The following is a 112710-nucleotide window of genomic DNA, read 5'->3' on the forward strand; positions in this document are numbered from 1 at the left end:
GACCACGCCGTGCCGCTGCCCGCGATCACCGCGTCGCTCTTCGCGCGCTTCGCCTCGCGCCAGGACGACTCCCCCCAGATGAAGATGATCGCCGCACTGCGCAACCAGTTCGGCGGCCACGCCGTCGAGAGCGCCGACGGCGGCAAGTAGTCACCGCCGGATCCCGGTGGCGCCGGCCGTTCCCACGCCGGCGCCGCCGCCCGTCGGCCCACTCCCGACCCACCCCGCACACCGCACCCTCCTGACGCCGAAAGTGGATGAACGACCATGGGCGATCTGCTCCTGCTCCGCCACGGCGAGACCGCGTGGACCCTGACCCGGCAGCACACCAGCCACACCGACCTCCCGCTCACGGCCCACGGCGAGGAGGAGGCCGCCCGCGTCGCCCCCCTGCTCGCCGCCCACGACGTCGGCCTCGTGCTGACCAGCCCGCTGCGCCGCGCCGTGCGCACGGCGGAACTGGCCGGGGCGACCGCCGCCGAGATCGATCCCGACCTGCGCGAATGGGACTACGGCGGCTACGAGGGCATCACCACCGCGGAGATCCAGCGCACCCGCCCGGCATGGAACCTGTGGTCCGACGGAGTGGCCCCCGGGCCCGCCGCCCACCCGGGGGAGAGCCCCCGCGACGTGGGCCGCCGCGCCGACCGGGTGCTCGCCCGCGTCGAGCCGATGCTGCGCGACCCCGCCGCCGGCGATGTGCTCCTCGTGGCCCACGGCCACATCCTGCGCGTCCTCACCGCCCGCCGCCTCGGCCTGCCGGCCTCCGCGGGATCACTGTTCGCCCTGGACACCGGCACCGTCAGCCGGCTCGGCGTCGAGCACGGCCGCCCCGTCATCAAGGCCTGGAACGGCACGGGCACCCCGGCCGCGGCGTAGCCCCGTCGGTCCGCGGGCACCAAGGTCCCGCCGAACGTGGTGTCCCCGGCCCAATGACCGCTCCCGCCACGGCTCCTAGCCTCGAAGGGGCAGCACACGGCACAGCCGGTGCCCCGGCAGCCGTACCGGGAAAGGACCTGCCATGGCGCACACACCCCTGCTGGAGGGACTGCACGTCGTCGACCTCGCGAGCTTCATCGCCGGTCCCGCCGCGGCCACGGTGCTCGGGGACTTCGGCGCCGACGTCGTCAAGGTCGAACCACCGCACGTCGGCGACAGCTACCGCGCGCTCAGCCGCTTCCCGCCGAACCCCCGCGCCGAGGGGGTCAACTACCCCTGGCAGCTGGACAACCGCAACAAGCGCAGCATCGCCCTCGACCTGAAGTCCCCCGAAGCCCGGCCCGTGGTCGAGCGGTTGGCGGTCTGGGCGGACGTGCTGGTGACCAACTTCCCGCCGCGCACCCGGGCCGGGCTGCGCCTGGACTACGACGACCTGGCCCCCCTCAACCCCCGGCTGGTCTACGCCGACGTCACCGGCTTCGGCGAGGAGGGCCCGGACGCGCACCTGCCCGGCTTCGACGCGACCGCCTTCTGGGCGCGCACCGGCCTGATGGACGTGACGCGCGTTCGCGGGGCGCCGCCGGTGATCAACGCGTTCGGCTCGGGCGACCACCCGACGGCGATCACCTTGTTCGCCGGCATCATGACCGCGCTGTACCGGCGGGAGAGGACCGGCGAGGGCGCCCGCGTCACGGCCTCCCTGATCGCCGAGGGCGCCTGGTCCGCGAGCATGTGGCTGCAGGCCGTGCTGGTCGGCGCCAAGGGCCCCCGCCCGTCCGACCGCACCGACCCGCCGAACGCGCTCGCCAATGTGTACCGCACGGCCGACGACCGCTGGCTGCTGCTGGCCTTCGCCAACGAGGACAAGCAGGTCCCGCTCTTCCTCCGGGCCATCGGCCGTCCCGAGGCGGCCCGCAACCCCGACTACGCCGACACACCGAGCCGCCGCCTCCACGCCGCGGAGATCGCCGCCGTGCTGGACAGGACCTTCGCGACCCGTCCCCTGGCGGAGTGGCGCGCGCTGCTCGATGCCGCGGGCCTCACGTACGGGGTCGTGCAGACCTTCGAGGAGTGCGCCCGCGACCCCCAACTGCTCGCCAACCGGGTCCTCGTCCCGATCGAGGACGGCGCCGGCGGGCAGCACCTGACGGTCGACAGCCCGGTGCGGCTGGACCAGGAACCGAAGGTGCCTCCCCGGCCGGCCCCCGATCTGGGCGAGCACACCGATTCCGTGCTCCGCGACCTCGGCTACGACGACGCCGGGATCGCGGGCCTCCGCAAGGCGGCGGCGGTCGACTGAAACGGCGGCGGACGGCGCGGCCCGCACCGCATCCATCCCTCCCAGGCAAGGCCCCACCATGCGCACCCAGGACGTGACCCAGCAGCTCACCACCCCCTTGGACGCCCCGGCCTACCCGCCGGGCCCGTACCGCTTCACCGACCGGGAGTACCTCGACATCACCTACCGCACGGACCCCGAGGCCCTGGAACGGCTCGTGCCCGCACCCCTGCGGGTCGCCGACCCGACGGTGCGGTTCGAGTTCATGAGGATGCCCGACACCACCGGCCTCGGGGACTACGCCGAGTCCGGCCAGGTGCTCTCCGTGGAGTACGAGGGCGAACGGGGCGAGTACGTCTCCGCGATGTACGTCGACAGCCTCCCGGCCATCGCCAGCGGCCGTGAACTCAGCGCCTACCCGAAGAAGCTCGGCGCCCCGCGGCTGACCGTCGACTCCGACACCCTGGTCGGCACCCTCGACTACGGCTCGCTGCGGGTGGCGACGGCCACCATGGGCTACAAGCACGCCCCGCTCGCCGCGGACCGGGCACGCGACGAGGTCTGCCGACCCACCTTCATGCTGAAGATCCTCCGCGGCTACACCGGCAGGCCGCGCATCTGCGAACTGGTCAGGTTCCAGGTCACGGACATCACCGTCAAGGGCTCCTGGACCGGTCCCGCCCGGCTGCAGCTCTTCCAGCACGCCCTGGCGCCGGTGGCGGACCTCCCGGTCCTCGAAGTCCTCTCCGCCGGCCACATCCTGACCGACCTCACCCTGCCGCCCGCCGAGGTCGTCCACGACTACCTCGCGTGACTTCCCCCGAGGACCACCGCGCCCAGGTGCTCCACGGCGAGCAGCGCGACGTCCAGATCGGTGCGCCCTTCCTGGACGGTGTGCCCCATGGCCTCCTCGGCCTTGCGGATCCGGTACTGCACGGTGTTCTTGTGCAGGATCTGGCGTGCGGCGGTGGCAGTGTGACTGCAACCGGTGGCCAGGAAGACGCGCAGTGTCTCCCGCAGCCGCGAGGCGTGCTCGTCGTCGGCGGCGAGCGGCCCCAGGACCCCCCTGACCCAGGCGCCCAGGGCGTCGACGTCCCCGCACATCAAGGCGATCGGCGCGACCCGGTCGTAGGCCGTGAACCGGCAGGCGGACCGTGCGGTCGTGGCGAGTTCCTGCGCGCGCAGGGCCTGCCGGTGGGTGCGGCGGAAGCCCTCGACGCCCTGCTCCACACCTCCGGCGCAGACCCGCACGGCGGGATCGGCGTCCTCCACCAGGTCCGACAGCCGCTCCCAGGGGACCTGGCGGCGCGGGCCCAGCGGCAGCCAGGCCCAGGCGAGGACTTCGTCCTGGGGGACGAAGAGCGGGCCGGCGGCGCAGCCCAGGCCCCGGGCGAGTTCGGCGGTGAACCGGCCGAGCCGGGCCGTCGCGGCACCGTCGCGGCCGGGTGCGGGGAGCCAGGCCACCAGCCCCAGGTGGTGCTGGGCCAGCGGGTAGCCGAGGGCCGGCACCGCCCGGCCGGGATCGGCGTCCTCCTCCGCGAGGACGTCCCGGACCCGTGCGGCGAGCCCGGCGGTCCCGTTCAGCAGCCAGAGGTCCCGTTCCCGCCGGTGGACCTCGGTGACGCGCTCGGTGACGCGGTCGACCCAGTCGAAGCTCACCGCCAGCATGCGGGCGGTCGTCGCGGCGGACAACTCCTCGTCCGGCGACCGGTGGTGGAGCTCGTCGAGACACCGCTGCAGGAACCGCCCGTGCATGATGCGGAAGGCCCTGATCAGCGCGGTGACCGGGACGTCGCGCTGCGCCAGCCGCCGCGCGTACTCCCGGGCCGCCGCGGGTTCTCCGGCGGTGTCCGGCGGAATGCCGTTCTCGAAGACGTCCAGCAGGGTCGCGGCACTCTCCGAGACAGCGGCGTGCAGGAGCCTCAGAAGGGTCCCGTCGTAGCCGAGTTGCGGCAGTTCCGCGACCACGTGGTCCCGGATGCCGCGACTGACGTCCGGCAGGCGCGGCCTCATGTGCGCCGCGGTCAGGGAGAGTTGCTTCGCGGCCTCGGGAGCGCTCCCCGTCGTGTCCATGCGCGTCCGCCGCCGTCGCCCTACCGCCTGCCCGCCCCGGCCGGAGGGGCGATCTGCTGTTTGAGGACCTTTCCGGTGGGCCCCTTCGGCAGCGAGTCCACCATCCAGATCCTTCGCGGGTACTTGTACGCGGCGACCCGGCCCTTGACGTACTCCTGCAGTTCCCCGGCCGTGGCGTGGGCTCCCGGCGCGAGGACGACCGCCGCGCCGACCTCCTCGCCGAGATCGGTATCGGGCAGCCCCACGACCGCCGCTTCCGAGACCGCCGGATGCGTGTACAGCACGGCCTCGATCTCCCGCGGGTACACGTTGTTCCCGCCGCGGATGATGACGTCCTTCTGCCGCCCCACGATCCAGAAGTAGCCGTCCTCGTCGACCCGGCCGAGGTCGCCGGTGTGGAGCCGGCCGCCGCGGATGGCGGCCGCGGTGTCCTCGGGGCGCCGCCAGTAGCCCTTCATCACGTTGTGACCGCTGATCACGATCTCGCCGGTCTCCCCGCACGGCACTTCCTCGCCCTTGCCGTCGACCACCTGCATCCGGACGCCCGGCGCCGGGATGCCGACGGAACCCGGCTTGTGCGCGCCCTGGAGGGGGTTGAACGCGGCGACGGGCGAGGTCTCCGACATGCCGTACCCCTCGAGCACCGCGCAGCCGAACGCGGCCTCGAAGTCGCGCAGCACCTGGCCCGGCAACGACGCACCGCCGGAGATGCACAGCCGCAGCCGGGACAGGTCGTAGCTCTCCCTGCCGGGCGGCTGCAGCAGCCTGCGGAAGATCGTCGGCACTCCGGCCAGGACGGTCACCCCGTGCTCGGCGAGGACGGCCAGGGCCGCCTCCGCGCGGAAGTGCTGGACCAGCGTCAGGCAGGCCCCGGCGGTGACGGAGGCGTTGAGCGTGCAGGTCTGCCCGAACGCGTGGAACAGCGGCAGGCCCCCGAAGACCACGTCGTCGGGGCCGAGCCGGATCAGCTCGGCGGCCACGTCGCGGTTGCGGGTCAGGTTGGCATGGGTCAGCTCCGCGCCCTTCGGGTGCCCGGTCGTGCCCGAGGTGTAGAGGATCACCGCGGTGTCGTCCGCGTGCCGGTCGGTCATGTCCCCGGTGGAGGGGCCGGACGCGAGCAGCCCGTCGAACCCGCCGGGTTCGACCACGGCCATCTCGGCCCCGGCCTGCCGGGCACCGGCCCGCGCCTCGCCGGCGACGGCGTGCCACACGAAGAGCAGCCGCGCGCCCGAGTCGCCCAGGTAGTAGGCGACCTCGGGGGACTTGAGCAGCGGGTTCATCGGGACGACGATGCCGCCGGCCCGGAGCGCGCCGAAGTACGCTACGGCGAATTCCGGGGTGTTGGGCAGCATGATCGCGACGCGGTCGCCCGGTGCGACGCCCCGGTCGCGCAGCCGCCGTGCCAGCGCGGCACTGCCCTCGTCGAGGGCGCGGTACGCAACGGTGTCGGACCCGGCGCGCAGTGCCGCGCGGTCCGGGTGGGCGCGGGCGCTGTCCACCAGGTCAGAAGCGAGGTTCATACCGGAACCGCCCTCCAGCGTCGTGCCGCCGCACCGGGCCGCAGACCAACCGGAGCGCGGTGCAGGCGCCGCTCTCCCTTGTGACGCTACGCCCCGGTGCAGGGCCCGGCCACCGCACCGTGCGGCGGCCCGCCGCACGGTGCGGTGACTCAGTTCGCCGGCGGAAGGTCCACCAGCGCCGCCAGGGCGGCCCGGTGGCGGCCGGGCGTACCCAGCGCGATCTCGTCGGCCTTGGCGCGCTTCAGATACAGGTGCGCGGGGTGCTCCCAGGTCATGCCGATGCCGGCGTGCAGCTGGATGCACTCCTCGGCGGCACGCACCGCCACCGGCGCGCAGAACGCCTGCGCCACGGCGACCGCCACCGCCGCCTCCCGGTCGCCGCGCGCGAGCGCGTCGGCGGCGTTGCGGGCGGCGGCACGGGCCTGCACGAGTTCGAGCCACAGGTCCGCGAACCGGTGCTTGAGCGCCTGGAACGAGCCGACCGCGCGGCCGAACTGGTGCCGCTCCTTCAGATACCGCACCGTCTCGTCCAGGCACCACTGCGCGACGCCCAGTTGCTCCGACGCCAGCAGCCCCGCGCCGGTCAGCAGCGCGGCGCGCAGCGCCGCGGCGGCACTCCCGGGACCCGCGACGCGACGGCCCGCAGTCCCGGTGAACGTGATGTCGGCGATGGGCCGGGTCAGGTCGAGCGGTACGGGAACGGATGCCTCGACTCCCTCGGCGTCCGCCCGCACCACGTACAGCTCCGGGCCGCCGGGACCCAGCGCGGGCACGAGCAGCAGCCCGGCGGCGGAACCGTCCGCCACGCTGGTCACGCGCCCGGTCAGCACTCCGTCCGCGTCCGCGCGCACCGTCGCGGGGAAGGCCGCGTCCGGCGCGGTGGGCAGGGGCACGGCGAGCGCCGCCGGCTCCGTGCCCTCGGCGAGCCGGGCCGCCACCGCGTCCGCGTCCTCGGTGCCCGCCGCGAGCAGGGCGGACGTCGCCAGCACGGCACTGCCCAGGAACGGAACCGGCGCGACGAAGGCGCCCAGCTCCTCCAGCACCACCGCGGCCTCCCGGGCCGAGGCGCCCTGACCGCCCAGCTTCTCCGGCACCAGCAGCCCCGCGAGGCCCATTTCCCGCGCGAGCGTGCGCCACAGCGCCCCGTCGTGGGACGCGCCGCCGGCGACGTGCGCCAGCACGTCCGCGGGCGCGCACCGGTCCGCGAGCAGCCCGCGCACCGCCGAGCGCAGATCGTCCTCGACGTCGGAGTACAGCAGATCGGAACTCATCGCGGCAGGTCCTTCCACGGGACGTCCTTGTCCGTACGGGGCTCGGAGGGCAGGCCGAGGACCCGCTCGGAGATGATGTTGCGCAGGATCTCGGACGTGCCGCCCTCGATCGAGTTGCCCTTCGCCCGCAGGTAGCGGTAGCCGGCGTCGCGGCCGTAGAAGTCGACGATCTCCGGCCGGGTCATCGTCCAGTCGCCGTAGCGCAGTCCGTCCTCGCCCAGCAGCTCGACCTCCAGCCCGCTGACGCGCTGGTTGAGCGCGGCGAACGCCAGCTTCATGCCCGAGCCCTCGGGGCCGGGCGCGCCCACCGCGAGCTGCTGGCGCAGCCGTTCGCCGGTGAGGCGGGTGACCTCGGCGTCCACCCAGAGCCGCAGCAGGCGGTCGTGCAGGTCCGGCGTGCGCAGCTCCGGCCGCTCCCGCCACGTCGTGGCGACCGTGCCGATCATGCCGCCCTCGCGGGGCAGCGCCGTGCCGCCGATCGCGACCCGCTCGTTCATCAGCGTCGTCTGCGCCACCCGCCAGCCGTCGCCGACGGCACCGAGGCGGTGCGCGTCCGGGATCCGGACGCCGGTGAGGAAGACCTCGTTGAACTCCGCCTCGCCCGTGATCTGGCGCAGCGGCCGCACCTCCACCCCGGGGTCGCTCATGTCGCACACGAAGTACGTGATGCCCTGGTGCTTAGGGAGGTCCGGGTCGGTGCGGGCGATCAGGATCGCCCAGCGCGCGTTGTGGGCGTTGGACGTCCACACCTTCTGGCCGGACACGATCCAGTCGTCGCCGTCCCTGACCGCCCGGGTGCGCAGGCCCGCGAGGTCGGACCCGGCGCCCGGCTCGCTGAACAGCTGGCACCAGACCTCCTCGCCGGTCCACAGCGGGCGCAGGAAGCGGGACTTCTGCTCCTCGGTGCCGTAGCGGAGGACGGTCGGGGCCGCCATTCCCAGGCCGATGCCGATGCGGCGGGGCTCGTTGTCCGGCGCCCCGGCGGCGGTCAGCTCCGCGTCCACCACGGCCTGCAGCGCACGGGGCGCGCCGAGCCCGCCGAGGCCCTCCGGGTAGTGCACCCACGCCAGCCCGGCGTCGAACCGGGCCCGCAGGAAGTCCGGGCGGTCGGTCGCCGCGGGATCGTACGAGGCGAGCAGCGTGCGCACGCGTTCGCGCAGCTCCTCGGGGGTGAGCGTCATGCGGTGCGTACCTCCGCGGTCGCGGTTCACTAAGCAAGCGCTTGGAAAGTAACCCACCGGGGCCTCTGGCGTCACCCCCTGGGGCTCCTTTTCCCCACCCTCCCTCCCGTGTGCCCGGCACGGTGAGTGCGGGCCCTGCGCTGCGTGCGTTGTGGGGTCGGCGCCGCTCCGGAGTCCTCCCCCAACCTTCGGCCGGGGGGACCCCCACGGCGCTCGCGGTGTGCCCCCACATCGTTCGGCATCGACCACGCAGTCTCCGCTCGTCCCTCCCCCAGCTACCGCTGGGAGGTGCCCCCAGCGGGCGGACCCCGGCGCACCCCCTCCCGGGGCCGTTGGGGCGACTGACGGCCGGTGGGGTGTCTGTGGGCGGTGACGGCGGAGCAGGTCGTTGGCGCGGCGCCAACGGGTGCCCGAGCACGGTGCCGTCCATACCCACCCACCGGGGATCAGGCGCGAGAGCTCACGGAGGGGGCGGGGTCGTAGGGGTGGCGTTCTGGACACTGGAGCATATTTGGGTGCACAACCCGGAGCGATCAATGCGAGTACCTGAGGCACCTAAATGTGCTGTCCAGAATGGCAGCCCCGGAGGGCCCGCACCCGGCCCCCACACAAGGCGCGTCGGGGTACCTGACTTCACAGGGCACACGGGCGGGAGGGCGGGGAAAAAACCCGGATCAGCGAAGCGCAGCGCTACGCGTGGGCCGCAACCCCGGAAGGGGACCGCAGGCCGCGTGAGGGGCCCTGACAGCCCTGCGCGGCGGCGATCCCGAGCGCCACGAGCAGCGTGACCGTCACGAACACGACGAGCCGCTGCCGCAGCAGTCGCCGGTCCGGGCCGCCGGGACGGCGGTTCGCCGGGGTGCGGCCGGAAGGGGTCCGGGCGGGCGTGCGGGCAGGGGTCCGCGGACCGGGGGCGGGCGTCCCCGGGGCCGTGCGCCGCTCCGTCTGCTGGTCGGCGTACGCCTGCGCCCGCGGGCCCGTGGGCCGCTCGGGGCGGGGGCCCGCCGCCTTGGGCACGATGTCCCGCCGGCCCGGACCGTGCCCGCGGGCCTCGCGGGCGGCGATCTCGGCGAGCCGCTCGGAGAGCCGCACCGTGCTGGGCCGTGCCTCCGGATCCTTCGTCAGGCAGGCGTGGACCAGGGGGGCGAGCGAGTCCGGGACGCCCGCGAGGTCCGGCTCCTCGTGGACGACGCGGTAGAGCATGACCTCCGAACTGCCCTGCCCGAAGGGCGAGTCGCCCGTGGCGGCGTAGGCCAGCGTCGCGCCGAAGGCGAAGACGTCCGTCGCGGGGGTGACGGCGGCCCCGCGGACCTGCTCCGGGGCGAGGAAGCCCGGGGAGCCGACCGCCGTGCCCACGTGGGTGAGCGTGCTTGCGCCGGTCGACCAGGCGATGCCGAAGTCGATGATGCGCGGACCCTTGGGCGACAGCAGGATGTTGGAGGGCTTCAGGTCGCGGTGGACGACCCCGGCCTCGTGCACGGCGACCAGGCCCTCGGCCAGGGCCGCGCCGATCGAGGCGACCTCGGCGGCCGGCAGGATGCCGTCGCGGGCGACCTTGTCGTGGAGGGAGGGGCCGGGCACGTACTGCGTGGCGAACCAGGGGCGTTCGGCCTCCAGGTCCGCGGCCACCAGCCGCGCCGTGCAGCCGCCGCGGATGCGCCGGGCGGCGGAGACCTCGCGGGCGAAGCGGGAGCGGAACTCCTGGTCCTCGGCGAGCTCGGGGCGGATCACCTTGAGCGCGACGCGCTGGCCGCGCTTGTCGGCGCCCAGGTACACCACCCCCATGCCGCCCGCGCCGAGTCTCCGGTGCAGCCGGAACGAGCCGACGACACGCGGGTCCTCGCGCCGGAGCCGCATCATCGTCATGTCGTCCATCCCCGCTGCCTGCCCGGCCAGTCTGACGTCGACAGCTTACGGACTGACAGAGCGTCGCGCCGCGAGGCCGCGCCCGCGCCGGACGGGGGATTGTCAGTGCCGGGTGGGATCCTTGAAGAGTGGGGAACGGTCCGGCCGATCCGGGGCCGGATTTTCTTCATGCCGTCAACAATCCATCGGGCAAGGGGGATTGACGCCATGAAAGGTGATCGTGTGGAGATCGTCGTGGACGCGGGGGACACGACCAGGACGTACGAAGTGGTGGCCACCAGGGCAGGTCGCAGGGTCGAGACGGCAGTGCGCCGAGGGGTGGTGGAAGTGAGCGAAGTCACCCGGTCCGGCTCGGTCGTGCGGACCGCGCGCTTCATGGCGACGCGGGTCCTCGCGCTGGTGGAGCAGCCCGTACCCAGGGACGACACCGAGGAGGGCGACGGGGACTGACCGCCCCGCCGCGCCCGTCCCCGGGACATCCCCTCGGGGATGTCCCGGGGCAACCGGCCGTCACCTCCACCCACGGGAGTACGCCAGGCGACGCGGAGTCATCCTGGGGGAGGCCGGAGAAGGGGTACGAAGGCATGACGACCCGCCCCGGGACGCCCGCCTAGTGTTGAGGTCAAGCGGCGGGCGGAGCACTCGTCCCCCGAGGTCAAACGCCCGCCGCCCTGAACATCACCACAAGGATGCACGACCACGGGACCCAGGAGAGGGCCATGGCGAACACGGTGAGCCGCCCGGTGCGGCCGGGGCGCGGCAGCAGGATCGCCGCCTTCGGCATACGTCCGTCCGGCACCCGGCACCCTCTGGTGGCGGTGGCCATGGCCCTGCCGCTGGCGGTGCTGCTCGCGGTGGTCTTCGGGGGCTGGGACGCGGTCGTCACACAGGCGTCGTCCGTAGCCGGTCTGATGGGGCGCTGACAGATCGCTCCGAGGGTCCGGAAGAGCGGTCCGGACCAGCGACAGCCGGTGAAGTAACCCCGTGGGGACGGGGGTCCGGCGGACGGCATGAGTGCCCGGGTACCTGTGGCGGTACCCGGGCATCTTCTTCAGGTTCTTCAGGTTCTTCCGGCATTGCCACCGCGCGGCGCGCTGCCGCACAGTGGGCCGGTGAAACCAGCAGTGGGGGAGTCGTTGACCAGCAGTGCACCGCCGCTGACGCGCGCCTTGGGGGCGGTCGCGGCAGCGGCCTCGGGGATTCCCGGCCCGGCGCGTCCGCCGGAGCCCGCCGTGCTGGCCGAGCGCGCCGAGTCCACGGTCGTGCGCAGCGGCGACCTGGTCGCCAAGGCCCACGCGGGCGACACCGACCCCGACGCGCTCTCCGTACGGCTGCGCGTGGCCGCGCATCCGCTGCTCGACGGCATCCTGCTGCCCCCGGCGGCGCTGCCCGGCCGTGACGGGGCCCTGAGCGCGCCCGTACAGGGCCGCACGGTGACGCTGTGGCCCTACGGCCGCCCCGTCGACCCCGACGAGACGGACGTCGCGCCCTGGCAGGACGCGGGCACGCTGCTCGCCCGGCTGCACTCGGTCCCGGTCGGCGCGCTGCCCGGCCCGCTGCCGCCCATGCGCGGGCCCGCCAAGGCGGCCCGGGGGGTGGCCCGGATGCTGGCGGCGGGCGCGCCGGAGCCGGCCGTCCTGGCGGCCTGGCGGGGGCTGCCCGCCTGGGCCCGTGACGAGGCACCGCAGCCGCGCGAAGGCGCCGCGCTGTGCCACGGCGACCTCCACCTGGGCCAACTGGTGCGCCACCCCGCGCCGCTGGGCCCGTGGCGGCTGATCGACGTGGACGATCTCGGGCTCGGCCGGCCCGCCTGGGACCTGGCCCGGCCCGCGATGTGGTTCGCGGCCGGGCTGCTGGACCCCGCCGACTGGGGCCGTTTCCTCGGCGCGTACCGCGCCGCCGGCGGCCCCGCCGTTCCCGCCGACGGCGATCCGTGGCCGCATCTGGACGTGGCGGCACGGGCGTTGGCGGTGCAGACGGCCGCCATAGCCGTCGCCAAGGCCGCTCGGGAGGGCCGCGCGCTGGACGGAACGGAACAAGCCGTCCTCGACACATGCCGCCGAATCGCGGAAGTAAAGTTCAGTTCAACGCCGGGGGAGAACCCCCGGCCGGTGCGAGCGAGGAGATGAGCCGACGATGCTCTGTCCCAAGTGTCATGGCCAAATGCAGACGTTCAACCGCAGTGGCGTCCAGATCGAGCAGTGCGTCAACTGCCGGGGAATCTTCCTGGACTACGGGGAGCTGGAGGCCCTGACCCGGGTGGAGTCGCAGTTCACCCAGCCCGCTCCGCCGCCCGGTTACCCGCAGGCCTACCCGCAGCAGCACGCCGCTCCGGCCTGGGGCGCGCCGCAGCACGGCGGTCACCACGGGGGCCACCACGGCGGCCACCACAAGCACAGCAGCTGGGCGCACATGCTCTTCTCGTCCTGAGACGACAGAGGGCCGGAGCAAACGCTCCGGCCCTCTGGGGTGGTGGACGATACTGGGATTGAACCAGTGACCTCTTCCGTGTCAGGGAAGCGCTCTCCCGCTGAGCTAATCGTCCTCGGGAACCACGGGTACCTCTGATACCGCGTGCGCGATACTGGGATTGAACCAGTGACCTCTTCCGTGTCAGGGAAGCGCTCTCCCGCTGAGCTAATCGCGCGTGAGGGAAGACCCTCGGGGGCCGAAGCCCCAGTGGACGATACTGGGATTGAACCAGTGACCTCTTCCGTGTCAGGGAAGCGCTCTCCCGCTGAGCTAATCGTCCGAAGAGGTGGAGACGGGATTTGAACCCGTGTAGACGGCTTTGCAGGCCGTTGCCTCGCCTCTCGGCCACTCCACCAGCGCGGGGGCCGGAACCCCCACTTCGAGCGGACGACGAGATTCGAACTCGCGACCCTCACCTTGGCAAGGTGATGCTCTACCAACTGAGCCACGTCCGCAGCGTCTCCCCCGGAGCTCGCACCCGGGCGGGACCTCGGCCGGGGCGCTTCCGCGTCCCGGCGACGAGTTGAACTCTAGCGGAAGACCGCCCCGCCTCCAAAACGCGTTTTCGCAGCGTGCCGGGTCGGTGACCAGCGCATCTGGCCCGCCGGTGCCGACTTACACTCGCATTCACCCTGACGGACCGACCTGGGAAGCCCCGTGCCCGACCTCGCCCCCCTCGCCAGAATCGGCGGCTTTCTCGCCTCCGACCTGCGGGATGTCACCAGCGACCCCGCCGCACTGGACTCCTCCGGCTTCTGGGCGGTCGTCGCCGGCTTCGAGGGCGGAACGGTCTGCGCGCGCTTCGGCACGGTCGTTCCCGATCCCGGACCGGCCCCCCGGCGCGCCGCCGCGCGCTGGCACGGCCCGGCCGCCGGCGCCTGGACGTCCTCCCTGGACCGCGCCGCCTACACCGCCGGAGTGCGCCGCGTGCGGGAGTACATCGCGGCCGGCGACGTCTACCAGGCCAACCTCTGCCGCGTGCTGTCCGCGCCGCTGCCCGACCCGGACGCCGACATCGACGCCCTCGGCGCCGCCCTCGCGCTCGGCAACCCGGCACCGTACGGGGGCACCGTCCGGCTGCCCGGGCACGGCGTGGAGATCGCCACCGCCTCCCCGGAGCTGTTCCTGCGCCGCCGCGGCGGCGTGATCGAGTCCGGGCCGATCAAGGGCACCGGCCGCACCGAGGCCGACCTGCTGCCCAAGGACCACGCCGAGAACGTCATGATCGTGGACCTGGTCCGCAACGACCTCGGACGGGTCTGCGCCACCGGCACGGTCACGGTCCCCGACCTGTGCGTCGTGGAGAAGCACCCCGGCCTGGTCCATCTGGTCTCCACCGTCCGCGGCGAGCTGCGCGAGGGAGCCGGCTGGCCCGACCTGCTGGCCGCCGCCTTCCCGCCCGGTTCCGTCACCGGTGCCCCCAAGTCCAGCGCCCTGCGCATCATCGAGGAGCTGGAGACGGCCCCCCGCGGCCCCTACTGCGGCGGCATCGGCTGGGTCGACGCCGACCGCCGCACCGGCGCCCTCGCGGTCGGCATCCGGACCTTCTGGATCGACCGCACCGCGCCCGGTCCGCCCCAGTTGCGCTTCGGCACCGGCGCCGGCATCACCTGGGGCTCGGACCCCGGGCGCGAGTGGGACGAGACCGAGCTGAAGGCGTCCCGGCTGCTGGCGGTAGCGTCGGGTGTGTACGACTGCGACGACGAGGCGGAGTGACACGGTGAGCACGACGATCTGGGTCAACGGCGCGCTGCGCGAGGCCGACGATGCCCTGGTGTCCGTGATGGACCACGGAATGACCGTGGGCGACGGCGTTTTCGAGACGCTCAAGGCCTCGCGGGGCACGGCCTTCGCCATGGACCGGCACCTGCGGCGCCTGGCCCGCTCGGCGGCGGGCCTGGGCCTGCCCGAGCCCGACCTCGACGCGGTGCGGCACGCGTGCGAGGCGGTCCTGGCCGCCGACCCGGTGCCGCTGGGCCGGCTGCGGATCACCTACACCGGCGGCACTTCGCCGCTGGGCTCCGAACGCGGCACCGCCGGCCCGACCCTCGTGGTCGCCCTCGGCTCGGCGAACCCGCGCCCGGACAGCACGGCCGTCATCACGGTGCCCTGGACGCGCAACGAGAAGGGCGCCCTGGCCGGGCTGAAGACCACGTCCTACGGCGAGAACGTCGTCGCCCTGGCCCGCGCCCACCGCGAGGGCGCCTCGGAGGCCCTGTTCGCCAACACTCAGGGGGCGCTCTGCGAGGGCACCGGCTCCAACGTCTTCGTCGTCGTGGGCGGCAAGCTGCTCACCCCGCCGCTGGCCTCCGGCTGCCTGGCCGGCATCACCCGCGAGCTGGTGGCGGACTGGGCCGGGGCCGAGGAGGCGGACCTGCCGCTGGACGTGCTCGAGCAGGCCGACGAGATCTTCCTGACCTCGACCCTGCGCGACGTGCAGGCCGTCCACCGCACCGACGCCCGTGAACTGCCCGGAACTCCGGGCCCGGTGACCGCCAAGGCGATGCGCGTCTTCGCCGAGCGCGCGGCCGAGAACGTCAACCCGTGACGTGCGGGCGCCGACCGAGTAGAACTCCTGACCATGACGACCACGCTGCGACCCGCGGAGCCCGAACAGACGTGGCGCGGCGGCGTCCGCGCCCGCCGCTACCACATCTGCGTCAACGGCCGCCCCGTGGGGGAGACGACGCTGTGCACGGACGCCCGGTTCGGCCCGGAGACCGGTCGCATCGTGGCCCTGCGGATCGAGCACGGCCAGCAGCGCCGGGGCCGCGGCACGGTCGCCGCCCTCGCCGCCGAGGAGGTGCTGCGGGACTGGGGCTGCCGCCGGATCGAGGTCACCGTCCGGTCCGGTGAGACCGCCGCGTTCCGGCTGGCCAGGACCCTCGGGTACTCGGAGCGGAACCGGAACATGCTCAAGGCGCTCCCCGACGCGCCGCCCGCGCTGCCGGAGGGCAGCGAGCCGCGGGCGATGACCGAGGCGGACTTCCCGGCGTGGCTGGCCCGGATGCAGGACGACTATGTGCGCAGCTGGACCCTGCGCGGCGTCCCCGAGGCGCAGGCCCGCGCCAAGGCCGAGGCCGACCACCGCTCCGCGCTGCCGGAGGGCCTGGCGACCCCCGGCATCGTGCTGCGGGTCCTCCGCGTCGGCGGCGAGGACGTCGGCGACCTGTGGGTGGGCCGCCGGGCCACGGACGACGGCGAGCCGGCCGGCTACGTCTACGACGTCCATGTGGCCGAGGCCCACCGCGGCCGCGGCCACGGGCGCACCCTGATGCTCGCCGCCGAGGGCGCCTGCGTCGCCGACGGGCTGCACTGGCTCGGCCTCAACGTCTTCGCCGGCAACGATCCCGCGCTGCGGCTGTACGAGTCGCTGGGCTACCGCACCACGCAGGTCCACTTCGCCAAACCGCTGCTCTGACAGCGGCGGCCGCGCCCCTACCGCCCGAGCAGCCGGTCGGCCACCGCCTCGACGCGTTCGCGCAGCCCCTCCTGGCTCTTCCCGCCGTCGAACCGCTCCCCGCCGATGACGTAGGTGGGGGTCCCGGTCACGCCGATCGCCTTGCCCTCCGCCTGGTCCGCGTCGACGATCAGCAGGTGGCGACCGTCGACGAGCGCGGTGTCGAACTCCTCCGCGTCCAGCCCCAGCTCCGCCGCGATGTCCACGAGCAGCGGCTCGCCCCGGCTGCCGAGCTCCTCCGTGCGCGCGAGGACGGCTTCGGCGTACTCCCATCCGCGGCCCTGCGTGAACGCCTCCTCGGCGGCCTGGGCGGCGGCGTAGGAGTGCTTGTGCTTCTCCAGCGGGAAGTGGCGGAGCTGGATCTCCAGGGCGTCGCCGTAGGTCTCCCGCAGCGTGCGGAGGTCGGTCAGGGCGGCGGCGCAGTCGGGGCACTGGAGTTCGCACCAGAACTCCAGGAAAGCGGTGCCGGGGGTCGCTTGGTTCATGGGGCCAGTCTCCCACCGGGGGAGGAGGCGTCCCGGAGATCACCCTGACGTTGCCCGCGGACCATGGCCCGGCAGGGCCGTACAGGTGCACGATGGAGGCATAAGTCCCCTTCGGAGGAGCTGCGCATGCTGACCTCGACCGTGTGTGTGGCGCTGTCCGCGGCGGGCCTCGCCATCGCGGTGCTCACCGCGTACCGCCGCAGGTTCTCCCGGGCGGTGCGCATCGCCGCGGTGGCGCTGCTGCCCGTCGGGTTCTGGATGACGGGCCTGGCCACCCTGGGCGGCAAGGTGGTCGCCGCCGTCGGTGACTGGACGGCCGGCCTGGTCTTCAAGCCCTCGGTGTGGGCGGGGTTCGGCGTCCTCGCGCTGGCCGTCGTGCTCTACGCGGTGGGCCGGATCGCCGGACGGCGCGGAGTCGCGCCCGAGCGGCGAGGGACGCCCGCGGCCGTGCCCGGCGCGAGTGCTCCGGCGCTCGGCGCGGGTCGGCGGCCGGAAGTACGGCCGGAGTCCAAGAAGGCCAAGGAGAAGATCAGAACCGATCCCGACCTGGCCGAATTCGGTGAGATCGAGGAGATCCTCAAGCGCCGGGGCATCTGAGCGGCGTGTTGGTCGCGGGGGCCGTCGGCACTGCGCCATCATCGCGGTGGTGCAAACCCCAACTACCGCCCCCAGGGCGTTAGTTGGCGTGCCCCGGGGCGTACGGTTGTGCGAGTTCGTGCCCCTGCCGAACGTCCCACGACCTTGTAAGGCCATGGAACTCGAAAACGACGAGCCGCGCGGTTGCCTCTTCGCGCTCTCCCAGCCGCCGCTGATGCTGTTCCTGACCGTCATCGGCGGCCTGCTCGGCCTCGGCGGGCTCTACGACCTCTGGCCGTTCTGAGCCGGGACCGCCACCGCCTCGCGGCGCCGCGCCCGGTAGGCCGCCACATGCAGCCGGTTGCCGCAGGTGCGGCTGTCGCAGTAGCGGCGGGAGCGGTTGCGGGACAGGTCCACGAAGGCGCGGCGGCAGTCGGGTGCGTCGCAGTGGCGCAGCCGCTCGCGCTCGCCGGCCACGAGGATGAACGCCAGGGCCATGCCGCAGTCCGCGGCGAGATGGTGCGCCAGCGACGCCCCGGGCGCGAAGTAGTGCACGTGCCAGTCGTAGCCGTCGTGGTCCGTCAGACGGGGAGTGGTGCCCGCCTCGGCGACCAGCGCGTTGACCACCGCGGCCGCCGCCGGCGTGCTCGGGGCGGTGAACGTCTGCGCGAAGAGGCCGCGTATCCTGCGGACGGCCAGCAGGTCCTGCTCGTCGAGCGTGTTCACTTCGCTGATCTCGTTGCGCTCCACGAAGGCCTGCAGCGCCGTGAGATCGGGGAGACCCTCCCGGCCGTCGCTCTCCGGCGTGGTGTTGATCAGGTCCACCACGCAGTCGAGCGCGCACCTGGTGTCATGGTTGATCAGCACGGAATCGCTCTCTCCCTGGCCTTGTGGGGCGGGCGTTCCGGTGACTGTAGCGCGAGAGCCGCCGTCGTGGAGCGGCACGGCTCCGCGGCGGCGGCTTCGGCGGGTCGGGTCCGCGCCGTACCCCCGAGATGCGTACGGCAGCGGACGGTCGGCGGACTCAGCTCTCGGCGAGGATGTGCGAGAGCTCGGTGTCCAGATCGAAGTGTCGATGCTCGGTACCGGGCGGCACCGCGGCGTCGGTCCGCTTGAGGAACGACTCCAGGGCGCGTGCCGGGGCCTCCAGCAGCGCCTCCCCCTCGGGAGAGCTGAGGGCGATGCAGACGACGCCCTGACCGTGACTGCGGGACGGCCAGACCCGGACGTCGCCGGTACCGGTGGGCCGGTGCAGCCCTTCGGCGAGCAGGTCGCGGGCGAAGACCCATTCGACCGTCTCCTCGGCACCGGTGTGGAAAGTGGCGTGCACGGCGTAGGGATCGGCCGTGTCGTACCGCAAGCCCGCGGGCACGGGCAGTGACGATTCGCTCGACACAACGAGGCGCAGGTGCAGCTCGCAGCTGACCGTGGTGTTCATAAGCGCCAGGGCCTTTCGCTCAGTGTGCGCTCGGGGATTCGCACGTCGGCGAAATCGACATGCCACCTGCGGGGACGTTGTAAACCCCTCTGACGGGTTTGTGAGGGTTCCGGTACCTCGTCCGGCCGAGTTCTTTTCCTCCCCGGCGAGCCATTCCGGTGAGGGAGCGAGGTCGGGTACGTTGGAGAACATGACTGCGGAGAGTGACGAGCGAAGGACGGCCGTGGCCACGGATCCCGCCGACGGTGACGTCGGCAACGGCGGCACCGAGGGCGACGTGCCGGGACCGGGCGGTTCCGAACGCCCGCTGGGCTCCCGGGCACCGCTCTTCATCCGGCGGTCCCGGGCGCTCCACGTGAGCTGGCAGGTCGGGGTCTTCGTCATCGGCCTCGCCATTGTCGGCGGCGGCATCGTCCTGCTCCCGCTGCCCGGTCCCGGCTGGGTGATCATCTTCGCCGGTATGGCCGTATGGGCGACCGAGTTCGTCTGGGCCCAGCTCGTGCTGCGCTGGACCAAGCGGAAGGTCACCGAGGCCGCCCATAAGGCGCTCGACCCGAAGGTCCGGCGTCGCAACATCGTCCTCACCACCGTCGGCCTCGTGATCGTCGGCGCCCTGCTCGGCTACTACCTGTGGCGCTTCGGCTTCGTCATGCCGTGGCGCGCGGGCATGGACTGACGCCGGCAGCCCGGTCCGGGCCACGGCTGACATGCGGTAATGTTGTCCCCGCGACGGGCGATTAGCTCAGCGGGAGAGCACTTCGTTCACACCGAAGGGGTCACTGGTTCGATCCCAGTATCGCCCACCGTCCCGAAGGCCTGGAGGCGCAGCCTCCAGGCCTTCGCCCTTTCCCCCACCCTCCCGCCCGTGTGCCCTGTGAAGTCACGCGCCCCGACGCAAGTGGTTGGGGGGTCGGGTTCGGGGCCTCCGGGGCTGCCATTCTGGACAGCACATTTAGGTGCCTCAGGCACTCTCGGCTGCGCACTCCGGGTCACGCACCCAAATATGCTCCAGTGTCCAGAACGCCACCCCTACGACCCCGCCCCCTCAGGTCTCGTATCGCGCCTGATCCCCGGTGGGGGTGTGGGGGCGGTCCGTGCTCAAGCTGTCGTTGGCGCAGCGCGGTCGTACCGTGTGCGTGTCCGGACCGGGCCGGACCACCAACGCCCCAACAAGCGCCGCGCAAAGACGGCTGCTGGGTGACCGTTCCCCCGCAACCGACTCCGCCGCACTGACTGCGCCACGGGCCACGCCGCCTTCTCACCCCCCCCCACCGGGGATCAGGCGCGAGAGCTCACGGAGGGGGCGGGGTCGTAGGGGTGGATGTTCTGGACGTTCGGCATATTTGTGTGCGGGATCCGGGGTGAACAATGGTGAGCGCTGGAAACGCACGTAAATATCCAGTCCAGGACGTGCAGCCCCGGAGGCCCCGAACCCGGCCCCCACACCACTTGCGCCGGGGCACCTGACTTCACAGGGCACACGGGCGGGAGGGCGGGGAAAAACCCGGCTCAATGGAGCCGCAGGAGCCGCCGCCGCAGGCGGCGAACCTCCCGCAACCGCCGCTCGTACGTCGCGCCCAGCGCGACCAGCAGCAACCCCGCCACCCCCAACGGCACCCACCGGGGCACCGCGTCCAGCGCCTGCACGACGAAGGGCGCCAGCTCGCGGATCGCGTCGAGGGCGAGGACGGCGCCGCCGAGGAGGAGCGGGGCGGCCAGCCGCCGGGCCGCGCCCAGCAGTGTCACGGCGAGGGCGGCGGCGCCGAGCAGGAGGGGCCGGTGCCATCCCGGGTCGCCCCAGGCGGTGACGAGCGAGGGCAGCAGCGTGACGGCGAGCCCGGGGCCGTAGGCGAGCCAGGAGGAGACCGCGGGGTCGCGGCGCCGCGCGAGCAGGCCGAGGGTGAGGGCGACCGCGCCGACCGGGGCGGTGTACGCCTCGGGCGTCGTGACGCCGGACGCCGCGAGGCGGACCCAGAGCGCCGCGACGAACAGCGCGGTCGCGACATGGTGGAGGCGGCGCCGTTCGGCCCGGAGTCCGGCGACCGCGGCCATGACGGCCCCGGTGCAGGCCAGGGCGAGGGCCAGCGGTGCGGGCTCGCCGGCCGCGAGGCTGAGCGCGAGGGCGGCGGCCGCGTACCCCGGGTACTCGAAGGCGCGGGCGGTCCGGGCCAGGGCGAGTGCCTGGGCGGCCGCGGCGACGCCCAGGACGGCGAAGGCGGCCTCGTGCGGCTGCCACCCCGCGACGAGGGGACCGTCCCATGCCAGGCCCGCCGCGCAGGCTGTCGCGCAGGCGGCGCTGACCGCCCGCGTGCGGGGCGCGGCGGCGAAGAGGGCGCCGTACGCCACGAGCAGCAGCGCCAGCACGGTGAGCGTCAGCGGGCCGTCCTCGTGCACCCATCCGATCGTGGTGACCGCCAGGACGCCCGCCGTGGTGAGCGCGACGGGCGCGAGGGCGACGGCCGACAGCGCCAGGAGCGAGGCGACGGCGGCCACGCGCATCAGCGGCAGGTCGACAGCGCACAGAGCGGCCGCGGCCGCCACGACCGCGGCGGAGGCCGCGGGGCGGGAGCCCGGGCGGCGGGCGGCCGCCGCGAGTGTCGCGGCGGTGAGCCCGGCGACGACGGGCGCCGCGGCCGGCCCGTGGAAGTCGCCGGGGGTGAGGAGGGCGACGGTGAGCGGCGGCAGGGCCCACAGGACGGTCACGGCGCCGGCGGCGGCCGCGCCGGAGGCCAGGCCGGCGGTCACCGCGCGCCGCAGGGGGAGGACCGCGGCCGCGGCCAGTGCCGCCGTGGCGCACAGCAGGTAGCCCACGGCGGCCCAGTCGTCCGGCACCAGGACGCGGACGGTCCCGCCGGCCGCCGCGACCGCGGACACCGCGGCGACGCCGGCGAGGATGCCCGCGACGGGCGCGGCCGGTGTGCGCCGCAGTGCCGCCGTCCCCGCGACGGCAGCGGCGCCGAGCAGCAGGCCGCTCGCCCGCAGGGCCGCGCCGGTGCCGGTCGCGGTGGCGGAGAGGGCGCCGGCGAGCAGCAGTCCGCACAGACCGAGGGCGGTGCCGGACACGGCGGCGGTCAGGTGCGGCCCGGGCCGCCGCAGGCTCGGCGCGGCCACCGTGTCGAGCGCGGCCGTGGCGAGCAGCGCGGTCGCCGTCGCGTACGCCGACCCGCTCGCCCACGCCCAGAGGCACAGGGGGAGTTGGGCCAGGACGAGCGCGAGGGGCAGGGGCAGTGCCAGGCGCGGCAGCAGCCGGGCGTAGCCGGCCCAGGCGGCGCTCACGACGGCCAGGGCGACGGCGGCGTAGCGCAGGCCGTCCGGTCCGGGGAAGGCCACCCGCCGCAGGGCGTAGGCGTCGAGGAGCAGCAGGACGAGGGCGAGGCATGCCGCGACCTCCGCCGTCGCCGTCAGCGAGCGGCGCAGCAGCAGGGCGGGGACGGCCGCGGCGGCGACGGTGAGGGCGCCCAGGACCGCGGAGCGGCCGGCGATGCCGAGGTGGCCCCAGCTGAGGACGGTGAACGCGATCGCGGCGACCGCGAGCAGCAGCCCGCCGAGGGCGAGCAACAGGTGCTGCACCGTGCGCGGTGCGGCGTCGGGTGCGGCAACGGGCCTGCCCCATGCGGGAGTCGGGGTCGCGGGGACGGCGGGCCGCAGGTGCGCGAGCAGCTGTGCGCGCCGCATGAGCAGCCGGCCGCGTTCGGCGTCCAGGCGCAGGATCGCGCGGTCGGTGGCGCGCAGTTCGTCGGCGGCCGGTCCCACCAGCGTCGTCCCGCACCGGGGGCAGGCGGGTGCCGGCGCCATCGGCGGTACGGGTGCGGGCAGGTACCAGCCGCAGCCGGGGCAGCGGTCGGTGTGCGGGCGCGTCGGGTCCATGTCCCGGAGTGTGGCGGCGGGGCGCGGTGCCCCGCCATGCGCGCGGCTACTCAGATGCGGGCTGAGTACGCACACTGGCTCCATGGACTGGAGCCGCTACCGCTTCCGCGCCCTGTGGGAGTTGCCCGCGCCGCCCGAGACCGTCTACGGCCTGCTGGAGCGGCCCGACCAGTACCCGTCCTGGTGGCCGCAGATCCGCGAGGTGCGGCAGACCGGCGAGACGGTGGGCATGCTGCGCTTCCGCTCCGTCCTGCCGTACGACCTGCTGGTGACCGCGCGGCAGACCCGGCGGGACCCGGCGGCCCGGGTGCTGGAGGCGGCGATGAGCGGTGACCTGGAGGGCTGGGTGCGCTGGACGGTCGGCGCGGGCCGGAGGGGCGGCGGGACGCGGCTGCTGTTCGAGGAGGACGTGGTCGTCAACAAGCCGCTGATGCGGCGGCTCGCCGTGCCGTGCCGCCCGTTGTTCCGGGCCAACCACGCGCTGATGATGCGGAGCGGCAGGCGCGGTCTGGCGGCCCGGCTGGCCGCCGACGCGAGGGCCGGCGGCCAAGTGGTTTGAACGCAGTGCCCCGGGCCCTGTATGGTTCAGGACGTTCCCGGGCGATTAGCTCAGCGGGAGAGCACTTCGTTCACACCGAAGGGGTCACTGGTTCGATCCCAGTATCGCCCACGCACCACGGAAGGCCGGTCCTGAGGGACCGGCCTTCCGCCGTTCTACGCCGCGGGTTCCTCCGGTGCCGGGACCGGGGCCGAGGGGCGCAGCGGCCAGGCCGGGTCGACCCGCTCGTCCGTGCCGCTGCGGGTGAACCACGCCTGGAGCCCCCGTGCCTGGCCGGCGTGCCACAGGGCCTGACGGGCGTGCAGTTCCGCCGCAGGCATGCTGCCTATGCGGTCGGCGAAGCGCCGGCCCAGTTCGCGGACGAGGGCCAGCGCGGCGAGCGCGTCCGCGGAGGCGTCGTGCGCGTCGGTCAGGGCCACCCCGTAGTGCGCGCACAGGTCGGTGAGCGTGCGGCGGCCCTTGCGGTAACGGTCGACGTACTTGTCCAGCACCCGCGGATCGAGCACCCGCAGCGGCCCCCGCACCAGGTAGCCGTCCAGGGCCGTGCCGCGGTGCCGGCGCAACTCGCGGTCCAGCAGCGTGAGATCGAAGGGCGCGTTCATCACGACCAGGGGCACGCCGTGGGCGGCCTGGTCGGCGAGCGCCCGGGCCATCTCCTCCATGACGGGCCCCGGCCGGCGGCCGTTGGCCTGCAAGTAGGCGTCGTCCAGCCCGTGCACCGCGCGGGCGCCGTCCGGTACCGGGACGCCGGGATCGACCAGCCAGCCGGTCGTGCGCGGCGGCGCGTGCGGTGTGTCCTGCACCACCAGCGCGGCGGAGACCACACGGTCCCGCTCCACGTCCACGCCGGTGGTCTCGGTGTCGAAGGCGGCCAATGGGCCGTCGTACCAGTGCGGCATGGCGCACCCCCCGTACAAAGGTGACGAATTGACGGATCGCTCATTCATTGATTACCCGTGACCGGATGTCACCGAACCCGGCTCGTTTGCGACTTGACGCCGAGGGGGATGGAAAGGGTACGGGGAATCATCAGGAGTCCCGCGGCCCGGAGAGGCACGGAGAGCGATGGCGCTCGAGCAGCCCATACCGGGCGGGCTGCTGCCGGAGCGGATCGAGCCGCTGCGGGGCGGGCTCGCCACCACCAGTTGCATGGAAACCCTGCAGGTGGGATACCTGCACGCGGTCGCCGCGGCCGCGGGATGTTCGCTCGCGCAGCCCTTTCCGGACAACGGGATCGACTGGCACATAAGTCACAGCTCACGTGGCCACGGCATCGACGACGAGGTCACGATCAAGGTGCAGCTCAAGTGCACCTACCAGGTGGCACCGCGCCCGCCCGGGCCCACCTTCGCCTTCACGCTCGAGAACGAGCACCTGGTGAAGCTGGCCCGGTCCCCGGTCTCGGTGCACAAGATCCTGGTGGTGATGCTCGTCCCGCGCACCCAGGAGGAATGGCTGCGGGCCAGCCACGACCGGCTGGAACTGCGACACTGCTGTTACTGGACGAACCTCGCCGGGCACGCCGTGACCGGCAAGCGCAAGACCACCGTGCGGATACCCACCGCGCGGATCTTCGACGACCGCGCCCTGTGCGAGATCATGACCCGGGTCGGGGCGGGAGGGAGGCCCTGATGAGCCGGCCGGCCGACGACGTACTCGTGCCGCCCGACCCCGAGCGGGTCGACCCCGGTGTGCTCACCGCGCTGCTGGCCCGCCACGGCTGGCAGTTGCGCGGTGGGGCACCCGGCCGCTACACGCGCTGGACGCCGCCCGGCGAGGCCGGGGCCTCCGGCCGTATGAGCCTCCTGGTGCCCGACCGGCGAGGCGAGGCCCGTTACGCGGACCACGAGGAACTGCTCGGGGAGGCGCTGGACGCCCTCGCACGCTGCGGTGTGCCCTCGGCGCGCGAGGTGCTGACCGCGCTCGCCGTGCCGGGCGACGAGATCCGCTGGCAGCGTGCGGTACCGCTGGTCGACGGTGCCGCCGTGACGTGGACCGCGGCCGAGCAGCTGCGCTCCGCGGCCCGGATCATGCTGATGGCCGCGGCCCGCGCCGAGCGGGACCGCTTCGGCTACTTCGGCCAGCGGCACACCGGCCACGCCACCGCCTTCCTGGAGCAGGTGCTCGTCGGTCCCGCCCCGGCGGGGCACCAGCTCACCGCCTACTGCCCGGTCCCGGAGGGGCGGTCCGTCACCGCGACGCTGCTGCGGGCGCTGCAGGCCGCCCGGGACGCGGTGGACTACCAGCGCACGACCGGCGGCATGGAGGCCTTCGACGCCGCCGTCGGCCTGGGTGTCTGCCATGAGCTCGCCGACTCCCTGATCCGCCTGATACGCGGGACCGAGGGCGTGGCCGTCACGCTCTCCTGGGCCCCGGGGGCCGGGCCACCCGCCGGATTCGCGGCCGTGCCCGAGCCGGTCGAGTTCTCCCCTGGCGACCTCCCGGCCCTGGAGGCCGCCAGCGAGCGTTATGTGCGTGAGGAACCCTCGGTGGACGTGCGCGTCACCGGGACGGTCACCCGGCTGCGCCGCCCGCGCCCTTCCGGCAGCGGCACCGTGCGGCTGCGGGTGCTGGCGGGGGCGGACGTCCGGCACATCCGGGTGCGCCTGGCGGAGGACGCCTACCGGATCGCCGCCCAGGCGCATCTGGTGGGGCTGCCCGTCCGGCTGTCGGGCCGGCTGGAGACCCGTACCGGCTTCCGGCACCTGACCCATCCGACCGCCCTCACCCCGGTCCACGTCGACGAGGCCGACCGCGACCGGCTGCTGAAGGCGCTGCACGGCGGGGTCGACACCTTCGAGGACTCCTTCGGCGGGTGACGCTCGCCCCCGGCAGCGATCACTTCGCGGCGGACCCGCGGGGCTCGGTAGGATTCAGCGGTGCAGCTTCCGCTGCCGGGCCCCAGTGGGACATACGTCAGGAGAGACCGGTGTCAGACGTCCGTGTGACCATCAAACGCGATTCCGATGAGCGGGAAGAGCGCGTGGTGACCACGGGCACGACGGCCGCGGAGCTCTTCGAGGGCGATCGCACCGTCGTCGCCGCGCGCGTCGCGGGGCAGCTGAAGGACCTCGCGTACGAGATCGCCGACGGCGACGAGGTCGAGCCCGTGGGGATCGGCAGCGAGGACGGCCTGAACATCCTGCGCCACTCCACCGCGCACGTGATGGCGCAGGCCGTGCAGGAGCTCTTCCCGGAGGCGAAGCTCGGCATCGGCCCGCCCATCAAGGACGGCTTCTACTACGACTTCGACGTCGAGACGCCCTTCCACCCCGACGACCTCAAGCGCATCGAGAAGAAGATGCAGGAGATCGTCAAGCGGGGCCAGCGCTTCTCCCGCCGTGCCGTCAGCGACGACGCCGCCCGCGAGGAGCTGGCGGCCGAGCCGTACAAGCTGGAGCTGATCGGCCTCAAGGGCTCCGCCGCCGACGCGGCCGAGGGCGCCTCCGCCGAGGTCGGCGCCGGCGAGCTGACCATCTACGACAACCTGGACCCCAAGACCGGCGAGCTGTGCTGGAAGGACCTCTGCCGCGGTCCCCACCTGCCCACCACCCGGATCATCCCGGCGTTCAAGCTGATGCGCTCCGCCGCCGCCTACTGGCGCGGCAGCGAGAAGAACAAGCAGCTCCAGCGCATCTACGGCACCGCCTGGCCGTCCAGGGACGAGCTGAAGGAGTACCTGGACTTCCTCGTCGAGGCCGAGAAGCGCGACCACCGCAAGCTCGGCGCCGAGCTCGACCTGTTCTCCGTCCCGGAGCAGATCGGTTCGGGCCTCGCGGTCTTCCACCCCCGGGGCGGCATCATCCGCCGGGTCATGGAGGACTACTCGCGGCGTCGGCACGAGGAGGAGGGGTACGAGTTCGTCTACACCCCGCACGCCACCAAGGGGAAGCTGTTCGAGACCTCGGGCCACCTGGACTGGTACGCCGACGGCATGTACCCGCCCATGCAGCTGGACGAGGGCGTCGACTACTACCTCAAGCCGATGAACTGCCCGATGCACAACCTGATCTTCGATGCCCGCGGCCGGTCCTACCGTGAACTGCCGCTGCGGCTCTTCGAGTTCGGCACCGTGTACCGGTACGAGAAGTCGGGCGTCGTGCACGGCCTCACCCGCGCCCGCGGCTTCACGCAGGACGACGCGCACATCTACTGCACCCGCGAGCAGATGGCCGACGAGCTCGACAAGACGCTCACCTTCGTCCTCAACCTGCTGCGCGACTACGGCCTGACCGACTTCTACCTGGAGCTGTCCACCAAGGACCCGGTGAAGTACGTCGGTTCGGACGAGACCTGGGAGGAGGCCACCGAGGTGCTGCGCCAGGTGGCCGAGAAGCAGGGCCTCCCGCTCGTCCCGGACCCGGGCGGCGCCGCCTTCTACGGCCCGAAGATCTCCGTTCAGGCCAAGGACGCCATCGGCCGCACCTGGCAGATGTCGACCGTGCAGCTGGACTTCAACCTGCCCGAGCGCTTCGACCTCCAGTACACGGCCGCCGACGGCACCAAGCAGCGGCCGGTCATGATCCACCGCGCCCTCTTCGGTTCCATCGAGCGCTTCTTCGCGGTGCTGCTGGAGCACTACGCGGGCGCCTTCCCGGCCTGGCTGGCCCCCGTGCAGGCGGTCGGCATCCCGATCGGCGACGCCCACGTGTCGTACCTGGAGGACTTCGCCGCCGCGGCGAAGAAGAAGGGCCTGCGGGTCGAGGTGGACGGCTCCGCGGACCGCATGCAGAAGAAGATCCGCAACGCCCAGAAGAACAAGGTGCCCTTCATGGTCATCGTCGGCGACGAGGACATGGCGGCCGGCACGGTCTCCTTCCGCTACCGCGACGGCTCGCAGAAGAACGGCATCCCGCGCGACGAGGCCCTCGCCGAGATCGCCAAGGCCGTCGAGGACCGCGTCCAGGTCTGACGACCGCGAGCCCGCAGGGTATGACCGGGCCCCCGGAGGACTATCCGTCCTCCGGGGGCCTTCGTCCGTTCCGGCGCTCCTCGGGACGGCGGAAGCTCTGGGTCAGCCAGGACGCGAAGGAGGCGACGACCGCCCCGATCAGGACGACGCCGAGGAACATCACGCCCGCCCCGATCAGCCGTCCCTTGGCGGTGACGGGCACGACGTCGCCGTAGCCGGTCGTGGTCACCGCGGAGCAGGCCCACCACACCGCGTCGCCGTAGGTGCGGATGGAGGCGCCGGGCGCCTGCCGCTCGATCGCGTACACCTGGAGGCTGGCCGCGAAGCCCAGCAGCAGCGTGGTGAGCCCGGCGTAGGACATCACACGGGCCTCCAGGGTGAGCCGGGGCCGCTCCCGGCGGCTCTGCACCGTGGAGTAGTTCTGCAGGATGCGCAAGGGGCGCAGCAGGGGCATGATCACGACCACCAGGTCCAGCCAGCGGCGCCGCACATAGGACCAGCGGTGGGGGGCCACCGTCACCCGCAGCAGATAGTCGGCGACGAAGAAGGCCCAGGTCACCAAGGTGAGCAGCAGGAGCAGGTCGCGCATGTCGCGTGGCAGCTCGTGGGCCAGCACGCGCACGGCGTAGGTGACGAGGAACACCAGGGACGCGACGGAGAGCGGCACGCTCCCGCGGCGCTCCCACTCCCGCAGCCGCCGCTCGTCTTGCAAGGGCATGGGGCCAGCATCCAGTGCTGCGCGGGGGAGCGCCCCCGGCGACACGCTGAGCGGGGCGGACGCCATATGCTGCAAGGCATGACGAGTGAGCCGGAACTGCAGAACGGAGTGGGGACGCAGGACGCGTTCCAGCGCCTGTGGACGCCGCACCGCATGGCGTACATCCAGGGCGAGAACAAGCCGACCGGCCCCGGGGCCGCGGACGGCTGCCCCTTCTGCGCGATTCCGGAGATGAGCGACGAGGACGGGCTGGTCATCGCCCGCGGCGGGGCCGTGTACGCGGTCCTCAACCTCTACCCGTACAACGGCGGCCACCTGATGGTGGTCCCGTACCGCCATGTCGCCGACTACACCGACCTCGACCTGGCGGAGACCGCCGAGCTGGCGGACTTCACCAAGCGGGCCATGGTCGCCCTGCGGTCGGCCTCGGGCGCCCACGGCTTCAACATCGGCATGAACCAGGGCGCCGTGGCCGGTGCGGGGATCGCCGCGCATCTGCACCAGCACGTGGTGCCGCGCTGGGGCGGCGACACCAACTTCATGCCGGTGGTCGGGCACACCAAGGTGCTGCCGCAGCTTCTCGCGGACACCCGCAAGATGCTCGCGGACGCCTGGCCCACTGTCTGAACCGACGCCTGGCTGAACGCTGAACGCCGAACCGCCCGCCCCCGCCGGGGGCGGCGTCAGTAGATGTCCGCCTCGGACGGGGTGGCGTTCTGCACCGAGCCGCCCAGGACCAGCGAGCGGGCGGTGAACTTCTCGGTGTCCACGCCGTTCTCCCGCATGACCTCGATCGCCGCCGAGTGGACCGCGCGCAGCACCGGGGTCGCCGCGCGCAGGGCGTCGTCCGCCATGAAGCGGTGCGTCCAGGGCGCGGAGGCCCAGGTGTGCCGCAGCCCGAAGGGCTCGGGAAGGACGATTTTGCCGCCCAGGTACTCCAGCACCTGGGGGAAGCGGGACAGCGGCGCGCGGGCGGCGAGCCGCACCACCTCGTCGCTCTCGACCAGCGGTATGGAGACCGTCCTGGTCTCCCAGAACTTCACCGGGTGGCTGACCTTCTTCTCCTTGGCGTCGGGCGCCGAGGTGAAGAGCGAATGCACGGGACCGAGGGCGTGGCCGGTGACCTCGACGCGCAAGGTGCTGGCCAGGACGGTCACGGTGACCAGCAGGGTTATCACCAACTGCCCGTCCCACAGGACGAACTGGATCCCCAGGTAGTGGCGGTTGCCCTTGCCGAACTGCTGCTCGTTGCAGATCCGCTGTATCTCGAAGTCCCGGACGGTGTAGCCCTCGACGTCCGCCCCGGTGGGCCGGCTGACCTTCTTGGCTCCCTCACCGACCGGTGCGACGACCCAGTGGCGTATGACGGGCTTGGGGAAGCCGCCCGTGTGCAGCGGGCCGCGTTCCAGCTCGCGCAGCCGGCCGTGCACCGCCTTGATGACGTCCCAGCTGCGGAACGGGTGGATCTCGGCGAGGCCTTCCCGCGGGGTCAGCTCCTCGGCCATCTGCCAGTCGCCCCAGCGGGTGCCCATCCCGAGTATGCCCTTGGGGCCGGCGTAGAAGACCACGTTGCTCTGCTGCTCGGCGGAGAGCTTCGCCAGGCTCTGGCGGAGCTTTTCGGCCCGGGTCTCGTTGGGGTTGCGGGGCACCGCCTCGGGGATCTTGGCGCCCACGCCGCTGCCGGAGACCAGCCCCGCCCAGCGGTCCCGCAGGTCCTTGGCGGTGCGCTCGCAGATCCGCTTGGCCCAGAACCAGCCGAGGACCGGCGCGATCATCATCACGCGCAGGTACTGCGACCAGAAGCCGGTCAGCGGCGGGTTGACGACGAAGAGCACGGCGAAGAGGCCGACCACCAGCAGCACGACCGAGCCCAGCAGCCCGGCGCGCGAACCCTCGGCCTTCTTGACCGTGCTGCGCAGCTGGAACGCCCCCAGCCAGAGCAGCACGCCCGGCAGGAAGAGCAGCCCGAAGACGACCATGATGCCCGTGAGCCGGTTGTCCCGCTCCTGCCGGATGCGATTGGCGGCCAGGCAGTGCTCGACGACGGTCTGCGGCTCGGCGCCGAAGGACTGCACCAGTTCGTTGCGCGCGGCGCCGAGCATCCGGTTCTGCACCGCGCGGGCGAAGGCCTCGCCCAAATTGGCCTGGAGCAGGGAGAGTTTGGGCGGGGTGACGACGGTCATGCCGGAGTCCGCGTCGGACAGGGCCTCCAGCGGGCTGTCCCGGTAGGCGGCCGAGGCCAGCGCCTGGGTGGCCGCGGTCTGCCCGTCGGCACCGCTCAACGGGATCTGCGCGCCCGGGCTCAGGAAGTCGTAACTGTTGCTCACTTGCGCCCCCTCCTCGTGCCCGTCCGCGCAGGCGAAAGCCCGTCCGGCCCACTCCCCGGACCGTTCCCCGGTCGCAGCCGCGGCATTCCTCCCGCGCTGCCCACACAGCGTATACGGGGGGTGTGACATGCGTCATGGGCCCGACGGAACTTGATCGTTCCGCCGGGCCCGCGACCGGTGCCGCGTGAGCGCTACTTGGCGCCCACCTCTTGGGCGTGCTGCTCTCTCAGCTTGCCGGCCAGCTGCGGAGGCATCGGTTCGTGCCGGGCATGAGTGCGCGCGTAGCGACCCATTCCGTGCGAGAGCGAACGCAGGTCGACCGCGTAGCGACCGATCTCGATCTCCGGCACTTCGGCCCGCACCAGGGTGCGGCCCTGCCCGACCGGTTCGGTGCCCAGCACCCGGCCCCGGCGGCCGGACAGGTCGCTCATGACCGGGCCGACGTACTCGTCGGGCACCATCACCCGGACCTCGCTCACCGGTTCCAGCAGGTGGATCCGGCACTGCGCCGCGGCCTCGCGCAACGCGAGCGCGCCCGCGGTCTGGAAGGCGGCGTCGGAGGAGTCCACCGAGTGCGCCTTGCCGTCGACGAGCGTGATCCGGATGTCCTCCACCGGGAAGCCCAGCGCCACGCCCCGTGCGGCCTGCGCCCGCACCCCCTTCTCCACCGACGGGATGAACTGCCGCGGCACCGCGCCCCCGACGACCTTGTCGACGAACTCGATGCCCGAACCGACCGGCAGCGGCTCGACCTCGATGTCGCAGATCGCGAACTGGCCGTGCCCGCCGGACTGCTTGACATGCCGTCCGCGTGCCGTGGCCTTCTCGCCGAAGGTCTCGCGGAGCGCCACCTTGTGCGGGACCGAGTCCACCTGGACCCCGTAGCGGGTGCGCAGCCGCTCCAGCGCGACGTCGACATGGGCCTCGCCCAGGCACCACAGCACCACCTGGTTGGTGTCCGGGTTCTGCTCCAGCCGCATCGTCGGGTCCTCGGCGACCAGCCGGGCCAGGCCCATGGACAGCTTGTCCTCGTCCGCCTTGCTGTGCGCCTGGATGGCCACCGGCAGCAGCGGGTCGGGCATCAGCCACGGCTCCATCAGCAGCGGGTCGTCCTTGGCGGAGAGCGTGTCGCCGGTCTCCGCCCGGGTCAGCTTCGCCACGCACGCCAGGTCGCCCGCGACGCAGTGCGGTACCGGCCGCTGCTGCTTGCCGAAGGGCGAGGACAGCGCGCCGATCCGCTCGTCCACGTCGTGGTCCTCGTGGCCCCGGTCCTCCAGCCCGTGCCCGGAGACATGGACCGTCTCGTCGGGGCGCAGCGTGCCGGAGAAGACCCGCACCAGACTGATCCGCCCCACGTACGGGTCGGAGTAGGTCTTGACCACCTCGGCGGCCAGCGGCCCGTCCGGGTCGCAGGTCAGCTGGTCGTGCGGGGTGCCCTGCGGGGTGCTGACCCGCGGGACCTCGCGCTCCAGAGGGGTCGGGAAACCGCCCGTGATCAGTTCCAGCAGCTCCACGGTGCCGATGCCCCGCTTGCAGCCCTCCGCCGCGGGGGCGGCGGCGAGCACGGGGTGGAACGAGCCGCGGGCGACGGCCCGTTCGAGGTCCTGGACCAGGGTCTTCATGTCCAGTTCCTCGCCGCCGAGGTAGCGGTCCATGAGGGTCTCGTCCTCGCTCTCGGCGATGATCCCCTCGATGAGCCGGCCGCGTGCCTCGTCGATCACCGGGACGTCGTCGGGCGCGGGGGTGCCTTCCTCGCGCTCGCCCGAGCAGTAGTCGTAGATCCGCTGCGACAGCAGCCCGATCAGCCCCGTCACGGGCCGGTGCCCGTCGCTGCCGGGACTCTCCTCGCCGTGCAGCGGCAGGTACAGCGGCAGCACCGACTCGGGGGAGTCGCCGCCGAAGACCGCGCGGCAGGTCTCGGTCATTTCCTCGAAGGAGGCACGTGCCGCCTCCAGGTGCGTGATGACCACCGCGCGCGGCATGCCGACCGCCGCGCACTCGTCCCAGACCATGCGGGTCGCGCCGTCCACGCCGTCGGCGGCCGAGACGACGAACAGGGCCGCGTCCGCAGCGCGCAGACCGGCCCTGAGCTCACCCACGAAGTCGGCATAGCCGGGGGTGTCGAGCAGATTGATCTTGATTCCGTCCCATTCGACCGGGACGAGCGACAACTGCACCGAGCGCTGCTGGCGGTGCTCGATCTCGTCGTGGTCGGAGACCGTGCCGCCGTCGGCGACGTGCCCGGCGCGGTTCACCGCCCCTGTGGCCAGGGCCAGCGCCTCGACCAGTGTCGTCTTCCCGGAGCCACTGTGGCCGACCAGCACCACGTTGCGTACATCGGCGGGCCGGTCGGCCGTCGATGCCCTTCCGGCGGCTCCTGGACCTGCGTCTCTCCTGTCACCCATGTGCCTCGCCTCCCGGTCCGTCACGGCATGGGGACTGCGGGCCACGGGAGACCACCCGACCAGGGCGGCCTCTGCGGCGCCCGCGGTAATTCGACCTTCCCACGCGCGTCACGGTGCGTCCATACGTCGTACGTGTGGCCGTGGGGCGGGAGCCCGGCGCATCCGGACCATCCCACCTGGCTACGATGGGCCAGCCGGGGCGGCCGCCGGAGCCGCGCCGGGCACCACCGACCTCCGGGAAGGCCATGCTGAACAAGTACGCGCGTGCATTCTTCACGCGTGTCCTCACACCGTTCGCCGCGTTTCTGCTGCGCCTGGGCGTCAGCCCGGACACGGTCACGCTGATCGGCACCGGAGGCGTGGTCGCGGGAGCGCTGGTCTTCTACCCCAGGGGCGAGTTCTTCTGGGGCACGGTCGTGATCACGCTCTTCGTCTTCTCCGACCTGGTGGACGGCAACATGGCCCGCCAGGCCGGCGTCTCCAGCCGGTGGGGCGCGTTCCTCGACTCCACGCTCGACCGGGTCGCCGACGCGGCCATCTTCGGCGGACTCGCCCTGTGGTACGCCGGGGGCGGCAACGACCTCGTGCTGTGCGCCGTGACGATCTTCTGCCTCGCCAGCGGCCAGGTGGTGTCGTACACCAAGGCGCGCGGCGAGAGCATCGGCCTCCCCGTCGCCGTCAACGGGCTCGTGGAGCGCGCCGAGCGCCTGGTGATCTCGCTGGTGGCCTGCGGCTTCGCCGGACTGCACAAGTTCGGGGTGCCGGGCATCCAGTGGCTGCTGCCGATCGCGCTGTGGATCGTGGCCGTCGGCAGCCTGGTCACGCTGGTGCAGCGGGTGATCACCGTGCGCCGGGAGGCCTTCGAGGCCGACGCCGCGGCACGCGAGGGAAGCGGGGCGGCGTGAAGGACCGGCTGACCGACGCGCTGTACGGACTGGGCTGGGGCGCCGTCAAGCGGCTCCCCGAGCCGGTGGCGGACCGCCTGGGGCGCGCGGTGGCCGACTTCGCGTGGAGCCGGCGCGGCAAGGGCGTGACCCGCCTGGAGGGCAACCTGGCACGCGTCGTGCCGGACGCCGACGAGGCCCGCCTGCGCGAGCTGTCCAAGGCGGGCATGCGCTCCTACCTGCGCTACTGGATGGAGTCCTTCCGGCTGCCCGCGTGGAGCACCGAGCGCGTCCGCGAGGGCTTCGCCCCCGAGGGCCTGCACCACCTGGTGGACGGCCTGGCCTCCGGCCGCGGCCTCGTCCTCGCCCTGCCGCACATGGCCAACTGGGACCTGGCCGGCGCCTGGGTCACCACCCGGCTCGGGGTGCCCTTCACCACCGTCGCCGAGCGCCTCAAGCCGGAGACCCTGTACGACCGCTTCGTCGCCTACCGCGAGGGCCTGGGCATGGAGGTGCTGCCGCACACCGGCGGCACCGCCTTCGGCACCCTGGCGCGGCGGCTGCGCGACGGCGGCCTGGTCTGCCTGGTCGCCGACCGCGACCTGTCCGCCTCCGGTGTCCCGGTGGACTTCTTCGGCGCGAGCGCGCGCATGCCGGCCGGGCCGGCGCTGCTCTCCGTGCAGACCGGCGCGCTCCTGCTGCCCGTCACCCTCTGGTACGACCGGTCCCGGATCCTCCAGGGCCGCGTCCACCCGCCCTTGGAGGTCCCGGAGAGCGGCACGCGCGCGGAGAAGACCTCCGCCATGACGCAGCGGCTCGCCGACGTCTTCGCCGCCGGCATCGCCGAGCACCCCGAGGACTGGCACATGCTGCAGCGGCTGTGGCTGGAAGACCTCGAAACCCGTCCGGAGCCGGCCGGAACCGCCGTCCCGGGGCAACCCGGGGACTCCGTCGCGGCGTCCCCTCCGGTGTCAGGCACTGCCTCCGACCGCTCCGGAACGGAGAAATCTTGAGGATCGGGATCGTCAGCCCGTACTCCTGGGACGTCCCCGGAGGCGTCCAGTTCCACATCCGCGACCTGGCCGAGCACCTGATCGCGCTGGGCCACCAGGTCTCCGTCCTGGCGCCCGCGGACGACGAGACCCCGCTGCCGCCGTACGTCGTCTCCTCCGGCCGGGCCGTCCCCGTCCCCTACAACGGCTCCGTGGCCCGGCTCAACTTCGGCTTCCTGTCGGCCGCCCGGGTGCGGCGCTGGCTGCACGAGGGCGCCTTCGACGTCATCCACGTCCACGAGCCCTCCTCGCCCTCGCTGGGCCTGCTCACCTGCTGGGCGGCACAGGGGCCGATCGTCGCCACCTTCCACACCTCCAACCCGCGCTCGCGGGCGATGATCGCCGCGTACCCGATCCTGCAGGCCGCCCTGGAGAAGATCAGCGCGCGCATCGCGGTGAGCGAGTACGCCCGGCGCACGCTGGTCGAGCACCTGGGCGGGGACGCCGTGGTCATCCCCAACGGCGTCGACGTCGGCTTCTTCGCCGGCGCCGAGCCCAAGGCCGAGTGGCAGGGCGGGGGCGCCACCGGATCCGGCGAAGGCCGCACCATCGGCTTCATCGGCCGCATCGACGAGCCCCGCAAGGGCCTGCCCGTGCTCATGAAGGCCCTGCCCCGGATCCTCGCGGAGCGCCCGGACACCCGGCTGCTGGTGGCGGGGCGCGGCGACGAGAAGGAGGCCGTGGAGGACCTGCCCGCGGACTTGCGCTCGCACGTGGAGTTCCTCGGCATGGTCAGCGACGAGGACAAGGCGCGCCTGCTGCGCAGCGTCGACCTGTACATCGCGCCCAACACCGGCGGCGAGAGCTTCGGGATCATCCTGGTCGAGGCGATGTCGGCGGGCGCCCCGGTGCTCGCCAGCGACCTGGACGCCTTCCGGCAGGTGCTCGACGGGGGAGCGGCCGGCGAGGTCTTCCCCAACGAGGACCCGCAGGCCCTCGCGGCGGCGGCGGTACGGCTGCTCGGCGACCCCGAGCGCCGGGCGCAACTGCGCGACCTGGGTGCGCGTCACGTGCGGCGCTTCGACTGGTCCAGGGTGGCCTCGGACATCCTGGCGGTCTACGAGACGGTCACCGCGGGCGCCGCGGCGGTGGCGGCGGACGAGCGCGTCGGGCTGCGCGCCCGGTTCGGCTTCGCCCGCGACTGAGCGCCCGCACCGGTGAGGGTCCGCCGCCTGGCGGGCCGCCCCCGGCGCACCGGTAGCCTTGCCGCCCGTGACCACCATCATCTGGGTGGCCGTGGCGGTCGTCGCCATCGGCCTCTATCTGAGCTGGACCGCGGGCCGGCTGGACCGGCTGCACGCGCGCATCGACGCCGCCCGCGCCGCGCTGGACGCGCAGCTGCTGCGCAGGGCCTCGGTCGCCCAGGAGCTCGCGACGGCGGGCGTGCTCGACCCGGCGGCCAGCATCGTGCTCTACGAGGCCGCGCACTCGGCCCGGCAGGCGGAGGACGACCAGCGCGAGGTGGCCGAGAGCGAGCTGAGCCAGGCGCTGCGCGCGGTGTTCTCCGAGGCCGACGCGGTCGACGCCGTACGGCAGGCGCCCGGTGGCGAGGACGCCGCCCGTGAGCTGACCCAGGCCGTGCGCCGGGTGCCGATGGCCCGGCGCTTCCACAACGACGCCGTGCGTGCCGCCCGGGCGCTGCGGGCGCACCGCAAGGTGCGCTGGTTCCGGCTGGCCGGGCACGCCCCGCGGCCCGTGACGTTCGAAATGGACGACGAGCCTCCGGTCGTCCTCACCGCGGACGGCGCAGCAGGCCACTGAGGCGCGATTGGCCCTTTTCCGGTCCACTTCGTGCGGTCCACCATGGGATACAGGGCAAATGCCGCTCCCCCCAGAAGTTCCGTCGCCGAGTGAGGTCACCGTGTCCAGCACGCTTCCCAGCACCCCCCAGTCCCCTGAGACCGGCACCGCGCGCGTCAAGCGCGGCATGGCCGAGCAGCTCAAGGGCGGCGTGATCATGGATGTCGTCACCCCCGAGCAGGCGAAGATCGCCGAGGACGCCGGCGCGGTGGCCGTCATGGCCCTGGAGCGGGTCCCGGCCGACATCCGCAAGGACGGCGGCGTGGCGCGCATGTCCGACCCGGACATGATCGAGGGCATCATCGGGGCCGTGTCGATCCCCGTCATGGCCAAGTCCCGCATCGGGCACTTCGTCGAGGCCCAGGTCCTGCAGGCGCTCGGTGTCGACTACATCGACGAGTCCGAGGTGCTGACCCCGGCCGACGAGGTCAACCACTCCGACAAGTGGGAGTTCACCACCCCCTTCGTCTGCGGTGCCACCAACTTGGGCGAGGCTCTGCGCCGTATCGCCGAGGGCGCGGCCATGATCCGCTCCAAGGGCGAGGCCGGCACCGGCAACGTCGTGGAGGCCGTCCGCCACCTGCGCCAGATCAAGAACGAGATCGCCCGCCTGCGCGGCTACGACAACCACGAGCTGTACGCCGCCGCCAAGGAGCTGCGCGCCCCGTACGAGCTCGTCAAGGAGGTCGCCGAGCTCGGCAAGCTGCCGGTCGTGCTGTTCTCCGCCGGCGGTGTGGCCACCCCGGCCGACGCCGCGCTGATGCGGCAGCTCGGCGCGGAGGGCGTCTTCGTCGGCTCCGGCATCTTCAAGTCCGGCGACCCGGCCAAGCGCGCCGCCGCCATCGTGAAGGCCACCACGTTCTACGACGACCCGAAGATCATCGCGGACGCCTCCCGCAACCTGGGTGAGGCCATGGTCGGCATCAACTGCGACACCCTCCCCGAGACCGAGCGTTACGCCAACCGCGGCTGGTGAACGCCGTGTGACGGGCGGGCCGGCGACGGCCTGCCCGTCCGCCGTGCCCGACCCAGCCGCCCGGAAGGTTCCCCCTGTGTCACCCGTTTCCTCTGCGTTCCCCGCGTTCCCCGTTCCACCGCGGTCCAGCAGCACGCCCACCGTCGGCGTCCTCGCCCTCCAGGGCGACGTGCGCGAGCACCTTGTCGCGCTCGCCGAGGCCGACGCCCTCGCCCGCCCGGTGCGGCGGCCCGGGGAACTCGCCGGGATCGACGGCCTGGTGATCCCCGGCGGCGAGTCGACCACCATGTCCAAGCTGGCCGTGCTCTTCGACGTCATGCAGCCGCTGCGCGACCGCATCCGCGAGGGCCTGCCCGTCTACGGAACCTGCGCCGGAATGATCATGCTCGCCGACAAGATCCTGGACGGCAGGGACGACCAGGAGACCTTCGGCGGGATCGACATGACCGTGCGGCGCAACGCCTTCGGGCGGCAGAACGAGTCCTTCGAGACCGCGGTCGCGGTCGAGGGGATCGACGGCGGCCCGGTCGAGGGCGTCTTCATCCGCGCACCCTGGGTCGAATCGACCGGCAGCGCGGTCGCCACGCTGGCCCGGCTCGACGACGGCACCACGGTCGCCGTGCGCCAGGGAAACCTGCTGGCCACCGCGTTCCACCCGGAACTGACCGGGGACCACCGCGTGCACCGCTACTTCGTCGACATGGTGCGCGCCGCCGCGTGACACGATCCCGGTAGGATCGCAGTGTTCGTGAAGCAATCGGTGACGTGAAGGAGACAGGCTGATGTCCGGCCACTCTAAATGGGCTACGACGAAGCACAAGAAGGCCGTGGTTGACGCCAAGCGCGGCAAGCTCTTCGCGAAGCTGATCAAGAACATCGAAGTTGCGGCACGCGCCGGCGGTGCCGACATCTCCGGCAACCCGACCCTTTTCGACGCCATCCAGAAGGCGAAGAAGAGCTCGGTGCCCAACAAGAACATCGACAGCGCGGTCAAGCGCGGTGCCGGTCTCGAGGCGGGCGGTGCCGACTACGAGACGATCATGTACGAGGGCTACGGCCCGAACGGTGTCGCGGTGCTCATCGAGTGCCTCACCGACAACCGCAACCGTGCCGCCTCCGACGTCCGCGTCGCGATGACCCGCAACGGCGGCTCCATGGCAGACCCGGGCTCGGTGTCCTACCTGTTCAACCGCAAGGGCGTCGTGATCGTCCCCAAGGCCGGGCTCACCGAGGACGACGTGCTCGCGGCGGTCCTGGAGGCGGGCGCCGAGGAGGTCAACGACCTCGGTGAGTCCTTCGAGGTGCTGAGCGAGGCCACCGACTTCGTCGCGGTCCGCACCGCGCTCCAGGAGGCGGGCATCGACTACGACTCCGCGGAGGCCAACTTCGTCCCCACCATGCAGGTGGAACTGGACGAGGAGGGCGCCCGGAAGATCTTCAAGCTCATCGACGCGCTCGAGGACAGCGACGACGTGCAGAACGTCTTCGCCAACTTCGACGTCTCCGACGAGGTCATGGAGAAGGTCGACGTCTGAGCCCGCGCGGCGCACACGGCCCGGGCGGCGGCCCGGTGGGGACACACCCCCACCGGGCCGCCGTCGTTGTCGGTGCCACCCGATAACCTCCAGGAACGGCTGAACGGCTGACCGAAGGAGGGAGGGGCGCGGTGCGTGTGCTCGGCGTGGACCCGGGACTGACCCGGTGCGGTATCGGCGTGGTGGACGGCGCCCCCGGAACACCCCTGCGGATGGCCGGAGTCGGGGTCGTCCGCACCCCCGCCGACGCGGACATCGGCGAACGCCTCGTCCTCGTCGAACGCGGCATCGAGGCCTGGCTGGACGAGCACCGGCCCCAAGCGGTCGCCGTGGAGCGGGTGTTCAGCCAGCACAATGTCCGCACCGTGATGGGCACGGCGCAGGCGAGCGCGGTCGCCATCCTGTGCGCCGCGCGCCGCGGCCTGCCGGTGCACCTGCACACCCCGAGCGAGGTCAAGGCCGCCGTCACCGGCAGCGGCCGGGCCGACAAGGCCCAGGTCGGGGCCATGGTCACCAGGCTGCTGCGGCTGGACGCCCCGCCGAAGCCCGCGGACGCCGCCGACGCGCTGGCCTTGGCCATCTGTCACATCTGGCGCGGCACCGCGACCAACCGCCTCCAGCAGGCGCACGCGGCCGCCCGAGCACGAATCCAGGAGCGCACGTCATGATCGCCTTCGTCAGCGGGCCCGTCGCGGCCCTCGCCCCCGACACCGCGGTCATCGAGGTCGGCGGGATCGGCATGGCCGTGCAGTGCGCCCCGGGCACCCTGGCCGCGCTCCGGCTGGGCGAGCCGGCCCGGCTGGCCACCTCGCTCGTCGTCCGCGAGGACTCCCTCACCCTCTACGGCTTCGCCGACGACGACGAGCGCCAGGTCTTCGAACTGCTGCAGACCGCCAGCGGCGTCGGCCCCCGGCTGGCCCAGGCGATGCTGGCCGTGCACAGCCCCGACGCGCTGCGCGTCGCGGTCGCCACGGGCGACGAGAAGGCCCTGACCGCGGTGCCCGGCATCGGCAAGAAGGGCGCGCAGCGCCTGCTGCTCGAACTCAAGGACCGCCTCGGCGCCCCCGTGGGCAGCCCGGCCGGCCGCCCCGCCGTGGCGGCCGGGCCCGCTTCCTGGCGCGAGCAGCTGCACACCGCGCTCATCGGCCTCGGCTACCAGCCCCGGGAGGCCGAGGAGGCCGTCGCCGCCGTCGCACCGCAGGCCGAGGCGAGTGCCGAGCCGCACGTCGGCGCGCTGCTGCGGGCCGCCCTGCAGACCCTGAACCGGACCCGCTGACCTCCCCGCCCGCCGACCGCGGGCCGCTGACCGTAAGGCGCACCGAAGTGAACTGGGACGACGAGTCCGTACCGACCACCGCCGACCGTCTGGTCGGCGCCGACGCCGACGGCGAGGACCAGGCCGTCGAGGCGGCGCTGCGGCCCAAGGCGCTGGAGGAGTTCGTCGGGCAGGAACGGGTCCGCGAGCAGCTGGACCTGGTGCTCAAGGCCGCCCGCCAGCGCGGTGGGACCGCCGACCACGTGCTGCTCTCCGGCGCCCCCGGGCTCGGCAAGACCACGCTGTCGATGATCATCGCGGCCGAGATGGGCGCTCCCATCCGCATCACCTCGGGCCCCGCGATCCAGCACGCGGGCGACCTGGCCGCGATCCTGTCCTCCCTCGCGGAGGGCGAGGTGCTCTTCCTCGACGAGATCCACCGGATGTCGCGGCCCGCCGAGGAGATGCTCTACATGGCGATGGAGGACTTCCGCGTCGACGTGATCGTCGGCAAGGGCCCCGGCGCCACCGCGATCCCCCTGGAACTGCCGCCGTTCACCCTGGTCGGCGCCACCACCCGGGCCGGACTGCTGCCCCCGCCGCTGCGCGACCGCTTCGGCTTCACCGGCCACATGGAGTTCTACGCCCCGGCCGAACTGGAGCGCGTCATCCACCGTTCCGCCCGGCTCCTCGACGTCGGCATCGATGCCGAGGGCGCCGCCGAGATCGCCGGCCGCTCCCGTGGCACCCCGCGCATCGCCAACCGACTCCTGCGCCGTGTCCGGGACTTCGCCCAGGTCAAGGCGGACGGCCGGGTCACCCGCGAGATCGCCGCCAGCGCCCTGGACGTCTACGAGGTCGACGGCCGCGGCCTGGACCGCCTGGACCGGGCCGTTCTGCAGGCCCTGCTGAAGCTCTTCGGCGGGGGCCCCGTGGGGCTGTCGACACTGGCGGTGGCCGTGGGGGAGGAGCGCGAGACGGTGGAGGAGGTGGCCGAGCCGTTCCTGGTGCGCGAGGGGCTGTTGGCACGTACGCCGCGCGGCCGCGTGGCCACGCGCGCCGCGTGGGCACACCTTGGACTCGTGCCCCCGCAGGGCGCCGGACCCGGGCAAGACGGGCTGTTCGGCCCTTGACGGCGGGGAGACTCGCCGCCGCAGGAACCACGGTGTAATGCTTGGCGTTGTTCCAGCGGCGAACGAACGCTTAGACTCCGCCGACGTCGTCCCTCGGAACGACGAGTCAATCGAGTAGATCCCGTAGATCCCGTAGACGAGGCCACCGCGGCCGTGCGAAGGACCGTCCTGACACCATGAACCTCATCCAGCTTCTGCCTTTCGTTCTGATCATCGGTGTCATGCTGCTGATGACCCGCTCCGCCAAGAACAAGCAGCGCCAGGCCGTGAACATGCGCGACCAGATGGCGCCGGGTGCGGGCATCCGCACCATCGGCGGTATGTACGCGGTCGTCAAGGAGGTCAACGACGACACGGTGCTGCTCGAGCTGGCCGACGGCGTGCACGCGCACTTCGCGAAGAACGCCATCGCCGCCGTGCTGGACCAGGCCGAGTACGACCGCATCGTCCACGGCATCGAGCCGGAGCCCGAGCCGCAGTTCGAGGCCACCGACGCCGAGCACGGCGACGACTCCGCCGAGGACGAGGACCGCGTCGACCTCGCCAAGTCCACCGACGAGGCCAAGGCACAGGACGCCCCCAAGACGGACGGCACCGACTCCAAGTAACGCCACCGCCCCGGGACGACACCCGGGGCAGGTACGTTTCACGCGTCGGCACGTCCGTACAACACATCGTGCCGCCCTGCTGCGAGCGCAGGTCCGCAGGGCGGTTGGACAGGGAGAATCGAGAAGGTGGCAGCACCGAAGAGGGGCCGCAAGCCCTCGGGGAGCCAGGGATACCCCGGGCGGGCGCTGGCAGTGATCCTGCTGGCCATCGTGGCGCTCACGGGAGGGATGTTCCTCTCCGGCCACACGACGCCGCGGCTGGGCATCGACCTCGCCGGCGGCACGAGCATCACGTTGACGGCCAAGAGCGATCAGACCAACGCGATCAACAAGACCAACATGGACACCGCCGTCGGCATCATCGAGCGGCGTGTCAACGGTCTCGGTGTGTCCGAGGCCGAGGTCCAGACGCAGGGCGATCGCAACATCATCGTCAACATCCCCAAGGGCACGAACGCGGACCAGGCGGAGAAGCAGGTGGGCACCACCGCCCAGCTCTTCTTCCGCCCCGTGCTCGCCGAGGTGGCGGGCACCCCGGCCGCCCCGCCCTCCCCCTCGTCCAGCCCCACGGGCAAGGCGTCGTCGCCGGCCTCGCCTTCGTCGACGGCCAAGGCCGGGACGACGAGCTCCCCGAGCTCGAGCGCCACGACGCAGGGCCGCGCCGTCACCGACGCGCTGAAGTCCGGCTCGTCCTCCACGCCGTCCGCCCCGGCCTCGCAGGCCCCGACGGCGCCGGCGAGTGAGCCGGCCGCCCCGCCCGCCCCGGGCAGCACGCTGGACACCTCGATCCCGGCCGACCTCCAGGCGAAGCTCGCGGCGCTGGACTGCTCCGACAAGGAAGCCCGCGCCAACCTCAACCTGAAGGCCAAGCCGACCGACAAGATCGTCGCGTGCAGCCAGGACGGCCGTGCCAAGTACGCGCTGGGCCCGTCCGCGGTCGACGGCAAGAACGTCAAGAAGGCCGCCGCCCAGTACGACACCCAGACCGGCAACGGCTGGGTCGTCACCCTGTCGTTCGACGGCGCCGGCTCCAAGGACTTCTCGAAGATCACCTCGGTCCTGTCCCAGCAGCAGCAGCCGAACAACCAGTTCGCGATCGTGCTGGACAACGAGGTCGTCTCCGCCCCCTCGGTGAACCAGACCCTCAGCGGCAGCGCCGAGATCTACGGCAGCTTCACCCAGGAGAGCGCGCAGGACCTGGCCAACGTCCTGTCCTACGGCTCCCTGCCGCTGACCTTCGACAAGTCCGACGTCACCAAGGTCTCCGCGGCGGTCGGCGGCGAGCAGCTGCACGGCGGCATCATCGCCGGTGCGGTCGGCCTCGTGCTGGTCATGCTCTACCTGATCGCGTACTACCGGGGCCTGAGCTTCGTCGCGATCCTCAGCCTCGTGGTCTCGGCGATCCTGACCTACGAGATCATGACGCTGCTCGGCCCGGCCATCGGCTTCGCGCTGAACCTGCCGGCGGTCTGCGGTGCCATCGTCGCCATCGGTATCACCGCCGACTCCTTCATCGTGTTCTTCGAACGCATCCGTGACGAGCTGCGCGAGGGCCGCTCCCTGCAGCCCGCCGTGGCCCGCGGATGGCCGCGCGCCCGGCGCACGATCCTCGTCTCGGACTTCGTGTCGTTCCTGTCCGCCGCCGTCCTGTTCATCGTCTCGGTCGGCAAGGTGCAGGGCTTCGCCTTCACCCTCGGCCTGACGACGCTGCTCGACGTCGCGGTGGTCTTCCTGTTCACCAAGCCCCTCATGACGATCCTCGCGCGCAAGAAGTTCTACGCAGGCGGACACCCCTGGTCCGGACTCGACCCGCGCGCCCTGGGCGTCACACCCCCGCTGCGCCGCACCCGCCGCCCCGCGGGCCGTACCGACGTCAAGGAGGCCTGATGTCCCGGCTCGGAAACCTCGGGCACCGCCTGCACCGGGGCGAGATCGCCTACGACTTCGTGGGCAAGCGCAAGCTCTGGTACGGCGTCTCGATCCTGATCACGGTCGCCGCGATCCTGGGTCTGGCCGTCAACGGCCTGAAGCTCGGTATCGAGTTCTCCGGCGGCGCGGTCTTCACCACGCCCAAGACCTCGATGTCGGTGTCCCAGGTCCAGGACCGGATCGACGGCGACTCCGGCGACCACCAGGCCCTGGTGCAGAAGCTGGGCACGGGCAGCGTCCGTATCCAGATCAGCGACATCACGCTCGACGAGGCCAAGCAGTACCAGGGCGAGATCGCCAAGGACCTGGACATCAAGCCGGCCGACATCGACCCGCAGATCATCGGTCCGAGCTGGGGCGAGGAGATCTCCAAGAAGGCCTTCGAAGGCCTGGTGATCTTCATGGTCCTCGTGACGATCTACATGGCGATCGCCTTCGAGTGGCGCAAGGCCGTGGCCGCCCTGATCGCGCTGCTGCACGACCTCACGATCACCATCGGCGTCTACGCGATCGTCGGCTTCGAGGTCACGCCCGGCACGGTGATCGGTCTGCTCACCGTCCTCGGTTACTCCCTCTACGACACCGTCGTCGTCTTCGACGGTCTGAAGGAGACGACCAAGGACATCACCAAGCAGAACCGCTACACCTACAGCGAGCTCGCCAACCGCAGCCTCAACCAGACCCTGGTGCGGTCGATCAACACCACGGTCGTGGCGCTGCTGCCGGTCGCCGGCCTGCTGTTCGTCGGTGGCGGTCTGCTCGGCGCGGGCACGCTCAACGACATCGCGCTGTCGCTCTTCGTCGGCCTCACCGCCGGTGCGTACTCCTCGATCTTCATCGCGACCCCGCTGGTCGCGGACCTCAAGGAGCGCGACCCGGAGATGAAGGCCCTGCGCAAGCGGGTGCTCGCCAAGCGCGCGGCCGACGCCCGCCGTGGCGAGCAGGGCGGGGACGACCCGCAGGACTCGCACGGCCCGGCCGACGGCGACCACGGCGGCGGTGACCACGGCGATCACGGTGACCACGGCGACGACGACCCGCACGCCGCCACCGCCGGGGCCTCCGGCGGCCGGCGCGAGTCGCCGTCCCGCAACCGGGGCCGCAACCGCCCGTCCGGCAAGCGCCGCTGAAGCAGAAGCACCGAGGAACACCACTGATGACGACAACGGACGCCGCCCGGGGCGAGCTGCGCAGCCTGCTGCTCAGCCGCATCCGGGACGTGCCCGACTACCCCAGGGCCGGGGTGATGTTCAAGGACATCACCCCGCTGCTCGCCGACCCCGTCGCCTTCGGCGCCCTGGTCGACGCCCTCGCCGAGGTCTGCATCCGGCACGGCGCCGACAAGGTCGTCGGGCTGGAGGCGCGCGGGTTCATCCTCGCCGCCCCAGCCGCGGCCCGCGCCGGACTGGGCTTCGTCCCCGTCCGCAAGGCGGGCAAGCTCCCGGCGGCCACGCACGGGCAGCGGTACGAGCTGGAGTACGGCACGGCCGAGATCGAGGTCCACCAGGACGCGTTCGGAGCCGGCGACCGGGTCCTTGTCATCGACGACGTCCTCGCCACCGGCGGGACGGCCGAGGCCTCCCTCGACCTCGTCCGCCGTACCGGCGCCGAGGTCGCCGGTGTCGCCGTCCTGCTGGAGCTCGGCTTCCTGGGCGGCCGCGAGCGCCTCGCCCCGTCCCTGGCCGGGGCCCCGCTGGAGGTCCTGATCGCCGTCTGAGCGCGGCTCTTGCTCCGTCCCTGTGGGGCCCGCCCGGCCGGCCGGCCACCACAGGCGTTTCCGGAGGGGTGCCGCCCGGGAGGGGCCTCCTCCTCGCCCCCGCGGGGGCCCGTTTTGCCGTGCTGCGGGACGGGAGGGACGGGACAGGACGCGGTTCCCCCGGTCACATCGCTACCATGGTGTACCGGACTCTCCCTCCTTGCCCGTTCTCGGACAGGAGGGGCCCAGAAGGAGTGCCCTTGCAAGACGAGGCCAGGTCGACCCAGCCGAAGACCGCCGCGGAGGGACGCGAGGCGTCCTCCGTCTCCGCGGCTCCTTCCGCCGCGCCCGCCGCCCCCGCGGAGAGCACCGCTCCCAAGGCCCCGCCGGCGACACCGGGGGCCCGCCCCGTGCGGACGCCCGGCAGCGTGGCGCCGAACCGGCCCGCGACCTCCTCGAACCGCGTCCGCGCCCGTCTCGCCCGGCTGGGCGTGCAGCGGTCCAGCCCGTACAACCCGGTGCTGGAGCCCCTGCTGCGCATAGTGCGCAGCAACGACCCCAAGGGCGACACGTCGCAGCTGCGCCAGATCGAGCGCGCCTACCAGGTGGCGGAGCGCTGGCACCGCGGCCAGAAGCGCAAGAGCGGCGACCCGTACATCACGCACCCGCTCGCGGTGACGACGATCCTCGCCGAGCTCGGCATGGACCCGGCCACGCTGATGGCCGGGCTGCTGCACGACACGGTGGAGGACACCGAGTACGGCCTGGACGCGCTGCGCCGCGACTTCGGCGATTCCGTCGCCCTGCTGGTGGACGGCGTCACCAAGCTCGACAAGGTCAAGTTCGGCGAGGCCGCGCAGGCCGAGACCGTGCGCAAGATGGTCGTGGCGATGGCCAAGGACCCGCGCGTCCTGGTGATCAAACTCGCCGACCGCCTGCACAACATGCGCACCATGCGGTACCTCAAGCGGGAAAAGCAGGAGAAGAAGGCCCGCGAGACGCTGGAGATCTACGCCCCGCTGGCGCACCGGCTGGGCATGAACACCATCAAGTGGGAGCTGGAGGACCTCGCGTTCGCGATCCTCTACCCCAAGATGTACGACGAGATCGTGCGCCTGGTCGCGGAGCGCGCCCCCAAGCGCGACGAGTACCTGGCGGTCGTCACCGACCAGGTGCAGCAGGACCTGCGCGCGGCCCGCATCAAGGCGACCGTCACCGGCCGCCCGAAGCACTACTACAGCGTGTACCAGAAGATGATCGTGCGGGGCCGCGACTTCGCCGAGATCTACGACCTGGTGGGCATCCGGGTCCTGGTCGACACCGTCCGCGACTGCTACGCGGCGCTGGGCACCATCCACGCGCGGTGGAACCCGGTGCCGGGGCGGTTCAAGGACTACATCGCGATGCCCAAGTTCAACATGTACCAGTCGCTGCACACGACGGTCATCGGGCCCAGCGGCAAGCCGGTCGAGATCCAGATCCGCACCTTCGACATGCACCGCCGCGCCGAGTACGGCATCGCGGCGCACTGGAAGTACAAGCAGGAGGCCGTCGCCGGCGCCTCCAAGGTGCGTACCGACAGCCCGAAGTCCGCGAAGAAGGACGACGCGGTCAACGACATGGCGTGGCTGCGGCAGTTGCTGGACTGGCAGAAGGAGACGGAGGACCCGGGCGAGTTCCTGGAGTCGCTGCGCTTCGACCTGTCCCGCAACGAGGTCTTCGTCTTCACGCCCAAGGGCGACGTCATCGCACTTCCCGCGGGCGCCACCCCGGTCGACTTCGCGTACGCCGTGCACACCGAGGTCGGTCACCGGACCATCGGCGCGCGCGTCAACGGCCGCCTGGTGCCGCTGGAGTCGACCCTCGACAACGGCGACACCGTGGAGGTCTTCACCTCCAAGGCCGCCGGCGCGGGCCCGTCCCGCGACTGGCTCGGCTTCGTCAAGTCCCCGCGGGCGCGCAACAAGATCCGCGCCTGGTTCTCCAAGGAACGCCGCGAGGAGGCCGTCGAGCAGGGCAAGGACGCCATCGCGCGGGCCATGCGCAAGCAGGGCCTGCCGATTCAGCGCGTGCTCACCGGCGACTCGCTCGTCACCCTGGCCCACGAGATGCGCTACCCCGACATCTCCGCGCTGTACGCGGCGATCGGCGAGGGGCACATCACCGCGCAGTCGGTGGTGCAGAAGCTCGTCGAGGCGCTGGGCGGCGAGGAGGGCGCGACCGAGGACATCGCCGAGATCACGATGCCCTCGCGGAGCCGCACCAAGCGGCGGTCGGCCGCCGACCCGGGTGTGATCGTCAAGGGCGAGCGGGACGTATGGGTCAAGTTGTCGCGCTGCTGCACCCCGGTGCCCGGCGACCCGATCATCGGCTTCGTCACCCGTGGCAACGGCGTCTCGGTGCACCGTGCGGACTGCGTCAACGTCGAGGCGCTGTCGCAGCAGCCCGAGCGGATCATCGACGTCGAGTGGGCGCCGACGCAGTCGTCGGTCTTCCTGGTCGCCATCCAGGTCGAGGCCCTGGACCGCGCCCGCCTGCTGTCGGACGTCACGCGCGTGCTGTCCGACCAGCACGTCAACATCCTGTCCGCGGCCGTCCAGACCTCCCGCGACCGGGTCGCCACCTCCCGCTTCACGTTCGAGATGGGCGACCCCAAGCACCTCGGCCACGTCCTGAAGGCGGTCCGCGGCGTGGAGGGCGTCTACGACGTCTACCGGGTCACCTCGGCACGGCAGCGCTGACGGCCTCCCCGGGGCCCCGGAAGCCCGCGGCCCCGGGGGAGGACCGCAACAGCCCGCAGGGCCCGTACGCGACCGCGTACGGGCCCTGCGGGCTTGCCGGCCGGTCCGGCCGGGACGGCTCTCAGCCGCTGAACTCGTCGAGGGACTTCAGCGCCTGGTCGAGCAGCGCCTGCCGGCCGTCCAGCTCGCGCTGGAGCTTCTCGGCCTTGGCGGTGTTCCCCGCGGCGCCCGCCTTCTCGATCTGATCACGCAGCTTGTCGACAGCGGCCTGGAGCTGGCCGGTCAGACCCGCCGCCCGGGCCCGCGCCTCGGGGTTGGTGCGCCGCCACTCCGACTCCTCGGTGTCGTGGATGGCGCGCTCGACCGCGTGCATGCGGGCCTCGATCCGGGGCCGGGCGTCGCGCGGCACGTGACCGATCGCCTCCCAGCGCTCGTTGATGCCTCGGAACGCAGCGCGGGCCGACTTGAGGTCGGTCACCGGGAGCAGCTTCTCGGCCTCGATGGCCAGCTCCTCCTTGAGCGTGAGGTTCTCGCGCTGCTCGGTGTCCCGCTCCGCGAAGACCTCGGAGCGGGCCGCGAAGAAGACGTCCTGGGCGCCGCGGAAACGGTTCCACAGGTCGTCCTCGGCCTCGCGCTGCGCGCGGCCGGCGGCCTTCCACTCGGTCATCAGCTCGCGGTAGCGCGCCGCGGTCGGACCCCAGTCGGTGGAGCCGGACAGCGCCTGCGCCTCCTCCACCAGCTTCTCCTTGTGCTGCCTGGCCTCCTCGCGCTGCGCGTCGAGCTGCGCGAAGTGCCCCTTGCGGCGCTTGGAGAAGACCGAACGGGCGTGGCTGAAGCGGTGCCACAGCTCGTCGTCGGTCTTGCGGTCCAGGCGGGGCAGGCCCTTCCAGGTGTCGACGAGCGCGCGCAGGCGCTCGCCGGCGGAACGCCACTGCTCGCTCTCGGCCAGCTGCTCCGCCTCGACGACCAGGGCCTCCTTGGCCGTCTTCGCCTCCTCGGAGGCCTTGGCCTTGGCCACCTTGCGCTCTTCACGGCGCGAGTCGACCAGCGCGGTGAGCGCGTCCAGCCGCTCGCCCAGCGCCGCCAGGTCGCCGACGGCATGCGCCTCGGTCACCGCGGTGCGCAGGTGCTCGATGGCCGTCAGCGCGTCCTTGGCGGACAGGTCGGTGGTCTTCACCCGGCGTTCGAGGAGGCCGATCTCGACGACGATACCCTCGTACTTCCGCTCGAAGTAGGCCAGCGCCTCCTCGGGGGAGCCCGCCTGCCACGAGCCGACTTCACGCTCGCCCTCGGCCGTACGCACGTACACGGTCCCCGTCTCGTCGACGCGGCCCCACGGGTCGCTGCTCACAGCGCCTCCTCCACGTGATGCCCGGCCTCTTCACGGCACACGGCATCGTCCACAGTTCCATCCGGCCGGGCCGTGCCCTGGCCGGTCCCGACGGGCCCGCTCGCGCGGTGCGGCCGTCGGCGCAGGCACCCTACACAACGCCAACATAGGCGACCGGTGGCCCGGCTGTCCGCATCCCGCACCCGCGAATTCACCGAGCGGGTGCGGGGACGCGGCTCAGGACGCGCTGACCGTCGCCTTGTTGATCACCACGGTCGCGTTCGGGGCGCCGTCACCGGCGCCCGTGGAGTCCCCGGCTGCGGCGATCTTCTTGAGCACCGCCATGCCGTCGGCCGTGATCGTGCCGAACGGCGTGTAGGTCGGCGGGAGCGGGCTGTCCTGGTAGACGAGGAAGAACTGGCTGCCACCGGTGTGCGGCTGGCCGGTGTTGGCCATCGCGACGGTGCCCGCCGGGTACGTGCCCTTGGCGACCGACGTCGCCTTCAGGTTCTCGTCCGGGATCGTGTAGCCGGGACCGCCGGAGCCGGAGCCCGTCGGGTCGCCGCACTGGAGCACGTAGATGCCGGAGGTGGTGAGCCGGTGGCACTTGGTGTGGTCGAAGTAGCCCTTGCCGGCCAGGAAGGCGAAGGAGTTGACCGTGTGCGGCGCGTTCTTCGCGTCGAGGTCCAGAGCGATGTCGCCGCAGGTGGTCTGCAGATCGAAGGTGTACTTCTTGGCCGCGTCGACGGTGACCGCGGGCTCCTTCTTCCACTGCTCGGTGCCGGGGGCGCCCTCGGCGGGCTTGGCGCACGGGTCGGGCGCCTTGCTGGGCGCGCTGCTGGCCGCCGCGCTGGGGGACGCCTTGGCGGCCGCCTCGTCCTGCTTGCTGTCGCCGGTGAACGCGCCGGCGGCCCAGGCCGTGGCCCCGGCCGCCAGGACGACCGCCACGACGACGGCGATCACCGTGTTGCGCTGCCGTGCGCGGTTGCGCGCACCCACCCGGCGCTCCTGCTGCCGCTCGAACTTCTCCCGGGCGAGCTGGCGCCGCCGCTGATCCTTGGTGACCACTGAGCCGTCTCCCGATGCCCTCTGCTCGAACTGTCGAGTGTGCCTGTACGTCTGTCTCTGCTTGGTACGTCGTGGCCGATCTTCGCTTCCGCCACGCCCACAGTCCAGCGACGTTACTGGTTCGCGATGGCCGCGTTCACGCCGGTAGGCTCAGGACGTCGCCCTCGGGCGGCACGACCTGCCGCGAACGACAGCCGACAGAAGGACGAACGTGCTCATTGCCGGGTTCCCCGCCGGGGCCTGGGGCACCAATTGCTATGTGGTGGCCCCCGCCGCCGGTGAGGAGTGCGTGATCATCGACCCGGGTCACGAAGCGACCCAGGGTGTCGAGGACACGCTCGCCAAACACCGTCTCAAGCCCGTCGCCGTCATCCTCACCCACGGCCACATCGACCATGTGGCCTCGGTCGTTCCGGTCTGCGGGGCGCACGGCGTCCCGGCCTGGATCCACCCCCGCGACCGCTACATGCTGGACGACCCGGAGAAGGCCCTCGGACGTTCCATCGGTGCCCAACTGCTCGGTGAACTCACCATCGGGGAGCCCGACGACGTCAGGGAGCTCTCCGACGGCAGCAGCCTGGAGCTGGCCGGTCTGGAGCTGACCGTGGCGCACGCGCCCGGCCATACCAAGGGGTCGGTGGCCTTCAGGCTTCCCGAGACCGCCGAGATCCCCTCGGTGTTCTTCTCGGGCGACCTGCTGTTCGCCGGCTCCGTCGGACGCACCGACCTGCCCGGCGGTGACACGGACGAGCTGTTGGCGTCGCTGGCACGTGTGTGCCTGCCGCTCGACGACTCGACCGTGGTGCTGTCCGGTCACGGTCCCCAGACGACCATCGGCCGTGAGCGCGCCTCCAATCCGTATCTCGCGGAGTTGGCCCGCGGCCTCGGGGACGCCGGACGGACGGCGACTCCGCGACGAGGAATGTGACGAGAGACTTCCTGTGAGCACTTTCAAGGCCCCCAAGGGCACGTACGACCTTCTGCCGCCCGATTCCGCCGTGTTCCTGGCGGTACGCGAGGCGATCGCCGCGCCGCTGCGGCGGGCCGGCTACGGCTATGTGGAGACCCCCGGCTTCGAGACGGTGGAGCTGTTCTCGCGCGGTGTCGGCGAGTCCACCGACATCGTGACCAAGGAGATGTACACCCTCACCACCAAGGGCGGCACGCACCTCGCGCTGCGCCCCGAGGGCACCGCCTCGGTGCTGCGCGCCGCGCTGGAGGCCAATCTGCACAAGACCGGCAACCTGCCGGTCAAGCTCTGGTACTCCGGCTCCTACTACCGCTACGAGCGTCCGCAGGCCGGGCGTTACCGCCACTTCTCCCAGGTGGGCGCGGAGGCGATCGGCGCCGAGGACCCGGTGCTGGACGCCGAGCTGATCATCCTGGCCGTGGACGCGTACCGGTCGCTCGGACTGCGCACCTTCCGCCTGCTGCTCAACTCACTGGGCGACAAGGAGTGCCGTCCGGTCTACCGGGCCGCGCTCCAGGACTTCCTGCGCGCCCTCGACCTCGACGAGGACACCCGCCGGCGCATCGAGATCAACCCGCTGCGCGTGCTGGACGACAAGCGCGAGAGCGTCCAGAAGCAGCTCGTCGGCGCCCCGATGATGCGCGACCACCTGTGCGAGGCCTGCAAGGCCTACCACGAGCAGGTGCGCGAACTGCTGACGGCGGCGGGCGTGGAGTACGAGGACGACCCCAAGCTGGTGCGCGGTCTGGACTACTACACCCGCACCACCTTCGAGTTCGTCCACGACGGTCTGGGCTCGCAGTCCGCGGTCGGCGGCGGCGGCCGCTACGACGGCCTGTCCGAGATGATCGGCGGCCCCGCGCTGCCGTCGGTGGGCTGGGCGCTCGGCGTGGACCGCACCGTTCTGGCGCTGAAGGCCGAGGGCGTGGAGCTCGAACTGCCCGCGCCCACGCAGGTGTTCGCGGTGCCGATGGGCGAGGAGGCGCGCCGGGTGCTGTTCGGCGCGGTCACCGGGCTGCGCAGGGCCGGTGTCGCCACGGACTTCGCCTTCGGCGGCAAGGGCCTGAAGAACGCCATGAAGTCCGCCAACCGTTCGGGCGCCCGGTTCGCGATCGTCGCCGGTGAGCGCGATCTCGCCGAGGGCGTCGTGCAGCTGAAGGACCTGGAGAGCGGGGAGCAGACCGCCGTGCCGGTCGACCGGATCGTCGGCGCCCTGCGCGAGCGGCTGGCCTGACCCGCGCGCCACGCGGTCCGGCCGGTGCGCCCGGGGCCGGACCGCGGGCCGTCGGCGCACGCGAGCCGCACATGAGGGGTTCGCGACGGGCGGCGTCGGCCGGCGCGCGGCACGGTCCGGCGGGAGCGCCGGGCGTACCGTGGGAAGTGGCCGTCCCGAGCGGGTGTCCATGCAGTCGCTCCCACGCCAACACGCGTCTGTCCGTGTCGGCGGCACCGAGCGGTCCCGTACCACCCGGCGAGTGGTGTTCGCCGGTGGCGGTCGGATCCGGTTCGACGACGCGGGCAGGGGTGTAGAGCGAGTCGCGGGCGACGGGGCAGGGGCAGGCCGCGCGGGTGCGCCGGTCGGCGCCGCTCATCGCTTCCCCGCCGCGGGCGGTACCCAGGAGTGGCCTGGTTCCCCGCCCGGGCGGGGAAGTAGGTGGTCCGGTGTCCCGGTGAGGGCCGGGAACCGTCGTTCACGAGGCGCGGGCCGGCCGGCGGAGGATGCCGCGAGGCGGGCGGTCCGCGCGGTGGTGCCGGTGACGGGTTCAGCTGCCATGAGGGCGGTCCATGACGGTGTGGGACGGTGCGGGACGGTGTTCTCGATCCGGGACGCCGGAGCGTCCACCGTGAGGCGGGAACCGTCACCGGCCGCGTAACACCACGAAACCGGATGATCCGGATCAATCGCCTCCGGAACTTCATCTAACTCGCGGCCCTCACGCAGAGTCAAGATTTCGGCCCTTACTTTGCCTCGCTTTTGCTCATGGGGTACGCAGAGTGACCTTCGGTGATTCTCCGGGCGATCTCCTGCGGCGCAACGGGCCGGCCGAAGTGCCACCCCTGCCCCCAGTCGCAGCCCAGCGAGCGCAGCCACCGCGCGTGCTGCGGGGTCTCCACGCCCTCCGCGGTGACGGTCAGGCCCAGCGCGTGCGCCAGCGACACCAGCCCCCCGACGATCCGCCAGCCCACCGGCTCCTCCGACCCGTGCTGGTGGGTGTCCGACACGAAGGTGCCCGCGATCTTCAGCCCGGACACCGGGAGGTTCCGCAGATAGGCGAGGTTCGACCAGCCGGTGCCGAAGTCGTCCACCGCCAGAGAGACACCGGCGTCGGCGAGTGCCTGGAGGGCGCGCAGCGACTCGTCCTCGGGGCCGATGACCGCGCTCTCGGTGATCTCCAGCTGGAGCCGGCGGGGGTCGAGGCCGCTGTTGTCCAGGATGCGCGTGATGTCGTTCACCAGCCCCGGGTTGCGTGCCTGACGCACCGCCAGATTCACATTGATCTGCGGTGCCGCGTCCCCGAACCGGCGCACCCACTCCGCGGCCTGCCCGATCGCCCGCTCCAGGATCCACCGCCCCAGCGGCATGATCAGCCCGGTCTCCTCCGCCGTCGCCACGAACTCGTCCGGGCCCAGCACCCCGAACTGCGGATGGCGCCAGCGCACCAGGGCCTCGACCGCGGCCAGGCTGCCGTCGGACAGCGCGCACAGCGGCTGGTAGTCCACGAAGAACTCGCCGCGGTCCAGCGCCACCGGCAGCCGGACGGAGATCGCGTACCGGCTCACCGCGCGCGCGTTCTGCGTCGGGTCGAACAGCGTCCACCGGCCGCGCCCGGACTCCTTCGACCGGTACAGCGTCAGATCGGCCGCGCGCACCGCGGCGCCCGGCGTGGTCGCCGCCACGGTGCGCGCCAGGACGCCCACGCTGGCGCCGATGGCCAGTTTGTGACCGGCGATCAGGAAGGGCCGGGCGAGGGTCGTCAGGACGAGCTTGGCGACGGCCACCGCCTCCTCCTCGCCCCGGCAGTCCTCCAGCAGCACCACGAACTCGTCGCCGCCGAGCCGGGCCACCAGGTGCCCGAGCGGGGTGAGCGCGGTGTCCAGGCGCTCGGCCACCGCCGCGAGCAGCAGGTCGCCGGTCTCGTGCCCCAGGCTGTCGTTGACGACCTTGAAGCCGTCCAGGTCGACGTAGCACAGGCCGAAGCGGGCGTCCGGCTGCGGCTCCTCGAACAGGGCCTCCAGCCGCTCGAAGAAGGCCGCCCGGTTCGGCAGCCCGGTGAGCGGGTCGTGCGTCGCCTGGTGGCGCAGCCGCTCCTGGAGGCGGTACCGGTCGGTGATGTCCTCGACCATCGCCACCTGGTAGCGGGGCTCGCCGTTCTCACCGCGGATCAGCGAGACCGTCAGATGCGTCCAGACCACCTCCCCGTCGTGCCGGTAGTACGGCTTGTCGCAGGTGAAGCGGTCCCGCCGCCCCTGCACCAGGTCCTCGTACGCCTCCCACACCCCCGGCGCGTCCTCCGGATGCACCAGGTCGGTGACCCGCCGGCCCCGCAGGTCCTCCGACCGGGTCCCGAACAGCTCCCGCAGCGCCCGGTTGACCTGGAGGATCGTGCCGTTCACATCGGCCATGCCGATGCCGATGGCGGCGTGCTCGAACAGGGCGCGGAACCGCGCCTCGGAAGCCCGCCAGGCCCGTTCCGCCTCCTCGCGGGCGTCGAAGGCGGCGCGCTGGATCGCCTCCTGCTCGCGCAGCGTCCGCTCGCGCAGGGCCGCCGCCCATCCGGCGGCGAAAACACCGGAGACGGCCGCCAGGCGGCCCGGGGCGGCCCGCTGCGTGTGCAGCAGGGCGACGGCGTGCGCGAGGATCTCGGGATCGGTGAAGTGGGCGTCCACCAGCAGGGCCGCGGCCTCCTCGGCCAGCGGGGTGTCCGCATCGGTCCCGGCCAGCGAGCGGCGCAGCAGCTCCGCCGTGCGGCCCGCGACCCGGGCCAGCGTCGGCGGCGGCAGGGCCAGCCCCTGGCCGGAGCGGAGCAGCCGGTACCAGGCCTCGGTGAAGTCGCGGGTGCCCACGGGGGTCAGCGGCTCCGTCACGGCCGTATCCCCACCCCGGTCAGGCCCGACAGCAGCTCCGGGTGCGGTCCGACCGACTCGGGGTCGTCCGGGTGCCACTCGTTGAGCCACACGATGCCGGGCTCGACCATCTCGAAGCCCTCGAAGAACGTCGCCACCTGCTGCCGGGTGCGCATGGTCAGCGGGGTCGCGGTCCGGGCGTAGAGCGCCTCCAAGGGGGCGGCCTTCTCGGGGCGCGACTCCTGGGAGGCGTGCGAGAGCACCAGGTAGCTGCCGGGGGGCATGGCCTCCCTCAGCGTGGCCACGATCTTGGCGGGCGCGGCCGAGTCCGGCACGAAGTGCAGGACGGCGACGAGGAGCACGGCGACCGGTTCCCCCGGCCGCAGCAGGTCCTCGATCTCGGGCCGGGACAGCAGGTCGACGGGGTCGGTCATGTCGGCCGCCACCATCGCGCAGCGCGGGTCGTCCTTGAGCATCAGCCGGCTGTGCGCCACGGCGATCGGATCGTCGTCGACGTACACCACCCGGGTGTCGGGGCGCACCGGGCGCGCCACCTCGTGGACGGCGCCGTACGTCGGGATGCCCGACCCGATGTCGATGAAGCGGCTCACGCCCTGGGCCGCGACGTAACTCACCGACCGGCGCAGGAACGCGCGGTTGGCGCGCATGATCTCCGGGAGGTCGGGCCAGAGCGCCAGGGCCTCGCGGGCCATGTCGCGGTCGGCCGCGAAATTGTGCGACCCGCCCAGGTAGTAGTCGTAGACCCGGGCGGCGTTGGGGGTCTCCACGTCGGTCCCGGCCGGCACCCATTCCGGACGTTGCATCGTGCACCTCTCCCGAGCCGGTCGGACGTCCCGGCTCCCCGGATCAGCCTAAAGTCCCTAGTGTCTTATATGTACGTATTCTCGCAGTGATCGGTTCACCATGAGCAGGCTCATCGAGGACTACGGCCTCATCGGGGACCTCCAGACGGCCGCGCTTGTCGGCCGGGACGGCTCCGTGGACTGGCTCTGCCTGCCCCGCTTCGACTCGCCGAGCTGCTTCGCCGCGCTCCTGGGCGACGAGCGCCACGGGAGCTGGCGGCTGGCCCCGGTGGGCGGCGGACAGTGCGAGAGCCGCGCCTACCGCGCCGGCACCCTGGTGCTGGAGACCTACTGGCGCACGGCCGGCGGCGCCGTCAAGGTGATCGACTTCATGCCCCAGCGCGAGCGCGCGCCGCACCTCATCCGCATCGTGGAGGGCCTGAGCGGCACCGTGGACATGCGCAGCGAACTGCGCCTGCGCTTCAACTACGGCCGCACCGCCCCCTGGGTGCGGCGCACCGGGCACCACCGCGTCGCGGTCGCGGGCCCCGACTCGGCCTGGCTGCGGGCGACCCCCGGCGTGCACACCTACGGCTCCGACGGCTGCACCCGCTCCGACGCCACCGTTGAGGCGGGGCAGCGGGTGCCCTTCGTCCTCACCTGGCAGCCCTCGCACCTGAGCGCCTCGCACCGTACCGACCCCGAGGCCGCGCTGCGCGCCACCGTCGCCCGGTGGCAGGACTGGGCCGCCGGGTTCCGCTACGCGGGCGACTACCCGGACGCCGTACTGCGCTCGCTGATCACCCTCAAGGCCCTGGCCTACCAGCCCACCGGGGGCATCGTCGCCGCCCCGACCACCTCGCTGCCCGAGCTCATCGGCGGGGTCCGCAACTGGGACTACCGCTTCTGCTGGCTGCGCGACTCCAGCATGACCCTGTCCGCCCTGCTGCGCGGCGGCTTCCGCGAGGAGGCCGCGGCCTGGCGCCAGTGGCTGCTGCGGGCGATCGCCGGCGACCCCGGCGACCTGCGCAGCCTGTACGGCGTGGCGGGGGAGCGCCACCTGCCCGAGACCCACGCCGACTGGTTCCCCGGCTACGAGGGCTCCGGCCCGGTCCGGCTCGGCAATGCCGCGGTCGGGCAGTTCCAGCTCGACGTGTACGGCGAGGTCGTCGACACCCTGCACCTGGCGCTGCGGGCCGGCATCCCCATGGAGCGCCAGGTGTGGGCCTTCCTGCGCAGGATGCTGACGCACCTGGAGGGCCACTGGCGCGAGCCCGACGAGGGGTTGTGGGAGGTGCGCGGCGGCCGCCGGCACTTCGTGCACTCCAAGGTGATGTCCTGGGTCGCCGCCGACCGGGCCGTGCGCATGGCCGAGGCCACGGGACTGCCCGCCCCGGTGGAGCGCTGGCGGGAACTGCGCGACGCCATCCACGCCGACGTCTGCGCCCACGGCTACGACGCGCGGCGCGGGGTCTTCGTCCAGCACTACGGCGGCCGGGCCCTCGACGCGGCGACGCTGTTCATCGTCAAGACCGGTTTCCTGCCGCCCGGCGACCCCCGGGTGGCCCGCACCGTCGACGCCGTCCGCGACGAGCTGGACCTGCACGGCTTCGTCCGCCGCTACACGGGCCCCGACGGCGTCCCGGGAACGGAGGGGGCCTTCCTGGCGTGCTCCTTCTGGCTGGCCGACGCCCTGGCCGCGCTGGGCCGGGAGGACGAGGCCCGGGTGCTGTTCGCCCGTGTCCTGGACAGCGCCAACGACCTCGGACTGCTCCCGGAGGAGTGGGATCCGCTCGCGGCGCGGCACCTCGGTAACACTCCGCAGGCGTTCACACACGTAGCGCTCGTCAACACGGCGTTCACTTTGTCTCGTTGTCCCTCGTACGGGGGACACGGCACCATGGAACCCGGCACTTCCCGCGCATGACACGCGTTGGGCAGTGCGGCAGATCCCCGACCAACGGAACGGCGACATGGTGACTTCGGCGGTAGACACGACCCGCACCGACGGCGAGGACCTGGAGCAGCCCGCCCAGGACCGCATCGGCGCAGGCAGGGCGTACACCTGGCTGCTCGTGGTCTGCGGTGCCCTCGGCCTGCTCGCCTCGTGGGTCATCACGATCGACAAGTTCAAGCTGCTGGAGGACCCGAACTTCGTCCCCGGCTGCAGCCTGAACCCGATCATCTCCTGCGGCAACATCATGAAGAGCGAGCAGGCGCACGCCTTCGGCTTCCCCAACCCGATGATCGGCATGGTGGCCTACCCGGTGGTCATCGCCATCGGCATGGGTATCTTCGCCGGGGCCCGCTACCGCAGCTGGTACTGGCTGGGCCTGCAGGCCGGCACGCTCTTCGGCGTCGGCTTCGTCACGTGGCTGCAGTACCAGTCGCTGTACAGCATCGGTTCGCTGTGCCTGTGGTGCTCGCTGGCCTGGGTCGTCACGATCGCGCTGTTCTGGTACACGCTCGTGCACAACGTGAAGCACCGGATCATCCCGGCACCGGCGGCCCTGCGCAACGTCGTGCTGGAGTTCCACTGGGTCGTCCCCGTGCTCTGGTACGGCGTGCTCGTCCTGCTGATCCTGACCCGCTGGTGGTCGTACTGGAGCAAGCATCTCCTCTGACCGGGCTGTCGGTGCGGTGACATAGGCTTTCCTGCCGTGGAGCCCGACCTGTTCACCGCAGCCGCAGAGGAACGTCAGTCGAGGGAGCCGGGAGGCAGTCCCCTCGCCGTACGGATGCGTCCGCGCACGCTGGACGAGGTCGTGGGGCAGGGGCACCTGCTGCGCCCCGGCTCGCCGCTGCGCCGGCTGGTCGGCGAGGGCGGCGGCGGTCCCGCCGGTCCCTCCTCGGTGATCCTGTGGGGGCCGCCCGGCATCGGCAAGACGACGCTGGCGTACGTGGTCAGCCACGCCACCAACAAGCGCTTCGTCGAGCTCTCGGCGATCACCGCGGGCGTCAAGGAGGTCCGCGCGGTCATCGAGAGCGCCAAGCGCGAGTCCGGCGGCTACGGCAGGGACACCGTCCTCTTCCTCGACGAGATCCACCGCTTCAGCAAGGCGCAGCAGGACTCGCTGCTGCCCGCCGTCGAGAACCGCTGGGTCACGCTGATCGCGGCGACCACGGAGAACCCGTACTTCTCGATCATCTCCCCGCTGCTGTCGCGGTCGCTGCTGCTCACCCTGGAGTCGCTGACCGACGACGACCTGCGCGGCCTCGTGCGGCGCGCCCTCGACGACGAGCGCGGCCTGAAGGACGCCGTCACGCTGTCCGAGGAGGCCGAGGCCCACCTGCTGCGCATCGCCGGCGGCGACGCGCGGCGGGCGCTGACCGCCCTGGAGGCCGGCGCGGGCGCGGCCCTCGCCAAGGGCGAGGGGGAGATCTCGCTGGCCACGCTGGAGGAGTCCGTCGACCGTGCCGCGGTGCGGTACGACCGGGACGGCGACCAGCACTACGACGTGGCCAGCGCCCTGATCAAGTCCATCCGCGGCTCCGACGTGGACGCGGCGCTGCACTACCTGGCGCGCATGATCGAGGCGGGGGAGGACCCGCGGTTCATCGCGCGCCGGCTGATGATCTCGGCGAGCGAGGACATCGGCCTCGCCGACCCGACCGCCCTGCAGACGGCGGTCGCCGCCGCTCAGGCGGTGGCGATGATCGGCTTCCCCGAGGCGGCCCTGACCCTCAGCCACGCCACCATCGCGCTGGCCCTGGCCCCCAAGTCGAACTCCGCGACCACGGCCATAGGCGCGGCGCTCGCGGACGTCCGCGCGGGGAAGACCGGGCCGATCCCGGCGCATCTGCGCGACAGCCACTACAAGGGCGCGGCCAAACTCGGCCACGGGAAGGGCTATCTGTACCCGCACGACCTGCCCGGCGGCATCGCGGCCCAGCAGTACGCCCCGGACGACATCCACGGCACGCGCTACTACGAGCCCACGCGCCACGGCGCGGAGGCGCGCTACGCCGACGTCCTGGACCGGGTCCGGGAGCGCCTTGCGGGGGAGTAGCGGCGTGGGCGGCGTGCCCGCCGACGGCCGGTCAGCGGTCCCGCCGACCGGCGGCCGCCTCCTCGGCGGCGTCGAACAGCGCGTGCATCGCCCGGTGCAGCTCCTGGTGGCCGCGGACCGGTTCGGGGAACTCGAAGCGGGCGTCGAAGCTCCCCTCCGCCCCGGTGAAGCGCACCCGCAGCCCGAACCGGTCGAGTGCCAGCGGCACCGCACCGGTGGGCGCCCGCCGGCGGCCGGACGCGTCCGCGGCGAGCGCGCACAGCCAGGCCACCTGGTCGGCGTGGGACGCGGCCAGGTGCTGCAGCAGTTCCGCCTCGTGGGCGATCAGCGGGTCGGCCTCGGCCGCGGCGAAGTCGTCGGGCTCGACCCGGCCCGCGCCCCACAGGTCGTCCAGAAAGGCCTCGCCGACCTCCAGGCGCAGCCGGACGCGTCCGGCGGGGGCCGGCAGCTCGCGGGCCGCCGTGAGCCACCCCGCGATCCGGGCCCGCCCGCGGATGCGTTCGCGCACCGCCACGGGAGCCACATCGGTGATCTCCAGCACAGCGGTCAGCTCGTCGGCCTCGGCGTGCGCGGCGGCCCGTACGGCCGGGGAATCCGCGGGCAGCAGCAGGAAGAGATCGCCGTCGGTGCCCACGATGCGTTCCAGGGGGATCATCGACTCCGGGCGGTCCGCGGGGAGGCCTGGAACGACCAGTACCGCGGAGGCGGTACCCTGTACGAGAGTTCGTGTGCGTTCGGCTGCTGACGGCAACCGGACGATTTCATGCCCGCTGGGACGCGGCTGACCATGAGCTGATCGGACCTCCGTCAAGTCGGCGCCTGATGAGGCGTCGACGGCGCCCTGTGCGGCGTTGGCTTCGTCTGTGATGCGCGTGGTGTTCCCAGGGCGAGACATACGATCTCCTTCGCTAAGGTAAGGCTAACCTAACTTACATGGAGGTCCGGGAAACGTGAACCAGTCGCGTCCCAAGGTCAAGAAGTCGCGTGCGCTCGGCATCGCCCTGACGCCGAAGGCCGTCAAGTACTTCGAGGCCCGTCCCTACCCGCCGGGCGAGCACGGCCGCGGCCGCAAGCAGAACAGTGACTACAAGGTCCGTCTGCTCGAGAAGCAGCGCCTGCGCGCCCAGTACGACATCTCCGAGCGCCAGATGGCCCGCGCCTACGACCGCGCCCGCAAGGTCAGCGGCAAGACCGGCGAGGCCCTGATCGTCGAGCTCGAGCGCCGCCTGGACGCCCTCGTCCTGCGCGCCGGCCTGGCCCGCACCATCTACCAGGCCCGCCAGATGGTCGTCCACGGCCACATCGAGGTCAACGGCCACAAGGTCGACAAGCCGTCCTTCCGCGTGACCCCGGACGACGTCGTCATGGTCCGCGAGCGCTCCCGCGCCAAGACCCCGTTCCAGGTCGCCCGTGAGGGCGGCTGGGCCGGCGAGGGCGAGACCCCGAAGTACCTGCAGGTCAACCTGCAGGCCCTGGCGTTCCGCCTCGACCGTCTGCCGAACCGTCGTGAGGTCCCCGTGATCTGCGACGAGCAGCTCGTCGTCGAGTACTACGCCCGCTGACGCGAAACCCTCGCGGCACGTCGTACGAAGGCCCGCCGCGCACTGCCCCCCGGGGCGTGCGCGGCGGGCCTTCGCCGTTCGCCGCGGACCGCCGTCAGTCCGGCGGCGCCGTGCGCGGCCGGGCGGTGCCGCGGTGACACCTGGCGGCGTCCCCCACCGGGTCCGGGCCCCGGGGGCGGCTCCGGTTGCCCGCGAGCGCCGGCGGGCACCCGTCGAGGGCGCGGGCCACGGCGGAGTCCAGATCCAGGGCGCCGCCCTCCGCGAAGGCCCGCTCGTAGCCCGCCCGCCCCAGCTCCGCCCGGCTGAGCTCCTTGCAGTGGCTGTGCGGGATGCCGAAATAGCGCGAACCGAAGACCGGCAGGCCCACCGCGTCCCAGATGCCGCCCGCGGCCCCCTGGAGGACCGCCGCCTCCTGGGCGTCGTACGAGGCCGTCAGCGCCGCCAGCAGCTCGATGCCCAGCACGATGCCGACCAGGTCGCGGAAGGCGTGGTTGATCCGGACGCACTCCGCCGCGAGCTCCGCGGCCAGGCACGGGTCCTCCTGCCACCAGGCGATGACCGCCCGCGTGTACAGCGCGTACGCCAGCGCCCAGCGCTCCCCGTGGTCCTCGCAGGTCTCCCTGATGTGCTCGCACAGCTCGATCCCGCCCTCCAGGTCTCCCAGGAAGGCCACCGCCATGGCGAGTTCGACCTCGGCCATGATGACGTTGCTGTTGAGCTCGCCCAGCGTCCGGTAGTGGCCCAGCGCCTCCTCGAACAGCGCCTTCGCCCGCGGCAGGTCGTCACTGAGCAGCGCCCCGCAGCCCATCCGGTGCACCGCGTACGCGACCGCGGCGGCGTTCCCGGTCTCCAGGGCCTGCGCGCGGCACTCGTCGAGCATCCCTCGCGCCGCCGTGCCGTCGCCCTGCAGGATCGAGACGTAGCCGCACACCCACAGCGCCTTGGCGCGCTGCCCGGTCGGCGAGGCGTCGGCCGTCAGCGCCCGCTCCAGCCAGTAGCGCCCCTCGGCGAGCCGGCCGCAGCCGACCCAGAAGAACCACAGGCTCGCCGCGAGGTACTGACCCGTGCGGAACTCCTCGGGGACCTCCAGCGAGAACTCCAACGCGGCCCGCAGATTGGCCAGTTCGCGTTCGGTGCTCGACGAGACCTCCGCCTGCCGGGAGCCGAACCACTCCAGCTCGCCCCAGGTGGCGAAGCCCAGGTACCAGTCGCGGTGCCGGCCCCGCAGCCGCTGCTCCTCGCCCAGCGCGCGCAGCCACCCGAGCCCGTACTCCCGCACCGTGTCCAGCAGCAGGTAGCGGACCGCGCCCGCCGCGTCGCGGCGCAGCACCACCGACTTGTCCACCAGGTCGGCCAGCAGGTCGGCCATGCCCTCGGCCGGCACCTCCGCACCGGCGCACACGTACTCCGCGGCCTCCAGGTCGAAGTCGCCCGCGAAGACCGACAGCCGTGCCCAGAGCAGGCGTTCCTGGGGGGTGCACAGCTCGTGGCTCCATCCGATCGCGGTGCGCAGCGCGCGGTGCCGTTCGGGGCCGCCGGAGCTGCCGGGGCCGCGCCGGGTCAGCAACCGGAACCGGTCGTCGAGCCGTCCGGTGATCTGCCGCACCGACAGCGCCCGCAGCCGGCCCGCCGCCAGTTCCAGCGCCAGCGGGATGCCGTCCAGTCGGCGGCACAGCTCCTCGACCTCGGGGCGGTTCCCGGCGTCCACCCGGAACCCCGGCTGCGCGGCGGTCGCGCGCTCGGCGAACAGCTCCACCGCCTCGCGCGGATCGGCGAGCGGCTCCACGGGAAGCACGTGCTCGCCCGGCACCCCGAGCGGCTGCCGGCTGGTGGCCAGCACCTTCAGGCCGGGCGCCTGCCGCAGCAGCGCCTCCGCGAGGTCGGCGGCCGCGTCCACCTGCCCCTCGCAGCAGTCCAGCACGAGCAGCAGTTCGCGGCCGGCCAGAAAGCCGACGAGCGCGGCCCGCGGGCCGCGCATCGTGTGGTCGGTCAGGTCGAGGGCGGCGGCGACCGCATGGTCCACCAGGCCCGGATCCCGGACCGCGCCGAGTTCCGCCAGCCAGACCCCGGCGCCGAAGCCGCGCGCCGACGATGCCGCGCGCAGCGCGAGTCGGGTCTTGCCCACCCCGCCGACCCCCGTCAGCGTCACCATCCGGGCCGTGCCCAGCAGGCGGTCCACCTCGGCGAGTTCATGCCGCCTGCCGACGAAGTGGTTCAGCTCGCTCGGCAGGTTGCCGGGCGTCCTCTCATGATGCATGGGTCACGGAGGGTATCGTCAAATAAGCGGAACGTACAGTCCGAACGGTGCCGCGGGGGGTAATGCGGTACGGAGTGCGGGGCCCGTCACGATAAGGTCGTTACCTGGTTGACGTGGCGATCCGAGGGAGCAGCAGCGTGTCCGGTGGAGAGGTGGCCGGCCTCATCGTGGCGGTCTTCTGGGCGATCCTGGTGTCGTTCCTCGCCGTGGCGCTGGTGCGGCTCGCCCAGGCGCTCCGGCAGGCCACCCGGCTGGTCGCCGAGGTGACCGACCGGGCCGTACCGCTGCTCGGCGAGGCCTCCGAGGCGGTGCGCTCCGCGCACGCGCAGCTGGCCCGCGTGGAGACCATCACCTCCGACGTCGCCGAGGTGACCGCCAACGCCTCCGCGCTGTCCACGACCGTCGCCTCCACGTTCGGCGGCCCCCTGGTGAAGGTCGCGGCCTTCGGCTACGGGGTGCGGCGCGCGGTCAACCTGCAGACCAAGGGCGCCGCCAAGAAGCGCACCGTGGTCCTCGGCCGGACGCTCCCGTCCGCCCGCAGCCGTAAGTCGAGGGGCTGACCTGCCATGTTCCGCCGTGCTTTCTGGTTCACCGCCGGTGCCGCCGCCGGAGTCTGGGCCACCACCAAGGTCCAGCGCACCGTGCGCGGCCTGACCCCCGAGAGCCTCGCCGCGAAGGCGGCCGACAAGGCCCTGGAGGCAGGGGGCCGGTTGCGCACCTTCGCCCAGGACGTCCGCGCCGGCATGGCCGAGCGCGAGGACCAGCTGAACGACCAACTGGGCCGTACGGCCCCCGATCTCGACATGCCGGCTCAGCGGCCGGCGATCGCGTACCACCACCGGAAGGACGATCACTGATGGAGTCGGCAGAAATCCGCCGCCGCTGGCTGCGCTTCTTCGAGGAGCGCGGGCACACCGTCGTGCCGTCGGCGTCGCTCATCGCCGACGACCCGACCCTTCTTCTGGTGCCCGCGGGCATGGTCCCGTTCAAGCCCTACTTCCTGGGTGAGGTCAAGCCGCCCTTCCCGCGCGCCACCAGCGTGCAGAAGTGCGTCCGCACGCCCGACATCGAAGAGGTCGGCAAGACCACGCGGCACGGCACGTTCTTCCAGATGTGCGGCAACTTCTCCTTCGGGGACTACTTCAAGGAAGGCGCCATCAAGTTCGCCTGGGAGCTGCTCACCAGCTCCGTGGCGGACGGCGGTTACGGGCTCGACCCCGAGCGGCTGTGGATCACCGTCTACAAGGACGACGACGAGGCCGAGCAGATCTGGCGCGACGTGGTGGGCGTGCCCGCCGAGCGCATCCAGCGCCTGGGCATGAAGGACAACTTCTGGTCCATGGGCGTCCCGGGTCCCTGCGGCCCGTGCTCCGAGATCAACTACGACCGCGGTCCCGAGTTCGGCGTCGAGGGCGGCCCGGCCGTCAACGACGAGCGGTACGTGGAGATCTGGAACCTGGTCTTCATGCAGTACGAGCGCGGGGAGGGCACGGGCAAGGAGGAGTTCCCGATCCTCGGCGACCTGCCCGCCAAGAACATCGACACCGGCCTCGGTCTCGAGCGTCTCGCCATGATCCTGCAGGACGTGCAGAACATGTACGAGACCGACACCCTGCGCGTGGTCATCGACAAGGCCACCGAGCTCACCGGCGTCGCCTATGGTGCCGCCCACGAGTCCGACGTCTCCCTGCGCGTGGTCGCCGACCACATGCGCACGTCCGTCATGCTCATCGGCGACGGTGTCACGCCCGGCAACGAGGGCCGCGGCTATGTGCTGCGCCGCATCATGCGCCGTGCCATCCGCAACATGCGCCTGCTGGGCGCCACCGACCCGGTCGTCCTCGACCTGGTCGACGCCGTCATCACGACGATGGGGCAGCAGTACCCGGAGCTGGCCGACGACCGCAAGCGCATCGAGACGGTCGCCGTCGCCGAGGAGAACGCCTTCCTCAAGACGCTCAAGGCCGGCACGAACATCCTCGACACGGCCGTCACCGAGACCAAGGCCGCCGGCTCCTCCGTGCTCCCCGGCGACAAGGCCTTCCTGCTCCACGACACCTGGGGCTTCCCGATCGACCTCACCCTCGAAATGGCCTCCGAGCAGGGCCTGTCGGTGGACGAGGACGGCTTCCGCCGCCTGATGAAGGAGCAGCGGGACCGCGCCAAGGCCGACGCCATGGTGAAGAAGAGCGGCCACGCCGACCTGTCGGCCTACCGCGCCGTCGCCGACTCCGCCGGCACGACCGTGTTCACCGGCTACACCGACAACGAGGGCGAGGCCAGCGTCGTCGGCCTGCTGGTGGACGGCGTGCCGTCGCCGGCCGCCAACGAGGGCGACGAGGTCGAGGTCATCCTCGACCGCACCCCCTTCTACGCCGAGGGTGGCGGCCAGCTCGCCGACACCGGCCGCATCCGCACCGACTCCGGCGCCGTCATCGAGATCCGGGACGTGCAGCAGCCCGTGCCGGGCGTCACTGTGCACAAGGGCAGTGTCCAGGTCGGCGAGGTGACGGTCGGCTCCGGCGTCCTCGCCAGGATCGACCTGGGCCGCCGCCGCGCCATCGCCCGCGCCCACAGCGCCACGCACCTCACGCACCAGGCGCTGCGCGACGCCCTCGGCCCCACGGCCGCCCAGGCCGGCTCGGAGAACTCCCCGGGCCGCTTCCGCTTCGACTTCGGCTCGCCGGCCGCCGTACCCGGCAGCGTGCTCACGGACGTCGAGCAGAAGATCAACGCCGTGCTCGCCCGTGAACTCGACGTCACCGCCGAGGTCATGAGCATCGACGACGCCAAGAAGGCGGGCGCCATCGCCGAGTTCGGCGAGAAGTACGGCGAGCGCGTGCGCGTGGTGACCATCGGCGACTACTCCAAGGAGCTGTGCGGCGGCACGCACGTCCACAACACCGCCCAGCTGGGCCTGGTGAAGCTGCTCGGCGAGTCCTCGATCGGCTCCGGCGTGCGCCGCGTCGAGGCCCTGGTGGGCGTGGACGCGTACAACTTCCTGGCCCGCGAGCACACGGTCGTCGCCCAGCTCCAGCAGCTGGTCAAGGGCCGCTCGGAGGAGCTCCCGGAGAAGATCGCCGGCATGCTCGCCAAGCTCAAGGACGCCGAGAAGGAGATCGAGCGCTTCCGCGCCGAGAAGGTCCTGCAGGCCGCCGCGGGCCTCGCGGAGTCCGCCCAGGACGTCAAGGGCGTCGCCGTGGTGACCGGCCAGGTCCCGGACGGCACGAGCGCGGACGACCTGCGCAAGCTCGTCCTCGACGTCCGCCAGCGGATCACCGGCGGCCGCCCGGCCGTCGTGGCGCTGTTCACCGTGGCCAATGACCGCCCGCTGACCGTGATCGCCACCAACGAGGCCGCCCGTGAGCGCGGTCTGAAGGCCGGCGACCTGGTCCGCACCGCCGCCAAGACCCTCGGCGGCGGTGGCGGCGGCAAGCCGGACGTCGCCCAGGGCGGCGGTCAGAACGCCGACGCCGTCGGCGACGCCGTCGCCGCGGTGCAGCGTCTGGTCGCCGAGACGGTCTGATGTCGCTCGTACGCAGGGGTCGCAGGATCGCGATCGACGTCGGGGACGCCCGCATCGGGGTCGCCTCGTGCGACCCCGACGGGGTCCTCGCCACACCGGTGGAGACGGTGCCCGGCCGGGACGTCCCGGCCGCGCGCCGGCGCATCGCGCAGATCGTCGAGGAGTACGAGCCGATCGAGGTCCTGGTCGGCCTGCCCCGCTCGCTCAGCGGGCGGGAAGGGCCGGCCGCGGCCAAGGCGCGTGGGTTCGCCGAGGATGTGGCTAAGATCATCTCGCCGGTCCCGGTGCGGCTGGTGGACGAGCGAATGACCACGGTGACCGCCACCCAGGGGCTGCGCGCTTCGGGTGTGACGGCGAAGAAGGGACGTTCGGTCGTCGATCAGGCCGCTGCTGTCGTTATCCTGCAGAGTGCCCTGGAGACCGAACGGGTGTCCGGGAAAGCTCCCGGAGAGAGCGTCGAACCTTTTATCTGATCGCGGTACGGTAACGTTCCGCGCGACACAGCGGCTCCATCGCGGAGCCGAGGTGCCCAGGGCCGGTCGACCTGGGCCGTGCCACCGGCGCCGGCCTGCTGCCGCCTCGCGAACCGAACCGTAGGGGATCGATGACTGACTATGGCCGGAGCTCAGGCTCCGAAGCATGGCACCCCGAAGACCCTCTCTTCGGTGATCAGTGGGGTCAGCAGCAGCCTCAGCAGCATCCCCACCAGCAGCAGCCGCACCCTCAGGCCCAGCAGCAACAACAGCAGTACCCGCAGCAGCATTCCCAGCAGCAACAGCAATATCCCCAGCAACACCCGCAACAGCAACCGCAGCAGTACCAGCAGCAGGGCGGCTGGGACCCGTACGCCGGCACCGGCCAGCAGCCGCAGTACCCGTACGACCCCCAGCAGCAGCAGTACGACCCCTCCTGGGGCAATCCGGCCGGCTACGGCGGCGACCCCTACGCCGGCGGCCAGCCGCAGCCCGACTACTACGGCCAGAACGGCTACCCGCCGCCGCAGCCGCCGGACCAGCGGTACCAGGAGCAGCAGCAGGTCCCGCAGGGCTACGAGCAGACGCCGCCGGAGCAGGTCCCGCAGCGGCCGCAGCCCCAGCCCCAGCGCCCGCAACCGCAGCGCCGGCAGCAGGAGCCGTCCCGTCCCGAGTGGGACGACGAAGCGGAGGCCGCCGACGACCACGCCTTCTTCTCCGGCGGCGGTGACGACGACGAGGACGACGACGACCGCGCCGGCGGCCGCGGCGACCGTCGCGGGGGCAAGGGCGGCAAGGGCAAGGGCGGCAAGAAGCGCCGCAGCGGCATGGCCTGCCTGGTCGTGCTCGTGGTGCTCGGCGGCGGCCTGGCCGGCGTGACGTACTTCGGCTACGGGTACTACCAGTCGCACTTCGGCCCGGCCCCCGACTTCGCGGGCCAGGGCTCCGGAGAGGTGCAGGTCGAGATCCCGCAGGGCGCCAGCGGTATCGAGATCGGCAACATCCTCAAGAAAGCCGGCGTGGTCAAGAGCGTCGACGCGTTCACCACCGCCAGCAACCAGAACCCCAAGGGCAACTTCATCCAGGCCGGCGTGTACGTCCTCAAGAAGCAGATGTCCGCCGCCAGCGCCGTCAAGATGATGCTCGACCCCACGTCCCAAAAGGTCCTGATCATCGCCGAGGGTCTGCGGGACGCGCAGATCTACTCGACCATCGACGCCAAGCTGGGACTGGACGAGGGCACCACGAAGAAGGTCGCCACGGCCCAGGCCGACAAGCTCGGCATGCCGTCCTGGGCGGACGACGGGGCCGACATAAAGGACCCGCTGGAAGGCTTCCTCTTCCCCTCGCGCTACAGCATCGCCAAGGACATGAAGCCCGAGGAACTGCTGAAGCAGATGGTCAAGCAGGCCACGGCGGAGTACGAGAAGGACGACCTGCAGGGGCAGGCGAAGAAGGCCGGCATGTCGCCGCACGAGGTCATCACCATCGCCAGCCTGGTACAGGCCGAGGCGAAGGAGGACGACGAGTTCGGCAAGGTCTCGCGGGTCATCTACAACCGCCTCGACCAGGACATGTTCCTGGGCTTCGACTCGACGATCAACTACGCCAAGGGCCGCAGCACCCTCAACACGTCGACGGCCGACACCAAGGACCCGTCGCCCTACAACACGTACAACCACAAGGGCCTGCCGCCGGGCCCGATCGGCAACCCCGGCCACCAGGCGATCGAGGCGGCGCTGCACCCGACGAAGGGCAACTGGCTCTACTTCGTGACGGTCAAGCCCGGTGACACGCGCTTCACCAACAGCCAGGCCGAGCACGACAAGAACGTCAAGGAGTTCAACGAGTACCAGCGGGAGCACGGCGGTTGATGAGCGACGGCAAGCGGGCGGCGGTCCTCGGATCGCCGATCGCCCACTCCTTGTCGCCTGTGCTGCACCGCGCCGCCTACGCGGAGCTGGGGCTGGACGACTGGACGTACGACCGGTTCGACGTCGGTGAGGAGGCCCTGCCCGGATTCCTGGAGGAGCTGGGGCAGGGCGGCCGGCGCTGGGCCGGGCTGTCGCTGACGATGCCGCTCAAGCGTGCGGTGATCCCCCTGCTCGACGTGGTCAGTGACACCGCGGCGTCGGTGGAGGCCGTGAACACCGTGGTGTTCGCCGAGGACGGCCGCCGCACCGGCGACAACACCGACATCCCGGGCATGGTCGCGGCCCTGCGGGAACGCGGGGTCGGGCGGGTGGCATCGGCCGCGGTCCTGGGAGCGGGCGCGACCGCGTCCTCCGCGCTGGCCGCGCTGGCGCAGATCTGCGACGGCGAGGTCACCGCCTATGTGCGCAGCACGGCCCGTGCGGCCGAGATGCGGCAGTGGGGCGAGCGGCTGGGTGTGACCGTGCGCACGGCCGCATGGGAGGACGCGCACCGCGCGTTCGGCGCGCCCCTGGTGATCGCCACGACCCCGGCCGGCACCACGGACGCGCTCGCCGCGGCGGTGCCCCAGGCCCCCGGCACGCTGTTCGACGTGCTCTACGACCCGTGGCCGACCGCACTGGCCGCCGCGTGGTCCGAACGCGGGGGAGCGCTGGTCGGCGGGCTCGACCTGCTCGTGCACCAGGCGGTGCTCCAGGTGGAGATGATGACCGGCCGCCGGCCCGCCCCCCTGGCGGCGATGCGCGCCGCGGGCGAGGCGGCGCTGCACCGCTCCTGAGCCCCGCGGACCGACGGCGCCCGGTGTCCGCTCGGCGGACCGTGCTCGGCCCTTGCACGGATACGTGAAAGGATCGCAGTACGCACGGCCGGTCCGGCCCGCCCTGCCGCGGGACGGCCCATGGAGAAGGAGCGAGCACCGTTGAGCACGTTGCGCTGGCTGACCGCGGGGGAGTCGCACGGCCCCGCACTCGTCGCGACGCTGGAGGGGCTGCCCTCCGGCGTGCCGATCACCACCGCCATGGTGGCGGACCACCTCGCGCGGCGGCGGCTGGGCTACGGCCGCGGTGCCCGCATGAAGTTCGAGCAGGACCAGGTCACCTTCCTCGGCGGCGTGCGCCACGGGCTGACCATGGGCTCGCCGGTCGCGATCATGGTCGGCAACACCGAGTGGCCCAAGTGGGAGCAGGTCATGTCGGCCGACCCGGTCGACCCCGAGATCCTCGCCGGACTCGCCCGCAACGCCCCGCTGACCCGTCCGCGCCCCGGTCACGCCGACCTCGCCGGCATGCAGAAGTACGGCTTCGACGAGGCCCGGCCGATCCTGGAGCGCGCCTCCGCCCGCGAGACCGCGGCCCGCGTGGCGCTCGGCGCCGTGGCCCGCTCGTACCTCAAGGAGACGGCCGGCATCGAGATCGTCTCGCACGTCGTGGAACTCGCCTCCGCCAAGGCCCCGTACGGCGTCCTGCCCACGCCGGCCGACGTCGACAAGCTCGACGCCGACCCCGTGCGCTGCCTCGACTCCGACGCGAGCAAGCGGATGGTCGCGGAGATCGACCAGGCCCACAAGGACGGCGACACCCTCGGCGGCGTCGTCGAGGTGCTGGCGTACGGCGTGCCGGTCGGTCTCGGCAGCCACGTCCACTGGGACCGCCGCCTCGACGCGCGTCTTGCCGCGGCCCTCATGGGCATCCAGGCGATCAAGGGCGTCGAGGTCGGCGACGGCTTCGAGCTCGCGCGAGTCCCCGGCTCCAAGGCGCACGACGAGATCGTGGCCACGCCCGACGGCATCCGCCGCTCCTCCGGCCGCTCCGGCGGCACCGAGGGCGGCCTGTCCACCGGCGAACTGCTGCGGGTGCGCGCCGCGATGAAGCCCATCGCCACCGTGCCGCGCGCCCTGGCCACCGTGGACGTGACCACCGGCGAGGCCACCCAGGCCCACCACCAGCGTTCCGACGTCTGTGCCGTCCCGGCCGCGGGCATCGTGGCCGAGGCGATGGTCGCCCTGGTGCTCGCCGACGCGGTCGCCGAGAAGTTCGGCGGCGACAGCGTCACCGAGACCCGCCGCAATGTGCGCGGCTACCTCGACCACCTGGCGATCCGGTGAGCGCCCCGGTCGTCGTCCTGGTCGGGCCGATGGGCGTGGGCAAGACCACCGTGGGCGAACTGCTGGCCGAACGGCTCGGTGTGAGCTGCCGCGACACCGACGCCGACATCGTCGAGGCCGAGGGCCGGCCGATCTCCGACATCTTCGTGGAGGACGGCGAGGAGCACTTCCGGGCCCTGGAGGCCCGGGCGGTGCGCGCCGCGCTGGCCGAGCACCCCGGAGTGCTCGCGCTCGGCGGCGGTGCCGTCCTCGACGCGGACACGCGCGGGCTGCTCGCGGGCCTGCCCGTGGTCTTCCTCGACATGGACGTCGCCGAGGCCGTCAAGCGCGTCGGTCTCGACGCCGCCCGCCCGCTGCTCGCCGTCAACCCGCGACGGCAGTGGCGGGAGCTGATGGACGCCCGGCGACCGCTGTACACCGAGGTCGCCCGCGCCGTGGTCAGCACGGCGGACCGCACCCCCGAGGACGTCGCCGACGCCGTCCTGGACGCACTGGAGCTGAAGACCGCATGACCGAGCACGCCGCCCACGCCACCGTCCGCATCCCTGTCGGGGGCAGCCAGGGCACCGAGCCGTACGAGGTCCTGGTCGGCCGGCAGCTCCTCGGCGAGCTGCCCGGCCTGATCGGCGACAAGGCCGTACGGGTGGCCGTCATCCATCCCGAGGCGCTGTCCGCCACCGGCGAGGCGCTCCGCGACGACCTGGCGGAGCAGGGCTACGAGGCCGTGGCGATCCAGGTGCCCAACGCGGAGGAGGCCAAGACCGCCGAGGTCGCCGCGTACTGCTGGAAGGCGCTCGGCCAGTCCGGGTTCACCCGCACGGACGTCGTCGTGGGCGTCGGCGGCGGCGCCACCACCGACCTGGCCGGCTTCGTCGCCGCCACCTGGCTGCGCGGCGTCCGCTGGATCGCCGTCCCCACCACGGTGCTCGGCATGGTGGACGCGGCCGTCGGCGGCAAGACCGGCATCAACACCGCCGAGGGCAAGAACCTCGTCGGTGCCTTCCACCCGCCGGCCGGTGTGCTGTGCGACCTCGCCGCCCTGGAGTCGCTCGCGGTCAACGACTACGTCAGCGGCCTCGCGGAGATCATCAAGGCGGGCTTCATCGCCGACCCGGTCATCCTCGACCTGATCGAGGGCGACCCGGCCGCCGCCCGCACCCCTGACGGCGCCCACACCGCGGAGCTGATCGAGCGGGCCATCCGGGTCAAGGCCGAGGTGGTCTCCGCGGACCTCAAGGAGTCGGGCCTGCGGGAGATCCTCAACTACGGCCACACCCTCGGCCACGCCATCGAGAAGAACGAGCGGTACGACTGGCGGCACGGTGCGGCCGTCTCCATCGGCATGGTCTTCGCCGCCGAACTCGGCCGCCTCGCCGGGCGGTTGGACGACGCCACCGCGGACCGCCACCGTGCGGTGCTGGGGTCCGTGGGGCTGCCGCTGACCTACCGCGGGGACCAGTGGCCGCGGCTGCTGGAGACCATGAAGGTCGACAAGAAGTCCCGCGGCGACCGGCTCCGCTTCATCGTCCTCGACGCCCTCGCCAAGCCCACCGTCCTGGAGGCGCCCGACCCCGCGGTGCTCCTCGCCGCCTACGCCGAGATCTCCAAGTAGCCACCGGCACCACTGCCGCAGAACGGCCGGGCACCTCGCGGGTGACCCGGCCGTTCACACAACTGCGGCCGTTGACGGTACCGTTCGGTCGAACCTGAAAGCACTTGTACGGGACGGAGTGGCCGCGATGCAGCATGGCGTGGGCGCGCCTCTGCCACCGCCGCACGGCGGGCAGCCGGTGTCCGGCCCGCCGGGACCGCCGCCGCAGCAGCCACCGGCGGCGACCGGTCACTTCCCGATGGCACCAGGAGCCCCCGTCCAGCACCCGGGACGGCCGCCCGAGCAGGTCCACCAGGCCGGTGCCCACCCCGGCGCGGATCCCGGTACGAGCCCCGGCGCCCCCCGTCCGCGCCCCGGGTACGGCCCCGTGGCCGTCCTGCTGATCGGCGCCGCGGGAGCCGGGAAGACCACGATCGCCCGCCACTGGGCCGACCACCGCGGTGTCCCCACCGCCCACATCAGCCTGGACGACGTGCGCGAATGGGTGCGCTCCGGCTTCGCCGACCCCCAGTCGGGCTGGAACGACAACTCCGAGGCGCAGTACCGTCTCGCCCGCCGCACCTGCGGCTTCGCTGCCCGCAACTTCCTGGCGAACGGCATCTCCTGCATCATCGACGACGCCGTCTTCCCCGACCGCCCCGTCGTCGGCCTCGGCGGCTGGAAGCGCCACGTCGGCCCGGGCCTGCTGCCCGTCGTCCTGCTCCCCGGCCTCGACGTCGTGCTGGCCCGCAACGCGCAGCGCACCGGCAACCGGCGGCTGACCGACGAGGAGGTCGCCCGCATCCACGGCCGCATGGCCGGCTGGTACGGGTCCGGGCTGCCCATCATCGACAACTCGCACCTGGACGTGGCGGCGGCGGCCGCCGCCCTCGACAGCGTCGTCGCGCGCAGCCTGCAGGGACCGCCCGCCTGGTAGGCGGCCGGGCGGCCCGCCTCGACAGGCCGAGCGGCGGGACCCGACGTACGCTCACCACATGTCCGAGGTGCACGCTGCCCGCAGGGAACGACTGCGGGACCGTTGCGCGGCGTCCGGAGCGGCGGCGGCGCTGGTCTCCCGCCCCGCGAACGTCCGCTACCTGACCGGCTGCGCCCCGCCGGGCACGGTGCTGCTGATCACCCCGGGGCCCGAGGACGTGCTGGTGCACGGCCGCCATCCCTCCGGCGACCTCGCGGAGGGCCGCCTCCCCGACGACGTGCGCACCGTCGTGCTGCCGTCCCCCGACGCGGACCCGGCGGTGGCCGCCGCCGCCCTGGCCGGCGAGCGGAAGGCCGCGACCGTGGCCGTGGAGGAGCACCACCTCACGGTCGCCCGGCACCGCGCGATGGGCGAGGCCGCGCCCGGCGTCCGCCTGACCGACCTGGGGACGGCCGTCGAGCAGCTCCGGCTGGTCAAGGACGAGCAGGAGATCTCCGCCCTGCGCATCGCCGCCGAGATCGCCGACCAGGCCCTCAGCGAGCTGCTGGAGTCCATCCTGGTGGGGCGGACCGAACGCCATCTCGCGCTGGAGCTGGAGCGCCGCCTCATCGACCACGGCGCCGACGGCCCGGCCTTCCCCACCTGCGTCGGCACCGGGCCGCACTCCGGCGCCTCGCGCCATCTGCCCACCGACCGGCGGGTCGAGGAGGGCGACTTCCTGACCGTGCGGCTGGGCGCCTGCTACCGCGGCTACCGCTGCGAGGTCGGCCGGACCTTCGTCATCGGCACGTCCCCCGCCGACTGGCAGATCGAGCTGTACGACCTCGTCTTCGCCGCCCAGCGGGCCGGCCGGGAGGCGCTGGCACCGGGGGCCGCCTGCCGCGACGTGGACCATGCCGCCCGGCACGTCCTGGAGTCCGGCGGCTACGGGGACGCGCTGGGGGAGAGCACGGGACACGGGGTCGGCCTGGAGATCGGCGAGGACCCTCGGTTGTCGCCTGCCGCCATGGGTAAACTGGACGCTTGCGTGCCGGTCACCGTCGAACCGGGGGTTCACCTCCCGGGCCGCGGCGGTGTCCGGATCGACGACACACTCGTCGTGCGTCCCCCGACGGACGGCGGGCCCGAGCTACTCACCATCACGACCAAGGAGCTGCTCGCCCTGTAGCGGGCGGGCACCTGTTTGGTCCCCGAAGCAGCAGTGCAGGAGATTCCGCAACCGTGGCCACCACGAACGACCTCAAGAACGGCATCGTGCTCAAGCTCGACGGCGGCCAGCTCTGGTCCGTAGTCGAGTTCCAGCACGTCAAGCCCGGCAAGGGCCCCGCCTTCGTCCGTACGAAGCTCAAGAACGTGCTCTCCGGCAAGGTCGTCGACAAGACCTTCAACGCCGGCGTGAAGGTCGAGACGGCCAACGTCGACAAGCGCGGGATGCAGTTCTCCTACAAGGACGGCGAGAGCTTCGTGTTCATGGACATGGACACGTACGACCAGATCTACATCACCCCCGAGGTTGTCGGCGACGCCGCCCACTTCCTCCTGGAGGGCTTCGAGGCCGTCGTCGCCATGTACGAGGGCGCGCCCCTGTACATCGAGCTCCCGGCCGCCGTCGAGCTGGTCATCGAGTACACCGAGCCGGGCGTCCAGGGCGACCGCTCCACCGGTGGCACCAAGCCCGCCAAGCTGGAGACCGGCTACGAGATCGGTGTCCCGCTCTTCATCACCACCGGTGAGAAGATCAAGGTCGACACCCGCACGGGTGAGTACCTCGGCCGGGTGAACGGCTAACCGTGGCCGCTCGTAACAAGGCCCGCAAGCGTGCCTTCCAGATCCTCTTCGAGGCGGAGCAGCGGGGCGTGGACCCCAAGTCAGCCATGGCGGACTGGATCAGGCTCGCCCGCACTGACGACCGGCAGCCGCCGGTCAGCGAATACACCATGAAACTCGTCGAGGGTTACGCCGAACGGGCGAAGCGCATCGACGAACTGCTCTCGAAGCACGCCGTGGGCTGGACGCTCGACCGGATGCCGGTCGCCGATCGCAACATCCTGCGGCTCGGTGCCTACGAGCTGCTGTGGGAGGACGACGTCCCCGATGCCGTCGCCCTGGACGAGGCCGTGCAGCTGGCCAAGGAGTTCTCCACGGACGACTCGCCGTCGTTCGTGAACGGCCTGCTGGCCCGTCTGAAGGAGCTCAAGCCGGGCCTGCGCGAGGATCTGCGCGAGGACTGAGCCGCCGTCCCGCGACACCGGCCCGGAACGCACCGCGTTCCGGGCCCGTCGTACGCCCGGGTGCGGCGGGCCAGGACGGCACACTGCCGCGGGCGCGGAACACAAGCGCCCCTGTGCGGTGTCCCAGGGGGCCACCGCACAGGGGCGTGAACGTTTCTGCTTCCCGAGGGTGTCAGCCCTCCTCGTGCTGCACCGCGCGCCGTGCGTCCGCGTCGAGGACGCCCCAGCCGATGAGCTGCTCGGTCAGGACCGAGGGCGACTGGTCGTAGATGACGGCGAGGGTGCGCAGGTCGTCCTGGCGGATCGACAGCACCTTGCCGTTGTAGTCGCCGCGCTGGCTCTGGATCGTCGCGGCGTACCTCTGCAGCGGGCCGGCCTTGTCGGACGGCACCTGGCTGAGGCGCTCGAGATCGAGGACGAGCTTCGGCGGCGGCTCGGCGGCACCACCAGGTGCGGAACCGGGCAGCAGCTCCTGGACCGGCACGCCGTAGAAATCGGCGAGCTCGGCGAGCCGCTGCACCGTCACCGCGCGGTCTCCACGCTCGTACGAGCCGACCACGACGGCCTTCCAGCGCCCCTGGGACTTCTCCTCGACGCCGTGGAGGGAGAGTCCCTGCTGTGTGCGGATGGCGCGGAGCTTCGCTCCGAGCTGTTTGGCGTAATCGCTGGACATAACGCTCCCCGGACGGAAACTCAGTAACTCACTGTGAGGTTACGCAGCGTAATTGGAATCCGTCAAGCCGAATGGTCCACACCGGTACCCCCGGACGAGCGAGGTCGTCGGCGCGTCACCCGTGACAGAGCAGGTCAGCGGGCCTGGTACGGTGGTCTCGTACGTTTTGGCGTCCTTTAAGGCCCGTCCAGTGAGGCGGGGAAGGAGGTCCATTTTTCATGGCCGCACACAGCGAGGCCTCAACGGTGCCGTCCCGGCCCGTGCTGGAGGCGCAGGACATCGAGCGGGTGCTGACCCGCATCGCCCACGAGATCGTCGAACGCGCCAAGGGCGCCGACGACGTGGTGCTCCTCGGCATTCCGACCCGCGGCGTCCACTTGGCCCGCAGACTCGCCGACAAGCTCGACGGCATCACCGGCGGCAAGGTCCCGGTCGGCTCGCTCGACATCACCATGTACCGCGACGACCTGCGGCTCGGCCCGGCCCGCGCGCTCGCCCGCACCGAGATCCCGGCCGACGGCGTGGACCGCCGCCTGGTCGTCCTCGTGGACGACGTGCTCTTCTCCGGCCGCACCATCCGCGCCGCCCTCGACGCTCTGGGCGACATCGGCCGCCCGCGGGCGGTGCAGCTGGCCGTCCTGGTCGACCGAGGCCACCGCGAGCTGCCCATCCGTGCCGACTACGTCGGCAAGAACATCCCCACCTCGCTGCGCGAGACCGTCAAGGTCCATCTGACCGAGGAGGACGGGCGCGACTGCGTCCTGCTCGGCGTGCGCGACGGCTCCCCGGCGGACGAGTAGCGCGGCTCCGCCCCGCCTCCCGGGGCACAGCCATGCCCGCCCGTCCCCGGCACGAGCCGTCCGGGAGACGCCGCGTGCCGCCCCTTCGCCCGCCCCCGCACGCATCCTCCGGAGTGACCGATGAAGCGCCACCTGATCTCGGCGGCCGACCTCACCCGCGACGACGCCCTCCTCGTGCTCGACACCGCCGAGGAGATGGCCCGCGTCGCCGACCGCCCCATCAAGAAACTCCCCACCCTGCGCGGCCGCACTGTCGTCAACCTCTTCTTCGAGGACTCGACCCGCACCCGCATCTCCTTCGAGGCCGCCGCCAAGCGGCTGTCGGCCGACGTCATCAACTTCTCCGCCAAGGGGTCCTCGGTCTCCAAGGGCGAGTCGCTGAAGGACACCGCGCTCACCCTGGAGGCGATGGGCGCCGACGCCGTCGTCATCCGCCACCACATGTCCGGCGCCCCGCACCGCCTCGCCTACTCCGACTGGATCGGCGGCAGCGTGGTCAATGCGGGCGACGGCACCCATGAGCACCCCACCCAGGCGCTGCTGGACGCCTTCACCATGCGCCGCCACCTGTCGGGCCCCGGCCGCGACCTGGCGGGCCGGCGGGTCACCGTCGTCGGCGACGTGCTGCACAGCCGCGTGGCGCGCTCCAATGTGCTGCTGCTGAACACCCTGGGCGCCGAGGTCACCCTGGTGGCGCCGCCCACCCTGCTGCCGATCGGCGTCGAGAACTGGCCCTGCGAGGTCTCGTACGACCTGGACGCGGTGCTCTCCAAGACCGACGCCGTCATGATGCTGCGCGTCCAGCGCGAGCGCATGAACGCCGCCTTCTTCCCTACGGAGCGCGAGTACGCGCGCCGCTACGGCCTCGACGGCATCCGCATGGCCGCCCTGCCGGAGCACGCCGTCGTCATGCACCCCGGACCGATGAACCGCGGCATGGAGATCACCGCCGAGGTCGCGGACTCGCCGCGCTGCACCGCCGTCGAGCAGGTCAGGAACGGCGTCAGCATCCGGATGGCCGTCCTGTACCTGCTGCTCGGCGGCGCCGAGCCCGCCGTCTCCGGCCCCGTCCCCGCCCGCACCGCTGAGGAGAGCAAATGAACACGAGCGCGACCCCGAGGACGCTGATCCGCGGCGCGAGGATCCTGGGCGGCGACCCGCAGGACGTCCTGATCGAGGGCGAGACGATCGCCGAGGTGGGCACGGACCTGGCCGCCCCCGGGGGCGCCACCGTGGTCGAGGCCGCGGGCAAGGTCCTCCTGCCGGGCCTGGTCGACCTCCACACCCATCTGCGCGAGCCGGGCCGGGAGGACTCCGAGACCGTCCTCACCGGCACCCGCTCCGCCGCCGCCGGCGGCTACACCGCTGTGCACGCGATGGCGAACACCTTCCCGGTCGCCGACACCGCCGGCGTCGTCGAGCAGGTCTGGCGGCTCGGTCGCGAGCACGGCTACTGCGACGTGCAGCCGGTCGGTGCCGTCACCGTGGGCCTGGAGGGCAAGCAGCTCGCCGAACTCGGCGCGATGGCGGACTCCGCCGCCGGGGTGCGGGTCTTCTCCGACGACGGAAAGTGCGTCGACGACGCGGTCATCATGCGCCGCGCCCTGGAGTACGTGAAGGCCTTTGACGGCGTCGTCGCCCAGCACGCCCAGGAGCCGCGGCTGACCGAGGGTGCCCAGATGAACGAGGGCGTCGTCTCCGGCGAGCTGGGCCTGACCGGCTGGCCTGCCGTCGCCGAGGAGTCGATCATCGCCCGCGACGTGCTGCTTGCCGCGCACGTCGGCTCCCGCGTGCACATCTGCCACCTGTCCACGGCCGGTTCCGTCGAGATCGTGCGCTGGGCCAAGTCCAAGGGCTGGGACGTGACCGCCGAGGTCACCCCGCACCACCTGCTGCTGACCGACGAGCTGGTGCGCTCGTACAACCCGGTCTACAAGGTCAACCCGCCGCTGCGCACCGAGGCCGACGTCATGGCGCTGCGCGAGGCGCTCGCCGACGGCACCATCGACTGCGTGGCCACCGACCACGCCCCGCACCCCCACGAGGACAAGGACTGCGAGTGGGGCGCGGCCGCGATGGGCATGATCGGCCTGGAGACCGCGCTGTCGGTCGTCCAGCACGCCATGGTCGACACCGGCCTGCTGGACTGGGCGGGCGTCGCCGACCGGATGTCCTTCCGGCCCGCCGTCATCGGGCGCCTGGCCGGACACGGCCGCCCCGTCTCGGCCGGTGAACCCGCCAACCTGACGCTGGTCGATCCGGCATACCGTGGTGAGGTGAATCCCGCGGGCTTCGCCTCCCGCAGCCGCAACACCCCCTACGAGGGTCTGGAGCTGCCGGGCCAGGTGTTCGCGACGTTCCTGCGGGGCAAGGCGACGGTCATGGACGGGAAGCTCTCGTGACACCTCTGGTACTCATCGCGGCGGAGGGCAAGCACTCCGCCCAGGTCACCGACTGGTCCGCCCGCATCGGCTGGGTCGTCGGGCTGCTGCTCCTCATCGCCCTCGTCTACTGGCTGATGCGCCAGGGCTGGAAGTGGCGCGGCACCCTCCAGGGGGACGTGCCCGGCCTCCCCACAGCCCCGGAGGAGCCCGGCGACGAGCCGCGGCCGGTCCTGCTGGCCATGGACGGCCGCTACCACGGCAGCACGACCGCGGGGCAGTGGCTGGACCGCATCGTGGCCCACGGCCTGGGGGTGCGCAGCCGTGCCGCGCTGACCCTGACGGACCGCGGCGTGGACGTCGTCCGCGCCGGAGCCCCGGACTTCTTCATCCCGGCCGAAGCCCTGCGCGGCGCCCGCCTCGACAAGGGCATCGCGGGCAAGGTCCTCACCGAGGGCGGCCTGCTGGTGATCACCTGGGCGCACGGCGACCGGGAGATCGACTCCGGCTTCCGCTCCGACCGCTCCGCCGAGCACAGCGCGTGGGTCGAGGCCCTGAACACCCTTACGCACGACCAGGAAGGCGCACGATGACGACCTCCGCCCAGCGGCCCGCGAGGGTCCCCGCCGTACTCGTCCTGGAGGACGGCCGCACCTTCCGCGGCCGTGCCTACGGGGCCGTGGGGGAGACCTTCGGCGAGGCCGTCTTCTCCACCGGCATGACCGGCTACCAGGAGACGCTGACCGACCCCTCGTACCACCGCCAGGTGGTCGTGATGACCGCCCCGCACGTGGGCAACACCGGCGTCAACGACGAGGACCCCGAGTCCTCCCGCATCTGGGTGGCCGGCTACGTCGTCCGCGACCCCGCCCGCGTGCCGTCCAACTGGCGCTCCCGGCGCACCCTGGACGAGGAACTGACCCGCCAGGGAGTCGTCGGCATCAGCGGCATCGACACCCGCGCCCTCACCCGCCACCTGCGCGAGCGCGGCGCCATGCGTGTCGGCATCTTCTCCGGCGACAAGGCGCACACCGACGAGGCCGCACTCCTCGCCGAGGTGCAGGCCGCCCCGCAGATGTCCGGGGCCGACCTCTCCGCGGAGGTCGCCACCAAGGAGCCGTACGTCGTCCCGGCCGTCGGGGAGAAGAAGTTCACCGTCGCCGCCCTCGACCTCGGCATCAAGGGCATGACGCCGCAGCGCATGGCCGAGCGCGGCATCGAGGTGCACGTCCTGCCCGCGGCCGCCTCCCTGGAGGAGGTCTACGCGGTCCGGCCCGACGGCGTCTTCCTCTCCAACGGCCCCGGCGACCCGGCCACCGCCGACCTGACCGTCATCCGGGGCGTCCTGGAGCGCGGCACCCCGCTGTTCGGCATCTGCTTCGGCAACCAGCTGCTCGGCCGGGCCGTCGGCTTCGGCACGTACAAGCTCAAGTACGGCCACCGCGGCATCAACCAGCCGGTGCAGGACCGTTCCACCGGCAAGGTCGAGGTCACCGCCCACAACCACGGCTTCGCCGTGGACGCGCCGCTCGACCAGGTCACCGACACCCCGTACGGGCGGGTCGAGGTCTCCCACGTCTGCCTCAACGACAACGTGGTCGAGGGCCTGCGGCTGCTCGACACCCCCGCGTTCAGCGTCCAGTACCACCCCGAGGCCGCCGCAGGTCCGCACGACGCCGCGTACCTCTTCGACCGCTTCGTGAAGCTCATGGAGGGCCAGCGTGCCTAAGCGCACCGATATCCAGTCCGTCCTGGTCATCGGCTCCGGCCCGATCGTCATCGGCCAGGCCGCCGAGTTCGACTACTCCGGCACCCAGGCCTGCCGCGTCCTGCGCGCCGAGGGCCTGCGGGTGATCCTGGTCAACTCCAACCCGGCCACGATCATGACCGACCCGGAGATCGCCGACGCCACCTATGTGGAGCCGATCACCCCGGAGTTCGTCGAGAAGATCATCGCCAAGGAGCGCCCGGACGCCCTGCTGCCCACCCTGGGCGGCCAGACCGCGCTCAACACCGCGATCTCGCTCCACACCGCGGGTGTCCTCGACAAGTACGGCGTCGAGCTGATCGGCGCCAATGTCGAGGCCATCAACAAGGGCGAGGACCGCGACCTGTTCAAGGACGTCGTCGCGGCCGTCAACGCCAAGATCGGCCACGGCGAGTCCGCCCGCTCCGTCATCTGCCACACCATGGACGAGGTGATCGCCGGAGTCGGCACCCTGGGCGGCTACCCGGTCGTCGTCCGCCCGTCGTTCACCATGGGCGGCGCCGGCTCCGGCTTCGCCCACGACGAGGAGGAGCTGCGCCGCATCGCCGGCCAGGGACTCACGCTCTCCCCGACCACCGAGGTGCTCCTGGAGGAGTCCATCCTCGGCTGGAAGGAGTACGAGCTGGAGCTCATGCGCGACAAGCACGACAACGTCGTGGTCGTCTGCTCCATCGAGAACTTCGACCCCATGGGCGTGCACACCGGTGACTCCATCACGGTCGCGCCCGCGATGACCCTGACCGACCGCGAGTACCAGATCCTGCGCGACATCGGCATCGCCGTGATCCGCGAGGTCGGCGTGGACACCGGCGGCTGCAACATCCAGTTCGCGGTCGATCCCGAGGACGGCCGGGTCATCGTCATCGAGATGAACCCGCGGGTCTCCCGCTCCTCCGCGCTCGCCTCCAAGGCGACCGGCTTCCCGATCGCCAAGATCGCCGCCAAGCTGGCGGTCGGCTACACCCTCGACGAGATCCCCAACGACATCACCGAGCAGACGCCGGCGTCCTTCGAGCCGACCCTCGACTACGTCGTCGTCAAGGTGCCGCGTTTCGCCTTCGAGAAGTTCCCCGCCGCCGACGCCACCCTCACCACCACCATGAAGTCGGTCGGCGAGGCCATGGCGATCGGCCGCAACTTCCCCGAGGCGCTGCAGAAGGCGCTGCGCTCGCTGGAGAAGAAGGGCAGCCAGTTCGCCTTCACCGGCGAAACCGGCGACAAGGGCGAGCTGCTGCTCACCGCGGGACGCCCCACCGACGGCCGGATCAACACCGTCATGCAGGCGATCCGGGCCGGGGCCACTCCCCAGGAGGTCTTCGACGCGACGAGGATCGACCCCTGGTTCGTCGACCAGCTCTTCCTGATCAAGGAGATCGCCGACGAGCTGGCCGCCGCGGGCAAGCTCGACCCCGAACTGCTCGCCGAGGCCAAGCGCTACGGGTTCTCCGACGCCCAGATCGCCGCGATCCGCGGGCTGCGCGAGGATGTCGTCCGCGAGGTCCGGCACGCGCTCGGCGTCCGCCCGGTCTACAAGACGGTCGACACCTGCGCCGCCGAATTCGCCGCCCGCACCCCGTACTTCTACTCGTCCTACGACGAGGAGACCGAGGTCGCGCCGCGCGAGAAGCCCGCCGTGATCATCCTCGGCTCCGGCCCGAACCGCATCGGCCAGGGCATCGAGTTCGACTACTCCTGTGTGCACGCCTCCTTCGCGCTGCACGACGCGGGCTACGAGACCGTCATGGTCAACTGCAACCCGGAGACCGTCTCCACCGACTACGACACCTCCGACCGGCTCTACTTCGAGCCGCTCACCCTGGAGGACGTCCTGGAGATCGTCCACGCCGAGCGGCAGGCCGGCCCCGTCGCCGGCGTCGTCGTCCAGCTCGGCGGCCAGACCCCGCTCGGCCTGGCGCAGGCTCTGAAGGACAACGGCGTGCGCGTCGTCGGCACCTCGCCCGAGGCCATCCACCTTGCCGAGGACCGCGGCGCCTTCGGCCGCGTCCTGGACCGGGCCGGCCTGCCCGCCCCCAAGCACGGCACGGCCACCACCTTCGAGGAGGCCAAGGCCATCGCCGACGAGATCGGCTACCCGGTCCTGGTGCGCCCCTCGTACGTGCTCGGCGGCCGCGGCATGGAGATCGTCTACGACGAGACCCGCCTCGCCTCCTACATTGCCGAGTCCACCGAGATCGGCCCGGACCGCCCCGTCCTGGTCGACCGCTTCCTCGACGACGCCATCGAGATCGACGTCGACGCGCTCTACGACGGCCACGAGCTCTACCTCGGCGGCGTCATGGAGCACATCGAGGAGGCCGGCATCCACTCCGGCGACTCCGCCTGCGCCCTGCCCCCGATCACGCTGGGCGGCCACGACATCAAGCGGCTGCGCGCCTCCACCGAGGCCATCGCCAAGGGCGTCGGCGTACAGGGCCTGATCAACATCCAGTTCGCGCTGGCCGGGGACATCCTCTACGTGCTGGAGGCCAACCCGCGCGCCTCCCGCACCGTGCCCTTCACCTCCAAGGCGACGGCGGTGCCGCTGGCCAAGGCCGCCGCGCGCATCTCGCTCGGTGCCACCATCGCCGAGCTGCGCGCCGAGGGACTGCTCCCGGCCCACGGCGACGGCGGCACCCTGCCGCTCGACGCGCCGATCTCCGTCAAGGAGGCCGTGCTGCCGTGGAGCCGCTTCCGCGACGTGCACGGCCGCGGCGTCGACACCGTCCTCGGCCCGGAGATGCGCTCCACCGGCGAGGTCATGGGCATCGACTCGGTCTTCGGCACGGCGTACGCCAAGTCGCAGGCCGGAGCCTACGGCGCGCTGCCGACCAAGGGCCGCGCCTTCGTCTCGGTGGCCAACCGCGACAAGCGGGCGCTGATCTTCCCGGCCCGGGCCCTGGTGGAGCACGGCTTCGAGCTGCTGGCCACCTCCGGCACCGCCGAAGTGCTCAAGCGCAACGGCATCGAGGCCACGATCGTCCGCAAGAAGAGCGAGGGCACCGGCCCGAACGGCGAGCCGACCGTGGTCGACCTCATCCACGACGGCGCGATCGACCTCATCGTCAACACCCCGTTCGGCACCGGCGGCCGCCTCGACGGATACGACATCCGCACCGCCGCCGTGGCCCGCGGCGTCCCGTGCCTGACCACCGTGCAGGCGCTCGCCGCCGCGGTGCAGGGACTGGACGCGCTCGCCCGGGGCGACGTCGGGGTCCGCTCCCTCCAGGAGCACGCGGAACGCCTGACCGCGGCCCGCGAGGCATAGGCCCGCGAGGGGGGCACCGCACACCGGTGCCCCCCTCGTCACGAGCCCCCCCGCCGGCCGCACCACCGCAGAAGGCCTCACATGTACGCGCTCCTGTTCCGCCTGATCTTCAAGCGCCTCGACCCCGAGCGGGCGCACCACCTCGCCTTCGGCTGGATCCGGCTCGCCGCCCGGATCCCCGTCCTGCGCACCTTCGTCGCCGCGCTGCTCGCGCCCCGCGACCCCGCGCTGCGGATCGAGGCCCTGGGCCGCCGCATGCACGGCCCCTTCGGGCTCGCCGCCGGGTTCGACAAGAACGCGGTCGGCATCGACGGGCTGACCATGCTGGGCTTCGACCACGTCGAGATCGGCACCGTCACCGCCCAGCCGCAGCCCGGCAACCCGCGGCAGCGGCTGTTCCGCCTGGTCGAGGACCGGGCGCTGATCAACCGCATGGGCTTCAACAACGAGGGATCCGCCGCGGTGGCCGAACGCCTGGAAGCCCGCACGGCGGTCTTCCCGACGACCGTCGGCGTCAACATCGGCAAGACCAAGGTCGTCCCCGAGGACGAGGCCGTCGCGGACTACGTGGCCTCGACGGAGCGACTGGCCCGCTACGCCGACTACCTGGTCGTCAACGTCTCGTCGCCCAATACCCCCGGACTGCGGAACCTGCAGGCCGTCGACCACCTGCGGCCGCTGCTCACCGCCGTGCGCGAGGCCGCCGACCGCACCGTGCCCGGCCGCCGGGTCCCGCTGCTCGTCAAGATCGCGCCCGACCTCGCCGACGCGGACGTGGACGCCGTCGCCGACCTCGCCCTCGAACTCGGCCTGGACGGCATCATCGCCACCAACACCACCATCGCCCGCGACGGGCTCGGCCTGCGCGCCGATCCCTCCCTGGCCGCGGAGACCGGCGGGCTGTCCGGCGCCCCGCTGAAGGCCCGCTCCCTGGAGGTGCTGCGCCGCCTGTACGCCCGGGTCGGCGACCGGATCACCCTGGTCGGCGTCGGCGGCGTGGAGACCGCGGACGACGTCTGGCAGCGCATCCTCGCCGGGGCGACGCTGGTCCAGGGCTACAGCGCCTTCGTCTACCAGGGCCCCTTCTGGTGCCGGACGATCCACCGCGGCCTGGCGACCCGCCTCGGGAACAGCCCGTACGCGACCCTCGCCGACGCCGTCGGCGCCGACACCCGGAAGGCAGCCGCCCCGTGATGACCCCCGAGCCCTTCGGCGCACGCCTGCGCCGCGCCATGGACACCCGCGGCCCGCTCTGCGTCGGGATCGACCCGCACTCCTCCCTGCTCACCGCCTGGGGCCTGGACGACGACGTCGCCGGCCTGGAGCGCTTCACCCGCACTGTGGTGGAGGCCCTGGCCGACCGCGTGGCGGTGCTGAAGCCGCAGAGCGCCTTCTTCGAGCGCTTCGGCTCGCGCGGGACCGCCGTCCTGGAGCGCGCGGTCGCCGACGCCCGTGAGGCGGGCGCGCTCGTGCTGACGGACGCCAAGCGCGGCGACATCGGCTCCACGATGGACGCGTACGCCGCCACCTACCTCGACCCGGCGTCACCGCTCTTCTCCGACGCCGTCACCGTCAGCCCCTACCTGGGCTTCGGCTCCCTGCGCCCGGCCCTGGACGCGGCGCGCGCGAGCGGCAGCGGGGTCTTCGTCCTCGCGCTGACCTCGAACCCGGAGGGCGCGGAGGTCCAGCGGTCAACCGCGCCGGACGGCAGGTCGCTCGCACAGGTGATGCTGGACCACATCGCCGCCGAGAACGCGGGCGCCGCGCCCCTGGGCTCCGTCGGCGCGGTCGTCGGCGCGACCCTGGACCGGGCCGGCGTCGGACTGGCCGTGAACGGTCCGCTCCTCGCCCCCGGAATCGGCGCCCAGGGGGCCACGGCCCAGGACCTGCCGAGGGTCTTCGGCGACGCGGTGCGCAATGTCGTGCCCAGCGTGAGCCGGGGCGTTCTGCGGCACGGTCCGTCGGTCTCCGCGCTGCGTGAAGCGGCCCTCCAGCAGGCCGCGGAACTCGCCGAAGCCGTCAAGTAGGAGTCAAGACGTCCGGAAACCTGCTCAGTTTTGTCCGGAAAGTCCTGGTCGATTGACGCTGACCAGGACTTTTCTTCTTGTTTGCGCTGACTGTGAGCGTTCGGGCCGCTAGTCTCCGACGAGAGCGCGCAAGGTGCGCGTTTCACGTTGCCCCTGCAGGTGGGGGGCAGCTAGGTTCCACACCGATCCGTATCCGACAGTTCTACTTCCGAGGTGACGTAGGCGTGGCTCTTCCGCCCCTTACCCCTGAACAGCGCGCTGCCGCGCTCGAGAAGGCCGCCGCGGCTCGCCGGGAGCGCGCCGAGGTCAAGAATCGGCTCAAGCACTCCGGCGCCTCGCTGCACGAGGTCATCAAGCAGGGCCAGGAGAACGACGTCATCGGCAAGATGAAGGTCTCCGCCCTCCTGGAGTCCCTGCCCGGCGTGGGCAAGGTCCGTGCCAAGCAGATCATGGAGCGGCTCGGCATCTCCGAGAGCCGCCGGGTCCGTGGGCTCGGCTCCAACCAGATCGCTTCCCTGGAGCGCGAGTTCGGCAGCCCCGCTGCCTGACGTTCCCAGCACCCCCCGGGAACCGGGATAATCGCTCCATGAGTGAACGTCCGCGGCTGACCGTGCTCTCCGGCCCCTCGGGGGTCGGCAAGAGCACGGTCGTCGCTCATATGCGCACAGTCCACCCCGAGGTCTGGCTCTCGGTCTCGGCCACCACCCGCAGGCCGCGGCCCGGGGAGGAGCACGGGGTGCACTACTTCTTCGTCGACAGTGACGAGTTCGACAAGCTCGTCGCCAACGGCGAACTGCTCGAGTGGGCCGAATTCGCCGGCAACCGCTACGGCACCCCGCGCCAGGCCGTCCTGGAGCGACTGGACGCCGGCGAGCCGGTCCTGCTGGAGATCGACCTCCAGGGCGCGCGCCAGGTCCGGGAGTCGATGCCCGACGCCCAGCTGATCTTCCTCGCACCGCCGAGCTGGGACGAGCTGGTCCGCCGGCTCACCGGCCGCGGCACCGAGCCGCCGGACGTCATCGAGCGCCGCCTGGAGGCCGCCCGCGTCGAGCTGGCGGCCGAGACGGAGTTCGACACCACCCTGGTCAACACCTCCGTCGAGGACGTCGCGCGTGAGCTGCTAGCCTTGATGACCGTAGACTGATCTTTTGCGGCCTTTTCCGGGCCCCACCGGGAGCCGACCAGCGAGTCCGGCCCGCGGGACCGCCCGGGGCGCAGCAGGTCGTCCATGTTGATCAAGGTTCATCCAGTCCATCCAATCGGAAGGTAGAGCGTGTCCTCTTCCATCACCGCGCCCGAGGGCATCATCAACCCGCCGATCGACGAGCTGCTCGAGGCCACCGACTCGAAGTACAGCCTCGTGATCTACGCGGCCAAGCGCGCCCGTCAGATCAACGCGTACTACTCGCAGCTCGGCGAAGGCCTGCTCGAGTACGTCGGCCCCCTCGTGGACACCCACGTGCACGAGAAGCCGCTGTCGATCGCGCTGCGCGAGATCAACGCGGGTCTGCTGACCTCCGAGGCCATCGAGGGCCCGGCGCAGTAGTACGACCCACGCACGCACCAGGGGGCCCGGCGGCCGAGCCGCCGGGCCCGTGGTGTGTCATGGGCGGGTACGCACACGGGTCCACACAGCGCGGGAGAGACGATGGGGAAGCCACAGGTCGTCCTGGGCGTGAGCGGCGGGATCGCCGCGTACAAGGCGTGCGAGCTGCTGCGCCGGTTCACCGAGTCCGGCCACGAGGTGCGGGTCGTGCCCACCGCCTCGGCGCTGCACTTCGTCGGTGAGGCGACCTGGTCCGCGCTGTCGGGCAACCCCGTCTCGACGGAGGTCTGGGAGTCCGTCCACGAGGTGCCGCACGTGCGCATCGGGCAGGGCGCCGACCTGGTCGTGGTCGCCCCCGCCACCGCCGACGTGCTGGCCAAGGCGGCCCACGGGCTCGCCGACGACCTGCTGACCAACACCCTGCTGACCGCACGCTGCCCGGTGGTGTTCGCGCCCGCCATGCACACCGAGATGTGGGAGCACGCGGCCACCCAGGAGAACGTGGCCACGCTCCGCCGCCGCGGCGCGATCGTGATCGAACCCGCCGTCGGCCGGCTCACCGGCGTCGACACCGGCAAGGGCCGGCTGCCCGACCCCGCCGAGATCTTCGAGGCCTGCCGCCGGGTGCTGCTGCGCGGCCCGCGCGCCCTGGCGGCCGACCTGGCCGGACGCCACGTCGTGGTCAGCGCCGGCGGCACCCGTGAGCCGCTGGACCCCGTCCGCTACCTGGGCAACCGCTCCTCCGGCAAGCAGGGCTACGCCCTGGCCCGCACCGCCGTCGCGCGCGGGGCCAGGGTCACCCTGATCGCCGCGAACACCGCGCTCGCCGACCCGGCCGGCGTCGACGTGGTCCGGGTCGGCACCGCCGTGCAGCTGCGCGAGGCGGTCCTGAAGGCCGCCGCCGACGCCGACGCGGTGGTCATGGCGGCGGCCGTCGCCGACTTCCGTCCGGCCCACTACGCCGAGGGCAAGATCAAGAAGAAGGACGGCGAGGAGCCCGCGCCGGTCGCGCTGGTGCGCAACCCCGACGTCCTCGCCGAGCTCTCCGCCGAACGGCCCAACGCCGCGCAGGTCGTCGTGGGCTTCGCCGCCGAGACCGATGACGTCCTGGTCAACGGCCGTGCCAAGCTCGCCCGCAAGGGGTGCGATCTGCTCGTCGTCAACGAGGTCGGCGACTCCAAAGCCTTCGGGACCGAGGAGAACGAGGCTGTGATCCTCGGCGCCGACGGCAGTGAGACCCAGGTGCCGCACGGTCCCAAGGAGGCCCTGGCCGAGCAGGTCTGGGACCTGGTCGCCCGGCGTCTTGCCTGATCATCGCCCCGGCGGCGGTACGACATTGCGTGTCGTGCGAGCGAGCTACTGGCGTTCGGGGCCGGGGTGATGGACAGTGTTGCAGGTCACGGCCTTCCCAACCTTCGAGATGCCGTGTCCGTCTTCGTGGTACGAACGATAAACTGACCCCTGGCCAGCCGGGCGCAGCCCCGCGCGAGCCACCCATGATCAGCCAGCAGCCGCTGCAACCCCAGGGAGCGATGTGTCCCGCCGCCTGTTCACCTCCGAGTCCGTGACCGAGGGCCACCCCGACAAGATCGCCGACCAGATCAGCGACACGATCCTCGACGCACTGCTCAAGGAGGACCCCACCTCCCGCGTCGCCGTCGAGACGTTGATCACCACCGGTCTGGTGCACGTCGCGGGCGAGGTCACCACCAAGGGCTACGCGGACATCGCGACCCTGGTGCGCAACAAGATCCTCGACATCGGTTACGACTCCTCGAAGAAGGGCTTCGACGGCGCCTCCTGCGGTGTCTCGGTGTCCATCGGCGCGCAGTCCCCGGACATCGCGCAGGGTGTCGACACGGCGTACGAGAACCGGGTCGAAGGCGATGAGGACGAGCTCGACAAGCAGGGCGCGGGCGACCAGGGCCTGATGTTCGGCTACGCCTGCGACGAGACCCCCGAGCTGATGCCGCTCCCGATCACGCTCGCCCACCGGCTCTCCCGGCGCCTGACCGAGGTCCGCAAGAACGGGACCATCCCGTACCTGCGCCCCGACGGCAAGACGCAGGTCACCATCGAGTACAACGGCGACAAGGCCGTCCGTCTGGACACCGTCGTCGTCTCCTCGCAGCACGCCAGCGACATCGACCTGGACTCGCTGCTCGCGCCCGACATCCGCGAGTTCGTCGTGGAGCCGGAGCTGCGGGCTCTCCTGGACGACGGCATCAAGATCGACACCGAGGGCTACCGCCTGCTGGTCAACCCGACCGGGCGTTTCGAGATCGGCGGCCCGATGGGTGACGCCGGCCTCACCGGTCGCAAGATCATCATCGACACGTACGGCGGCATGGCCCGCCACGGCGGTGGCGCGTTCTCCGGCAAGGACCCGTCCAAGGTCGACCGCAGCGCCGCCTACGCGATGCGCTGGGTCGCCAAGAACGTCGTCGCCGCGGGCCTCGCCTCGCGCTGCGAGGTCCAGGTCGCGTACGCGATCGGCAAGGCGGAGCCCGTCGGCCTCTTCGTCGAGACCTTCGGCACCCACACCGTGGACCCCGAGCGCATCGAGCAGGCCATCGGCCAGGTCTTCGACCTGCGTCCCGCGGCGATCATCCGCGACCTCGACCTGCTGCGCCCGATCTACTCCCAGACCGCTGCGTACGGGCACTTCGGCCGTGCCCTCCCGGACTTCACCTGGGAGCGCACCGACCGCGTCGACGCGCTGCGCGAGACGGTCGGCCTGTAAGGCCGCACCGCACAGGGCATCGGGGACGGCCCCGGACCGAACGGTCCGGGGCCGTCCCCGTTCTCGTCCCCGCCCCGGGCAGCGGGCAGCGGGCGGCACCGCGCTGTCCGAGCCTTCTGGTAACACTGAGGCTGTGAGCAGCGAGGACCAGCACGGCACACCCCCGGCGGACGGGCCGCAGGGGGGAGAGCAGCTCGCGCTCATCCGGGAGACGGTGCGCAAGGCCAAGGAGCCCCGGGCCAAGCCGCGGACCTGGCGGGGGGCCGCACTGGCCGACGGGCTGCCGGTGGCCCGGGTCCTGGTCGACAAGGGGCTGCTCCACCTCGACCAGTACTTCGACTACGCCGTGCCCGCCCAGATGGACGCCGAGGCGCGTCCCGGCGTGCGGGTCCGCGTGCGCTTCGGCGCGCGCGTGGTGAAGGGCCGCCGCGAGGGCGGGGAACTGCACGACGGCTTCATCGTCGACCGGCTGGCCGAGAGCGACTACCGGGGACCGCTCGCGCCGCTCGCCCAGGTGCTCTCCCCGGAGGAGGTGCTGACCCCGGAGCTGCTGCGGCTGTGCCGCGCGGTCGCCGACCGCTATGCTGGAGCGCTTGCCGACGTCGTCCAGCTCGCGGTGCCGCCGCGGCGGGCGAAGGCCGAGGCCGAACCGGCCCGCGACCCGCTGCCCGCCCCCGCGCCGGTGGACCCCGGATCGTGGCGGCGGTACGCCACCGGCCCCGCCTTCCTGCAGGCCCTGTCCCGCGGCGACACCCCGCGGGCAGTGTGGACCGCACTGCCCGGACCGACCTGGCCCGAGGAGATCGCCCGCGCCATGGCGGCGACCCTGGCCTCGGGGCGCGGAGCGCTCGCGGTCGTCCCCGACGGCCGTGCCGCCGCCCGCGTCGACACCGCGCTGACCGCGCTCCTCGGTGGCGGACACCATGTGCTGCTCACCGCGGACGCCGGGCCCGAGGAGCGGTACCGCCGCTGGCTCGCCGTGAGCCGGGGCAGTGTCCGTGCCGTCGTGGGCACCCGGGCTGCGATGTTCGCGCCCGTGGCCGGCCTCGGGCTGACCGTGCTGTGGGACGACGGCGACTCCAGCCACGCGGAACCGCACGCCCCGCAGCCGCACGCCCGCGACGTCCTGCTGCTGCGCGCCGCCGAGGAAGGTGCCGGATTCCTTCTCGGCGGTCTCACCTGCACCGTCGAAGGCGCCCAACTCGTCGACAGCCAGTGGGCGTTGCCCATCACGGCGCCGCGCGAACGGGTGCGGGCCACGGCGCCGCTGGTGCGCACCGTCGGCGAGGGCGACGAGGCGCGGGACGCCGCGGCGCGCGCCGCGCGCCTGCCGAGCGTGGCGTGGCAGGTCACCCGGGAGGCCCTCCAGCGCGGACCGGTGCTCGTGCAGGTGCCGCGGCGCGGCTATGTGCCGCGGCTGGCCTGCGAGCGCTGCCGGGAACCCGCGCGCTGCGCGCAGTGCGCCGGGCCGCTCCAGCTCGGCGACGGCGACAGCGCGCCGCACTGCGGCTGGTGCGGACGGCCCGAGGCCGCCTGGCACTGCACGGAGTGCGGCGGCTTCCGGCTGCGCGCCCAGGTGGTGGGCGTCCGCCGCACCGCCGACGAACTCGGCCGCGCCTTCGCCAAGGTGCCCGTGCGGACCTCCGGCCGTGACGGGGTGCTCGCCTCGGTGCCGGAGACGCCCTCGCTGGTGATCTCGACACCCGGGGCCGAGCCGGTCGCCGACGGCGGTTACGCGGCCGCGCTGCTGCTCGACGGCTGGGCCCTGCTCAACCGGCCCGATCTGCGAGCGGGGGAGGAGACCCTGCGCCGCTGGGCCCACGCCGCCGCCCTGGTGCGCCCGGCCGGGGAGGGCGGCACCGTCGTGGTCATGGCGGAGCCGACGCTCCGTCCGGTGCAGGCCCTGGTGCGGTGGGACCCGGTCGGTCATGCCGTGCGGGAGCTGGCGGAACGCGCCGAACTGGGCTTTCCCCCGGTCTCCCGGATGGCTTCGGTGAGCGGGCGCCCCGCTGCCGTCGCGGACCTGCTGGACACCGTCCGCCTCCCGGAGGGCACCGACATCCTGGGGCCCGTGCCGCTGCCCGTCGTCGACCCGGCGCGTCCGCGCCGCAGCGGCGACACCCCGCCCGGTGAGCGGTGGGACCGTGTGCTGCTGCGTGTGCGTCCTGGGAACGGCGCGGCGCTCGCCGCCGCGCTCAAGGCCGCGCAGACCGCGCGGATCGCCCGCAAGGAGGCCGACCCGGTGCGGGTGCGCATCGACCCGCCCGACATCGGCTGAGTCGCGCCCGGACACGCTTCCGCCCCGGCGTCCGGCCTGGTGAGGCGCGGTGGGCGGCGGGGCGGGAAAGCGTATGAGGGGGGAGCGGGAAGTCAGCCGGTGCGGGGAGCGGGGACCGCGCCGGGGATGCTGTCGTCGCGGGGCGCGGCGGAGGGCATGGCGCGGGCCGCGGGGACGGTCGGCGCGGGGATGGTCGGCGCCGGGACCGACGCGACGGCCGACGCGGGGGAGTCGGGCTCGCCGTGCGGCTCCGCCGATGCCGCGGCGGCGGCACGACGGGTGCCGTAGCGGCGGTGGACGGCCTGCTTGGTCACGCCCAGCGCGGAGCCGACGGCGTCCCAGGAGAAGCCCAGGGAGCGGTCGAACTCCACCGCCGCGGTCACCAGGGTCTCGACGCTGTCCCGCAGTTCCTGGGCGAGCCGTACGGTGGGTGCGGGCGCCCGGCCGTAGACGACGAATCCGGCGGACGGGCCGCTGCGCCGGGGGCGGTAGACATTGCCCAACTGGGTGGTGAGGGTGCGCAGCGCGTCGACCTGTCGGCGGACCCGCTCGATGTCCCGCACCAGCAGGTGAAGGCTCGCCCTGGCCTGGGCGTCGTGAGTTGCGTGTTCGGGCATCAACTGGCCTCTCGAGCCGGCTCGTGTCGGTCAATCTCCTTTGACATCAACGCGCCAGCCGCCCGCGGAGTCACGCAGCAGGGGCGCATCCCGTTCGCCGGGGGGCGCGAGAAGCCGTGCGCGCCCCCACCCTGTCGGCCCATAGACTGGTGCGGTTGCCCACCCGCCGACCACCGCCGTCCACCCATGGAGCCCGCCGCGTGTCCGTCCAGCCGATCCGCCTCTTCGGCGACCCCGTGCTGCGCATCAAGGCGCAGCCCGTGACCGTGTTCGACAAAGAGCTGCGCACCCTCGTCAAGGATCTCGAGGAGACGATGCGCGACGCTCCCGGCGCGGGCCTGGCGGCCCCTCAGATCGGTGTGTCGCTGCGGGTGTTCACGTACCACGTCGACGGGGTGGTCGGCCATCTGGTCAACCCCGACCTGAGCCTGAGCGACGACGAGCAGGACGGCCCCGAGGGCTGCCTCTCGCTGCCCGGACTGCGCTTCGACACCAAGCGCGCGCACGGCGTCGTGGCCCGCGGCTTCACCATGTACGGCGACCCCGTCACCATCGAGGGCACCGAGCTGCTCGCGCGCTGCATCCAGCACGAGACCGACCACCTCGACGGGATCATCTTCATCGACCGGCTCGATCCCGAGCAGCGCAAGGCCGCCATGAAGGCGATACGGGAGGCGGAGTGGACCGGGCAGCCCGCGCCCGAGGTCCGCGTCTCGCCGCACAGCACCTTCGGCCGCGCTCTGTAGCGCCGCGTTCCGCAGAAAGGCACCGCACCCGCATGAGGCTCGTCTTCGCCGGCACCCCCGAGGTCGCCGTTCCCGCACTCGACGCACTGATCGCCTCCGGCCGCCACGAGGTCGCCGCCGTCGTCACACGGCCCGACGCCGTCGCGGGCCGCGGGCGCAAGCTCGTCGCCAGCCCGGTCGCCCAGCGCGCCGAGGAGGCCGGGATCGAGGTGCTCAAGCCCGCGCGTCCCCGTGACGAGGACTTCCTGGCGCGGCTGCGCGAGATCGCGCCCGACTGCTGCCCGGTCGTCGCCTACGGCGCCCTGCTGCCCCGCGTGGCCCTGGACGTACCGGCCCGCGGGTGGGTCAACTTGCACTTCTCCCTGCTGCCCGCCTGGCGCGGCGCGGCGCCCGTCCAGCACGCGGTGATGGCCGGCGACGAGGTCACCGGCGCCTCCACGTTCCTCATCGAGGAGGGCCTGGACTCCGGCCCGGTCTACGGCGTCGTCACCGAGGACGTGCGGTCCCGGGACACCAGCGGCGACCTGCTCACCCGGCTCGCCCACAGCGGGGCGAAGCTGCTGGCGGCCACCATGGACGGCATCGAGGACGGTTCGCTGGTCGCCCGCCCGCAGCCCGCCGAGGGCATCACGACGGCCCCCAAGATCACCGTCGAGGACGCCCTGATCGACTGGAAGGCGCCCGCGCTGCGCGTGGACCGCCTGGTCCGCGGCTGCACCCCGGCCCCGGGGGCCTGGACCCTCTTCGGCGGCGAGCGGATGAAGATCGGCCCCGTGACCCTGCTGCCTGAGCACACCGGCCTCGCCCCCGGCGAGCTGGAGGTCACCAAGCGGGCCGTGCTCGTCGGCACCGGCAGCCACGCCGTGGAACTGGGCGAGGTGCGCCCGCAGGGCAAGAAGCCGATGGCCGCCGCCGACTGGGCGCGCGGCGTCCGCGTTCCCTCCGGGGAGCGGCTGGGCGCGTGACCGCGCGTCCCACGTACGCTCGGAACCGGGGCACGACGCCCCGCCGTACCACCGACCTTCCCGGAGCACCTTTCACGTGAGCGAACCGTCACGCCGCCGATCCCAGCCCGCCGCCCGGCAGGGCCGCTCGCAGGGCGCGCCGCCGCAAGGCGGCCGGCCCTACCGCAAGCCGCAGCGCGACCCCGTGCGCATCCTGGCCTTCGAGGCACTTCGGGCCGTCGACGAGCGCGACGCGTACGCCAACCTCGTCCTCCCCTCGCTGCTGCGCGAGGCCGAGGCCGAGGCGGTGCGCAAGGGCAGGGAGTTCGACCGGCGGGACGCCGCGCTGGCCACCGAGCTGGTCTACGGAACGCTGCGCCGCCGGGGCACCTACGACGCGGTGATCGCGGCCTGCGTGGACCGCCCGCTGCGCGAGGTGGACCCGCCGGTGCTGGACGTGCTCTCGCTCGGCGCCCACCAGCTGCTGGGCACGCGCATCCCGACGCACGCCGCCGTCTCCGCGACCGTGGAGCTGGCCCGGGTCGTGCTGGGCGACGGGCGGTCGAAGTTCGTCAACGCCGTCCTGCGCCGCATCGCCGCGCAGGACCTGGACGCGTGGCTGGACGAGGTCGCCCCGCCCTACGACGAGGACCCGGAGGACCACCTCGCCGTCGTCCACTCCCACCCTCGGTGGATCGTCTCCGCCCTGTGGGACGCCCTCGGCGGCGGTCGCGCCGGCATGGAGGAACTGCTCGCGGCGGACAACGAGCGCCCGGAGGTCACGCTGGTCGCCCGGCCGGGCCGCGTCACACCGCAGGAGCTGGCCGACGCGCTGCCCGCGGACGCCACCGCGCCGGGCCGCTGGTCGCCGTACGCCGTCCGCCTCGCCGAGGGCGGCGACCCGGCGGCCGTCGAGGCGGTGCGCGAGGGCCGGGCCGGCGTGCAGGACGAGGGCAGCCAGCTCGTGGCCGCGGCCCTGGCCGCGGCGCCGCTCGGGGACGGCCCGGACCGGTTGTGGCTGGACGGCTGCGCGGGTCCCGGCGGCAAGGCGGCGCTGCTGGCCGCGCTCGCGGCGCAGCGCGGGGCGGCGCTGGTCGCCTCGGAGAAGCAGCCGCACCGTGCCCGTCTCGTGGCCCGCACGCTGGCGGGGAACCCGGGGCCGTACGGGGTGATCGTCGCCGACGGCACCCGTCCGGCGTGGCGGCCGGGCGCCTTCGACCGCGTCCTGGTCGATGTGCCCTGCACGGGTCTGGGGGCCCTGCGGCGCAGGCCGGAGGCCCGCTGGCGGCGCCGTGCCGAGGACCTCGCGGGCTTCGCGCCGTTGCAGCGCGGGCTGCTGGAGTCCGCGCTGCGCGCGGTGCGGGTCGGCGGCGTGGTCGGCTACGCCACCTGCTCGCCCCATCCGGCGGAAACCCGGGCCGTCGTCGAGGACGTGCTGGCCGCCCCCGGGGCCGTCCCCGTCGAGTGGGTCGACGCCCGGCCGCTGATGGCCGGTGTGGCGGACCTCGGGGAGGGCCCCGACGTCCAGCTCTGGCCGCACCTGCACGGCACGGACGCGATGTACCTCGCGCTCCTGCGACGCACTGGCTGAGCGCGCCGAACCGCGGGTTCCTCACGGCCCCGGGGCGGGTGCAGCCGTGCTCGGCGGTTGCACCACGTCCGGGTGTCGGCACGCCGAGGGCGGCCGGCTCAGTCGCGAACGAAGTTCGCGGACTCGTTCCGCCACAGGTCGGTGCCGCTGAAGGGGTTGCGCTGGAGCCGCCCCTGGAACGTACGCACCAGGAACTCCACGATGCCGCACTCGTAGCGGGTCCACGCCGGTTCGTCGGGACCGGGGTGCCTGCGGCGGACGACGACCGGCCACTCGTCCGGTTCGCCGGAGGTGGCCCAGAACGTGGCGTCGCCGTCAGGGGTGCCGCCCCACAGGAAAAGGCCGCCGGGCACCAGGTATTCCGGATAGAGGCCCTCCACGCCTTCTTCCTGGTAGGCCCCGCTCGGAAGGACCCCGGAGAGCTTTCCGACCTCGTCGGCGGGGACCGGCGGCACGATCTGGAGGTAGCGCGCGATCTCGCCCGGCCCGTACGTCTCCATCAGCCACAGGTAGTCGGCGGGCAACCGGGTCCCGTAGCCCCGCACGATCTCGTCCGGGCTCAGCAGCGCCGCCCACGTGTCGGCCGGCGGCTCGAGGAGCCGCACCAGCTCGTCCCTCAAGGACCTGCATCCTCCGGTCTCGCCCTGCCTCCGCGGCGCGGCCCGCGGAGCGCACCCATGTCGCCCGCGCATGCCGTCGTGCGCGCCCGGCGGATTCTGCCACCCGCTGCGGCGGGGGCGATACGCATGGTCGGCACGCACTCGAAGAACGTGCCTGCCGGGTGTGCCGCTTCTAGACTGAGGCTGGTCGAAATGTCCTTGATGAGAGAGTTGGGCACCATGTCCAAGCGAGGAAACAAGAGGCGCGCCCGCAAGAAGAAGGGCGCCAACCACGGCAAGCGTCCCAACGCGTGAGGCCCGGGCGCACCGCCGCCCGGCCCACCGGGGACGTCCTGTCCCGTCCGTGACCGCCCGCGCCGCCGCGCGGGCGGTCACGGACGTTCCGGGGCCACCGCGTTCCGGGGCGGCGTGATCTGACGGAGCGGCACCCGCGCGACGGCGCCCGCGCACGGTGCCGGCGGGGCGCCGGGTTTTCCACAGGCGCGGCGCCCGAGTGCGCGGCCGGGGCGCCCGCACCGCCATACTGGGAGCATGGCCGTGCAGATCAACCCCAGCATCCTCTCCGCCGACTTCGCCCGGCTCGCCGAAGAAGCCCGTGCGGTGGAGGGAGCCGACTGGCTCCACGTCGACGTGATGGACAATCACTTCGTCCCCAACCTCACGCTCGGTGTGCCGGTCGTCGAGTCGCTGCGCAAGGCGACGGAGACCCCGCTCGACTGCCACCTGATGATCGAGGACCCGGACCGCTGGGCCCCGGCGTACGTCGAGGCGGGCGCCGGCTCCGTCACCTTCCATGTCGAGGCCGCCGCCGCTCCCGTGCGCCTGGCCCGCGAGATCCGCGCCATGGGCGCCCGGGCGTCGATGGCGCTCAAGCCCGCCACCCCGGTCGAGCCCTACGAGGACCTGCTGCCCGAGCTCGACATGCTGCTGATCATGACGGTGGAGCCGGGCTTCGGCGGCCAGGCCTTCCTCGACATCATGCTCCCCAAGATCCGCCGGGCCCGGCAGCTGATCGAGAGGCACGGCCTGGAGCTGTGGCTCCAGGTGGACGGCGGCGTGTCCGCGTCCACGATCGAGCGCTGCGCGGAGGCCGGCGCCGACGTCTTCGTCGCCGGTTCCGCGGTCTACGGAGCGGAGGATCCCGCCGAGGCCGTACGCGCGCTGCGCAAGCAGGCCGCGGCCGCCTGCGCGCACTGACCACTCCTTGGGCGGCGTGCTCCGGTACCCGTTAGTACGTGCGAGGATGAGCGCGGAGCCGATCAGATGGGCAACTGGGGAGAGAACGTGACCACAGGCCGCACAGGGGTGCGCATGGGCCCCGGCGAGATGGTCCAGGCGGCGGCGATGGCACGCCGTTTCTACTTGGAGGGGAAGTCCAAGATCCAGATCGCCGAGGAGTTCGGTGTGAGCCGCTTCAAGGTGGCACGGGTCCTGGAGACCGCCCTCGAACGCGATCTGGTGCGCATCGAGATCCGGGTCCCCGCCGAACTCGACGCCGAACGCTCCGACGCCCTGCGCGCCCGCTACGGCCTGCGGCACGCGGTCGTCGTCGAATCCCCCGCCGACGAGTCGGACGGCCCCGATCCGGAGAACCTGGGCGCGGTCGCCGCGCAGCTGCTCGGCGAACTGGTCAGCGAGGGCGACGTGCTGGGCCTGGCCTGGGGCCGCTCCATCATCACCATGGCCAACGCCCTCGACCGGCTCCCGCCCTGCACGGTCGTCCAGCTGACCGGCGTGTACGACGCGGGCACCGCCGACCGCGGGTCGGTCGAGGCGGTGCGCACCGCCGCGGCCGTCTCCGGGGGCGAGGCCCACCCCATGTACGCCCCGATGGTGCTGGCCGACCCGGCCACCGCCGCCGCGCTGCGGGCCCAGAGCGGCATCGCGGCCGCCATGAGCTACTTCGACAAGGTCACCGTCGCCGTCGTCTCCATCGGTTCGTGGGCGGCCGGCATCTCCACGGTGCACGACGCGCTCACCGACGCCGAGCGCGAGCACTACGCGTCGCTGGGCGTGGCCGCCGAGATGTCCTCGCACCTCTTCGACACCGAGGGCCGCCTCGTCGGGCGCGACCTGGGCGAGCGCTGCATCACCATCGAGGCGGACCGGCTGCGCCGCATCCCGGAGGTGCTGGCGATCGCGGGCGGGCGGCGCAAGGCCGTCGCCGTGGACGCGGTCCTGCGCTCCGGCCTGGTCACCAGCATCGTCACCGACACGTCGGCGGCGGACTATCTGCTGGAGTCCACCGAGCCCATGCCCCGCCCCGCGCTGGACCGCGCCGACCCCGCGGGCCCGTGAGCCTGTGAGCCTGTCCTAGCTCCCTGGTTCACGCCCCCGGACTGCGCTCGGGTGCGTCGGCCAGACGGTCGAGCCATTCGGTCAGCAGGGTGCGTTCGCCGGCCGTCAGCGCAGCGGTGCCCGGATCGCGCAGGGCCTCGCGCAGTGCGCCGGCCCGACCCGCCACGGTCGCGGGCCCCGCGACGACGTTCTCCTCGCCGCCGTCGGTCGTGATCGTGCGCATCACGCTCTCGCGGGCGAGTTCGGACAGCCCCTGCTCCCGCTCCTGCGGCGAAGCGGCCAGCAGGGTGAGGACAACCCCGACCCCGTTGGCGTGCATGAAGCGGGTGGCCCGCTCCACGCTCATGCGCAGCCGTCCCGCGGACGCGACCCGGGCGATCAGCTCGCGCAGCATGTCCACCGCCCGGGCGGCGGAGCCCTCCGCGGCGCGCGCGTCGCCGTAGATCAGCCGGTAGTACGCGGGCATCGACAGCCCGAACTCCACGTGCAGGTCCCAGGAGCGCCGCAGGTCGGCGACGGGGTTGTCGGTCCACGAGAGCGCCTGCTTGTCCGCCAGGTAGCCCTGGAAGCCGTACTCGGCGACCGCGTCGAGCAGGCCCTCCTTGTCCCCGAACACCCGGTAGAGGGTGGGCGCCTGGACCCCGGCCGCCGCGCTCACGGCGCGGGTGGACACCGCCTCCCGGCCTCCCTCGGTCAGCAGTTCCGCGGCGGCCCGCAGGAGCCGTTCCCGTGTGCCGGGCGTCGATGCCTGTGCTGCCGCTTCGCTCATGGTGCCAATGATAACGAATCGGACTTATCGTCGATAACGTATCGGTGTTACCTTTTATCCGATAACAGTGGAAATGGAAGGAGAGGTGGCATCCGTCATGCGATCGACAACCGAGCCCCACGACTTCGTCGTGGTCGGCGGCGGCACCGCGGGCAGCGTGATCGCCGCCCGCCTGTCCCAGGACGACCGTGTCCGCGTACTGCTGCTGGAGGCGGGAGCGGACCGCCCCACGGCGGCCATGACCTCGCCGCCGGCCTGGCCGTCCCTGATGGAGAGTCCGGCGAACTGGGGCGAGACCACCGTCCCCCAGACGGCCACCGGCACATCGGTCCTCCTGCCCCGCGCGCGTTTCCTGGGCGGCGGCTCCGCGATCAACGCCATGGTCTTCGCCCGCGGACACCGGTCCAGCTACGACGACTGGGCGGCCCTCGGCGCCCTGGGCTGGGGCTTCGACGACCTGCTGCCGTACTTCATGCGCAGCGAGAACACCGCCGGGCGCGACCCCGCGCTGCGCGGCATCGGCGGACCCCTCACCGTCGGGCCCGCCAACCCGCCGCACCCCGTCGTCGGCTCCCTGCTGAGGGCGGCGGAGCAGGCCGGCCACCCCCGCGCCGCCGACCCCGGCGGCGGCCTGGAGGAGGGGTTCGGCTGGTCCGACCTCAACATCGTCGACGGCAGGCGGCAGAGCGCGGCCGACGCCTACCTCGTCCCCGCCGCCGGCCGGCCCAACCTCACCGTCGTGACCTGCGCGCGGGTCAGCCGCCTGCTGCTGGAGAACGGCCGCTGCACCGGGGTCGAGTACCGCACGGAGGCCGGGACGCGCACGGCCAGGGCCCGCGCGGAGGTGGTCCTCACCGCCGGTGCCATCGGCTCGCCGCAGCTGCTCATGCTCTCCGGGATCGGTCCCCGGGCACACCTGGGCGACCGCGGCATCGACGTCGTCGCGGACCTCCCCGGCGTCGGCGCCAACCTGCACGACCACCCGATCGCCAACATCGTCTACAGCGCCGGCCGGCCGGTACCCGCCGGCGTGAACAACCACGGCGAGGCCCAGGGCCTGGTGCGCTCCGGGCCCGGACTGGACGGCCCCGACCTCCAGTTGGTCTTCGTCGACGCGCCGGGCAACCTGCTCGACGGAATGTCGCCCGGCCAGGGCTGGACGATCGGCGTCTCGGCGATGCGCCCGCGCAGCCGCGGCACCGTACGCCTGGCGAGCGCCGATCCCGCGGACCCCCCGCTGCTGGACCCGGGCTACTTCGCCGACGACCGCGACCTGGTCACCCTGATCCGGGGCCTGCGGCTCGCCCGTGAGATCGGCCGGTCCCCCGCCATGTCCGCATGGCACGGGACGGAGGTGCTGCCCGGCCCGGCCGTCGAGGACGACCGGGGGCTGCGGGAGTACGTCCGGCGGACCGCCGCCTCGTACGCGCACCCCGTCGGCACCTGCCGGATGGGGGAGGGACCCGGGGCGGTCGTCCGCGACGACCTGCGGTTGCGCGGCATCGAAGGGCTGCGGGTGGCCGACGCCTCCGTCATCCCGTCCATCCCGTCGGCCAACACCAACGCGACCGTCTGCGCCATCGCCGAACGCGCGGCCGAACTGCTCACGGCCTGACGGCTGCAGGCACGGCCGGTGTGGGCGCGCCCCTGAAGGAGGCAGCCGTGACCACATCCCTACTCACCAGTCCGGAGGGCATCGTGCAATCCGCGGCGGCCGGCAGCGGGCCGGCTCTGGAAGCACTCCTCACCCGCTCACCCGTGGGTCTGGCCCTGTGGGGCACCGATCTGCGGTGCACCTGGGCCAACGCGACCCTGGAACACCAGGACGGCATCCCCGGTGACCGCCGGCTGGGGCGCCGGCCGTCCGAGGCCCTGCGGGGCGACAGCTGCGCCCTGGAGGCCGTGATGGCGAAAGTGCTGCGCACCGGAACCCCGGCACTCAGCCGCGAGTACCGGCACGCCGCCTCCGGGCGTGCCGGCCTCGCGCCCGCGTACTCCGTCTCCTTCTTCCGGCTCGACGACCCGGACGGATCGGTGCGCGGCGTGTGCTCCCTGGTCCTGGAGGCCGGCGGCCGGCGCTCGTCCGGTGAGCGCCTGGCTCTGCTCAGCGAGGCCGGCACCCGCGTCGGCACCACACTCGACACCATGCGCACCGGGCAGGAACTGGCCGACTTCACGGTGCCGTTCCTCGCCGACTACGCGGCCGTCGACCTGGTGGAGGCGGTCCATCTCGGCGAGGAGCCCCCGTACCGGACGTTCGCCGGGGGCGGCGGGGGACCCGTCCTCCGCCGGGCCGGACTCGCCTCGGTCCGCGCGGGTGCGCCGGAGGCACGCCGGCGCCCCGGCGAGGTGGTGACCGTCCCGGAGACCTCGCCGTTCACCGAGGTGCTGGCCTCGCGGCGCCCCTTCTTCGAACCGGTCCTCGGCTACCGCCCGGACGGCTGGCCCGCGGGGCACCCCGTGCCGGCCCGGGCGATCCGCGAGCACGGCATGCACTCGGTGATGGTGGTGCCGGTGCAGGCCCGCGGCATCGTGCTGGGTGTCGCCGCCTTCGTGCGCACCGTCAATCCCGCCCCCTTCGAGGAGGAGGACATGCTGCTCGCCGAGCAGATCGTCGCCCGCGCGGCGCTCAGCCTCGACAACGCCAGGCGGTACGCACGCGAGCGCGCCACCGCCCTCGCCCTGCAGCGCAGCCTGCTGCCGCGCGCGGTGTCCGGCGGCGCGGCCGTGGACGCGGTCTCGCGCTACCTCCCCGCCGACATCGAGGACGGCGTCGGCGGCGACTGGTACGACGTGATCCCGCTGCCCGGCGCGCGGGTCGCCCTGGTCGTCGGCGACGTGGCCGGCCACGGCATCAACGCCGCCGCCACCATGGGCCGGCTCAGGACCGCGGTGCACACGCTCGCCGACATGGACCTGGCCCCCGACGAACTGCTCGCCCACCTCGACGAGGTCGTGGGCCGGCTCGCCGACGAGGAGACCGGCGGCCACGCGGACGAGACCTGCGCCCTCGCCACCTGCCTCTACGCGGTCTACGACCCCGCCACCCGGCACTGCGTCATGGCGCGGGCCGGCCATCCGCCGCCCGCCGTCCTCCTGCCCGACGGGCACGTGGACTTCCCCGACCTGCCCGACGGCACACCGCTCGGGCTCGGGGTGCTGCCGTACGAGGCCGCCGAGCTGGAACTGCCCGAGGGCAGCGTGATCGCGCTGTACACCGACGGGCTCGTCGAGGACCGCCGCCAGGACATCGACGTGGGGATGGACCGGATGGCCGCGGCGCTCGCCCGCCCCGGCCTCCCGCTGGACGACCTGTGCGCCGAGGTGATGGGCACCCTCCGGGCGGGCACGGCGCCCCGCGACGACGTCACGCTCCTGCTGGCCCGTACCCGCGCGCTCAGCCCGGAGGACCTGGCCTGCTGGGAGCTGCCCTCGGATCCGGCCGCGGTCGGCGCGGCCCGCTCACTGGCCTCGCGGCAACTGGCCGCATGGGGCCTGGAGGGCATGGCGGAGACCACGCAGATGATCGTCAGCGAATTGGTCACCAACGCGGTGGTCCACACGCCCGGGCCGGTCCGGCTGCGCCTGATCCGCCACCAGGTCCTGGTCGTGGAGGTCGCCGACCGCGACAACAACCTCCCGCGCACCCGCCGTGCCGGCGTCACCGACGAGGGCGGCTGCGGGCTCTGTCTCGTGGCCCGGCTGGGGCGGCGCTGGGGGATCCGGCTGACGCCCGAGGGCAAGCTCGTGTGGGCGGAGCAGGAACTCCCGCCCCCGGCGAGTGGGGAATGGCACGACGGAACACGCTGAGCCCGGGGGAGTTCTTGGAGGAAACTCCAAAGGGCCCTCCTGAGCACCGGACTTTCGTCCGTGGCCGAGGCCGCCCCCGTCGTGCAAAAATCAAGTACGTGCGTTTCCTCAATGATGTAAAGCCTCCGTACGACCTGACGTACGACGACGTGTTCATGGTCCCCAGCCGTTCCGCGGTGGGATCCCGCCAGGGTGTCGACCTCTCCGCCCCGGACGGCACCGGCACCACCATCCCCCTGGTGGTCGCCAACATGACCGCCATCGCCGGCCGGCGGATGGCCGAGACCGTCGCCCGCCGGGGAGGCCTCGTCGTCATCCCGCAGGACATTCCGATCGACGTGGTCACCGAGGTGATCGGCTGGGTCAAGCAGCGCCACCTCGTGCTGGACACGGCCATCTCCCTCGGACGGCACGCCACCGTCGCCGACGCGCTGGCCCTGCTGCCCAAGCGCGCGCACGGTGCCGCCGTCGTCGTGGAGGACGGCCGCCCGGTCGGCGTCGTCACCGAGCACGACCTGACCGGCGTCGACCGCTTCACCCAGGTGTCCGTGGTCATGTCCAAGGACCTCCTGCTGCTCCCCGCGGACATCGACCCGCGCGAGGCCTTCAACCGGCTGGAGGAGGCCAACCGCAAGCTGGCCCCCGCCGTCGGTGCGGACGGCAGGCTCGCCGGGATCATCACCCGCAAGGGCGCCCTGCGCGCCACCCTGTACACCCCCGCCACCGACGCGCAGGGCAGACTGCGCATCGCCGCGGCGGTCGGCATCAACGGCGACGTGGCGGGCAAGGCCAAGCTGCTGCTCGACGCGGGTGTCGACACCCTCGTCGTGGACACCGCGCACGGCCACCAGGAGTCGATGATCCAGGCCGTACGGGCCGTCCGGGCACTCGACCCGCGGGTGCCGGTCGTGGCCGGCAACGTGGTCTCCGCCGAGGGCGTGCGCGACCTGATCGAGGCCGGCGCCGACATCGTCAAGGTCGGTGTGGGTCCCGGCGCCATGTGCACCACGCGCATGATGACCGGCGTCGGGCGCCCGCAGTTCTCCGCGGTGCTGGAGTGCGCCGCCGAGGCCGCGAAGCACGGCAAGCACGTCTGGGCCGACGGCGGGGTGCGGCACCCGCGCGACGTGGCGATGGCGCTGGCCGCCGGTGCGTCCAACGTCATGGTCGGCTCCTGGTTCGCGGGCACGTACGAGTCGCCCGGCGACCTCCAGCAGACCGCCGACGGGCGTGTCTACAAGGAGAGCTTCGGCATGGCCTCCGCCCGCGCCGTGGCCAACCGCACCAGCGAGGACTCCGCGTACGACAGGGCCCGCAAGGCCCTGTTCGAGGAGGGCATCTCGACCTCGCGGATGTTCCTGGACCCCGCCCGGCCGGGTGTCGAGGACCTGATCGACTCGATCATCGCGGGCGTCCGCAGCTCCTGCACCTACGCGGGCGCCGCCAGCCTCGCCGAGTTCGCCGAGAAGGCCGTCGTCGGCATCCAGAGCGCGGCCGGCTACGCCGAGGGCAAGCCGCTGCACGCCAGCTGGCAGTGACCGGGTCCGCCGGCGGCGCGCGGGGGGAGCGGTCCGGGGGACGCCGCTCCCCGCCCCGGGCGCTCCGCGGCGGGGGACGGCGGCCGGGCTCGTAGGCTGTCCCCGGTACGGCACGCGCCGTGGCCGGCTCGCCCGCGAAGAGAAGTGACCCACCCCCCGTGCGCCTGAACGAACTCGACGAACGCATCGTCCACGCCCTCGCCGAGGACGCCCGCCGCTCGTACGCCGACATCGGCACCGTGGTCGGCCTCTCCGCCCCGGCCGTCAAACGCCGGGTGGACCGCCTGCGGGCCGAGGGCGCCATCACCGGGTTCACCGTCCGCGTCGAGCCCGCGGCGCTGGGCTGGGAGACCGAGGCCTTCGTCGAGCTCTACTGCCGCCACAACACCTCGCCGGAGGACATCCGGCGCGGCCTGTCGCGCTACCCGGAGGTGGCCTCCGCCTCCACCGTCACCGGTGAGGCGGACGCCGTCGTCCAGATCTACGCCTCCGACGTGCGCCACTTCGAACGCGTCCTGGAGCGGATCGCGGGCGAGCCCTTCGTGGAGCGCACCAAGTCGGTCCTGGTGCTCTCGCCCCTGCTGCGGCGCTACACCGCGGGCTCGCCGGCCTAGGCCGCCGGCCGCACGCAACGAATCGCCGGTGAGGGCGCCGATCGCGCAACGAATCGGCGGTCGATGCGCAATGGACGCGTCTTGTCGCCGCGGTGGGCGTGATCGTACGGTCGAGTCAGACCCCGAACCGGTACCCCACCAGGCGAAAGAGGCTCCATGGCGCCGCTGCGCACCGCTCTGTACCAAGGCCCGAGCGGCGTCCCCTCGTCCGTCGACGACAGCATGGCCGCGCTCGACGCGGCCGCACGCCGGGCCGCCGCCGCGGGGGCCCGGCTGCTCGTCACCTCCGAGATGTTCACGACCGGCTATGCCGTCGGCAGGGCGATCCCGTCCCTTGCCGAGGCCGCCGACGGTCCCACGGCCGGGCGCGTCGCCCGCATCGCCACCGAGCACGGCCTCGGCATCGTCTACGGCTACCCCGAGCGCGACGGCGACGACGTCTTCAACGCCGCCCAGCTGATCGGCCCGGACGGCGAGCGCCTGGCCAACTACCGCAAGACGCATCTCTTCGGCGACGGCGAGCGCGCCTGGTTCACCCCCGGCGACCGGGCCGTCGTCCAGGCCGAGCTCGACGGCACCCGCATCGGCATCCTGATCTGCTACGACGTCGAGTTCCCGGAGAACGTGCGGGCCCACGCCCTGGCCGGCACCGAGCTGCTCACCGTGCCGACCGCCCTCATGCGGCCGTACGAGTTCGTCGCGCAGACCCTCGTGCCGGCCCGCGCCTGGGAGAGCCAGCTGCACGTGGCCTACACCAACCGCTGCGGCCTCGAGGGAAAGTTCGACTTCGCCGGGCTCAGCTGTCTCGCCGGCCCCGACGGCGTGGTCCGCGCCCGGGCCGGGTCCGGGGAGGAACTGGTCGTCGCCGACGCCGACCCCGCCGTCCTGCGCGCCGCCCGCGAGGAGACGCCCTACCTCGCCGACCGCCGCCCCGAGCTGTACCGCTCGCTGGGCTGAACCCCCACCCCACCCCCTCATCACGGCCCCACCCCGTTCCACTGCCAGGAGAGTCACCCCATGACGTCCACGGTGCCCACCGCGGTCCACGACGAGCAGCACCCCGAGGTGCCCTCGGCCCCGCCCATCACCATGTTCGGCCCCGACTTCCCCTTCGCGTACGACGACTTCCTGGCGGACCCGGCCGGCCTCGGCTCCATACCCGCGACCGCCCACGGCACCGAGGTCGCGGTCATCGGCGGCGGCCTGTCCGGCATCGTGGCGGCGTACGAGCTGATGAAGATGGGCCTCAGGCCCGTCGTCTACGAGGCCGACACGATCGGCGGCCGGCTGCGCACCGTCGGCTTCGAGGGCTGCGACGAGAGCCTGACCGCGGAGATGGGCGCGATGCGCTTCCCGCCGTCCTCCACGGCGCTCCAGCACTACATCGACCTGGTCGGCCTGGAGACCCAGCCGTTCCCCAACCCGCTGGCGCCCGCGACCCCGTCGACCGTCGTCGACCTCAAGGGCGAGTCCCACTACGCCAAGACCATCGACGACCTGCCGCAGGTCTACCGCGACGTCGCGCACGCCTGGAACGCCTGCCTGGAGGAGGGCGCGGACTTCACCGACATGAACCGCGCCATGCGCGAGCGCGACGTCCCGCGCATCCGCGAGATCTGGTCGAAGCTGGTCGAGAAGCTCGACAACCAGACCTTCTACGGCTTCCTCTGCGACTCCGAGGCCTTCAAGTCCTTCCGCCACCGCGAGATCTTCGGCCAGGTCGGCTTCGGGACGGGCGGCTGGGACACCGACTTCCCCAACTCCATCCTGGAGATCCTGCGCGTCGTCTACACCGAGGCCGACGACCACCACCGCGGCATCGTCGGCGGCAGCCAGCAGCTCCCGGTGCGGCTGTGGGAGCGCGAGCCCGAGAAGATCGTGCACTGGCCGTACGGCACCTCGCTGAAGTCGCTGCACGGCGGCGCCCCGCGCCCGGCCGTCACCCGCCTGCACCGCACCGCGGGCAACCGCATCACGGTCACCGACGCCGACGGCACCATCCGCACCTACCAGGCGGCGATCTTCACCGCGCAGAGCTGGATGCTGCTCAGCAAGATCGACTGCGACGACTCGCTCTTCCCGATCGACCACTGGACGGCGATCGAGCGCACGCACTACATGGAGTCCAGCAAGCTCTTCGTCCCCGTCGACCGGCCGTTCTGGCTCGACAAGGACGAGGACACCGGCCGGGACGTGATGAGCATGACGCTCACCGACCGGATGACCCGCGGCACCTACCTGCTCGACAACGGCCCCGACCAGCCGGCCGTGATCTGCCTGTCGTACACCTGGTGCGACGACAGCCTCAAGTGGCTGCCGCTGAGCGCCTCCGAGCGCATGGAGGTCATGCTCAAGTCGCTCCGCGAGATCTACCCCAAGGTCGACATCCGCCGGCATGTCATCGGCAACCCGGTGACCGTCTCCTGGGAGAACGAGCCCTACTTCATGGGCGCGTTCAAGGCCAACCTGCCCGGCCACTACCGGTACCAGCGGCGCCTGTTCACCCACTTCATGCAGGACACCCTGCCCGAGGACAAGCGCGGCATCTTCCTCGCCGGCGACGACATCTCCTGGACGGCCGGCTGGGCCGAGGGCGCCGTGCAGACCGCGCTCAACGCGGTGTGGGGCGTCATGCACCAGCTCGGCGGTGCCACCGACGAGACCAACCCGGGCCCCGGCGACCGCTACGACGAGATCGCGCCGGTCGCGCTCGACGAGGACTGAGCCGCCACCGCTCAGCGGCCCAGCGGGGTCAGCAGGAAGCGGCCGACCAGCCCGGCACCCGCGTCGAGCTTCTCGGTGAACTCCTCGTACACCTCCGGCAGTCCGCGCAGCGACCACAGCACGCGGGACGCGGCCCACGCCGCGTCCCGCGCGCGCTCCAGGCTCCACGAACCCGCCAGATGGGTCAGCGGATCGGCCAGGTCCAGCAGGTCGGGGCCCGGCATCAGCTCCTCGCGCACCCGCTCCTCGACCGCCGTCAGCAACTCCCCGACCCGGTCGAAATCCGCCTCCAGCGATGCGGGCTCGCACGCCAGCGCCACGCAGGTGTCCACCACCGACAGCGCGAGATCGTGCCCCACATGGGCGTTGATGCCCGCGAGCGCGAACTGCACCGGGCGCACGCCTGGGTGCCCGCGCAGCAGGAGCAACGGCCGCCAGCAGGCCGGTACCGCACGCCCGTCCAGGCCGCCCTCGACCGCCCTCAGGTACCGGTCGGCGAAACGGCCGCCCAGCTCGGCGGCGGCCGGCGGGTCGCCGAACGCGCCCGCGGCCAGCCGCCGGACCAGCTCCTCGGTGACCGACAGATAGACGCGGTTGAACACCGCCACGCCGTCACCCGGCGGCAGCGACGCGCCCAGCGCCCGCATCCGCGCCACCACCTGATCCACGCCCGCGGGCGCGGCCCGCCGTGCCGTCGTCATGCGCCCAGCGTCGCAGCAGGTCGCGCGGCCCGCGGGGAGCGGCGGCCGCGGCGTCCCCGGATCGGGTGAGTCAGAGCACGCCCGCGTCGCGCGCCGTCCACACCGACGGATACTGCGGGCGGAACCCCAGTTCGTCGCGGGCGCGCACCGTCGACACCACCCCGGCCCACGGGTCGGGCAGGGCCCGCTCCGCCATGCCGGGCGGTGCCTCCGCACCACCGAGCCAGTGCAGCTCCACCGCCGTCACCGGGGCGTCGTCGGCGATGTTGTACACCCGGCCGCCGATGCCCGGCGTGCGCAGCAGCCGCAGGAAACCCTGCGCCGCGTCGGCGTGGTGCACCATGTGCAGCCGCTGGTGCGCGGCCCAGCCGCCCGCCCACCGCAGCGACTCCGCCAGATGCGGGTCGCCGTCGCCGTACACGAACGCCAGGCGCCCGATGC

103 protein-coding genes, 7 tRNA genes and 1 pseudogene (1 of these 111 only partly in view) are annotated in these 112710 nt (G+C 72.7%); 81 read left to right on the forward strand and 30 right to left on the reverse strand.

All coding sequences use genetic code 11. The features are described 5' to 3' along the window. The 4 genes and pseudogenes from ACIP9H_RS20785 to ACIP9H_RS20800 form a co-directional block, all read left to right on the forward strand. Positions 1 to 150, forward strand: a pseudogene (locus tag ACIP9H_RS20785) (6-phosphogluconate dehydrogenase); the annotation flags it as partial. Positions 151 to 267: 117 nt separating this feature from the next. Beyond that, positions 268 to 879, forward strand: coding sequence for a histidine phosphatase family protein (locus ACIP9H_RS20790; protein WP_401594035.1), 612 nt, complete (start codon positions 268 to 270; stop codon positions 877 to 879). Positions 880 to 1021: 142 nt separating this feature from the next. Beyond that, a complete protein-coding gene (locus tag ACIP9H_RS20795) occupies positions 1022 to 2239 on the forward strand; it encodes a CaiB/BaiF CoA transferase family protein (RefSeq protein ID WP_401594038.1) in 1218 nt (405 codons plus the stop codon). Between the two features lie 58 nt (positions 2240 to 2297). After that, complete coding sequence (locus tag ACIP9H_RS20800; protein WP_401594040.1) at positions 2298 to 3032, forward strand: acetoacetate decarboxylase; 735 nt, start codon at positions 2298 to 2300, stop codon at positions 3030 to 3032. Here the strand turns inward: ACIP9H_RS20800 and ACIP9H_RS20805 are convergent. From ACIP9H_RS20805 to ACIP9H_RS20825, 5 genes are all read right to left on the reverse strand, one after another. Continuing rightward, positions 3020 to 4291: a PucR family transcriptional regulator gene (locus ACIP9H_RS20805; protein ID WP_401960117.1), complete on the reverse strand. Its 1272-nt coding sequence runs from the start codon at positions 4289 to 4291 to the stop codon at positions 3020 to 3022. The two genes, ACIP9H_RS20800 and ACIP9H_RS20805, sit on opposite strands and share 13 nt — an antisense overlap. A 20-nt stretch (positions 4292 to 4311) precedes the next feature. Beyond that, positions 4312 to 5811, reverse strand: coding sequence for a long-chain fatty acid--CoA ligase (locus ACIP9H_RS20810; RefSeq protein WP_401594044.1), 1500 nt, complete (start codon positions 5809 to 5811; stop codon positions 4312 to 4314). Positions 5812 to 5960: 149 nt separating this feature from the next. Continuing rightward, positions 5961 to 7082, reverse strand: a complete 1122-nt coding sequence (locus tag ACIP9H_RS20815; protein WP_401960120.1) for an acyl-CoA dehydrogenase family protein — start codon at positions 7080 to 7082, stop codon at positions 5961 to 5963. After that, positions 7079 to 8263: an acyl-CoA dehydrogenase family protein gene (locus ACIP9H_RS20820; protein ID WP_401960122.1), complete on the reverse strand. Its 1185-nt coding sequence runs from the start codon at positions 8261 to 8263 to the stop codon at positions 7079 to 7081. The genes ACIP9H_RS20815 and ACIP9H_RS20820 overlap by 4 nt, the downstream gene beginning before the upstream one ends. Positions 8264 to 8953: 690 nt before the next feature. Then, positions 8954 to 10129, reverse strand: a complete 1176-nt coding sequence (locus ACIP9H_RS20825; RefSeq protein ID WP_401594346.1) for a protein kinase — start codon at positions 10127 to 10129, stop codon at positions 8954 to 8956. A gap of 207 nt (positions 10130 to 10336) precedes the next feature. Here ACIP9H_RS20825 and ACIP9H_RS20830 point away from each other — a divergent pair, with 207 nt between their 5' ends. The 4 genes from ACIP9H_RS20830 (at position 10337) to ACIP9H_RS20845 (ending at position 12559) form a co-directional block, all read left to right on the forward strand. After that, positions 10337 to 10579, forward strand: a complete 243-nt coding sequence (locus tag ACIP9H_RS20830; RefSeq protein WP_360917241.1) for a hypothetical protein — start codon at positions 10337 to 10339, stop codon at positions 10577 to 10579. 269 nt (positions 10580 to 10848) lie between these two features. Next, positions 10849 to 11052: a hypothetical protein gene (locus tag ACIP9H_RS20835; RefSeq protein ID WP_360917238.1), complete on the forward strand. Its 204-nt coding sequence runs from the start codon at positions 10849 to 10851 to the stop codon at positions 11050 to 11052. Positions 11053 to 11265: 213 nt separating this feature from the next. Further along, positions 11266 to 12258, forward strand: a complete 993-nt coding sequence (locus ACIP9H_RS20840) for a phosphotransferase (protein WP_401960281.1) — start codon at positions 11266 to 11268, stop codon at positions 12256 to 12258. Positions 12259 to 12265: 7 nt separating this feature from the next. After that, entirely contained in the window at positions 12266 to 12559 is a 294-nt protein-coding gene (locus tag ACIP9H_RS20845; protein ID WP_401960125.1) for a zf-TFIIB domain-containing protein, read from the forward strand. 40 nt (positions 12560 to 12599) lie between these two features. Here ACIP9H_RS20845 and ACIP9H_RS20850 read toward each other — a convergent pair. From ACIP9H_RS20850 to ACIP9H_RS20870, 5 genes are all read right to left on the reverse strand, one after another. Beyond that, positions 12600 to 12674: transfer RNA gene (locus ACIP9H_RS20850), tRNA-Val, on the reverse strand. A gap of 30 nt (positions 12675 to 12704) precedes the next feature. Continuing rightward, a tRNA-Val gene (locus tag ACIP9H_RS20855) sits at positions 12705 to 12776 on the reverse strand. Between the two features lie 33 nt (positions 12777 to 12809). Next, positions 12810 to 12881: transfer RNA gene (locus ACIP9H_RS20860), tRNA-Val, on the reverse strand. A 4-nt stretch (positions 12882 to 12885) separates the two neighbouring features. Beyond that, positions 12886 to 12956 (reverse strand) — tRNA-Cys (locus ACIP9H_RS20865). A 27-nt stretch (positions 12957 to 12983) separates the two neighbouring features. Continuing rightward, positions 12984 to 13056 (reverse strand) — tRNA-Gly (locus ACIP9H_RS20870). A 202-nt stretch (positions 13057 to 13258) separates the two neighbouring features. Here ACIP9H_RS20870 and ACIP9H_RS20875 point away from each other — a divergent pair. The 3 genes from ACIP9H_RS20875 to ACIP9H_RS20885 all read left to right on the forward strand — a co-directional run bounded on the left by ACIP9H_RS20875 (position 13259) and on the right by ACIP9H_RS20885 (position 16022). Beyond that, positions 13259 to 14317 carry a chorismate-binding protein gene (locus ACIP9H_RS20875; RefSeq protein WP_401594056.1) on the forward strand — a complete coding sequence of 353 codons (1059 nt, stop codon included), beginning with the start codon at positions 13259 to 13261 and terminating at the stop codon, positions 14315 to 14317. Positions 14318 to 14384: 67 nt separating this feature from the next. Then, positions 14385 to 15149 (forward strand): aminotransferase class IV, encoded by a 765-nt coding sequence (locus tag ACIP9H_RS20880; protein ID WP_401594352.1) that lies wholly within the window; start codon positions 14385 to 14387, stop codon positions 15147 to 15149. A gap of 33 nt (positions 15150 to 15182) precedes the next feature. After that, positions 15183 to 16022 carry a GNAT family N-acetyltransferase gene (locus ACIP9H_RS20885; protein ID WP_401594058.1) on the forward strand — a complete coding sequence of 280 codons (840 nt, stop codon included), beginning with the start codon at positions 15183 to 15185 and terminating at the stop codon, positions 16020 to 16022. Positions 16023 to 16039: 17 nt separating this feature from the next. Here ACIP9H_RS20885 and ACIP9H_RS20890 read toward each other — a convergent pair whose 3' ends face one another. Next, complete coding sequence (locus ACIP9H_RS20890; protein ID WP_401960128.1) at positions 16040 to 16546, reverse strand: DsbA family protein; 507 nt, start codon at positions 16544 to 16546, stop codon at positions 16040 to 16042. Between the two features lie 126 nt (positions 16547 to 16672). Between ACIP9H_RS20890 and ACIP9H_RS20895 the strand changes: the two genes are divergently transcribed. Together ACIP9H_RS20895 and ACIP9H_RS20900 are read left to right on the forward strand one after the other, a co-directional pair. Then, the gene (locus ACIP9H_RS20895) at positions 16673 to 17143 is read left to right on the forward strand and encodes a hypothetical protein (protein ID WP_401594064.1); all 471 of its coding nucleotides are present in this window, start codon (positions 16673 to 16675) and stop codon (positions 17141 to 17143) included. Positions 17144 to 17297: 154 nt separating this feature from the next. Next, positions 17298 to 17426 carry a hypothetical protein gene (locus ACIP9H_RS20900; protein ID WP_319665437.1) on the forward strand — a complete coding sequence of 43 codons (129 nt, stop codon included), beginning with the start codon at positions 17298 to 17300 and terminating at the stop codon, positions 17424 to 17426. On the opposite strand, the gene ACIP9H_RS20905 is transcribed toward ACIP9H_RS20900, so the two are convergent. Both ACIP9H_RS20905 and ACIP9H_RS20910 read right to left on the reverse strand, forming a co-directional pair. After that, a complete protein-coding gene (locus tag ACIP9H_RS20905; RefSeq protein ID WP_401594067.1) occupies positions 17405 to 17989 on the reverse strand; it encodes a CGNR zinc finger domain-containing protein in 585 nt (194 codons plus the stop codon). The two genes, ACIP9H_RS20900 and ACIP9H_RS20905, sit on opposite strands and share 22 nt — an antisense overlap. Positions 17990 to 18146: 157 nt before the next feature. Beyond that, a complete protein-coding gene (locus ACIP9H_RS20910) occupies positions 18147 to 18560 on the reverse strand; it encodes an SsgA family sporulation/cell division regulator (RefSeq protein ID WP_003959770.1) in 414 nt (137 codons plus the stop codon). Between the two features lie 190 nt (positions 18561 to 18750). Between ACIP9H_RS20910 and ACIP9H_RS20915 the strand changes: the two genes are divergently transcribed. Beyond that, positions 18751 to 19236 (forward strand): TIGR02611 family protein, encoded by a 486-nt coding sequence (locus ACIP9H_RS20915; protein ID WP_401960132.1) that lies wholly within the window; start codon positions 18751 to 18753, stop codon positions 19234 to 19236. Positions 19237 to 19291: 55 nt separating this feature from the next. Continuing rightward, a tRNA-Val gene (locus tag ACIP9H_RS20920) sits at positions 19292 to 19363 on the forward strand. Positions 19364 to 20069: 706 nt separating this feature from the next. On the opposite strand, the gene ACIP9H_RS20925 is transcribed toward ACIP9H_RS20920, so the two are convergent. Continuing rightward, positions 20070 to 22427 (reverse strand): SCO7613 C-terminal domain-containing membrane protein, encoded by a 2358-nt coding sequence (locus tag ACIP9H_RS20925; protein ID WP_401960135.1) that lies wholly within the window; start codon positions 22425 to 22427, stop codon positions 20070 to 20072. 82 nt (positions 22428 to 22509) lie between these two features. Here ACIP9H_RS20925 and ACIP9H_RS20930 point away from each other — a divergent pair, with 82 nt between their 5' ends. Both ACIP9H_RS20930 and ACIP9H_RS20935 read left to right on the forward strand, forming a co-directional pair. After that, the gene (locus tag ACIP9H_RS20930) at positions 22510 to 22986 is read left to right on the forward strand and encodes an SRPBCC family protein (RefSeq protein WP_401594076.1); all 477 of its coding nucleotides are present in this window, start codon (positions 22510 to 22512) and stop codon (positions 22984 to 22986) included. A 39-nt stretch (positions 22987 to 23025) separates the two neighbouring features. Continuing rightward, positions 23026 to 23097 (forward strand) — tRNA-Val (locus tag ACIP9H_RS20935). A gap of 44 nt (positions 23098 to 23141) precedes the next feature. Here the strand turns inward: ACIP9H_RS20935 and ACIP9H_RS20940 are convergent. Beyond that, complete coding sequence (locus ACIP9H_RS20940; RefSeq protein WP_401960138.1) at positions 23142 to 23885, reverse strand: exonuclease domain-containing protein; 744 nt, start codon at positions 23883 to 23885, stop codon at positions 23142 to 23144. Between the two features lie 166 nt (positions 23886 to 24051). On the opposite strand from ACIP9H_RS20940, the gene ACIP9H_RS20945 reads away from it, so the two are divergent. From ACIP9H_RS20945 to thrS, 3 genes are all read left to right on the forward strand, one after another. Continuing rightward, positions 24052 to 24618, forward strand: a complete 567-nt coding sequence (locus ACIP9H_RS20945; protein WP_401594081.1) for a DUF4365 domain-containing protein — start codon at positions 24052 to 24054, stop codon at positions 24616 to 24618. Next, on the forward strand, positions 24618 to 25805 hold the full coding sequence (locus ACIP9H_RS20950; protein ID WP_401594083.1) for a hypothetical protein: 1188 nt from the start codon (positions 24618 to 24620) through the stop codon (positions 25803 to 25805). The genes ACIP9H_RS20945 and ACIP9H_RS20950 overlap by 1 nt, the downstream gene beginning before the upstream one ends. Before the next feature lie 110 nt (positions 25806 to 25915). After that, positions 25916 to 27898 carry a threonine--tRNA ligase gene (thrS, locus tag ACIP9H_RS20955; RefSeq protein WP_401594086.1) on the forward strand — a complete coding sequence of 661 codons (1983 nt, stop codon included), beginning with the start codon at positions 25916 to 25918 and terminating at the stop codon, positions 27896 to 27898. A 40-nt stretch (positions 27899 to 27938) separates the two neighbouring features. Here thrS and ACIP9H_RS20960 read toward each other — a convergent pair whose 3' ends face one another. Beyond that, complete coding sequence (locus ACIP9H_RS20960) at positions 27939 to 28616, reverse strand: potassium channel family protein (protein ID WP_401594088.1); 678 nt, start codon at positions 28614 to 28616, stop codon at positions 27939 to 27941. Positions 28617 to 28682: 66 nt separating this feature from the next. On the opposite strand from ACIP9H_RS20960, the gene ACIP9H_RS20965 reads away from it, so the two are divergent. Continuing rightward, positions 28683 to 29243 (forward strand): HIT family protein, encoded by a 561-nt coding sequence (locus ACIP9H_RS20965; RefSeq protein ID WP_401594090.1) that lies wholly within the window; start codon positions 28683 to 28685, stop codon positions 29241 to 29243. 56 nt (positions 29244 to 29299) lie between these two features. Here the strand turns inward: ACIP9H_RS20965 and ACIP9H_RS20970 are convergent, their stop codons facing one another. Both ACIP9H_RS20970 and ACIP9H_RS20975 read right to left on the reverse strand, forming a co-directional pair. Further along, positions 29300 to 30943, reverse strand: coding sequence for a hypothetical protein (locus ACIP9H_RS20970; protein ID WP_401594093.1), 1644 nt, complete (start codon positions 30941 to 30943; stop codon positions 29300 to 29302). 191 nt (positions 30944 to 31134) lie between these two features. Then, positions 31135 to 33348: an elongation factor G-like protein EF-G2 gene (locus tag ACIP9H_RS20975; RefSeq protein ID WP_401594096.1), complete on the reverse strand. Its 2214-nt coding sequence runs from the start codon at positions 33346 to 33348 to the stop codon at positions 31135 to 31137. Between the two features lie 245 nt (positions 33349 to 33593). Here ACIP9H_RS20975 and pgsA point away from each other — a divergent pair, with 245 nt between their 5' ends. The 15 genes from pgsA to ACIP9H_RS21050 all read left to right on the forward strand — a co-directional run bounded on the left by pgsA (position 33594) and on the right by ACIP9H_RS21050 (position 48957). Continuing rightward, complete coding sequence (gene pgsA / locus ACIP9H_RS20980; RefSeq protein ID WP_360916250.1) at positions 33594 to 34253, forward strand: phosphatidylinositol phosphate synthase; 660 nt, start codon at positions 33594 to 33596, stop codon at positions 34251 to 34253. Beyond that, entirely contained in the window at positions 34250 to 35245 is a 996-nt protein-coding gene (locus ACIP9H_RS20985) for a phosphatidylinositol mannoside acyltransferase (protein WP_401594099.1), read from the forward strand. Before pgsA ends, ACIP9H_RS20985 begins: the two co-directional genes overlap by 4 nt. Continuing rightward, positions 35242 to 36429: a glycosyltransferase family 4 protein gene (locus ACIP9H_RS20990; protein WP_401594101.1), complete on the forward strand. Its 1188-nt coding sequence runs from the start codon at positions 35242 to 35244 to the stop codon at positions 36427 to 36429. Before ACIP9H_RS20985 ends, ACIP9H_RS20990 begins: the two co-directional genes overlap by 4 nt. Positions 36430 to 36487: 58 nt before the next feature. Then, positions 36488 to 37045: a hypothetical protein gene (locus ACIP9H_RS20995; protein WP_401594104.1), complete on the forward strand. Its 558-nt coding sequence runs from the start codon at positions 36488 to 36490 to the stop codon at positions 37043 to 37045. A 58-nt stretch (positions 37046 to 37103) separates the two neighbouring features. After that, positions 37104 to 38060 (forward strand): pyridoxal 5'-phosphate synthase lyase subunit PdxS, encoded by a 957-nt coding sequence (pdxS, locus tag ACIP9H_RS21000; RefSeq protein ID WP_360916237.1) that lies wholly within the window; start codon positions 37104 to 37106, stop codon positions 38058 to 38060. Positions 38061 to 38136: 76 nt separating this feature from the next. Next, complete coding sequence (gene pdxT, locus ACIP9H_RS21005; protein WP_401594106.1) at positions 38137 to 38781, forward strand: pyridoxal 5'-phosphate synthase glutaminase subunit PdxT; 645 nt, start codon at positions 38137 to 38139, stop codon at positions 38779 to 38781. A 61-nt stretch (positions 38782 to 38842) separates the two neighbouring features. Next, positions 38843 to 39595 (forward strand): YebC/PmpR family DNA-binding transcriptional regulator, encoded by a 753-nt coding sequence (locus tag ACIP9H_RS21010; RefSeq protein ID WP_401594109.1) that lies wholly within the window; start codon positions 38843 to 38845, stop codon positions 39593 to 39595. Between the two features lie 131 nt (positions 39596 to 39726). After that, positions 39727 to 40263, forward strand: coding sequence for a crossover junction endodeoxyribonuclease RuvC (gene ruvC / locus ACIP9H_RS21015; RefSeq protein WP_360916231.1), 537 nt, complete (start codon positions 39727 to 39729; stop codon positions 40261 to 40263). Further along, positions 40260 to 40871, forward strand: coding sequence for a Holliday junction branch migration protein RuvA (gene ruvA, locus ACIP9H_RS21020; RefSeq protein ID WP_401594114.1), 612 nt, complete (start codon positions 40260 to 40262; stop codon positions 40869 to 40871). The genes ruvC and ruvA overlap by 4 nt, the downstream gene beginning before the upstream one ends. A gap of 47 nt (positions 40872 to 40918) precedes the next feature. After that, a complete protein-coding gene (gene ruvB / locus ACIP9H_RS21025) occupies positions 40919 to 41983 on the forward strand; it encodes a Holliday junction branch migration DNA helicase RuvB (RefSeq protein ID WP_401594117.1) in 1065 nt (354 codons plus the stop codon). A 176-nt stretch (positions 41984 to 42159) separates the two neighbouring features. Further along, complete coding sequence (gene yajC / locus ACIP9H_RS21030) at positions 42160 to 42591, forward strand: preprotein translocase subunit YajC (protein WP_401594120.1); 432 nt, start codon at positions 42160 to 42162, stop codon at positions 42589 to 42591. A gap of 126 nt (positions 42592 to 42717) precedes the next feature. After that, complete coding sequence (gene secD / locus ACIP9H_RS21035; protein ID WP_401594123.1) at positions 42718 to 44478, forward strand: protein translocase subunit SecD; 1761 nt, start codon at positions 42718 to 42720, stop codon at positions 44476 to 44478. Beyond that, positions 44478 to 45650, forward strand: coding sequence for a protein translocase subunit SecF (secF, locus tag ACIP9H_RS21040; protein ID WP_401594126.1), 1173 nt, complete (start codon positions 44478 to 44480; stop codon positions 45648 to 45650). The genes secD and secF overlap by 1 nt, the downstream gene beginning before the upstream one ends. 26 nt (positions 45651 to 45676) lie before the next feature. After that, positions 45677 to 46237: an adenine phosphoribosyltransferase gene (locus ACIP9H_RS21045; protein ID WP_401594129.1), complete on the forward strand. Its 561-nt coding sequence runs from the start codon at positions 45677 to 45679 to the stop codon at positions 46235 to 46237. Positions 46238 to 46476: 239 nt separating this feature from the next. After that, on the forward strand, positions 46477 to 48957 hold the full coding sequence (locus ACIP9H_RS21050) for a RelA/SpoT family protein (RefSeq protein ID WP_401594132.1): 2481 nt from the start codon (positions 46477 to 46479) through the stop codon (positions 48955 to 48957). 121 nt (positions 48958 to 49078) lie between these two features. On the opposite strand, the gene ACIP9H_RS21055 is transcribed toward ACIP9H_RS21050, so the two are convergent. Both ACIP9H_RS21055 and ACIP9H_RS21060 read right to left on the reverse strand, forming a co-directional pair. Continuing rightward, positions 49079 to 50308: a DUF349 domain-containing protein gene (locus tag ACIP9H_RS21055; RefSeq protein WP_401594135.1), complete on the reverse strand. Its 1230-nt coding sequence runs from the start codon at positions 50306 to 50308 to the stop codon at positions 49079 to 49081. 216 nt (positions 50309 to 50524) lie between these two features. After that, positions 50525 to 51355, reverse strand: coding sequence for a peptidylprolyl isomerase (locus ACIP9H_RS21060; RefSeq protein ID WP_401594138.1), 831 nt, complete (start codon positions 51353 to 51355; stop codon positions 50525 to 50527). A gap of 211 nt (positions 51356 to 51566) precedes the next feature. Here ACIP9H_RS21060 and ACIP9H_RS21065 point away from each other — a divergent pair, with 211 nt between their 5' ends. Together ACIP9H_RS21065 and hisS are read left to right on the forward strand one after the other, a co-directional pair. After that, positions 51567 to 52283 carry an MBL fold metallo-hydrolase gene (locus ACIP9H_RS21065; protein ID WP_401594141.1) on the forward strand — a complete coding sequence of 239 codons (717 nt, stop codon included), beginning with the start codon at positions 51567 to 51569 and terminating at the stop codon, positions 52281 to 52283. 13 nt (positions 52284 to 52296) lie between these two features. After that, complete coding sequence (gene hisS / locus ACIP9H_RS21070) at positions 52297 to 53559, forward strand: histidine--tRNA ligase (protein WP_401594144.1); 1263 nt, start codon at positions 52297 to 52299, stop codon at positions 53557 to 53559. 725 nt (positions 53560 to 54284) lie between these two features. Here the strand turns inward: hisS and ACIP9H_RS21075 are convergent. Together ACIP9H_RS21075 and ACIP9H_RS21080 are read right to left on the reverse strand one after the other, a co-directional pair. Further along, a complete protein-coding gene (locus tag ACIP9H_RS21075; protein ID WP_401594147.1) occupies positions 54285 to 56411 on the reverse strand; it encodes a putative bifunctional diguanylate cyclase/phosphodiesterase in 2127 nt (708 codons plus the stop codon). Then, positions 56408 to 57214, reverse strand: a complete 807-nt coding sequence (locus ACIP9H_RS21080; protein ID WP_401594150.1) for an SAM-dependent methyltransferase — start codon at positions 57212 to 57214, stop codon at positions 56408 to 56410. The genes ACIP9H_RS21075 and ACIP9H_RS21080 overlap by 4 nt, the downstream gene beginning before the upstream one ends. 100 nt (positions 57215 to 57314) lie before the next feature. Between ACIP9H_RS21080 and ACIP9H_RS21085 the strand changes: the two genes are divergently transcribed. From ACIP9H_RS21085 to ACIP9H_RS21095, 3 genes are read left to right on the forward strand one after another with little or no spacing between them, the layout of a single operon-like run. Next, positions 57315 to 59120: a glycoside hydrolase family 15 protein gene (locus ACIP9H_RS21085; protein WP_401594152.1), complete on the forward strand. Its 1806-nt coding sequence runs from the start codon at positions 57315 to 57317 to the stop codon at positions 59118 to 59120. Between the two features lie 46 nt (positions 59121 to 59166). Then, positions 59167 to 59817: a vitamin K epoxide reductase family protein gene (locus ACIP9H_RS21090; protein ID WP_401594155.1), complete on the forward strand. Its 651-nt coding sequence runs from the start codon at positions 59167 to 59169 to the stop codon at positions 59815 to 59817. Positions 59818 to 59853: 36 nt separating this feature from the next. Next, entirely contained in the window at positions 59854 to 61203 is a 1350-nt protein-coding gene (locus ACIP9H_RS21095; RefSeq protein WP_401594158.1) for a replication-associated recombination protein A, read from the forward strand. A 31-nt stretch (positions 61204 to 61234) separates the two neighbouring features. On the opposite strand, the gene ACIP9H_RS21100 is transcribed toward ACIP9H_RS21095, so the two are convergent. After that, the gene (locus ACIP9H_RS21100) at positions 61235 to 61954 is read right to left on the reverse strand and encodes a DUF2470 domain-containing protein (RefSeq protein ID WP_401594161.1); all 720 of its coding nucleotides are present in this window, start codon (positions 61952 to 61954) and stop codon (positions 61235 to 61237) included. A gap of 199 nt (positions 61955 to 62153) precedes the next feature. On the opposite strand from ACIP9H_RS21100, the gene rpsD reads away from it, so the two are divergent. Beyond that, positions 62154 to 62765, forward strand: coding sequence for a 30S ribosomal protein S4 (gene rpsD / locus ACIP9H_RS21105; RefSeq protein ID WP_018564200.1), 612 nt, complete (start codon positions 62154 to 62156; stop codon positions 62763 to 62765). 94 nt (positions 62766 to 62859) lie between these two features. Here the strand turns inward: rpsD and ACIP9H_RS21110 are convergent, their stop codons facing one another. After that, complete coding sequence (locus ACIP9H_RS21110) at positions 62860 to 65022, reverse strand: ATP-binding protein (RefSeq protein ID WP_401594164.1); 2163 nt, start codon at positions 65020 to 65022, stop codon at positions 62860 to 62862. Between the two features lie 137 nt (positions 65023 to 65159). Between ACIP9H_RS21110 and ACIP9H_RS21115 the strand changes: the two genes are divergently transcribed. From ACIP9H_RS21115 to nusB, 13 genes are all read left to right on the forward strand, one after another. Continuing rightward, the gene (locus ACIP9H_RS21115; RefSeq protein ID WP_401594167.1) at positions 65160 to 65582 is read left to right on the forward strand and encodes a DUF948 domain-containing protein; all 423 of its coding nucleotides are present in this window, start codon (positions 65160 to 65162) and stop codon (positions 65580 to 65582) included. A gap of 6 nt (positions 65583 to 65588) precedes the next feature. Further along, positions 65589 to 65879 (forward strand): DUF6167 family protein, encoded by a 291-nt coding sequence (locus ACIP9H_RS21120; protein WP_360914939.1) that lies wholly within the window; start codon positions 65589 to 65591, stop codon positions 65877 to 65879. Beyond that, entirely contained in the window at positions 65879 to 68548 is a 2670-nt protein-coding gene (gene alaS, locus ACIP9H_RS21125; protein WP_401594170.1) for an alanine--tRNA ligase, read from the forward strand. The genes ACIP9H_RS21120 and alaS overlap by 1 nt, the downstream gene beginning before the upstream one ends. Further along, a complete protein-coding gene (gene ruvX / locus ACIP9H_RS21130) occupies positions 68548 to 69021 on the forward strand; it encodes a Holliday junction resolvase RuvX (RefSeq protein ID WP_401594173.1) in 474 nt (157 codons plus the stop codon). Before alaS ends, ruvX begins: the two co-directional genes overlap by 1 nt. Before the next feature lie 131 nt (positions 69022 to 69152). Continuing rightward, a complete protein-coding gene (gene mltG, locus ACIP9H_RS21135) occupies positions 69153 to 70895 on the forward strand; it encodes an endolytic transglycosylase MltG (RefSeq protein WP_401594176.1) in 1743 nt (580 codons plus the stop codon). Next, entirely contained in the window at positions 70895 to 71731 is an 837-nt protein-coding gene (locus tag ACIP9H_RS21140; protein WP_401594179.1) for a shikimate dehydrogenase, read from the forward strand. Before mltG ends, ACIP9H_RS21140 begins: the two co-directional genes overlap by 1 nt. A 141-nt stretch (positions 71732 to 71872) precedes the next feature. Next, positions 71873 to 73057 (forward strand): chorismate synthase, encoded by a 1185-nt coding sequence (gene aroC, locus ACIP9H_RS21145; protein ID WP_401594182.1) that lies wholly within the window; start codon positions 71873 to 71875, stop codon positions 73055 to 73057. Then, positions 73054 to 73569, forward strand: coding sequence for a shikimate kinase (locus ACIP9H_RS21150; protein WP_401594185.1), 516 nt, complete (start codon positions 73054 to 73056; stop codon positions 73567 to 73569). Before aroC ends, ACIP9H_RS21150 begins: the two co-directional genes overlap by 4 nt. Further along, complete coding sequence (gene aroB, locus ACIP9H_RS21155) at positions 73566 to 74669, forward strand: 3-dehydroquinate synthase (protein ID WP_401594188.1); 1104 nt, start codon at positions 73566 to 73568, stop codon at positions 74667 to 74669. The genes ACIP9H_RS21150 and aroB overlap by 4 nt, the downstream gene beginning before the upstream one ends. 127 nt (positions 74670 to 74796) lie before the next feature. Continuing rightward, positions 74797 to 75585, forward strand: coding sequence for an AAA family ATPase (locus ACIP9H_RS21160; RefSeq protein WP_401594191.1), 789 nt, complete (start codon positions 74797 to 74799; stop codon positions 75583 to 75585). Between the two features lie 58 nt (positions 75586 to 75643). After that, positions 75644 to 76753 carry an aminopeptidase P family protein gene (locus tag ACIP9H_RS21165; RefSeq protein ID WP_401594194.1) on the forward strand — a complete coding sequence of 370 codons (1110 nt, stop codon included), beginning with the start codon at positions 75644 to 75646 and terminating at the stop codon, positions 76751 to 76753. 53 nt (positions 76754 to 76806) lie between these two features. Further along, complete coding sequence (gene efp, locus ACIP9H_RS21170) at positions 76807 to 77373, forward strand: elongation factor P (RefSeq protein WP_401594197.1); 567 nt, start codon at positions 76807 to 76809, stop codon at positions 77371 to 77373. Between the two features lie 2 nt (positions 77374 to 77375). Continuing rightward, positions 77376 to 77816 carry a transcription antitermination factor NusB gene (gene nusB / locus ACIP9H_RS21175; protein ID WP_360914908.1) on the forward strand — a complete coding sequence of 147 codons (441 nt, stop codon included), beginning with the start codon at positions 77376 to 77378 and terminating at the stop codon, positions 77814 to 77816. 172 nt (positions 77817 to 77988) lie between these two features. Here the strand turns inward: nusB and ACIP9H_RS21180 are convergent, their stop codons facing one another. After that, on the reverse strand, positions 77989 to 78489 hold the full coding sequence (locus ACIP9H_RS21180) for a transcriptional regulator (RefSeq protein ID WP_319134973.1): 501 nt from the start codon (positions 78487 to 78489) through the stop codon (positions 77989 to 77991). 218 nt (positions 78490 to 78707) lie between these two features. On the opposite strand from ACIP9H_RS21180, the gene pyrR reads away from it, so the two are divergent. The 14 genes from pyrR (at position 78708) to ACIP9H_RS21250 (ending at position 95297) form a co-directional block, all read left to right on the forward strand. After that, positions 78708 to 79289 carry a bifunctional pyr operon transcriptional regulator/uracil phosphoribosyltransferase PyrR gene (gene pyrR, locus ACIP9H_RS21185; protein WP_401594202.1) on the forward strand — a complete coding sequence of 194 codons (582 nt, stop codon included), beginning with the start codon at positions 78708 to 78710 and terminating at the stop codon, positions 79287 to 79289. A 120-nt stretch (positions 79290 to 79409) separates the two neighbouring features. Then, positions 79410 to 80390 carry an aspartate carbamoyltransferase catalytic subunit gene (locus ACIP9H_RS21190; RefSeq protein WP_401594205.1) on the forward strand — a complete coding sequence of 327 codons (981 nt, stop codon included), beginning with the start codon at positions 79410 to 79412 and terminating at the stop codon, positions 80388 to 80390. Continuing rightward, complete coding sequence (locus tag ACIP9H_RS21195) at positions 80387 to 81691, forward strand: dihydroorotase (protein WP_401594208.1); 1305 nt, start codon at positions 80387 to 80389, stop codon at positions 81689 to 81691. The genes ACIP9H_RS21190 and ACIP9H_RS21195 overlap by 4 nt, the downstream gene beginning before the upstream one ends. Then, the gene (locus ACIP9H_RS21200) at positions 81688 to 82263 is read left to right on the forward strand and encodes a hypothetical protein (RefSeq protein WP_401594211.1); all 576 of its coding nucleotides are present in this window, start codon (positions 81688 to 81690) and stop codon (positions 82261 to 82263) included. Before ACIP9H_RS21195 ends, ACIP9H_RS21200 begins: the two co-directional genes overlap by 4 nt. Continuing rightward, the gene (carA, locus tag ACIP9H_RS21205) at positions 82260 to 83399 is read left to right on the forward strand and encodes a glutamine-hydrolyzing carbamoyl-phosphate synthase small subunit (RefSeq protein WP_401594213.1); all 1140 of its coding nucleotides are present in this window, start codon (positions 82260 to 82262) and stop codon (positions 83397 to 83399) included. Before ACIP9H_RS21200 ends, carA begins: the two co-directional genes overlap by 4 nt. Beyond that, positions 83392 to 86703, forward strand: a complete 3312-nt coding sequence (gene carB / locus ACIP9H_RS21210) for a carbamoyl-phosphate synthase large subunit (protein ID WP_401594215.1) — start codon at positions 83392 to 83394, stop codon at positions 86701 to 86703. Before carA ends, carB begins: the two co-directional genes overlap by 8 nt. 81 nt (positions 86704 to 86784) lie before the next feature. Continuing rightward, positions 86785 to 87897 (forward strand): quinone-dependent dihydroorotate dehydrogenase, encoded by a 1113-nt coding sequence (locus tag ACIP9H_RS21215; protein ID WP_401594218.1) that lies wholly within the window; start codon positions 86785 to 86787, stop codon positions 87895 to 87897. Beyond that, positions 87897 to 88730, forward strand: coding sequence for an orotidine-5'-phosphate decarboxylase (gene pyrF / locus ACIP9H_RS21220; RefSeq protein WP_401594221.1), 834 nt, complete (start codon positions 87897 to 87899; stop codon positions 88728 to 88730). Before ACIP9H_RS21215 ends, pyrF begins: the two co-directional genes overlap by 1 nt. 224 nt (positions 88731 to 88954) lie before the next feature. Continuing rightward, complete coding sequence (locus ACIP9H_RS21225) at positions 88955 to 89278, forward strand: integration host factor (RefSeq protein ID WP_018564176.1); 324 nt, start codon at positions 88955 to 88957, stop codon at positions 89276 to 89278. 38 nt (positions 89279 to 89316) lie between these two features. Then, positions 89317 to 89874, forward strand: a complete 558-nt coding sequence (gene gmk / locus ACIP9H_RS21230; protein ID WP_401960166.1) for a guanylate kinase — start codon at positions 89317 to 89319, stop codon at positions 89872 to 89874. Between the two features lie 129 nt (positions 89875 to 90003). After that, a complete protein-coding gene (gene rpoZ / locus ACIP9H_RS21235; RefSeq protein WP_005319902.1) occupies positions 90004 to 90276 on the forward strand; it encodes a DNA-directed RNA polymerase subunit omega in 273 nt (90 codons plus the stop codon). A 102-nt stretch (positions 90277 to 90378) separates the two neighbouring features. Beyond that, a complete protein-coding gene (coaBC, locus tag ACIP9H_RS21240) occupies positions 90379 to 91587 on the forward strand; it encodes a bifunctional phosphopantothenoylcysteine decarboxylase/phosphopantothenate--cysteine ligase CoaBC (protein WP_401960169.1) in 1209 nt (402 codons plus the stop codon). Positions 91588 to 91810: 223 nt separating this feature from the next. After that, a complete protein-coding gene (gene metK / locus ACIP9H_RS21245; protein WP_401594231.1) occupies positions 91811 to 93019 on the forward strand; it encodes a methionine adenosyltransferase in 1209 nt (402 codons plus the stop codon). Positions 93020 to 93152: 133 nt separating this feature from the next. Next, a complete protein-coding gene (locus ACIP9H_RS21250; protein WP_401960173.1) occupies positions 93153 to 95297 on the forward strand; it encodes a primosomal protein N' in 2145 nt (714 codons plus the stop codon). A 92-nt stretch (positions 95298 to 95389) separates the two neighbouring features. Here ACIP9H_RS21250 and ACIP9H_RS21255 read toward each other — a convergent pair whose 3' ends face one another. Next, positions 95390 to 95914 carry a hypothetical protein gene (locus ACIP9H_RS21255; RefSeq protein WP_401594237.1) on the reverse strand — a complete coding sequence of 175 codons (525 nt, stop codon included), beginning with the start codon at positions 95912 to 95914 and terminating at the stop codon, positions 95390 to 95392. Positions 95915 to 96114: 200 nt separating this feature from the next. On the opposite strand from ACIP9H_RS21255, the gene def reads away from it, so the two are divergent. From def to ACIP9H_RS21270, 3 genes are all read left to right on the forward strand, one after another. Continuing rightward, on the forward strand, positions 96115 to 96660 hold the full coding sequence (def, locus tag ACIP9H_RS21260) for a peptide deformylase (RefSeq protein ID WP_401960176.1): 546 nt from the start codon (positions 96115 to 96117) through the stop codon (positions 96658 to 96660). Between the two features lie 32 nt (positions 96661 to 96692). Continuing rightward, on the forward strand, positions 96693 to 97625 hold the full coding sequence (fmt, locus tag ACIP9H_RS21265) for a methionyl-tRNA formyltransferase (RefSeq protein WP_401960179.1): 933 nt from the start codon (positions 96693 to 96695) through the stop codon (positions 97623 to 97625). Positions 97626 to 97809: 184 nt separating this feature from the next. Further along, positions 97810 to 99195 (forward strand): RsmB/NOP family class I SAM-dependent RNA methyltransferase, encoded by a 1386-nt coding sequence (locus tag ACIP9H_RS21270; protein ID WP_401594354.1) that lies wholly within the window; start codon positions 97810 to 97812, stop codon positions 99193 to 99195. Positions 99196 to 99293: 98 nt separating this feature from the next. Here ACIP9H_RS21270 and ACIP9H_RS21275 read toward each other — a convergent pair whose 3' ends face one another. Further along, on the reverse strand, positions 99294 to 99815 hold the full coding sequence (locus tag ACIP9H_RS21275) for a hypothetical protein (RefSeq protein WP_401960182.1): 522 nt from the start codon (positions 99813 to 99815) through the stop codon (positions 99294 to 99296). A 219-nt stretch (positions 99816 to 100034) separates the two neighbouring features. On the opposite strand from ACIP9H_RS21275, the gene ACIP9H_RS21280 reads away from it, so the two are divergent. The 3 genes from ACIP9H_RS21280 to ACIP9H_RS21290 all read left to right on the forward strand — a co-directional run bounded on the left by ACIP9H_RS21280 (position 100035) and on the right by ACIP9H_RS21290 (position 102113). Beyond that, positions 100035 to 100109 carry a 50S ribosomal protein bL37 gene (locus tag ACIP9H_RS21280; protein ID WP_373297613.1) on the forward strand — a complete coding sequence of 25 codons (75 nt, stop codon included), beginning with the start codon at positions 100035 to 100037 and terminating at the stop codon, positions 100107 to 100109. A 237-nt stretch (positions 100110 to 100346) separates the two neighbouring features. Then, positions 100347 to 101012, forward strand: coding sequence for a ribulose-phosphate 3-epimerase (gene rpe, locus ACIP9H_RS21285; protein ID WP_360914847.1), 666 nt, complete (start codon positions 100347 to 100349; stop codon positions 101010 to 101012). Positions 101013 to 101078: 66 nt separating this feature from the next. Next, entirely contained in the window at positions 101079 to 102113 is a 1035-nt protein-coding gene (locus ACIP9H_RS21290; protein WP_360914844.1) for a sugar-binding domain-containing protein, read from the forward strand. A 28-nt stretch (positions 102114 to 102141) separates the two neighbouring features. Here ACIP9H_RS21290 and ACIP9H_RS21295 read toward each other — a convergent pair whose 3' ends face one another. Then, positions 102142 to 102882, reverse strand: coding sequence for a TetR/AcrR family transcriptional regulator (locus ACIP9H_RS21295; protein WP_401960186.1), 741 nt, complete (start codon positions 102880 to 102882; stop codon positions 102142 to 102144). A 97-nt stretch (positions 102883 to 102979) separates the two neighbouring features. Here ACIP9H_RS21295 and ACIP9H_RS21300 point away from each other — a divergent pair, with 97 nt between their 5' ends. From ACIP9H_RS21300 to ACIP9H_RS21325, 6 genes are all read left to right on the forward strand, one after another. Beyond that, positions 102980 to 104497 (forward strand): GMC family oxidoreductase, encoded by a 1518-nt coding sequence (locus tag ACIP9H_RS21300; protein ID WP_401960189.1) that lies wholly within the window; start codon positions 102980 to 102982, stop codon positions 104495 to 104497. A gap of 47 nt (positions 104498 to 104544) precedes the next feature. Continuing rightward, the gene (locus ACIP9H_RS21305; protein WP_401960192.1) at positions 104545 to 106692 is read left to right on the forward strand and encodes a SpoIIE family protein phosphatase; all 2148 of its coding nucleotides are present in this window, start codon (positions 104545 to 104547) and stop codon (positions 106690 to 106692) included. Positions 106693 to 106781: 89 nt separating this feature from the next. Then, complete coding sequence (locus tag ACIP9H_RS21310; RefSeq protein WP_401960285.1) at positions 106782 to 108230, forward strand: GuaB1 family IMP dehydrogenase-related protein; 1449 nt, start codon at positions 106782 to 106784, stop codon at positions 108228 to 108230. 158 nt (positions 108231 to 108388) lie between these two features. Then, a complete protein-coding gene (locus ACIP9H_RS21315) occupies positions 108389 to 108844 on the forward strand; it encodes an Lrp/AsnC family transcriptional regulator (RefSeq protein WP_401594261.1) in 456 nt (151 codons plus the stop codon). A 156-nt stretch (positions 108845 to 109000) separates the two neighbouring features. Beyond that, on the forward strand, positions 109001 to 109801 hold the full coding sequence (locus ACIP9H_RS21320) for a carbon-nitrogen hydrolase family protein (protein WP_401594264.1): 801 nt from the start codon (positions 109001 to 109003) through the stop codon (positions 109799 to 109801). A gap of 60 nt (positions 109802 to 109861) precedes the next feature. Then, positions 109862 to 111568, forward strand: a complete 1707-nt coding sequence (locus ACIP9H_RS21325) for a flavin monoamine oxidase family protein (protein ID WP_401594266.1) — start codon at positions 109862 to 109864, stop codon at positions 111566 to 111568. Positions 111569 to 111579: 11 nt separating this feature from the next. Here the strand turns inward: ACIP9H_RS21325 and ACIP9H_RS21330 are convergent, their stop codons facing one another. Beyond that, positions 111580 to 112269: a DUF5995 family protein gene (locus ACIP9H_RS21330; protein ID WP_401594269.1), complete on the reverse strand. Its 690-nt coding sequence runs from the start codon at positions 112267 to 112269 to the stop codon at positions 111580 to 111582. Between the two features lie 70 nt (positions 112270 to 112339). Continuing rightward, on the reverse strand, positions 112340 to 112710 hold the 3' portion of the coding sequence (locus ACIP9H_RS21335; protein ID WP_401594272.1) for an NAD-dependent epimerase/dehydratase family protein. The gene runs 493 nt beyond the window's last position; 371 of the gene's 864 nt are visible here — the last part of the coding sequence; its start codon lies off the right edge, out of view — the gene reads right to left on this strand; it ends in the stop codon at positions 112340 to 112342.

The sequence above is a fragment of the Streptomyces sp. NPDC088732 genome, assembly GCF_044751205.1.
In the GTDB taxonomy this organism is placed as follows: Bacteria; Actinomycetota; Actinomycetes; order Streptomycetales; family Streptomycetaceae; genus Actinacidiphila.

What these genes read in the sequence shown, in the direction of transcription:
- ACIP9H_RS20790 (WP_401594035.1), top strand. Translation starts at nt 268, where the DNA reads ATGGGCGATCTGCTCCTGCTCCGCCACGGCGAGACCGCGTGGACCCTG.
- ACIP9H_RS20795 (WP_401594038.1), top strand. Translation starts at nt 1,022, where the DNA reads ATGGCGCACACACCCCTGCTGGAGGGACTGCACGTCGTCGACCTCGCG.
- ACIP9H_RS20800 (WP_401594040.1), top strand. Translation starts at nt 2,298, where the DNA reads ATGCGCACCCAGGACGTGACCCAGCAGCTCACCACCCCCTTGGACGCC.
- ACIP9H_RS20805 (WP_401960117.1), bottom strand. Translation starts at nt 4,291, where the DNA reads ATGGACACGACGGGGAGCGCTCCCGAGGCCGCGAAGCAACTCTCCCTG.
- ACIP9H_RS20810 (WP_401594044.1), bottom strand. Translation starts at nt 5,811, where the DNA reads ATGAACCTCGCTTCTGACCTGGTGGACAGCGCCCGCGCCCACCCGGAC.
- ACIP9H_RS20815 (WP_401960120.1), bottom strand. Translation starts at nt 7,082, where the DNA reads ATGAGTTCCGATCTGCTGTACTCCGACGTCGAGGACGATCTGCGCTCG.
- ACIP9H_RS20820 (WP_401960122.1), bottom strand. Translation starts at nt 8,263, where the DNA reads ATGACGCTCACCCCCGAGGAGCTGCGCGAACGCGTGCGCACGCTGCTC.
- ACIP9H_RS20825 (WP_401594346.1), bottom strand. Translation starts at nt 10,129, where the DNA reads ATGACGATGATGCGGCTCCGGCGCGAGGACCCGCGTGTCGTCGGCTCG.
- ACIP9H_RS20830 (WP_360917241.1), top strand. Translation starts at nt 10,337, where the DNA reads ATGAAAGGTGATCGTGTGGAGATCGTCGTGGACGCGGGGGACACGACC.
- ACIP9H_RS20835 (WP_360917238.1), top strand. Translation starts at nt 10,849, where the DNA reads ATGGCGAACACGGTGAGCCGCCCGGTGCGGCCGGGGCGCGGCAGCAGG.
- ACIP9H_RS20845 (WP_401960125.1), top strand. Translation starts at nt 12,266, where the DNA reads ATGCTCTGTCCCAAGTGTCATGGCCAAATGCAGACGTTCAACCGCAGT.
- ACIP9H_RS20880 (WP_401594352.1), top strand. Translation starts at nt 14,385, where the DNA reads ATGGACCACGGAATGACCGTGGGCGACGGCGTTTTCGAGACGCTCAAG.
- ACIP9H_RS20885 (WP_401594058.1), top strand. Translation starts at nt 15,183, where the DNA reads ATGACGACCACGCTGCGACCCGCGGAGCCCGAACAGACGTGGCGCGGC.
- ACIP9H_RS20890 (WP_401960128.1), bottom strand. Translation starts at nt 16,546, where the DNA reads ATGAACCAAGCGACCCCCGGCACCGCTTTCCTGGAGTTCTGGTGCGAA.
- ACIP9H_RS20895 (WP_401594064.1), top strand. Translation starts at nt 16,673, where the DNA reads ATGCTGACCTCGACCGTGTGTGTGGCGCTGTCCGCGGCGGGCCTCGCC.
- ACIP9H_RS20900 (WP_319665437.1), top strand. Translation starts at nt 17,298, where the DNA reads ATGGAACTCGAAAACGACGAGCCGCGCGGTTGCCTCTTCGCGCTCTCC.
- ACIP9H_RS20910 (WP_003959770.1), bottom strand. Translation starts at nt 18,560, where the DNA reads ATGAACACCACGGTCAGCTGCGAGCTGCACCTGCGCCTCGTTGTGTCG.
- ACIP9H_RS20915 (WP_401960132.1), top strand. Translation starts at nt 18,751, where the DNA reads ATGACTGCGGAGAGTGACGAGCGAAGGACGGCCGTGGCCACGGATCCC.
- ACIP9H_RS20925 (WP_401960135.1), bottom strand. Translation starts at nt 22,427, where the DNA reads ATGGACCCGACGCGCCCGCACACCGACCGCTGCCCCGGCTGCGGCTGG.
- ACIP9H_RS20930 (WP_401594076.1), top strand. Translation starts at nt 22,510, where the DNA reads ATGGACTGGAGCCGCTACCGCTTCCGCGCCCTGTGGGAGTTGCCCGCG.
- ACIP9H_RS20940 (WP_401960138.1), bottom strand. Translation starts at nt 23,885, where the DNA reads ATGCCGCACTGGTACGACGGCCCATTGGCCGCCTTCGACACCGAGACC.
- ACIP9H_RS20945 (WP_401594081.1), top strand. Translation starts at nt 24,052, where the DNA reads ATGGCGCTCGAGCAGCCCATACCGGGCGGGCTGCTGCCGGAGCGGATC.
- ACIP9H_RS20950 (WP_401594083.1), top strand. Translation starts at nt 24,618, where the DNA reads ATGAGCCGGCCGGCCGACGACGTACTCGTGCCGCCCGACCCCGAGCGG.
- ACIP9H_RS20960 (WP_401594088.1), bottom strand. Translation starts at nt 28,616, where the DNA reads ATGCCCTTGCAAGACGAGCGGCGGCTGCGGGAGTGGGAGCGCCGCGGG.
- ACIP9H_RS20965 (WP_401594090.1), top strand. Translation starts at nt 28,683, where the DNA reads ATGCTGCAAGGCATGACGAGTGAGCCGGAACTGCAGAACGGAGTGGGG.
- ACIP9H_RS20975 (WP_401594096.1), bottom strand. Translation starts at nt 33,348, where the DNA reads ATGGGTGACAGGAGAGACGCAGGTCCAGGAGCCGCCGGAAGGGCATCG.
- pgsA (WP_360916250.1), top strand. Translation starts at nt 33,594, where the DNA reads ATGCTGAACAAGTACGCGCGTGCATTCTTCACGCGTGTCCTCACACCG.
- pdxS (WP_360916237.1), top strand. Translation starts at nt 37,104, where the DNA reads ATGCCGCTCCCCCCAGAAGTTCCGTCGCCGAGTGAGGTCACCGTGTCC.
- ACIP9H_RS21010 (WP_401594109.1), top strand. Translation starts at nt 38,843, where the DNA reads ATGTCCGGCCACTCTAAATGGGCTACGACGAAGCACAAGAAGGCCGTG.
- ruvA (WP_401594114.1), top strand. Translation starts at nt 40,260, where the DNA reads ATGATCGCCTTCGTCAGCGGGCCCGTCGCGGCCCTCGCCCCCGACACC.
- yajC (WP_401594120.1), top strand. Translation starts at nt 42,160, where the DNA reads ATGAACCTCATCCAGCTTCTGCCTTTCGTTCTGATCATCGGTGTCATG.
- secF (WP_401594126.1), top strand. Translation starts at nt 44,478, where the DNA reads ATGTCCCGGCTCGGAAACCTCGGGCACCGCCTGCACCGGGGCGAGATC.
- ACIP9H_RS21045 (WP_401594129.1), top strand. Translation starts at nt 45,677, where the DNA reads ATGACGACAACGGACGCCGCCCGGGGCGAGCTGCGCAGCCTGCTGCTC.
- ACIP9H_RS21080 (WP_401594150.1), bottom strand. Translation starts at nt 57,214, where the DNA reads ATGCAACGTCCGGAATGGGTGCCGGCCGGGACCGACGTGGAGACCCCC.
- ACIP9H_RS21085 (WP_401594152.1), top strand. Translation starts at nt 57,315, where the DNA reads ATGAGCAGGCTCATCGAGGACTACGGCCTCATCGGGGACCTCCAGACG.
- ACIP9H_RS21090 (WP_401594155.1), top strand. Translation starts at nt 59,167, where the DNA reads ATGGTGACTTCGGCGGTAGACACGACCCGCACCGACGGCGAGGACCTG.
- ACIP9H_RS21110 (WP_401594164.1), bottom strand. Translation starts at nt 65,022, where the DNA reads ATGCATCATGAGAGGACGCCCGGCAACCTGCCGAGCGAGCTGAACCAC.
- ACIP9H_RS21120 (WP_360914939.1), top strand. Translation starts at nt 65,589, where the DNA reads ATGTTCCGCCGTGCTTTCTGGTTCACCGCCGGTGCCGCCGCCGGAGTC.
- alaS (WP_401594170.1), top strand. Translation starts at nt 65,879, where the DNA reads ATGGAGTCGGCAGAAATCCGCCGCCGCTGGCTGCGCTTCTTCGAGGAG.
- ruvX (WP_401594173.1), top strand. Translation starts at nt 68,548, where the DNA reads ATGTCGCTCGTACGCAGGGGTCGCAGGATCGCGATCGACGTCGGGGAC.
- mltG (WP_401594176.1), top strand. Translation starts at nt 69,153, where the DNA reads ATGACTGACTATGGCCGGAGCTCAGGCTCCGAAGCATGGCACCCCGAA.
- ACIP9H_RS21140 (WP_401594179.1), top strand. Translation starts at nt 70,895, where the DNA reads ATGAGCGACGGCAAGCGGGCGGCGGTCCTCGGATCGCCGATCGCCCAC.
- aroB (WP_401594188.1), top strand. Translation starts at nt 73,566, where the DNA reads ATGACCGAGCACGCCGCCCACGCCACCGTCCGCATCCCTGTCGGGGGC.
- ACIP9H_RS21160 (WP_401594191.1), top strand. Translation starts at nt 74,797, where the DNA reads ATGCAGCATGGCGTGGGCGCGCCTCTGCCACCGCCGCACGGCGGGCAG.
- ACIP9H_RS21165 (WP_401594194.1), top strand. Translation starts at nt 75,644, where the DNA reads ATGTCCGAGGTGCACGCTGCCCGCAGGGAACGACTGCGGGACCGTTGC.
- ACIP9H_RS21180 (WP_319134973.1), bottom strand. Translation starts at nt 78,489, where the DNA reads ATGTCCAGCGATTACGCCAAACAGCTCGGAGCGAAGCTCCGCGCCATC.
- pyrR (WP_401594202.1), top strand. Translation starts at nt 78,708, where the DNA reads ATGGCCGCACACAGCGAGGCCTCAACGGTGCCGTCCCGGCCCGTGCTG.
- ACIP9H_RS21190 (WP_401594205.1), top strand. Translation starts at nt 79,410, where the DNA reads ATGAAGCGCCACCTGATCTCGGCGGCCGACCTCACCCGCGACGACGCC.
- ACIP9H_RS21195 (WP_401594208.1), top strand. Translation starts at nt 80,387, where the DNA reads ATGAACACGAGCGCGACCCCGAGGACGCTGATCCGCGGCGCGAGGATC.
- carA (WP_401594213.1), top strand. Translation starts at nt 82,260, where the DNA reads ATGACGACCTCCGCCCAGCGGCCCGCGAGGGTCCCCGCCGTACTCGTC.
- ACIP9H_RS21215 (WP_401594218.1), top strand. Translation starts at nt 86,785, where the DNA reads ATGTACGCGCTCCTGTTCCGCCTGATCTTCAAGCGCCTCGACCCCGAG.
- pyrF (WP_401594221.1), top strand. Translation starts at nt 87,897, where the DNA reads ATGACCCCCGAGCCCTTCGGCGCACGCCTGCGCCGCGCCATGGACACC.
- gmk (WP_401960166.1), top strand. Translation starts at nt 89,317, where the DNA reads ATGAGTGAACGTCCGCGGCTGACCGTGCTCTCCGGCCCCTCGGGGGTC.
- coaBC (WP_401960169.1), top strand. Translation starts at nt 90,379, where the DNA reads ATGGGGAAGCCACAGGTCGTCCTGGGCGTGAGCGGCGGGATCGCCGCG.
- ACIP9H_RS21255 (WP_401594237.1), bottom strand. Translation starts at nt 95,914, where the DNA reads ATGCCCGAACACGCAACTCACGACGCCCAGGCCAGGGCGAGCCTTCAC.
- fmt (WP_401960179.1), top strand. Translation starts at nt 96,693, where the DNA reads ATGAGGCTCGTCTTCGCCGGCACCCCCGAGGTCGCCGTTCCCGCACTC.
- rpe (WP_360914847.1), top strand. Translation starts at nt 100,347, where the DNA reads ATGGCCGTGCAGATCAACCCCAGCATCCTCTCCGCCGACTTCGCCCGG.
- ACIP9H_RS21290 (WP_360914844.1), top strand. Translation starts at nt 101,079, where the DNA reads ATGGGCAACTGGGGAGAGAACGTGACCACAGGCCGCACAGGGGTGCGC.
- ACIP9H_RS21295 (WP_401960186.1), bottom strand. Translation starts at nt 102,882, where the DNA reads ATGAGCGAAGCGGCAGCACAGGCATCGACGCCCGGCACACGGGAACGG.
- ACIP9H_RS21300 (WP_401960189.1), top strand. Translation starts at nt 102,980, where the DNA reads ATGCGATCGACAACCGAGCCCCACGACTTCGTCGTGGTCGGCGGCGGC.
- ACIP9H_RS21320 (WP_401594264.1), top strand. Translation starts at nt 109,001, where the DNA reads ATGGCGCCGCTGCGCACCGCTCTGTACCAAGGCCCGAGCGGCGTCCCC.
- ACIP9H_RS21325 (WP_401594266.1), top strand. Translation starts at nt 109,862, where the DNA reads ATGACGTCCACGGTGCCCACCGCGGTCCACGACGAGCAGCACCCCGAG.
- ACIP9H_RS21330 (WP_401594269.1), bottom strand. Translation starts at nt 112,269, where the DNA reads ATGACGACGGCACGGCGGGCCGCGCCCGCGGGCGTGGATCAGGTGGTG.